This is a genomic window from Mesorhizobium sp., from assembly GCF_004962245.1.
In the GTDB taxonomy this organism is placed as follows: domain Bacteria; phylum Pseudomonadota; class Alphaproteobacteria; order Rhizobiales; family Rhizobiaceae; genus Mesorhizobium.
The window spans coordinates 55,616-168,587 of record NZ_SUHQ01000008.1 but is presented as its reverse complement, the minus strand read 5'-3'; the positions used below and the strand labels follow the sequence as shown (position 1 = coordinate 168,587).

The window sequence follows — 112,972 nt, the reverse complement described above, 5'->3', positions numbered from 1 at the left end:
GGCGCGGCAGGCGGGGTAGATTCAGCCGTTGCGGAATGTGTAGGCATATCCGTTGAGGGCTGGAGCACCGCCGAGGTGGGCGTAGAGCACCTTCGATCCCTTGGGGAAATAACCCTTCTTCACGAGATCGATCATGCCCTGCATGGATTTTCCCTCATAGACCGGATCCGTGATCATGCCTTCAAGGCGCGCGCAGAGACGGATCGCCTCCTTCGTCTCCTGCGAGGGGACGCCGTAGACCGGGTAGGCATAATCCTCGATCAGAACGACATCGTCCTCATCGAGCTCCTTACCGAGTTCGACCAGCGTCGCGGTGTTCTGCGCGATCTTGAGCACTTGCGCCCTGGTCTGCGCCGGGGTGCCAGATGCGTCGATGCCGATCACCTTGCGCTCGCGGCCGTCCTTGGCGAAGCCGACCAGCATGCCAGCGTGAGTCGAGCCGGTGACGGTACAAACGACGATGTAGTCGAAGGCAAAGCCGAGCTCCTTCTCCTGCGCGCGCACCTCCTCGGCGAAGCCGACATAGCCCAGGCCGCCATACTTATGCACCGAAGCCCCAGCCGGAATCGGATAGGGCTTGCCACCCTTGGCCTTCACATCCGCGATCGCCTGTTCCCAGCTTTCCCTGATACCGATATCGAAGCCCTCATCGACCATCTGGACATCCGCGCCCATGATCCGGCTCAAAAGGATGTTGCCGACGCGATCGTAGACGGCGTCCTCATGGGGTACCCAGCTTTCCTGCACGAGGCGGCATTTCATGCCGATCTTCGCCGCGACGGCCGCCACCATGCGCGTATGGTTGGATTGAACGCCGCCGATCGACACCAGCGTGTCGGCGTTTGAGGCGATCGCGTCCGGGACGATGTATTCGAGCTTGCGCAGTTTGTTGCCGCCGAAGGCGAGGCCGGAATTGCAATCCTCCCGCTTGACATAGAGATCGACCTTCCCGCCGAGATGAGCGCCGAGCCGCTCCAGTTTCTCGATATGGGTCGGTCCGAAGGTGAGCGGATAGCGTTCGAATTTCTCGAGCATGAGAATGCCCTCCCTTGTTCCAATTCACTGCGGTGTGATGCGATAAAGGCTATCACCTTTGCCTTGAAAGGTGCTCTCAAAGATCGAGCCTAAAATATCCAAGATATCGCCCAATGGCGTTGAAATGTTATATTGCTTCGATCTATGCTTCAAATATCGGAAGAATCTTCCATGCACGCACATCTCGACCGGATCGATCTGAAAATGTTGCGCTTGCTTCAGGGCAATGGGCGACTGACCAATGCAGAGCTGGCGCAGTCGGTCGCTGTCAGCCCGGCGACATGCCACCGTCGCACGCAACGCTTGTTCGATGAAGGCTATATCAGCCATGTCAGGGCGGTGGTGACACCGCAGAAGGTCGACAGAGGCGCGCTGGTGATGGTTGGCGTCGTCCTCGACCGCTCGACCCCGGAGAGTTTCGCGGACTTCGAAAAGGCCGTCGCCAAACTGAAATTCATCCTCGACTGCCATCTGGTGGCAGGCGACTTCGATTATTTTCTGAAGATCAGGGTTGGTGACATGGCGGATTTCAACCGAATTCATGGGGACCAGTTGATCGCACTGCCCGGCGTTCGCCAGACGAGAACGTTCTTCGTGATGAAAGAGGTCGTCGATAACGCACCTCTGGATTTTTGAAATGGGCATCCGAAGCATCAGCCATTGCACCGGCGCCGGGTATTCGCTGCAGAACCGTCGGCGGCAACGCCACCTTGCCTGCCGGCCTGGTCGTGCTTTTCCTCGAAACCCTCAAAAAGCGATAATCATTTCAGCCGCTTGTCCGGTTTTGGCCGACATTGTCTTGAATCGCCGTTTTTCCCTTCCCATTTCGATTCCACGCAGCCGAGATTGGCTGTCTCCAACTGAAGGATTGGGAGAAAATGAACACATCTGCATTGATCCGTCCGGCCTGGACGCCGGCGACCATCGCACTGATGGTGATCGGCTTCATGGTGTTCTGGCCGCTCGGCCTCGCCATGCTCGCCTACATCATCTGGGGCGACCGGCTTGACGGCTTCAAGCGCGACGTCAACCGCGCGACCGACGGCATCTTCGCTGGCTGCCGCCGCGGTTCCGACAAGGCGGCTCGCTGGGGCCACGGCTCCGCCCGCACCGGCAATGTCGCTTTCGACGACTGGCGCGAAAAGGAACTCGAGCGGCTCAATGAAGAGCGCCGCAAGCTCGACGAGATGCTGAGCGAGTTCGACGAATATGCCAGGGAGTTGCGCCGCGCCAAGGACCAGGAAGAGTTCGACCGCTTCATGGCGAACCGCAACAAGTCGACCTCGCCCACAACCGGCGGATCGACCGGCTCGACGGCGACCGGCAAACGCAGCGGCAAATCCACGCCAGGCCTGTTGGACGAGTAAAAGCCTTGCCCCGATAAATAATCAAAAACGGCGTCGCGTCAGCGGCGCCGTTTCTTTTTTGTTCTATTCGTTTTCCTCGAATCGCGTATCGTCCCGCCATGTCATTCGGCTTCTTCCGCAACCTGACCAAACCCAGGCCCGCCCCAGTCGTGGAGCGAGAGCATTGTGTCGCCGGTCGCACGCTGCCGCTCAAGATCGTCGAGAGCGACCGGGCGCGCCGCCTGACGCTGCGCATCGATTCCGGCGGCCGCGGCTTGCGCATCACCGTGCCGCCGGGCTTGCGCCGGGGAGAGGTGGAAAAATTCCTGGACCGCCATCAGGACTGGCTGGAGCAGCGACTGGCCAAGGTGCCGAACCGGCCGCAGGTGCGGCCCGGCATCAAGATACCGGTGCGCGGCGTGCCGCATCGCATCGTTCACGAACCTTCCAAACGCGGCACCGTCACGCTGTCGCGCGACGAGCGCGGCCCGCTGATGATCGTGCATGGCGATCGCGTGCATCTGCCGCGCCGCATCGCCGATTTCCTCAAGCGCGAAGCCAAGCGCGAGATCGAGGCGCTGGTGATCAAGCACGCCGGGGCGGTTGGCAAGCGCGCCAAGGCGATCCGCTTCAAGGACACGTCGAGCCGCTGGGGATCGTGCACCTCCGACGGCAATCTGTCCTTCTCCTGGCGCATCATGATGGCGCCGGCACCTGTCATAAACTACCTCGTCGCGCATGAGGTGGCGCATCTCAAGGAGATGAACCACGGCCCGAAATTCTGGAAATTGTGCGAGCAGCTCTGCCCCGACACCGAGCGCTGCAAGGACTGGCTCAAGCGCAATGGCGGCGCGCTGCAGGCGATCATGTTCGAGTAGGACGGCCGCTCAATCGTCATTGGCAGCGTTGAGCTCCTCCGGCCGCAAGCCTTCATCGGCATGGCGCGGCCATGGTAAGAAGTTCTCCTCGAAGGCGTCGCTGTCGAAATAGTCGAGCGCGCGCTGCGCCTCGGCGCCGTTGAAGGCGGCCTTGTCCATCAGATGAACGATGACCTCGCGGGCCTGCGCGATCTTTTGCCTGAGTTGGGCGACGGTTTCGTCTGCCATGCTTGTTTGCTCCCGCCTGTACTATCTGAAGTAAGGTAGCGCGTTCCGCGTTGGCGGCAAACAGGATGCTTTTTCTCGACTCTTTTGCCGTTTCGTGCCAATCCCCGCGTCATGGCGCTCGACATCAAGATATGCGGATTGAAGACCGACAAGGCATTGGCTGCGGCATTGGCCGGCGGCGCCAGCCATGTCGGCTTCATTTTTTTCGCCAAAAGCCCGCGCTATGTCGAGCCGGCGCAAGCCCGCCGCTTGCGTGAAGCGGCAATTGGCAAGGCCAAGGCGGTCGCCGTGACGGTCGATGCCGGCGATGCCTTCCTGGACGAGATCGTCGAAAAAATGCAGCCCGACATGCTGCAGCTGCATGGTTCGGAAACGCCGGAGCGGGTGGCCGAGGTCAAGGCCCGCCATGGCCTGCCGGTGATGAAGGCGCTGGCCGTCAGCGCGGCTGCCGATCTGGAGCGGATAAAACCCTTCGTCGGCATTGCCGACCGTTTCCTGTTCGACGCCAAGCCGCCGAAGGGTTCGGAACTGCCGGGCGGCAACGGCATTGCCTTCGACTGGCGCGTTCTGGCCGGCCTTGACGCAGGCGTCGATTACATGCTTTCCGGTGGGCTCAACGCCGCCAACATCGGCGATGCCCTTCGGCTTGCCAACCCGCCCGGAATAGACATCTCCTCGGGCGTGGAAAGCGCGCCGGGCGTCAAGGACCCGGCGCTGATCGAACAGTTTTTCCGGGCCGTCAGGGCAGCACGCGACAACCGCGCCGCCTGACCGCTCCAACTACAAGCCAGGAGATCGGCGATGGACAAGCCGGCGATACCCAATTCCTTCCGCACCGGACCCGACGAACAGGGCATGTTCGGCATCTTTGGCGGCCGCTTCGTCGCCGAGACGCTGATGCCGCTGATCCTCGACCTCGAACGGCACTGGAACGAGGTCAAGGACGACCCGGATTTCAAGGCCGAGCTGACGGACCTCTCGACCCACTATGCCGGCCGGCCGTCGAAGCTTTACTTTGCCGAAGGCCTGACCAGGCATCTTCGTGAGGTTTCCTCGGCGAAAGGCCTCGGCGGTGGCGCGAAAGTCTATTTCAAGCGCGAGGATCTGAACCACACCGGCTCGCACAAGATCAACAACTGCCTCGGCCAGATCCTGCTGGCCAAGCGCATGGGCAAGAAGCGCATCATCGCCGAGACCGGTGCCGGCCAGCATGGTGTCGCTTCCGCCACGGTGGCCGCGCGTTTCGGCTTTCCCTGTGTCGTCTACATGGGCGCCACCGACGTCGCCCGGCAAAGCCCCAATGTCTTCCGCATGAAGCTGCTCGGCGCCGAGGTGCGGCCGGTGACCGCCGGCCACGGCACGCTGAAGGACGCCATGAACGAGGCGCTGCGCGACTGGGTGACCAATGTCGAGGACACCTATTATTTGATCGGCACCGCCGCCGGCCCGCATCCCTATCCGGAGCTGGTGCGCGACTTCCAGTCGGTGATCGGCACCGAGGCGCGCGCCCAGATTCTCGAACAGGAAGGCCGGCTGCCGGACACCATCATCGCTTGTGTCGGCGGCGGTTCCAACGCCATCGGCCTGTTCCATCCCTTCCTCGACGACAAGGACGTTCGCATCATCGGCATCGAGGCCGGCGGCCGCGGTCTCGACGGCATCGAGCATTGCGCCTCGATGAACGCCGGCGCGCCCGGCGTGCTGCATGGCAACCGCACCTATCTGCTGCAGGATGCCGACGGGCAGATCATGGACGGGCACTCGATCTCAGCCGGCCTCGATTATCCGGGCGTCGGGCCGGAGCACTCCTGGCTGCGCGACTCGGGCCGCGTCGAATACGTGCCTGTTCTCGACGACGAGGCGCTGGAGGCATTCAAGCTGACGACCCGCGTCGAAGGCATCATTCCGGCGCTCGAATCCGCCCATGCCATCGCGCATGCGGTTAAGATCGTGCCCGCCATGGACAAGGACCAGATCGTCATCGTCAACCTGTCCGGCCGCGGCGACAAGGACGTGCATACGGTGGCCAATATGCTGGGCATGGAGATCTGATCATGACCACCCGCATCGACCGCCGCATGGCCAAGCTGAAGGCCGAAGGGCGCCCGGCGCTCGTCACCTATTTCATGGGCGGCGACCCGGACTACGACACCTCCCTGTCGATCATGAAGGCACTGCCCGGCGCCGGCAGCGACATCATCGAGCTTGGCATGCCGTTTTCCGATCCGATGGCCGACGGCCCTGCGATCCAGGCGGCCGGCCTGCGCGCGCTGAAAGGCGGCCAGACGCTGGTCAAGACGCTGAGGATGGCGTCGGAATTCCGCGCCGGCGACAATGAGACGCCAATCGTTTTGATGGGCTACTACAACCCGATCTACATCTACGGTGTCGACCGCTTCCTGAGGGATGCGCTGGCCAGCGGCATCGACGGGCTGATCGTCGTCGATCTGCCGCCGGAAATGGATGAGGAGCTTTGCATCCCGGCGCTGAAGGCCGGCATCAATTTCATCCGGCTGGCGACGCCGACCACCGACGACAAGCGCCTGCCCAAGGTGCTGCAGAACACGTCGGGCTTCGTCTACTACGTGTCGATGACCGGCATCACCGGGTCGGCGCTGGCCGACACCGGCAAGGTGGCGGCGGCGGTCGGGCGCATCAAGAGCCATACCGACCTGCCGGTCTGTGTCGGCTTCGGCGTCAAGACCGCCGAGCAGGCCCGGGTGATCGGCGCCAATGCCGACGGCGTCGTCGTCGGCACTGCGATCGTCAATGCGGTCGCCAATGTTCTGGGGCCGAAGGGCGAAAAGACCGCCGACCCGGCCGAGGCGGTCGCCACATTGGTCAGCGGGCTTTCGCAAGGCGTGCGCGCGGCTCGCCTTGCTGCCGCCGAATAGTCTTCCTACGTCTTTCCTACCTCTTCGTCAGGACAGGAGCCGAAGCGATGAACTGGATCACCAACTACGTTCGCCCGAAGATCAATTCGATGCTCGGCCGGCGCACCGACATGCCTGAGAATCTCTGGATCAAGGATCCCGAGACCGGCGAGATGGTCTTCCACAAGGATCTGGAGCAGAACCAGTTCGTCATCCCGTCTTCGGGCCATCACATGAAGATCTCGGCCAAGGAGCGGCTGAAATTCTTCTTCGACGACGGCAAATACGAGACGCTCGAAAACCCCAGGGTCGTGCAGGATCCACTGAAGTTCCGTGACGAGAAGCGCTACACCGACAGGCTGAAGGACGCCAAGGCCAAGACCGGGCTGGAGGACGCGATCATCAATGCGCTGGGCACCGTCGAAGGCTTACCGGTGGTGGTGACCGTGCAGGACTTCGCCTTCATGGGTGGTTCGCTCGGCATGGCCGCCGGCGACGCCATCGTTCGTGGCTTCGAGGTCGCTCTGCAGCGCAAACGGCCGCTGGTCCTGTTCGCGGCCTCCGGCGGCGCCCGCATGCAGGAAGGCATCCTGTCGCTCATGCAATTGCCGAGAACCACGGTGGGCGTCGATCGGCTGAAGGAGGCCGGCCTCCCCTATATCGTCGTTCTGACCAACCCGACCACCGGCGGCGTCACCGCCTCCTATGCCATGCTGGGCGACGTGCACATCGCTGAACCCGGCGCGCTGATCGGCTTTGCCGGGCCGCGCGTCATCGAGCAGACCATCAGGGAAAAACTGCCCGACGGCTTCCAGCGCTCCGAATATCTGATGGAGCACGGCATGGTCGATATGGTGGTCTCGCGACTGGAGATGCGCCAGACGATCGCGCGGCTCCTGAAAATGCTGCTCAAGCTGCCGGAAGAGCAAAAACCGCTGGAGCCGGAAATCCTGCCTCCGGTGGCGATCCCGGCGGAGGCGCGCCCGCAAGCCTGAAGCGACATCCTTCGCCGCGAACCGCGATTGCGCGTCGTCCGCGACGCGCCTAGGATTCTCCCATGACCACGCTTGCCGCCGACCGCGAAATCGAAAGCCTGATGTCGCTTCATCCGAAGGGCTTCGACCTTTCGCTCGACCGCATTTCGCGGCTGCTGGAGCGGCTGGGCAATCCGCAGGACCATCTGCCACCGGTCATCCACATCGCCGGCACCAACGGCAAGGGTTCCTGCGCCGCCTTCTCGCAGGCGCTGCTCGAAGCGGCCGGCCACCGCGTCCATGTCCACACATCACCACATCTGGTGAACTGGCATGAGCGCTACCGGCTGGCCGCCGACGGCGGCGGCAGGCTGGTTGAGGACAAGGTTTTCGCCGATGCCATCGCCCGCGTCGCCAAGGCCAATGAAGGCGAGACGATCACCGTCTTCGAAATCCTGACCGCCGTCACCTTCCTCTTGTTTTCCGAACATCCGGCGGATGCCGTCATCATCGAGGTCGGCCTCGGCGGCCGCTTCGACGCCACCAATGTCGTCACCGAGCCGGCGGTGTCGGTGATCATGCCGGTCTCGCTCGACCACGAAGCCTATCTCGGCGACCGTGTCGAACTGATCGCCGCTGAAAAGGCCGGCATCATCAAGCGCGGTTGCCCGGTGGTCATCGGCGCGCAGGAAAGTGAAACGGCGCTGCAGGTGCTCATCGAAACCGCCGAGCGGCTCGACTGTCCCGCTTTCGTTTATGGCCAGGATTTCCTCGCCTTCGAGGAAAACGGCCGGATGGTCTATCAGGACGAAGACGGTTTGATGGACCTGCCGCCGCCGCGCCTGCCGGGGCGCCACCAGTTTTCCAACGCGGCAGCGGCAATCGCGGCGGTCAAGGCGGCGGGCTTCGAGATCAACCACCGCGCCGCCGAGAAGGCGATGGCCAATGCCGCCTGGCCGGCGCGGATGCAGAAATTGCCGCAAGGCAGGCTGACGGAACTGGCGCCGAAGGGCGCCGAAATCTGGCTCGACGGCGGCCACAATCCAGGCGCCGGCATGGTCGTCGCCGAGGCGCTGGCCGAGCGGGAGGAAAAGAACCCGCGGCCGCTGTTCCTGATTTCCGGCATGATCAACACCAAGGACCAGACCGGCTATTTCCGCGCCTTCAAGGGTCTGGTCCGGCATGTCTACACGGTGCCGGTGAGCCTCAGCGAAGCCAGCGTGCCGAATGACGAACTGGCGATCCGCGCCATCGAGGCCGGGCTGTCGGCCGAACCAGTGAGCTCCGTCGCCAATGCGCTGATGCTGCTGCGCGACGGCTGGGACGGACCGCCGCCGCGCATCCTGATCAGCGGCTCGTTGTACCTGGCCGGCGCGGTGTTGGCCGAGAACGGTACGCCGCCGACCTGAACATCCGATTTGTCGCGACCAGCGCAAGGAGCCATTCATGATCGAGGTAAAGCAGCTTGCTCATGTCTGCATCTTCGCGCATGATCTGGAGGCGACGCGGAGTTTCTACCGAGACGTGCTCGGCCTGGACACTCAGTTCAATTTCCTGCGCGACGGCAAGATCTTCGGCTTCTACCTCAATTGCGGCGGCCGCAGCCATGTCGAGGTGTTCGAGAAAGACGGCACGAGCCACAGCGAGCTCAACCAGATCAACCACTTCTGCCTTGAAGTGAAAGATATCGACGCGGCGATCGCCCATATCAGGTCGAAGGGCATCGATGTCACGGCCAAGAAGCATGCCTGCGATGACACGTACCAAGCCTGGATCCGCGACCCCAACGGCGTGAAGATCGAGCTGTTCGAGTATACCGCAAAAAGCGCCCAATTCACCGGCGGCGATCGCATCGCCGACTGGTGATCTCGGGCGCCGTCCCTTGGTGAATTACTTCAGTTCGATCTCGATGAAGGCGTATTCACCCTCATTGGCGCTGATGACATCGTGCTCGACGCCTTCCTTGCGGAAATAGGGCGCCCCCTTCTTCATCTCGGCAAAGGATTCGCCGTCCTTGGTCAGCAGCTTGACCTTGCCGTCCATGAGCGGCACGACGACGTAGTCGTGGCCATGACGGTGCCAGCCTGTGTTGTCGCCCGGCGCGAAGCGGTATTCGGTGACGATGACGCGATCATTGTCGATGAAGACGGTGGCTTTGGCGGATCCTGTCATGGAGCTCTCCTGTTTGCCGAGCAGAGGATATGACGCGCATCAGCGCGAGTGCCAGAACGCTCCAGCGATAACGCCAACAAAAAGCCCGGCGCGATAGCTGGGCTTGTCTGCAGGATTTCGTGCCGGATCAGGCGAGGTTGCCGTTGATCCAGTGCGACAGCGCCGTCTTGGGTGCCGCGCCAACCTTCATGTCGGCCATTTCGCCGCCCTTGAAGATCATCAGCGTCGGAATCGAGCGCACGCCGAACTGCGCGGCAAGCTCGGGATTCTCGTCGATGTTGAGCTTGGCGATCTTCACCTTGCCGCCGAGTTCGGTGGCGATGTCTTCCAGCGCCGGCGCGATCATCTTGCACGGGCCGCACCATTCCGCCCAGAAATCGACCACGACCGGCTCCTTGGCGTCGAGCACGTCAGCCTGGAAATTGCTCTTGTCGACCTTAACGGTGGCCATGCTGAAATCCTTTCGAGGGTTGTTTTCGCACCAAATGTGGTGGTTATCGCGTCCTTGTTCAAGCAGGTGTTGTGTCACGCTCCCGTGAGTCGGGCAAGGGCATCGTCCATCGCCCTTGCCGGCAGCTCGATCAGCCGCGGCGCTTCGGTGAACAGCAGCGCCGCCGAGACCTCATGCCCGGGGTAGAGCGGCTGGAGCAGCGCACGATAGAGCGCGAGCTGCAGGACATAGGCCGGCGGAACGTCCGCCAGCGCTGCCGGCGCCGGCCGGTTGGTCTTGTAGTCGACGATCGAAACCTTGCCTGAGGTTACCGCCAGCCGGTCGATCTTGCCGGAGATCGAGCGCAGCTTGCCCTTCACCTCCAGGCTGCCCATGACGGCGACTTCGGCGCGCGACGATGATGCGAATAACGAGGCGAAGCGGCTGTCGGCGAGGATTGCCGCCACCGAGGCCAAGGCCTTGTCGCGCTCGGTTTCAGGCCATTGCGCGCCGGCGCGCTTGAGATAACGCTCCGCGGCACCCCGGCGTTCGGCCTCCGCAATGCCGGGCAGCATCTGCAGCAATTTGTGCAGCGCCAGCCCTCGCATCACGGCAAAACCAGGCTCCGCCTCGGTGTCCAGCACCGGCGAGCCGGTATCGATCACGGCTTCCTTCGCCTCGTCGATCAGCGCCGAGGCGCCGGAGGGCGACAGCGGCCGCGGCAGGTCCTCGAAGGGCGGCAAGGGTTGGAACAGCGTCTCCGGCAACGGCGCAAACTGTTGCGTCTGCGCCGCCTCTTCGGCCGCCGCCTGTGCGACCGGCGGCAATTTTGTCACGTGAAAGCGATGCACGGCCTCGCCGGTGGCGGGGTGCCGCCGCTCCGCGCTTTCGGGGGCGCCGACCAGCGCGCGGCTGACGATCGAATGCCAGGTGCCCGCATTCGGCGCCCGCTTGCCGTGATAGCCGCAGACGATCAGCCGGTCCTCGGCCCGGGTCATGCCGACATAGAGCAGCCGGCGGTATTCGTCGTCGGCGAGTTCGCGCGCGCGGACCGAAGCGGCTCGCGAAAATCCATTGGCGACGTCGCTGGCCGAGCGCCAGAGATAGCCCTTGCCGCCCCAATGTTCGCCCGAGCCATCGAACGGCATCAGTCGCGGCAGATGTTGGTCGCTGAACGGCGCCGAGCCACCATCGACCAGGAACACCACAGGCGCCTCCAGGCCCTTGGCGGCATGCACGGTCATGACGCGAACCTCGTCGCGGGTCTGGTCCATTTCGCGCTTGATCTCGGGGCCGGCGTTTTCCAGCGTCGACAGGAAGGACTCCAGGCCCGGCAGGCCGGTTCGTTCCTCGGCCAGGCAGAAGCTCAGGAACTCGTCGAGAATGTCGCCGGCTTCCGGCCCGAGCCGCGCGATCATCTTCTTGCGCAGGCCGTCACGGGCGAGAGCCCCGGCATAGAATTCGAACACAGGCTTGAATGCGGCTTCATCGGACCATGTGTCGAGTTGGGCAGCGATTGCGGCCAAGGCAGCGCTTTCGCCGGCATGCCGCCTGAGCGAGGCGATCAAGGAGAGGCCGGACGGCCGCTCGCCCGCGAGCGCGAAAAGCACCTCTTCCGAAACATCGAAGATCGGGCTGCGCAGCACGGCGGCAAGCGACAGATCGTCCTGCGGCTGGATGAGAAAGTGGCCGAGCGCGATCAGGTCCTTCACCGCGATATGACCGGGCAGGCTGAGCCGGTCGGCGCCGGCGACCGGGATGTCGCGGCGCTTCAGCGCGCGCGTCAGCGCATGGACGAAACGATCGCGCTTGCGCACCAGCACCAGCACATCGCCGGGCCGAAGTCTTTTGCCGCGGCCCTCGATGATCTCGCCGGCGCCGATCCATCCGGCAATGGTCGCCGCCACGTTTTCGGCGACGCGCACCGCCGGCGCATGGGCGTGGTCGACGGCTTGCGTCCAGTCGTCCGGCTCGTCGACAACGTCGGCGCCGATCGAAGGCCAGACCTCGACATAGCCTGGCGCGTCGGTGCGGATCGCCTTGTGGTTCAGCGGATCGGGATCGTGGCTGATGCCGCGCCGCACGACCGGGTCGGCAAAGACACGGTCCACCGCCGCAAGCACGTCGTCGGTCGAGCGGAAGGACCAGGTCAGCTTGAGATCGGCGAAGGCGGCGTTGGCGTCGCGTACTTTACCGGCAAACAGGAGCCTTGAGTCGGCGAAGGAGTCGGGCGCCGCTCCTTGAAAGGAATAGATCGACTGTTTTTCATCACCGACGGCAAAGACCGTGCGGTGAACGTTGTCGCGCGCGCCGAGCCCGGCAAAGAATTCTTCCGCCAGCCGCTTCACCACCTCCCACTGGTCGGGACTGGTGTCCTGCGCTTCGTCAAGCAGGATATGGTCGATGCCTTGGTCGAGCTTGTACTGCACCCAGGGACCGGCGTCGGGCCGCGCCAGGAGATTGACCGTTCGGGTGATGAGGTCATTGAAGTCGAGGAAGCCGCGGGCGCGCTTCAAGTGCTCGTAGCGGGTGATCAGCCAGTCGGCGATGGTCAGCGCAGCACGTGTGCCCTCCAGCATCCTGAACAGCGCCAATCGGTCGGAGATTTCCAGGATGGCGTCGGCCGCCGCCAGATAGCGCTCGGCAAGATCGGGCAGCCGGTCGAGCAACGCCTTCTTGAACGTCTTTGCCGGCTCATAAGGCTCGCCATCCGCCCGCAGGAAGGCTTTTGCCAGCAATTGCAGCCGGCGAAGCGGATCGTCCTCGGCGAAGGCAAGACGCGCATAGGGCAGCAGATTGTTCAATACGATGCGGGCATCGGCGGCTTCGGCAGCGCGGGCAAAGGTGATGAAATAGTCCGGCAGGAAGCCCGGCAGCGGCCAGACGGACGCCGCCAGGCCTTCGGCGGTCTGGCCGGTGCGAAACCTGAACTCGTCGAACAGCGCCCGGAAGCCATCGCCGCCGGCCGCGCTGATGAAGGCGCGCAGACCATCGCGCTTGCGCACGATCTCGGCCAGCAAGGCGTCGAGCCCGTGTTCGCCGCCGCGTTCCAGAATGGTGGCGAAAGCCTCGGCCAGTCCCGCATCGCCGGCGGTCGTGCCCGAGATCATGTCGCGGCGGGCAGCGGCGAAGAGCGACGCCTCCATCTGCGGATCGAGCATTTCGAAATGGGCCGGTATGTTGGCTTCCAGCGGAAACTGGTGCAGCACCGATTCGCAGAAGGCGTGGATGGTCTGGATCTTCAGCCCGCCCGGTGTCTCCAGCGCCTCGGCGAACAGCCGGCGGGCGCGGCGCATGGTTTCGCGATCGGGCTGGCGACCGTCCAGCGCCTCTATCCTTGTCGCCAGTTCCGCGTCGCCAAGCGCCGTCCATTCCGACAGCGTCGAAAACACCCGGTTCGACATGTTGGCGGCGGCGGCGCGGGTATAGGTCAGGCACAGAATCTTCGACGGATCGGTGCCGCGCAGCAGAAGACGGATGACGCGCTGGGCCAGCACATGGGTCTTGCCCGATCCGGCATTGGCCGACACCCAGGCGGAATTTTGCGGGTCGGAAGCGCTTGCCTGGCTGGCCGCCGTGTCGGTCGGGATGGGATAGGCCTTCTTCATGCCTCCCCTCCCTCGTCGTCGGCGTCGCCGCCGGCAGACCATTCGAGCACACGGGCGAGATGGTCGTAGTCGCCGTCGGTCTCGCCCTCGCGGAACGGCAGCGCGCGCGACAGATAGCCGGTCGCCGGGTCGGCATAGTGGATCAGCAGTTTTTCGAGCCGCGCCCAGGCCTCCTCGGCGAGATCGGCGGCGGTTCGCGGCTTGCGGTTGTATTCGAGGATGGATTCCTCGAACACCTCGCCATTCGGCTTCAGCCTGACGAAGGCCAGCTGCGACGGCTCGCGCGCGCCAAGCCCCTTGAAGGCGCCGCGCCTGAGCAGCGCGCCCTCCAGCGCCAGCTGCGGCGAAAGCAGCGTGTGGGCCTGCGCCTTGGACGGTGAAGAGCCGGTCTTGTAGTCGAGGATGTCGGCCATGCCGCCGGCCAGCAGATCGACACGATCGGCGTAGCCGGACAGCGTCACGCCGGACTGGCCGACGCCGGTTTTCTCGGCGCGCTCCTCTGCATGCCGCATTGTCACGGCGAAGGCGCGGCCGCGCTCCCATTCGATGATGCCCGCGGCGAGCTTTTCGAAGCGCGGCCACCACACCGCCTCGACATCGGGAGGAAGAGCCGCCTCGGCAAAGCATTGGCGGCCGGCGGCGATGAGACCGTCCAGCGCCTCCGGCACAAGCGGATCGGCCACCCTCGCCGAGAAGCGATGCAGGATGGCGTGAAACAGCGTGCCGCGCTCGGCGGCGCCCGGATCGCGGAGGACCGGATCGAGCGGCATCAGGCCGAGAATCCTCCTGGCGTAGATCGCGTAAGGGTCGCGGCGCAGCGTCTCGATCTCGGTGACCGAGAAATGCTGCGGCCGCACGATCAGCGGCGGCTTCGGCTGCGGCCGCGGCGCGAAATCTCTCCTTTCGCCGGCATCGAGCGCACGTGCCCAGGACAGGAATTCATCACCACGCCGGCGAAGCACCGCCGCATGGTCCTTGCCGATGAAGGTCAGCATGCGCTGCAGCCAGCGCGATGGCACCGCCGGCGCGTCGCCGGAGCGGGCGGAGCGCGCCAGCACCACTTTCTTCGCCCCCATCGCCATCTGGAAATCATGGGCGGCAAGGCCGATGCGCCGCTCGGGCGGCTCGAGATCGATGCCGGTTTTCATCAACCGCGACATGAAGCGGTCGCTTTCCGGCTTGCGCGGCCACACGCCTTCGTTGAGCCCGCCGATGACCAGTGTGTCGACGTTCTGCAACCGGGCTTCCAACGCGCCCCAGATGGCGATGTTCCTGTCGGTGCCCTGCGCCGGCTTGACCGTCTCGGGCGCGATCAGCGCCTCCATCACATCGGGCCATTCGTCCGCCGCGAAGGAGAACGATGCCGAGGCAGCAACCAGCCCGCGCAAGAGCTCGGCGAGCTTTTCACCGGCATCGCCCGTATAGAGTTCGCTCAGGCTGCCGTCCGCAGCGCGGCCGAGACCTTCGAGCGCGACGACACTGGCCCGGGTCAATGCGGCAAGATCGGCTTCGGCTTGACTGCGAAAGTCGATCAGCGGCGCCAGCGCGGCGGCAAGGCGAGCGAGCAATTCGCGGGCGCTGCCGATGTTTCGCACAGTCAGGCGGGAGAACCAGAAGGGCGGGCGGGTATCGCCGAGGGCAGTGAGGCGGGTCTCGAAGAGCTCCGCCAGCGATGCGACGTCAGGGCGGCCGGTGCCGCCGCGCAGGGCCACCAGTTCGACGATCTCGGCGGCATGACGGACGATCGCGCGTTCCACGCCAAGGCCAAGCAGCGGGTGCTTGAGCAGCGACAGCAGGGCGACCGGATCGCCGGGCCGGAACGCGGCCTGAAGCGCCAGCCTGAGCAGGCTGGCGGCGGGCGTGTTGGCGAGCGGCGTGCCACCCGAATCGTCGGCGACGACACCGAAGCGCAAGAGCTCGACGGAGACGCGCCGTGCCAAGGCGCGGTCGCCGGTGACGAGTGCCGCGCTCTGACCCGGCTGTTCGACGGCGCGTTTGAGCGCGACGGCGATCGCCACCGCTTCGTCGCGTTCGCCGGCGGCTTCGAGAAGCGTCACATCGACGAACGCCTCCGTGACGTCTCCGGCGGCAAAGCCGGCACGCGTCTCAGCCCACAATTCGGTGGTTTCGGCCGGCCGCAGTGCCTCGCCGACAAGCGCGGCGCGCAGCGTGAGCCGCCTTTCGGCACTGGCAATCTCCTCGACATCGCCACGCGGCACGCCGATCTTGCCGATCAGTTTTGCCAGGCCGTATTGCGGATGACCAAGCAGGGCCGGTCGGGTGCCGGGCGCCGCGATTGCCTGGAAAGACGGCTCATCCAGCATCAGGTCGAGGCCGGGCAGCACGACCGCGCCGCTGGGCAGGCCGGCGATCACAGCAAGCAGTTCGGCCGTGGCGGGAATAGATCCGGTCGAGCCGGCGGCGATCACCGGCCCAGCGGGCGGATTGCGCTTCAATCGCGCCGCTTCCAGCCCGATCAGCGCATTGCGGTGCGCGGCCGGGTTGGAGCGGTTGCGCTCCTCGAGGAGGTTCGGCCAGTTTTCGGTGACGATGCTCAGGAAGTCGAGCGTGACCTGCCACCAGCCGGCGAGGTTTCCGGTCACCAGATCGGCAAGCCTGGTCCAGTCGGTGCCTTCCGTCTCGATCTCGTCCATCAGCCGGGCAAGGTCGCGCGCCAGCCAGATGGCATCGGCGGCGGAGGCCGGCACGACGATCTCCTCATCGAAAAGTGCTGCGACATGCGCCGGCAGGCGGCGCTTCCAGGCCCGCACCAACGGTGCAAGGAGCAAAAGGCGTTCGATCGCGGCGATCGGCGGTGCGAGGCCGATCGCCGCCGATGCATCGGCCTCGAATGCAGCTTCGTCCTCGTCGAACTCGCCGAGCGGGCGGATGACCGGCAGGATCGCGGAGCGGCCACCCAGACGGTCGACGAAGACGCCGCGCAGCGCCCGCGCGGCGCGTCGCGTCGGCACATAGATGGTGGCGTCGGCCAACGCCAACGGGTCACCGTCGAAGCGGAAACCGGGAACGAGACGCCCCGACAGCAAAGCATCGGCCAGCGTCGGCAGAAACGGCGCTCCGGGCGGGATCGAGAAAACGCGGCGGGAGCCGCTCATTTCAACTCATCAAAGGCGCTGGGCGATTCGGCAAGCGCGCCGGCGACCGCCGCTTCCGCAAGCGGAATGGCGTCGGGCGTGCCGACAGTGATCCAACGGCCGTGCATCATCATGCCGAACAGGCGGCCGGCGGCGATGGCGGCATCGAAATAGGCGTTGAGCGAGTGCGGCCCAGCCGGCGCATCGTTGAAAAGACGCGGATGGACGATCGCGGCACCTGCATAGATCAGGCCCGCCGGATCGCCTTTCGAACGCCGCAAGGCGCCGGCCGGCGCCATCAGGAAATCGGTGCCGCCGCTGTGTCCGGTCGCTGACTGGAGATCCGCAAGCATCAGCAGAATATCCATTTTCGCCGCATCCCATGCAAGGGCAAGGCGAACAAGGTTGGGCATGCCGCTGTCGATCCAGAAGGTGTCGGCGTTGACGATGTAGAAGGGAGCCTCGCCCAGTTCCGGCAAAGCATGAACGATGCCGCCGGCGGAATCGAGCAGCCTTTCGCTTTCGTCGGAAATGACGACCCGCGGCGCGAAGCGCGCGGCGACATGGGCGACGATCTGTTCGGGGAAATAATGGACGTTGACCACGGCCTTGTCGACGCCGGCGCGAGCCAGGCCGTCCAGGCTCCAGTCGAGCAATGTCTTGCCTGATATCTTGACCAGCGGTTTTGGCATCGTGTCGGTGATCGGCCGCATGCGCTTTCCCAGCCCGGCGGCAAGCACCATTGCGGTCTTGGGGCGTGACGTCACAGCGGCCGTTCCTCCAGCAAGCCGTTGGCGGTGTAGAAATCCCGCAGGCTGGCCAACGCTGGGTGCGCCAGCGCCCGGCGGAGATAGTCGCGAATGCGCGGCAGGTGCTTGAGATAATAGGGCTTGCCGTCGCGCTTTTCGAGCCGGACGAAAATGCCGAGGATCTTCGAGTTGCGCTGCGCCGCCATGATTGCATAGGTTTCGACGAACTCCTCTTCATCGAAAGCGCCGGCCTTATGGCGCGCGGCGATATAGGCATCGAGCGTCCGCTTCTCGATCTCAGGCGAAAGCGTGACGCGCGCATCCATGGCGAGCGAGGCGAGATCGTAGGCGGAGGGGCCGATCAGCGCGTCCTGGACGTCGATGATGCCGAGGCGATCGTGGCCGGTGCGCTCGCCGCGCCAGATGATGTTGGGCGAATGAAAGTCGCGCAGCACGAGCGTGTATTCGCGCCCCCCCAGCCGGTCGAGGGCCGCATTCCATTCCCTGTTATAGCCGGTGCGCAAGGCCTCGCTTGCCGGACCGCCTGATATCGCCGGCACATACCAGTCGAGCAGCAATTCGGCTTCGATCATCATGGCGTCGCGATCGAAGGGCGGCACGTCGTGAAAGACGCCGGGCGCGGCCTCCATGCGATCGGGCCATGCCTTGCCATGCATCATGGCAAGCAGTCTGGCCGCCGCCGCGTAGCGCTCCGCCACCGGCTCGCCATGCTTGTCGAGAACCCCCTCCGAGCCGAGATGCTCCAGGAGAAGAAAGCCCTGGTCCAGGTCCTGGGCATGGATCTCCGGGGCGCTGACGCCACCGGTCCGCAACGCCCGGTCGATGGCGACGAAGGCCGAGACGGATTGCGCGGTGTGGGCGATCACCGCATAGGGCTTGCCGTCGCGGACCGGCGGCCCGAGCACCAGCCGCGGCGAATTCATCAGCACGCGCGGCGGCAGGCCGGCCAGCGAGACGATCTCATAGGAGCGGGCCGAGGCGTCACCGATGAAGTGCCGCCGCTGCGCTTCGCCCCAGCCAGCTCTTTCCAAAAAATCGCGCATGGCCAGCGATCGCGCCGCGCGCTCAAAGGCAGCGCCTTGTCCTGACAGTCTCGCCAGGCGTCCGTCGTCCTGATGGACCAGTTCGATCAGAACCGAAGTCTTCGGCAAATAGGCCTCTGCCCGTTCCGGCCATTCGACCAGGGCAGCGCCTTGCGCCAGCGCTTCGTCGAAACCCAGTTCGTCCAGTTCGGACGCCGAGGAAAGGCGATAGAGGTCGAAATGGTGGACGGGAACGCGCGCCTCGTAGCTCTGGACGAGCGTGAAGGTCGGGCTCGGCACATCGAGGCTGGCGTCCTCGGTCATGGCCCTGATCAGCGCCCGCGCCAAACTCGACTTGCCGGCGCCGAGATCCCCTTTGAGGGCCAGCACGTCGCCAGGGCGCAACGACATGGCCAGATCCTCGCCCAGCCTTGCGGTCGCAGCCTCGTCGGCGAGAAAACGCTCCAGCACCACGCCTGCCATCGAGCGCGCTACTCGGCCGCCGCGCGGATGCCGGACGGCGTGTCGGGGAAGGCACAAATGACGGTGGTGCCCTTGTCCTTGCCGGTCTCGATGCGGACGCTGCCGCCATGCAGTTCGACAAAACTCTTGACGATCGACAGGCCGAGGCCGGCGCCACGCCGGCGGCCGCCATTGGTGCGCGGCTCGAAACGGCGGAACACCGAATCGAGCACGTCCGGCGGCATGCCGGGGCCGTCGTCGTGAACGGAGAATTCCACACCTTCGGCAAGCGAGCGGCAGGCGAGCGTGACGGTGCTCGCCTCCGGCGCGTAGTTCGCGGCGTTGCTCAGCAGATTGTAAAGGATCTGGCGGATGCGGATTTCGTCGCCGTGGAACGTCTTTGGCGCGGTGGCCGCGTCGACCTTGAGCCTGATCGCATGCTCCTCCAGCCGGTCTGCAACAAGCTCGGCGGCGGCGGCGATGGTCCGGTCGACGTGAACCTCGGAGATATCGAGCTGCATGATGCCGGCATCCACGGTCGCCAGGTCGAGGATGTCGTTGACGATGGTGAGCAGGACCGAGGAAGACGAGCCGACATGATCGACATATTCGCGCTGCTTCTGGCTCAGTGGCCCGGTCGACGGCAGCGAAAGAAGCTCGGTGAAGCCGATGATGTTGGTCAGCGGCGAGCGCAGTTCGTAAGAGACGTGCTGGACGAACTCGTTCTTGAGCTGGTCGGATTTTTCCAGCGCCTCGTTCTTGTCCTTCAGCGCCCGCTCGACATTGACGCTGTCGGTGACGTCGACGAAGGTCATCATCACCTGCCCGTTGGGCAGCGGGATCATCGCGTAACGCAGCACGGTGCCGTTGTTCAGCTCGGTCTGGCCGTGGCGGTCTCGGCGTTCATCGTCGAATCCGGTGATGGCGGCAACGAACCCGCCCCAGGGACTGTCGGCGGCACGCCGGTCGCACAGATCGCGGATCGAGGAGACGTGAACGTTGGGCTTGGCGGCGTCGGCGTCCAGCCCCCACAGCACCGCGAATGCCGGGTTCGACAGTCTGAGCCTTCCGTCCGGGCCGAACACGGCCACGCCTTCGGCAAGATTGTCGAGCGTCTCGCCCTGGACCCGCACCGCGGTCTGGTAGCGGCTTTCGAGGTCCATCTTCTCGGTCAGGTTCTCGAACACCCAGGTCACGCCGCCCTTGGGCTGCGGATTGGCGACGACGCGGATGGTCTTGCCGTCCGGCAAATGCCACCAATGTTCCTGCGATTCGACCGCGCGATACGCCCCAAGCAGGCTTTCCTTCCAGCGCCGCCATTCGGGCTGCTCGGCGATCTTGCCCTCGCTGCGCAGCCGGTCGAGCAACAAGGCGTTGTCCGGAGCGCTGTGCAGGAAGCCGCTGTCGAGACCCCATAGTTTCTGGAACGCCTGGTTGAAGAACCGCAATTTTTCGTCGGTGTCGAAAATCGCCACGGCGGTGTTGAGTTGATCGAGCGTGTCGGCGTGGCTGCGCACGGTCCGCTCATATTCGCTGCGGATGGTTTCGATGGCACTGGTGTCGCAGGCAAGACCCGCCGAGCCGTCCGCGCTGGCGAAGTCGGTCACGGCGAACATGCGCCGGTCGCCTTCGATCACGGTGGAAAGCGCCTGTTCGAAGACGGGATGCGACTTATGCTGCGCAGCGATCGCGTCACGCGCCTGGCCGCCCAGGAATTCCTTCGCGTCGCGAACGGCCGCTTCGGCATTTTCCGCTTCGACCGCCTCGGCATAGGCGCGGTTGACCCATTTCAGCCGCCCGTCCGCCGTGCGCAGCCATGACGGCATGCCGAGCGCGTCGAGAAGGCCGATCAGGGTGTCGTAGTCGGCGGCGAGGCGCTGGTTCTCGATTTTCAGCCTGGCTTCGCTTCGCTGCGTTTCAGAAAGCGAGACGAAGCGCACAAGCACGTGTGCCGCGCTCTTGCGCCCGTGCACTTCGAGCGGCGCACCAACCTGCGATTCGATGACGAGATCGAACGGCTTCGCCTTTTCCCGCAGTGCCGCCACGGCATTCTCGAGCGCCGCCGCCGAGCGCGGCATCAGCCAACGGCCGAAGGCGAGGAAGGCGGCACGGTCTTCCGGGGCGCCGCTCTCGACCGGCAATGTCCCGACGAGCTCAGGTTTCTTGTTTTCCGAGGTCCATACGACGACACGCTGGTCGCGCAGATTGAGCAGCGCCTCGGAGCGCTGCAGCGCAACGTTGACGTCGGCCAAGCGGGCTCTGAGTTCGACATTCTGCGCCGAGGTGCGCGCCCTTTCGCGGATCAGAAAAATGGCCGAGACAAGTGCCGCGCCCATGACGCCGACAAACATGGCGAGTTGCATGACCTCGACAGTGCCGACCGACAGCCCGGCTTTGGGCGCAGCAGCCGCTTCTGCGTGTGCCGAAAGGCCAAGCAGCGAACCGGCGAGCGCGGAAGACGCCAGCAGCGTTCCAACGCGGGTACCGGCGCGCCATAAAAGGCTCCCGCCTCTGGCAGCGGAACCCTTGGTCACCGAATCGTTGCGGCCGCCGGAAACGGCCTGTCCCGCGCGAGGCGGGTTATCCCCCGGCATGTCTTGGTCCTCTTCGCCGCCTGAATGCAAGACCGCCCTGATGCGTGCACCGGTCCTCGTCCCCGGACCCGCGAATCAGCACCATAGCGCTTGCGCGAATCGGCGTGAAGAATCAATCAGCGCAAAAATAAAGCCGGGCGAAAAGTCAATCGCCCGGCATCAATATCTAGTGGTAATTTTAGTTGAGGTTAATAGCGGTAGTGTTCCGGCTTGAACGGTCCCTGCGGGGTCACGCCGATATAGGCGGCCTGTTCGCCGGACAGTTCGGTGAGCCGGGCGCCGAGCTTATCGAGATGCAGCCGCGCGACCTTTTCATCGAGATGCTTTGGCAGGACGTAGACCTGGTTCTGATACTGGCCGGGCTTGGTATACAGCTCGATCTGGGCCAGCACCTGGTTGGTGAAGGACGCCGACATGACGAAGCTCGGATGGCCGGTGGCGTTGCCGAGATTGAGCAGGCGACCTTCCGACAGCAGGACCATCCGCTTGCCGTCCGGAAAGGTGATCATGTCGACCTGCGGCTTGATGTTGGTCCACTTCAGATTGCGCAGCGCCGCTACCTGAATCTCGTTGTCGAAGTGACCGATGTTGCCGACGATCACCATGTCCTTCATCGCTCGCATATGGTCGATGGTGACGACATCCTTGTTGCCGGTGGTGGTGATGACGATGTCGGCGGTCGGGGCGGCATCCTCGAGCGTGACGACTTCGAAGCCGTCCATCGCCGCCTGCAATGCGCAGATCGGATCGACCTCGGTGACCTTGACGCGGGCGCCGGCGCCCTTGAGCGACGCCGAAGAGCCCTTGCCGACGTCGCCATAGCCGCAGACGACCGCGACCTTGCCGGCCATCATCGTGTCGGTGCCGCGGCGAATGCCGTCGACCAGCGATTCCTTGCAGCCATACTTGTTGTCGAATTTCGACTTGGTCACGCTATCGTTGACGTTGATCGCCGGGAAGGGCAGCAGGCCCTTCTTCTGCAACTGGTAGAGCCGGTTGACGCCGGTTGTCGTCTCTTCGGTGACGCCGCGGATCGCTTCCTTCTGCTTGGTGAAGAAGCCGGGCGAGGCCTTCAGGCGCTTTTTGATCTGGGCAAACAGGATTTCTTCCTCCTCGCTGCCCGGATTGGAGAGCACGTCTTCGCCGGCTTCGGCACGCGCACCGATCAGGATGTACATGGTGGCGTCGCCGCCATCGTCGAGGATCATGTTGGACGTGCCGCCGTCCGCCCACTGGAATATCCTGTCGGTGTAGACCCAATAGTCCTCGAGCGTCTCGCCCTTGACGGCGAAGACCGGAATGCCAGCCTCGGCGATTGCCGCGGCCGCATGATCCTGGGTCGAGAAGATGTTGCAGGAGGCCCAGCGGATATCGGCGCCGAGCGCCTTCAGCGTTTCGATCAGCACCGCCGTCTGGATGGTCATGTGCAGCGAGCCGGTGATGCGCGCGCCCTTGAGCGGCTGCGCCTTGCCGAATTCCTCGCGGCAGGCCATCAGACCCGGCATCTCGGTTTCGGCGATCTCGATTTCCTTGCGGCCCCAGCCGGCAAGTGAAATGTCGGCGACCACATAGTCCTTGCTACCCGTCATGGCAGTGCTCCGATGCGAAATTGTTTTTGGGTGCGCCCGGAAGGCGTGTCGATGGACGCGAGTGCCGGCCTGACTAGCAGATCGCCGGCCGGACGACAATGGGATATAAAGAAATCTTTATCCGTGCATGTCTTTAAGAGGCCGTCACGACTCCTCGCCGAAACGGGACGCGACGAGCTGCTCCAGCGCGTCGATGACCTGCTCAGCCTCCGGGCCGCTGGCGGTGACGCGGATCGAATAGCCGGGGCTCGCCGCCAGCATCATGAGCCCCATGATCGAGGTGCCGCCGACCTTGACGCCGTCCTTCTCGACATGGACGGAGGCGTCGAAACCGCTGGCAACCTGAACGAACTTCGCCGAGGCGCGGGCATGCAGGCCACGCTGGTTGACGATTGGAAACTCCCGGACGATGTGATCCTTCTTGGCCGACACCGCCTTCATTTGCTGCTCAAAAGCTGGCTGGCGACGTTGATGTATTTGCGGCCGGCCGCCTGCGCCTCGTCCAGCGCTGCCGTCATGTTGTCGCCCTTGCGAACGCTGGACAGCTTGATCAGCATCGGCAGGTTCATGCCGGCAATGACCTCGGTACGACCGGATTCCATCACCGAAATGGCGAGATTGGAAGGTGTGCCGCCGAACATATCGGTCAAAACGATGACGCCCGCCCCCGTGTCGACGCGGGCAACGGCGTCAACGATGTCGCTGCGGCGTTGCTCCATATCGTCGTCGGCGCCGATCGCGACGGTCGCGAAATTGTCTTGTGGCCCCACGACATGTTCCACGGCATGGCGGAACTCGGCGGCCAGTTGACCGTGCGTTACAAGCACGAGTCCGATCATTCTTTGGTGGCTCCCGTCATTGCCGCTTCACAGCCGCATTTTATGCTCGCCAGCCATCGCAGGCGGCGGGAGCGCTATCTTGTCGACGCAAGACGCGTTGACAAGTCCAAAATTGCGCAAGCCCGGGCCATTTTGACGCATTGCAGCAAAAAACCGGAACCGGATCATAAAAAAGGTGCAATCGACAGCCGCGCCATCACCGCTGGCAGGGCCGTGATGGCGTTGCGCTCGGCAAGGTCGATGCGCGGCACCGGACAGCCTGCCACCGGTTCGCTGATTTCCTCTTGGAAACGGGCCATTTCTGCCTTCGGCACCAGCCGGACATGCAGGTCGATCACTCCACCCGGCTCGAACGGCAGCGGGCGCGGCATGAACCCAGGCACTTCGGCGAGACCGGCGATGGTCGCCGGCACGCGACAGACCAGCCGCCCGGCCCAGGCCGCGGCGAGCAGCCTGTCGTCGCCGATCAGCCGCGAAAACAGCCCGCGCGCGCGGCAATGATCCAGGAGCGTCAGCGCCAGCGTGGTCTTGCCCGAGCCGGACGGCCCGGTGACGAGGACGCCGCGCTCGCCGATCAGGAGCGCCGTGCCGTGAATGTTTTCAGCCTTCACAAATCAGCCTTCGGCAGGCAGCGTGACAACGAAGCGCGCGCCCTTGATCTCGCCGGGTTTGGTCCCCGGGATGTTCTCGGCGGTCAGCGTGCCGCCATGGGCTTCGACGATCTGCCTGGATATCGACAGGCCAAGGCCCGAATTCTGGCCGAACGCCTCGCCGGCCGGTCGGTCGGTGTAGAAGCGTTCGAAGATGCGATCGATATTGTCGGCCCTTATGCCGGGACCATTGTCGTCGACGGTGATGATGTTGACCTTGCCGGCGCGCGCCAGCGAGATAGTGATGTGGCCGCGCTCCTCGGGGACGAAGGAGCGGGCATTCTCGATCAGATTGGTGATGACCTGGCCGATCCTCAGATCATGGCCGGCGACGAAGTAGCCTTTGACGCCCTGCGGCGGTTTGGCGACCTTGAACTCGATCTCGACCGTCTTCTTGTTGCGCGTCGCCGTGCGCGAAACGGCGATCAGATCGGTGATGAATTTCTTCAGATCGACGGTTCCCGCGTCCTCCCGCGCGAGTTCGGCGTCAAGACGGGAGGCATCGGAAATGTCGGTGATGAGACGGTCCAGCCGCCTGACGTCGTGCTGGATGACATCCATCAGGCGGCTGCGCGACGTGTCGTTCTTGGCCAGCGGCAGGGTCTCTACCGCGCTGCGTAGCGAGGTCAGCGGGTTCTTCAACTCGTGCGAAACGTCAGCCGCGAAACTTTCGATCGCCTCGATGCGGGCATAGAGCGCATTGGTCATGTCGCGCACGGCGATCGACAGGTTACCGATCTCGTCCTGCCGGTCGGAAAAGTCCGGGATTTCCTCGCGGTTCTTGACGCCGCGCCGCACCCTGACCGCCGCCGCCGACAGCCGGCGCAGCGGGTTGGCTATGGTCGAGGCGAGCAGCATCGACAGGATGGCGGTGACAAGGGCGGCAATGCCGAAGACACGCAGGATCGCCTTGCGCTCGGCCGCGACGATCTTGTCGATGTCGCCGCCCTCCGTCGACAGCATCAGCACGCCGAGGACGGCGCGGAAGCGCTGGATCGGCACGGCGACCGAAACAATCTGCTCGCCCTGTTCGGAGATCCGCACGATGGTCGACGGGCTGCCGGTAAGCGCCTTGACCACCTCTGGAAATGCAGCGCCATTGCCGCCCGGCTGTTCATGGTAGACCGGCAGCGCGGTGTTGCGGAAGAAATCGAAGACGAATTTCTGGATACGCTCCAGGAGGTCGGGCTCTTCCTCGTCGACCGGCGGCAGGTCGTAGCGAAGGATCTGGCCACGCGAATAGAGGTGGCGGGAATCGAGCAGCAGGTTGGCGTCGCGGTCATAGATGCGGGCGCGCGTCCGCGTCGGCGAAATCAACCGCCGGAGCACCGGCGCGACGCGCTCCGGATTGATCGGGAAATCCAGATTGTCGAGCTGGTCGGAGCCGGGACCCAGGCTTTCGCCGGCCTGCATTTCAAGCAGTTTTTCCGGATCGATCCTGATCGAATCGGTCTCGACCGTCGCCGACGCCGCGATCGCGCCGGCGATGATCTCGCCCTGGGTCATCAGGCTCTCGACGCGGGCATCGATCAACCCGTCGCGAAACGTGTTGAGGTAGAGAATGCCTGTGACCAGGACGGCTAGGCCGGCGAGGTTGAGGAAGAGAATGCGCCGCGTCAGGCTGGAAAAGATATGGTGGCCGAGAAAGCGGCGCATCGGCACCGTGATTCTCGACAGGAATGCGGGCAGAATCCGAGACGGGCGCCGGGCGCCCGTCCGTCTCACTCGCTCTACGTCCACTGCCATCGAATAGCAGCCCCTGCTTAGTAATTAGTGAGTAGTGAGTAGTGAGTAGGGAATAGAGAAAGGTTGGCAGAGATCGCGGCGATGCATGAGTGGCCGTTCGCACCATTCAACTGACTACCGACTATTCCCTACTGCCTACTGCCTACTGCCTACTGCCTACTGCCTACTGCCTATTCACGCTTCGCGGAACCGGTATCCGACTCCGTAAAGGGTTTCGATCATCTCAAAGTCATCATCGACGGCCTTGAACTTCTTACGAAGCCGCTTGATGTGACTGTCGATGGTGCGGTCATCGACATAGACCTGCTCATCATAGGCCGAATCCATCAGCGCATCACGGCTTTTTACCACGCCGGGACGCTGGGCCAGCGAATGCAGGATCAGGAACTCGGTGACGGTAAGCGTCACCGGCTCGCCTTTCCAGGTGCAGGTATGGCGCTCCTGGTCCATGACAAGCTGGCCGCGCTCGAGCGAACGGGCCTGCTGGTTGGGCGTCTTGGCCGACGCCTCGCGGGCGCTGGCACGACGCAGCACGGCGCGAACCCGCTCGACCAGAAGACGCTGCGAGAAGGGTTTGCGGATGAAGTCGTCGGCGCCCATCTTGAGGCCGAAAAGCTCATCGATCTCGTCATCCTTGGACGTCAGGAAGATCACCGGCAGGTCGGATTTCTGACGCATCCGGCGCAGGAGCTCCATGCCGTCCATGCGCGGCATCTTGATGTCGAGGATGGCGAGATTCGGGGGGCGGGCCGTCAGGCCTTCCAGCGCCGACGCCCCATCCGTGTAGGTTTCGACGCGGTACCCCTCCGACTCGAGGGCGATCGACACCGAAGTCAGAATGTTGCGATCGTCATCGACAAGCGCGATTGTTGCCATTTCAAGCGGCTCCCTCATTGATCTGTCCCTTCTTTGGTCGAGAAGGGGCTTTTGCAGGACAAATTAGGTACAAAATGTGGCACAGGCTCCGTCCGCTATCTTGAGCGGCATGCCGGCGGCCACAATCTCACCTCGACATGGATTGGACTGATAAAGACCGCCAATCCTTTGGGCAACCGCCTGACTTTTTGCATATATAAACGATTTAAACAACTTTCAAAATATTTAAATCGATTAATGATTTGATATCATTTGGTTTTTCTGGTTCTGACCCTTATAGTCTCCTTCATGGGGGCTCCGGAAGTTCGCCGGCCAGGATGCTGCAAAACGAAGAAGGAACCCTCATGTCGGAAGCCGGCAAACGCAATCCCACATGGGCGATCGATCGAATCGGCCTGAAGACCACGGGCGCGGTGCGCTATAATTTCGGCGTAGCCCGTCTTTACGAGGAAGCGATCCGCCGCGGCGAGGCCCGGCTCACCGCACATGGCGCGCTCGTTGCCGAGACCGGGCAGCACACCGGCCGCTCGCCCAAGGATAAATTCGTCGTGCGCGACGAGACCACCGGGCCGCATGTGTGGTGGGATAACAACAAGGCGATTTCGCCGGCCCAGTTTGACACGCTGCTCGCCGATTTTCGCGCCCATGCGGCGGACAAGGATCTTTATGTGCAGGATCTCGTCGGCGGCGCCGACGCGGACCTGAAGCTGCCGACCAGGGTCGTCACGGAGCTTGCCTGGCACTCCTTGTTCATCCGCAATCTGCTCATTCGTCCGGAAGCCGCCGAGCTTGAGCATTTCGTGCCCGACATGACGATCATCGACCTGCCGTCGTTCCGCGCCGATCCCGCCCGCCACGGCACCCGCACCGAAACGGTGATCGCCGTCGACCTCTCGCGCATGATCGTGCTGATCGGTGGCACCTCCTATGCCGGCGAAATGAAGAAGTCGGTGTTCACCATGCTCAACTATCTGTTGCCGGCGAGGGGCGTGATGCCGATGCATTGCTCGGCCAATGAAGGCGCTGATGGAGACGCAGCCATCTTCTTCGGCCTCTCGGGAACCGGCAAGACGACGCTGTCGGCCGATCCGTCGCGCACGCTGGTCGGCGACGACGAGCACGGCTGGGGTCCGCACGGCATCTTCAATTTCGAAGGCGGCTGCTATGCCAAGACGATAAAGCTTTCGGCCGAAGCCGAGCCCGAGATCTTCGCCACCACCCGGCGCTTCGGCACGGTGCTGGAGAATGTGGTGCTCAACGCGGCCCAGGTGCCGGATTTCGACGACGGCAGCCTCACCGAAAACACGCGCTGCGCCTATCCGCTTCACTTCATCCCCAACGCCAGCAAGACGGGCCGCGCCGGTCATCCGAAGAACATCATCATGCTGACCGCCGACGCATTCGGCGTGATGCCGCCGATCGCACGGCTGACCCCGGCGCAGGCGATGTATCATTTCCTCTCCGGCTACACCGCCAAGGTGGCAGGGACCGAAAAGGGCGTCACCGACCCCGAAGCGACGTTTTCGACCTGTTTCGGCGCACCGTTCATGCCGCGCCATCCGTCGGAATACGGCAATCTGCTGCGCGAGTTGATCGCCCATCACGGCGTCGATTGCTGGCTGGTCAACACCGGCTGGACCGGCGGCGCCTACGGCACCGGAAAGCGGATGCCGATCAAGGCGACTCGGGCGCTGCTTGCCGCCGCACTCGACGGCTCGCTGAAAGGGGCCGATTTCCGAACCGACGCCAATTTCGGTTTCGATGTGCCGGTGGCGGTTGCGGGCGTCGATCGTGCCATTCTCGATCCGAGATCGACATGGGCCGACACATCAGCCTATGACCTGCAGGCGGCGAGGCTGGTCGGCATGTTCGCCGTCAACTTCGAGAAATTCGAGCCTCATGTCGACGCCATTGTGCTCGGCGCCGCGCCGCGCATGCGCGAAGCAGCGGAATAATCGCCGGCTGGATATGCAGCACCTCAAGGCCCGGACCGGGATCGGGAAGGCCCGACCTGGGGATCGGGCCTTTTCTTTTTTCATCCGCCGCGCCATGACTGCGGCATGAATGCCGACGACAAGATCATCATTGCCGACGATGCGGTGATCCATCCGGATGACCTGCACGAGGACTTCATCCGCTCGTCCGGCCCGGGCGGCCAGAACGTCAACAAGGTGGCGACGGCGGTGCAGCTGCGCTTCGATGCCGCCAATGCAGCGGGCCTGTCGGAGCGCGTCCGCGAGCGAACCATAAAGCTGGCCGGCCAGCGCGCCACCAAGGACGGCGTCATCGTCATAGAGGCCGGACGCTTCCGCACACAAGAGCAGAACCGGGCGGACGCCCGGGCGCGGCTTGCGGAACTGGTCGCCAGGGCCGCCGAACCACCGCCACCGCCGCGCAAGAAGACGAGGCCGTCGAAAGGCGCGGTCGAAAGGCGGCTGAAGACCAAGGCCGGGCGCGGCACCATCAAGAAACTGCGCGGCCGGGTGAACGACGATTAGGTCGTCAACACAACGAAGCGGCTTCCAATTCAGGGTTGCAGGTGGCAAGTTCGGTATTCGCCACAGCAAGGAGACCGCACATGGGCATGTTTGATTTCGTCAAGGGCGTCGGCAAGAAGCTCGGCTTCGGCGACGACGAGCCGGAGCCGACCGCCGATACGCTCAAGAAGGAGCTCGATTCGCACGCGCTCGGCACCGACAATGTGGAAGTCGTGGTCAAGGGCGATACGGCTGTCCTGAAAGGCGTGGTCAAGGATCAATCGATCTTCGAAAAAGCGGTCATCGCCGTCGGCAACACGCTCGGCGTGTCCAAGGTGCAGGCGGACGAATTGCAGGTCGCCGCGCCTGAATCCGGCACGCCCGCAACCGCGGCCAAGGAACCGACCTTTTATACGGTCCAGAAAGGCGACAACCTCTGGAAGATCGCCGAAAAGAGCTATGGCAAGGGCAAGGGCGCGAAGAACTCGATCATCTTCGAAGCCAACAAGCCGATGCTGACCCACCCGGATAAGATCTATCCGGGGCAGGTCCTGCGCATACCGGATCTCGATCAAGCCTGACTAGATCGGGAGGGTCAATCGACAACGGCGGCTTTCGGGTCGCCGTTTTCATTTGATGGTGGCATTCTTGCCAGATGAGGATGAAGCGACCAATCTGATGCTCGTTCTGCCCAAAGGCGTCCGCCACATGCCCGGCTATCTGTCGCGCGCCATGCAGGAAGCGCTGGTCGAAGATGTGAGGCGGGTCGTACGGGAGGCTCCCCTGTTCGTGCCGGCCATGCCGCGCACCGGCAAGGAGATGAGCGTACGCATGACCAATTGCGGCTCGCTCGGCTGGGTCACCGACAAGGAGCACGGCTATCGCTACCAGCCGACGCACCCGGTGACCGGGATGCCATGGCCGCCGATCCCCGACGCGTTGCTGGAGCTGTGGCGGGACGTGTCCGCCTATCAACATCCGCCGGAGGCCTGCCTGGTCAATTTCTATTCGCCGGACGCGAAGATGGGCCTTCATCAAGACCGCGACGAGATCGACTTCTCCGCGCCGGTCGTCTCGGTTTCACTGGGCGACGATTGCCTGTTCAGGGTCGGCCAGAGCACGCGCGAAGGCGGCACCAAATCGTTCAGGCTGAAAAGCGGCGACGTCGTTGTGCTCGGTGGCGAAGGCCGCCTCTGTTTCCACGGTGTCGACCGCATCTATCCGTCGACCTCGGCGTTGCTCAGGAATGGCGGACGGATCAATCTGACGCTGCGGCGGGTGACCTATCCTGGCTAGAGCAGCGGAGTTTCAAGTCGAAACGCCGCTCTATCCTGTTACAGCTTCCTGAGCGCCACTTCCTCGACCAGATGGTTGGCGCCCTTGCGCAGGATGAGATCCGCCCGCGCCCGCGTCGGCAGGATGTTCTCGCGCAAATTCTTCAGGTTGATGTTGGCCCACAGGCCTTCGGCAATGGCGCGGGCCGCATCTTGCGAAAGTTGCGAATAGCGGTGGAAGAAGGAGTCCGGATCGCGGAAGGCGGTTTCGCGCAGCCGCATGAAGCGGGCGATGTACCAATGATGGATCAGCTCCTCTTCAGCATCGATATAGATCGCGAAATCGAAGAAATCCGACAGGAAAGGCACGATCTTGCCGTCCTTCGGCAGCTTGCCCGGCTGTAGGACGTTGATGCCCTCGAAGATCAATATATCCGGCCGGTCGATGGTCTGGAACTCGCCGGGAACGACGTCGTAGGTCAGGTGCGAATAGACCGGCGCGCGGACATTGCGCTGCGCCGACTTGATGCCCGACAGGAACCGCAGCAATGCGCCGACATCGTAGCTGTCGGGAAAGCCCTTGCGCTCCATCAGATTGTTGCGGCGCAGGATCTCGTTGGGAAGCAGGAAGCCGTCGGTGGTGATCAGATCGACCTTGGGGCTCGACGGCCAGCGCGCCAGCAATTCCTTGAGCACGCGCGCCGTGGTCGATTTGCCGACCGCGACAGAGCCGGCAATGCCGATGATGAAGGGCGTTTTGACGATATCCACCGCGTTGAAGAACGCCTGGCGCTGTCTGAACAGAAGCTGGCTCGCCTCGACATGGGCCGACAAAAGCCGCGACAGCGAAAGATAGATGCGCTTGACCTCCTCGAGGTCGACCGGATCGTTGAGCGAACGCAGGCGACGGATCTCGTCCTCGCCGAGCGTCATTGGCGTGTCGGCGCGGAATTGCGACCATTGCTCCGCCGAGAAAAAACGAAAGGGCGAATATTTCTCGGTAGGGGCGAGCTGGTCCATCGAGTTTTCTGCCCTCCGCAGCGGTCAGCCCCGGTCCTGCCGAGACGCCTTTTCGGCGATGCCCGAACGACCGGTGCGGCGTTCGAGTTCGGCCAGGACATCGGCAAGCGGAATGCCGGCGACACCCAGAACGACGAGCCAATGATAGAGGAGATCGGCGCTTTCCGAAACGAGGGCTTGTCTGTCACCCCCAACGGCCGCGATCACCGTTTCGACCGCCTCTTCGCCGAGCTTCTGCGCCGCCTTGTCCATGCCGCGCGCGAACAGCTTTGCCGTCCACGAATCCGGATCGCCGGAATGCGCGCGTTCCCTGATGATTGTCTCCAGATCGGAGAGCGAAAACTCAGCCATGGCGCCGTTTAGAGCCGATCGCCTAGTGAGTCCAGCCGCATCGGCAGGCCGGCGCGGGCCATATGCGCCTTGGCGTCGGCAATGCTGTACGTGCCGAAATGGAAGATCGACGCCGCCAGCACCGCGCCCGCATGGCCGTCGCGAATGCCCTCGACCATGTGATCGAGCGTGCCGACGCCGCCAGAGGCGATGACCGGCGCACGCACGGCGTCGGCGACAGCACGGGTCAGCGCAATGTCGTAGCCGGCCTTGGTGCCGTCGCGATCCATCGACGTCAGCAGGATCTCGCCGGCGCCGCGATCGACCATCCGCCGAGCGAACTCGACAGCGTCGATGCCGGTCTTCTCGCGGCCGCCATGGGTGAAAATCTCCCAGCGGTCGGCCTCGCCTTCGCCCGACACTTTCTTGGCGTCGATGGCGACGACGATGCACTGGTTGCCGAACTTGTCGGCCGCCTCGGCGACGAAATCGGGATTTTTCACCGCCGCCGTGTTGATCGACACCTTGTCGGCGCCGGCCAGAAGCAGCTTTCTTATGTCGGCGACCTGACGCACGCCGCCGCCGACGGTCAGCGGCATGAAGCATTGTTCGGCGGTGCGGGCGACGATGTCGAAGATGGTCTCGCGATTTTCGGACGAAGCGGTGATGTCGAGAAAGCACAGCTCGTCGGCGCCGGCGGCGTCGTAGGCCTTTGCCGCCTCGACCGGATCGCCGGCATCGACCAGGTCGACGAAGTTGACGCCCTTGACGACGCGGCCGTTCTTGACGTCGAGACAGGGGATGACGCGGGCTTTGAGCATCAGGTTCTCTCGATCGCTGCAAGAAGATCGCCAAGCAATTGCCCGACGACAGGCGGAACCTCACCCTTGGCGTCAAATGCCGGATCGTAGGCGGACAGGGTGACGCCGGCAATCGGGATCGACCTGGCCAGCCCGCAAACCAGTTGCCGCAGCTGATCCGGATTTGGACCGCCTGATTTCGTGTAGCGATTCACCTGCAGCACGTCCGGATCGAGAACGTCCAGGTCCAGATGCAGATGGGCACGAACCGCGCCGGCCGCCTTCAGCTTTCCGACAGCGTCCGGCGCATCGGAACATCGGGTGCGAATAATCGGCAATGTGTCCAGCAGGCGCTTTTCGTCGGGGTCGAGATCGCGCGCATCGACCAGCATGCATCGTGACGGGTCTATCGCCTGGAAGCCGGGGATCGCCGACGTCATCGGGCGCCAGCAGAGCCCCAGTGTCGTCGCCAGCGCCATGCCGTCGAGGAAGCCGTAGGCGGACGTCTCGGGCGTGTTGAGATCGCCATGCTGATCGATCCAGATGATCGAATCCGCGGCATCGCCAGCCACCGCACCGGCAGCGGTCAGGCAATTTCCGGTGAGCACAATGGGAAACCGCTCATCGTCGCGGGCCAGATCGACCTTCGCCGCGACCGCCCTGCAAACAGCGAAGCCCGTCGCGATTTCGCGTTTCTGGGCATCGCCGACCTCGCCGATGTCCTCGACGACGACATCGTGGCCACGCAAGGCAAGTTCATCGACAAGGCCGCCGGCAATGATGGCATCGGGACCCTGGCCAAAGCCGGCATGGTAAAGGCCGCTGTCATAGGGTGCGAGGATGATGGAGAGTTTCATCGCGCCCTCGCCTTCTCCGATCCCGCCGCCAATATCGCCAACGCCTCAGCCGGATCGATACGCCCGTCATAAAGCGCGCGGCCGGAGATGGCGCCTTCGAGTTTTCGCGCATCGGGCATGGTCATGCGTACGATGTCGGCGATCGAGGCCAGGCCGCCAGAGGCGATGACCGGGATCGATACGGCCTCGGCGAGACTGATCGTCGCGTCCCAGTTGATGCCGGTCAACACGCCGTCACGGTCTATGTCGGTGTAGATGATGGCGGCGACGCCGGCGCCCTCGAACTTCTTCGCCAGTTCGATGACGCCGAGGCTCGAGGCCTCGGCCCAGCCCTCGACCGCCACCTTGCCGCCCTTGGCGTCGATGCCGACGGCGATCCTGCCCGGGAATGCCGCGCAGGCCTGCCTGACCAGATCGGGATCGCGCACGGCCACCGTACCGAGAATGACGCGGGCCAACCCACGGTCGAGCCAGTCCTCGATCTGCGCCAGCGTGCGGATGCCACCGCCAAGCTGCACCGGGTTCGTCGTCGCCTTGAGGATCGCGCCGACCGCCGCGCTGTTGACGCTCTGGCCCTTGAACGCACCGTTGAGGTCGACGACATGCAGCCACTTGAAGCCCTGTTCTTCGAAGGCTCCGGCTTGCGCGGCGGGATCGTCATTGTAGATCGTCGCGGTCGCCATGTCGCCGTGTTTCAGGCGCACGCACTTGCCGTCCTTGAGGTCGATGGCCGGGAACAGGATCACCGTTCAAGCGCCTTCGACAATGACGAAGTGACCGGTCGAGGCGGCAAGCCTGTACTTCAAGGCCGCTTGATATTCAGGCGATTCGTAGCATTCTATCGCCTTGTCGTAGGTCTCGAACTCCACCAGGACATGGCGATTGCCCGTCGGCCCTTCCGGGTTCGCGTAACGCCCGGCCCGAACGGGAAACTTCGCGCCATATTTCGCAAAGGCCGCAGCGTTCGCCTCGATATATTGCTTGTAGACCTCAGGGTCGGTCACATCGACCATCGCCATCCAGTAGCCTTTCTTGCTCATGATTTTTTCCCCTTTTGAAACCTTAAGGCTTCCAGCGCAGGAAATTGGTGATCAACGCCAGGCCAAGCGCCTGGCTTTTTTCGGGATGGAACTGCGTACCGACGAGATTGTCGCGGGCGACGGCGGCCGTCACCGGACCGCCATAGTCGGCAATCGCCAGCACCTCGTCCGGCTTCTGCGCGTCGAGATGGTAGGAGTGGACGAAATAGGCATGCAACCCCTTGGCACCGGTCGGAATGCCTGAGAACAGCGGATGCTTGCGGATGAGCTCGATCGTGTTCCAGCCTATCTGCGGGATCTTCAGCGCGGGATCGGCCGGGGCGATCTCCTTGACGTCGCCGGCGATCCAGCCAAAGCCTTTTGTGACGGTCTTCTCCAGGCCCCGCTCCGACATCAGCTGCATGCCGACGCAGATTCCGAGGAACGGCCGCCGCTTGACGATCGCGACCTCCTCCACCGCTTCCCACATGCCCGCCACGGCGCGCAGCCCGGCCGCGCAATCGGCATAGGCGCCGACGCCGGGCAGGACGATGCGGTCGGCGGTCCTGACACGCTCGGCATCGGCGGTCAGGTCGATGGCGGCGGCGATGCCGGCTTCATGCGCGGCGCGCTCGAAGGCCTTGGTGGCCGAGCGCAGGTTGCCCGAACCATAGTCGATGATCGCGACCCGCATGTCAGGGCCTCCCCGGCGTATGGGTCAGCCCCAGCGCCATGCCCGTCTGCGACGGCCGGGCAAGGGCTGCGTCCGGAACGATGCGTTGCGCGGGCGCTTGCTCATCCGGGTGCGCTTCGGCTTCAAGCATGTAGCGCGTATCGGCGTCGTCGAGCCTGTCGGCCTCGACGACGCCCCATTCATGCCAGCCACGGCGGCGCAGTGCGGCAATCCGCAAGGCCTGCCCTTCCAGCCCGACATAGAGCGATACCAGCAGCGACAAAAGCGAGCCGGCCAGCCCAAGGTTCAGTCTTTCGGCAAGCACCGAAAGAACCGCCATGGCGACAAAGGCCAGTGCTGCCTCGACCCACAACCGGTGCCAGAGCAGCCACAGCGGCGGCACCAGGAAGCCGAGCCAGGAAAACCCATCACGGACAAAGGTCGTTGTGTCAGGCTTTTCGCCGTGGCCCGGCGGTTCCATCACGACGTAGATGGCCATCAGGCTATCCCTTCAGAGATCCCTTGGTGGAAGGAACCGCGTCCGGCTGGCGCGGGTCGCTTTCAAGCGCGAAGCGCAGCGCGCGGGCCACAGCCTTGAAGCAGGTCTCGGCGATGTGGTGATTGTTGGCGCCGTAGTGGTTGGTGACATGCAATGTGATGCCGGCATTCTGCGCCAAGGCCTGGAAGAATTCGCGCACCAGTTCGGTGTCGAACGTGCCGATCTTCGGCGACGAGAACCCAACGTTCCAGACGAGGAAGGGGCGGCCGGAGACGTCGATCGCCGCGCGTGTCAGCGTCTCGTCCATGGCGAGGTCGACCGAGGCATAGCGCATGATGCCGCGCCGCTCGCCCAGCGCCTTGGCCAGCGCCTGGCCGAGCGCGATGCCGGTGTCCTCGACGGTGTGGTGGTCGTCTATGTGCAGATCGCCCTTGGCCTTGACCGTCATGTCGATCAGCGAATGGCGCGAAAGCTGGTCCAGCATATGGTCGAAGAAGCCGACGCCCGTCGTAATATCGGATTTTCCCGAGCCGTCGACCTGGACCGATACGGAGATATCGGTTTCCCTGGTCTTGCGGCTTGCTTCGGCGGAACGGGGCGGCATGACCTCATCCTTGTCCAGAGTTCACTCCAAGCGTTCATGTGCTTGAAAACGAGAGCCTTCTAGCAGCATGATCCGGCGATTGCCAGTTGCCATGCCAAGCGGTATCGAGCCCGGCGGATGACCGGTTTGCAATCATCGGACCTATGCATACATATGGCCGATCAAGTCCACTCGTAACGCGCCAATCGCCTTCGGGATCGGTGCTGATCGGAGCACAAAATGTCTGATGAACTGACCATGCACGCCACGACCATCGTGACGGTGCGCAAGGGCAGCAAGGTGGTGATCGCCGGCGACGGCCAGGTCAGTCTCGGCCAGACCATCATGAAAGGCAACGCCAGGAAGGTTCGCCGCATCGGCAAGGGCGGCAGCGTCATCGCCGGTTTCGCCGGCGCCACCGCCGATGCCTTCACCCTTCTGGAGCGGCTGGAAGCCAAGCTCGAACAATATCCGGATCAATTGACGCGGGCCTGCGTCGAGCTCGCCAAGGACTGGCGCACCGACCGCTATCTGCGCCGGCTGGAAGCGATGATGCTGGTTGCCGACAAGTCGGTCTCGCTGGCGCTGACCGGCACCGGCGACGTGCTCGAACCCGAACATGGCGTCATGGCGATCGGTTCGGGCGGCAACTACGCGCTGGCCGCGGCGCGCGCCTTGATGGATTCCGACAAGGATGCCGAGGAGATCGCCCGCAAGGCGATGCAGATCGCCTCCGACATTTGCGTCTACACCAACAACAACTTCGTCATCGAAACGCTCGATGCCGGCTGACCCAGCCGTGCTGTATGATTTTCGGCCGGTGACGGAGGCGGACCTGCCGATGATCGCGGCATGGCTGGCCGAGCCGCATGTCGCGGAGTGGTGGGATGATCCCGAGAGCGAGATCGCGCAAATCCGCGAGCACATCGACAGCATTTCCGTCGAACCGCTGATCGTCGAGCTCGACGGCGAGCCGATCGGCTACATGCAGAGCTACGACCCGCATCTTGAGGACGGTCATCCCTATAGCGACCAGCCGTTCGGCACGCTCGGTATCGATCTGTCGATCGGCAGGCCTGAGCTTGTGGGACGCGGCCACGGATCGGCAATTGTCCGGCAGTTCGTGGAGCAGCTGTTCGAGGAAGGGGCGCCGCGCGTCATCATCGATCCGGATCCGGCAAACGGACGAGCCATCCGCGCCTATGAAAAGGCCGGTTTCCGGGCTATCGGTCGCAGGCAGTCGGAATATGGCGACGCCGTGCTGATGGCAATCGATGCCAAAGAGGGCGATGCCAAAGAGGGCGATGCCAAAGAGGGCGATGCCAGAGAGGGCGATGCCGAAGAGGACGACATCGAAGAGGGGCAGTAACAGCATGAGCACAACCGGCGCCGACAAGACCGTCTCGGCCTATGAAGACAGCTGGCGGATGGGGCTTCTGCTCGTCCTCGGCCTGGTCATCTTACAAGCCGTGGCCCTCTACGCCATGGGACGAACCCCGATCTGCACCTGCGGCTATGTCAAGCTATGGCACGGCATCGTGCAGAGCTCGGAAAATTCCCAGCATATCTCCGACTGGTACACATTCTCGCACATCATCCACGGCTTCCTGTTCTATGCGCTGGCGTGGTTTCTGTTCCCACGCTCGCCGATCGGGCTCAGGCTAGCATTCGCGGTTGTCATAGAGGGTGGCTGGGAGCTTCTCGAGAACAGCCCTTTGATCATCGAGCGCTATCGCGCCGGCACAATTTCCCTGGATTACTACGGCGACAGCATCATCAATTCGGTGGCGGACACGCTGGCGATGGTGCTGGGATTTGTGATGGCGCGCAAGCTTCCTATATGGGTGATCGTGACCCTCGCCCTCATCTTCGAATTCGGTGTCGGCTACATCATCAGGGACAATCTGACGCTCAACGTGATCATGCTGCTGCATCCGTTCGAGTCCATCCGGCAGTGGCAAAGTGGAATTTAGTGATATGAGCACATTCTCGCCCCGCGAAATCGTTTCGGAACTCGATCGCTTCATCATCGGCCAGAAGGATGCCAAGCGCGCCGTGGCCATCGCCTTGCGCAACCGCTGGCGCCGCCAGCAGCTCGAAGGCCAGATGCGCGAGGAGGTGATGCCGAAGAACATCCTGATGATCGGCCCGACCGGCGTCGGCAAGACCGAGATCTCGCGCCGCCTGGCACGCCTTGCCGGTGCGCCGTTCGTCAAGGTCGAGGCGACCAAGTTCACCGAGGTCGGCTATGTCGGCCGCGACGTCGAGCAGATCATCCGCGACCTGGTCGAGATCGCCATCGGGCTGGTGCGCGAAAAGATGCGCGAGGATGTCAAGGCGCGGGCCCATATCAATGCCGAGGAACGTGTGCTGGAAGCGCTCGTCGGCAAGACGGCGAGCCCGGCCACGCGCGACAGTTTCCGCAAGAAGCTGCGCGACGGCGAGCTCGACGACAAGGAAATCGAGATCGAAGTGAGCGACACCGGCACCGGCGGCATGCCCGGCTTCGAGATCCCCGGCATGCCGGGCGCCAACATCGGCGTGCTGAACATCAACGACATGCTGTCGAAAGCGATGGGCGGCCAGAAGACCAAGACGCGCAAGACCACGGTGAAGGAATCCTACGCGCTGCTGGTCGGCGACGAGTCCGACAAGCTGCTCGACCAGGACGAGGTGGTGCGCAGGGCGCTCGAATCGACCGAAAACGACGGCATCGTCTTCCTCGACGAGATCGACAAGATCGCCTCGCGCGAGGGTGGCATGGGCGCCGGCGTTTCCCGCGAAGGCGTGCAGCGCGACCTGCTGCCGCTGGTCGAGGGCACCACGGTCGCGACCAAATACGGACCGGTGAAGACGGACCACATCCTGTTCATCGCATCGGGTGCGTTCCACGTTGCCAAGCCGTCCGACCTGCTGCCCGAACTGCAGGGCCGTCTGCCGATCCGCGTCGAGCTGCGTGCGCTGGAGAAGGACGATTTCGTCCGCATCCTGACCGAGACCGAGGCCAGCCTGATCAAACAGTACATCGCTCTGATGAAGACAGAGGGCGTCGATCTCGTCTTCACCGACGACGCCATCGATTCGCTGGCCGGCATCGCCGTCGATCTCAACGCCAGCGTCGAGAACATCGGCGCCAGGCGGCTGCAGACGGTGATGGAGCGGGTGCTGGACGAGATCTCCTATGACGCGCCGGACCGCCACGGCACGTCGGTGACGGTCGACGCTGCCTATGTGGAGAAGCATGTCGGCGACCTGTCCAGAAACACGGATTTGTCGCGTTTCATCCTGTAAGACGACGGCGCCGGGCAATTTCGGTGCAGGGCGGGCGGAGATCCCGCCCGGAGATTCTGCAACGTGTGGCCAAATGGAAGCATATGGCCACCTTTTGTCTCGGCAGGCGAAGGGGCTCTCGACTCGACCTGGAGCTTTACCTAGTTTGCCCGGCAACTACGGCACCGCGCAGCCTTTGGATGTGCAAAGGACGCCGTGGCAATTGATTCCGCGCATGACCCCCGAAAATTGATTCCGGGGGTCATGCGCTGTTATAGGCGGCGGCGCATGAAAAAACTGATCCTCGTCATTCTCGGGCTGACGCTGGCGACAGCCATGGTCGCCGCGCAAGCGGCGACGATGGTGCCGCCAGGCAACCGCAATGCCGAGCAGCCCAACATACCGGGCGCCTCGAGCCGGCGCACCCAGGCCACCAACACCACCTTCCAGGCGAAATACCGCAAGGTCTATGCGCTGCTGCAGAACGACGCCGATCTTCGCGGCAAGATCGAACAAGCAGCGGCGACCTATGGCATCGACCCGATGCATATCGTCGGCGCCATCGTCGGCGAGCACACCTACAATGTCGATGCCTACGACCGGCTGCAGACCTATTACGTCAAGGCGATCTCCTATCTGTCGAGCAAGCTGTCCTTCGCCTATGACGGCGAGGACATCACCGATTTCGTGCAGCGGCCGCAATTCCAGAAATGCGCCGGCAAATCGGACAGCTACGCGCTCTGGGCGTGCCGCGAGCAGGTGTGGAACCAGTCCTTTCGCGGCAAGAACGTCGACGGGGAGAGCTTTCCCGACGACCGCTTCGGCGCCACCTTCTTCCAGCCCTATTATGCCGGCCAGACCTTCGGCCTCGGCCAGCTCAATCCGCTGACCGCCTTGCAGATGAGCGATCTTGTGAACGAGGTTTCCGGCCTGCCGAAGCTCGACGTCGGCGATCCGAACGCGGTCTACAAGACCATCATGGATCCCGACCTCACTTTGTCCTATGTCGCGGCGGCGCTCCGCAAATCGATCGATGCCTACAAGGACATTGCCGGCTTCGACATATCGGGCAATCCCGGGATCACATCGACGCTCTACAATGTCGGCAATCCGGAACAGCGCGCCCATGCGCTGAAGGCCGAAAACGACAGACGCCGCGCCGCGGGCGAACCGGAGAAGCTGCCGGAGGAAAATTACTATGGCTGGCTGGTCAACGACAAACTGCCGGAGCTGAAGGCGCTGTTCTAGCGGTGAAATCCGACGCTTCGTGCCTGACGATCCCGGCGCAGCGTAGGATTGAATTCATCGTACGACTTGGTCAGCTGTTGGCTATGCACACACTATGTATTCCAGTACGGAAATTGTGCATCGAGCCAGACCCAGAGGGATGAGTGGCAGCGCCGATCAATATCGATTCCTATAGCGATGCGCTTGTCGTACTCGGGACGGCGGGCATAGTTGTTCCGTTGATGCGGCGTTTTGGTTTCAGCACCGTGATCGGATACATGGCGGCTGGGGCCCTCCTTGGGCCACTGGGCTTGGGCTCGCTCATCAACGCATTTCCGTTCTTGTACTGGGTCACCGTCGTCGATGCCAAAAACGTTGCCGGTATCGCCGAACTCGGCGTGGTGTTCTTGCTCTTTGTTGTCGGCATGGAGCTATCCTACGAACGTTTGAAAACCATGCGCCGCCTGGCGTTCGGACTTGGGAGCTTGCAGATAATCCTTTCCGCCGCTGTGATCGGCGGCATCGCAGTTCTGGCCGGCAACTCTCCGACTGTATCGATCATCCTCGGCGCCTGCCTTGCCTTGTCCTCGACCGCCATTGTTATCGAGGTGCTTTCCCACCAGGGCCGGCTTGCCACGGCTGCCGGCCGAGCCAGTTTTGCAGTGCTCCTGGCGCAAGACCTAGCTGTGATTCCGATCCTGCTCTTTGTCTCCATTCTGGGTGGCGACGCGAGCAGCTCCGTCACCGCCAATCTCGCGTTCACCCTCTTGAATGCTACGCTTGCCGTTGCGGCGATCGCTATCGTCGGGCGCCTGTTTCTACGGCCTCTGTTCCGATTGGTCGCCTCCGCCGGAACCATTGAATTGTTTGTGGCCGCGACGTTGTTTGTGATTGTCGGTACCGGGGTCGTGGCCGCGCTGGCCGGGCTGTCCATGGCGCTGGGAGCGTTCATCGCGGGGCTGCTGCTCGCCGAGACCGAATTTCGCAAGGCGATCGAAACAGCCGCCGGTCCTTTCAAGGGGCTGCTGCTTGGTGTGTTCTTTTTTACCGTCGGCATGAATATCGACGTCCGCGAGCTTGCTCGCGAGCCATTCTGGCTTCTTGCCTCTGTCGTCGGCCTCATCGGCCTCAAGGTCCTCCTGCTCACCGGCCTCGCCCGGATCTTTCGCTTGTCCTGGCCTGCAGCGATCGAAACAGGCCTGCTCCTTGGTCCAGGCGGCGAATTCGCATTCGTTGGCATTGGCATGGCGACCACGCTCGGAATTATCAGTTCCAACGTCTCGAGCTTCACCTTGACGGTGACATCGATCACGATGACGCTCATTCCGGCGCTGAGTCTGGTCGCGCGGCGACTGACGCCGAGGTTCCAGGAGCCCAGGGCGCTCGACCCGGAGCTCACCGTCGCACCAAGCGGCGTCGCCGGACATGCAATCGTCATAGGCCATGGCCGGGTTGGGCAGGTCGTCTGCTCGCTGCTGGATCGGCACGGCTATCGCTATATCGCAGTGGACAATGACGCAGCCGCGGTCCCGGCATACCGGCGAAGCAGGCGAGAGGTCTATTATGGCAACGCAACCGAGCCGGAATTCCTGAAGATCTGCGGTCTCATGGACGCCAAAGCCGTCATCGTAACGGTTGCCGGACAGACCGATATCGACGAAATCGTAAGACAGGTACGTGCGCTGAGAACGGACATCGTCATCATCTCGCGCGCCCGCGATGCTGGCCACGCGCGCCACCTCTATGCGATCGGCGTGACCGACGCCGTGCCTGAAACGATCGAGGCCAGCCTGCAGCTGTCGGAAGCGGCGCTGATCGGATTGGGGCAGGCGGCAGGACCGGTCATCGCTTCGATCCATGAGAAACGCGATGAATTTCGGCGCGAGCTGCAGGAGGCAGCGGCACCGAAAGCAAGCGGTTCCACGCACTCGATCCGGCCGAAAACACCTCGATTGCCATGAGATTGGACCAAGGGCGGATAAGCCATGACAACATCCGTTCGGCGTCATGAATTCGGCCGAGGGCGCACGAGCTTCCGCTTAGGGTCGTCTCCGCCAAGCGAGTACCAAGCGTCAGGCTTCCCCCACTAATCTAGAACGACAAGCATTCGGCCAGTTTCTTTCAAATGGTCCCGCAGCCCGCGCCGGTTCATGCCGCCAGCAGCGACTTCAGCTTGACCGTTTGCGAGCCGAGCGCTTCCGGCGCCGGCTTCGCCCGCCTGGCGATCAGCATCTCGGCCAGTCTTATGTCGCGGGCGACCGAATTGCCCGGGCCGATGCCGCTCGCCGCGACCAGCCTGCCGTCTTCGGCCAGATGGAACAGGATGAAGGCGCCGTCGTCGAGGTCGCGGCGCACGACCTTGCTGCCCTCGTCCGACAGCCCGGCGATCTGCAAGGTCAGGCCGTACTGATCCGACCAGAACCATGGCACAGCCGCATGGGCCTCGCCGGCGCCCAGCATGTTCCTGGCCGCAAGCGCGCCCTGCTCCTGCGCGTTGCGCCAGGCTTCCAGCCGCACGCGCCGGCCGCCGTAGACGGCAAGCGGAAACGAGCAGCAATCGCCGGCGGCGAAGATATCCGGATCACCCGTACGAAGCTCGGCATCGACTGCTATGCCGTTGTCGATCGCCAGCCCCGCTTCCGCGGCAAGTCCGGTCACAGGCACGGCGCCGATGCCGATCACCGCCAGATCGGCGACGATGTCCTGTCCGCCGGCAAGCGTGATGCGCACCTCGGCGCCGTCGTCGGCGATCGCGGCGATGCCGTCGCCGCAGAGGATTTTCACGCCCTCGGCTTCATGCGCCTCGTGGATGATTTTGGCGATCTCGGCCGGCACGCCGCGCATCAGGATGCGCGGCTGTGCCTCGATGACGGTGACCGTTGCGCCCAGCCTGCGCGCCGCGGTGGCGAGCTCGAGGCCGATGAAGCCGCCGCCGACAATCGCGATGCGGTTTCCGGCGCTGAGATGCGCGCGGATCGCCAACGCGTCGTTGAAGGTCCGGAGATACACGCAGCGCGCGCCGAGGCCGGGCATTGGCAGCTTGCGAGGGATCGAACCGGTTGCCAGCAAAAGCCTATCGTAAGGAAGGACCGAACCGTCCGACAGGTGCACGCCATGCGCCGCGCGATCGATCGCCACTGCCTGAACCGAATGGATATGCCGGATCGATCTCTCGGCCAGGACCGCGTCGCTGGCGATCGCCTTGATCTCGGGCGCATCGTCGGCCATCGCCTCTTTCGACAGCGGCGGCCGTTCATAGGGCAGATGCGGCTCGTCGCCGACCAGCGTCACCGGCCCGTCATAGCCGAGATCGCGCAGCGCCAAGGCAGCGCGTCCGCCGCATTCACCGGCGCCGATGATGACCATCCCCTTCACCATCACCGTCACCCGATCTGAATAAGGATTTTGCCGGCGTCGACCCTCACCGGGTAGGTCCTGAGATTGACACAGACCGGCGCGCCCCTGGCCGCACCGGTCTTGTAGTTGAACCGGCCATTGTGCTTGGGGCATTCGATGATGTCGTCCATCACCAGGCCGTCGGCCAGATGCACCTTCTCATGCGTGCAAAGACCGTCCGTCGCGAAATATTCGTCGTCGGGACTGCGATAGATGGCAAAGGTGCGGCCATCATGGTCGAACCGCATCACGTCCTCTTCGTCGATATCTTCGGCACCACAGGCCTCGACCCAGTCGCTCATCGGTCCTCCCGGCAGAATTTTTTGCTTGGTCAGCTTGCCCAGCATGGGCGCATGTCATTCCGCTGCCGCCGCGACAGCGTGGTTATCGTTGTGGAGTTCCTCGCGATAGGGCTTCGCGGTCGGCGGCAGCGCGCGCTTGAGGAAATAGTCTTCATTACGCAGCTGGCGCAGGAAGGCGGGCACCATCTCGCGATAGCCGGCCAGGATCGACGGCGTCGGGGCCGGCAGGTCGTGCTTGATCAGCTCATGCAGCCTCGGCAGCGCGTGATAGGGCACCATTGGGAACATATGGTGCTCCACATGGTAGTTCATGTTCCAGTAGATGAACCGGCTGATCGGGTTCATGTAGACGGTGCGGCTATTGAGGCGATGGTCGATGACATTTTCGGCGAGGCCGCCATGCTGCAGCAGGCCGGTCATGATATGATGCCAGGCACCGTAGAGCCTCGGCAGCCCGATCAGCATCAAGGGCAGGAACGAGCCCATGGCGAGCGCCAGCGCGATCGTCGCGGCATAGATCGCGGTCCAGATACGGGCGATGCGGATCGCTTTCGGTTGCTCCTGCTCGGGGATGAAGGTCTTTTCCGCCGGGCTGATGATGCCGGCCGCATTGCGCACCATGTCGGTCATGGCATGCCAGGCATCAACAATGCCGAAGACGTTGAGCACGACGCGCAACAGATCCGGCGGGCGCATCACCGCGATCTCCGGATCGCGGCCGACGATGATCGTATCGGTGTGGTGCCGCGTATGGCTCCAGCGCCAGGTCACCGGATTGCGCATGATCATGAAGCAGGCGATCTGGTAGACCACATCGTTCATCCACTGCGTCCTGAACGCAGTGCCGTGACCGCATTCATGCCAGCGTGAATCTGTCGAGGATCCATAAAGGACGCCATAGACGAAGAAGAACGGCACGCACCACCACGTGCCCCAGAACCAGGCGCCGCCCGCGCCGCTCACGATCAGGGCACCGAGCCAGATGATCGTATCGCGGATCGCCGGCCCGTCCTCCCGCTTCATCAGCTCCTTCATCTGCTTGCGGGGCACGTCGGTGTGATACCACTCGGCCGCCGCCAGCCCGGTCTCGACGGCGCGCTGCGCGTCGCGGCCGAGCAGGCTGTAATCACGCCGGGACGGCGTTGCGGATAGTGTCGCTTCCATAGAGGCTGCCTCCGTCGGCACAACGTCCATCAGGACGGGTGCCCCTGCCACAGGGTGCTTATCTCGTAAAATAGCGCCAAGCCATGATAGGCTCAATATCACAAAGATAGTTTCTATCATTTCCCATCAGAATGATGTAAGAGTATATTGGTAATAAGGCAGGAATCTCATGGCAAAACGGCCGACCATCACCGATCTGGCGCGCATTTCCGGGGTCAGCGTCGCCACCGTCGACCGGGTGCTGAACAACCGCTTGCCGGTGCGCGAGGAAACCGCGCGCCGCGTCTATGAGGCTGCCACCAGCATTGGCTACCATGCCGCCGGGCTGATCAAGCAGCGGATGCGCCATGAACTGCCGGAGTACCGGCTGGGTTTCCTGCTGCTGAGGCGGGAAGATGTCTTCTACAGCGAATTTGCCCGGGAACTCGAACTGGCGGTATCGCAATCGCAGCGGTTCCGTGGGGTGGCGACCATCGACTTCGCCAACTCGCTGGCGCCTGACGAGATTGTCGAGCGGATGCGCAAGCTGGCAGTCAAATCGAGGGCGGTGGCGCTGGTCGGGCCGGACCATCCGACGCTGACGGCAGCGGTCGAGACCCTGAAGGCCAAGGGCCTGCCGATCTTCTCGCTGCTCTCGGACTTCGCGGCCGGCATCCGCGAGGGCTATGTCGGCCTCGACAACCGCAAGGTCGGCCGCACCGCGGCCTGGATGATTTCGAAGGCCGCGAAGCCCGGCAAAGTCGCCCTCTTCGTCGGCAGCCACCGCTTTCATGGCCACGAATTGCGCGAGATCGGCTTTCGCTCGTTCTTTCGAGAGAACGCCCCGGAATTCACCGTGCTTGAAACACTGGTCAATCTGGAAGCGAACCGGATCACGCATGATGCGATGATCGACCTCTTGGCGCGCCACCCGGATCTCGTCGGCTGCTATGTCGCCGGCGGCGGCATGGAAGGCGCGATCTCCGCGCTCAGGGAGGCGACGCCAAGAGAGATGCCGGCGGTCGTCTGCAACGAAATCACGCCTGATTCACGCGCGGCCCTGGCAGATAATATCCTGACCATGGTGATCGCCACGCCGCTGGGAGCACTTTGCCGCGAGCTTGTCGATCTGATGGCGCATGCCATCGAAGCCGGCGCCGCGAATGCACCGGGCCAGACTTTTCTGCCTTTCGATATCTATCTGCCGGAAAATATCTAGCAGCGCGGCTAATCGCCATGAATGATACAGTCTATCAAGCCTGATAGAATTCTATGCGTTCGCAATTTGCGCGCCTGACCGGGCGGGATGATCTCCAGTCAGATCGTCATCCACAGAAGCGGCGTTTCAGCCTGCCGGCACTGATGGGAGGGCCTGGTTGAGCGTGAAACCTCCACGCTATCCGAAAATCCGGCATCCGCTTTCGGAATCTCCTTGACGCCCGCACGCAGAATGGAATAAATATTTCACCAACTAGGTATTTTGGTTCTTTCGTTCCGGAACATCTGTTTCAAGCGGAGGACTTGGCGTTCCAGTCAACGCGGAAATCGCCATCAGGGAACGGAGATGGCAATCGGGAGAGATTCCCTGGGAGATCGGGGATTCCGGGTAGATCGGTGCAGCCGGACACCAATTCTGTGGAGGAGAAATAAAATGAAAAAACTGCTTTTGGGCGTCGTGTTTTCGGCGCTGATGAGTTCGTCCGCCCTCGCCGCCAAGATCGGCGTGTCGATGGCGCTGTTCGACGACAACTTCCTCACCGTGCTGCGCAACGGCATGATCGAGCAGGCCAAGGGCATGGAAGGCGTGGAGCTGCAGGTCGAGGACGCGCAGAACGACGTCGCCAAGCAGCTCGACCAGATCAAGAACTTCGTCGCCTCGGGTGTCGACGCGATCATCGTCAACCCGGTCGACACCTCGGCCACCCAGGCAATGTCGGACGCCGCCGCCGCGGCCAAGGTTCCGCTGGTCTACGTCAACCGCGAGCCGGTCAACGTCGACACGCTGCCGGATAACCAGGCTTTCGTCGCTTCGAACGAGGTTGAGTCCGGCACTCTCGAAACCCAGGAAGTCTGCCGCCTGTTCAAGGAGGCCGGCAAGACCGAGGCCAATGTCTATGTGATCATGGGCGAGCTGTCGAACCAGGCCGCGGTGCAGCGCACCAAGGACATTGACGATGTGATCGCTACTCCGGAATGCAGCTTCATCAAGATCATCGACAAGCAGACGTCGAACTGGAAACGCGAGGAAGCGCAGAACCTGATGACCAACTGGCTGTCGACCGGCACGCAGTTCGATGGCGTGATCGCCAACAATGACGAAAGCGCCATCGGCGCCATCCAGGCGATGAAGGCTGCCAACATCGACATGAAGTCGGTTGTCGTCGGCGGCGTGGACGCCACCCAGGACGCGCTTGCGGCGATGCAGGCGGGCGACCTCGACGCGACCGTGTTCCAGGATGCGGCCGGCCAGGGCGCAGGCGCCCTTGACGCCGCGCTCAAGCTTTCCAAGGGCGAGGCGGTCGAACAGAAGGTCTACATCCCCTTCCAGCTCGTCACGCCGGCAAACATCGACAAGTTCCTGCAGAAGAACTGAGGCTGAGGACGGTTTTCGATAGGGAGCGGCGCGTCAGAGCATCGGACCGTTTTGCGAATCCGATATTCAAAGCGAAAACAACGCCGCTCCTCTTTCCCTCATCGCCGAAACAGGCGACGGGAGGCGACTGCTGACGGAGGAAACAAGATTTGTCACAGACAACCCATGGCGTCGGCGGACTCAGCTATGATGCGAAGAAGCGCACATGGCCTGCCGAATTCAACGTTTTCCTGGCGCTCATCATCCTCGTCGGCGCCTTCGAGCTGATCGGCCGGGTTTTTCTCGGCGACAGCTTCCTGTTCAACACCCGCGCTAATGCCGATACGATCTTCAACGAGGCGCGCCTGCAGATCATCATCCTGCAGGTGTCGATCGTCGGCATCATCGCCATCGGCGTGACGCAGGTGATCATTTCCGGCGGCATCGACCTTTCCTCGGGTTCGATCGTCGGCGCCACGGCGATGATCGCCATGAGCTTTGCCCAGGTGGCGACGGTCAACGGCAACCCCAATCCCAAGGCGATGTTCCTCGAGCAGGGCTGGACCGACCTGCCGGTGATCGTGCCGGTGCTCGTCGCGATCGGCTGCGGCCTGCTGGCGGGCCTGATCAACGGCACGCTGGTCGCCTATACGCGCATTCCACCGTTCATCGCCACGCTCGGCATGATGGTCACCGCGCGCGGCGTCGCCAAATGGTGGTCCAAGGGGCAGCCGATCTCGTTTCCCACCGAAAGTTTCGCGGCGATCGGCAAGGGGCTGATGCCGGTCATCATCTTCATATCACTGGCGGTGCTGTTCCAGCTGATCATGACATACACCAGGTACGGGAAGCACTGTTATGCCATCGGCTCCAATGAGGACGCCGCGCGCATGTCCGGCATCAATGTCCAGAACCACAAGATCCTCGTCTTTGTCATTGCCGGCATCCTCGCCTCGCTTGCCGCCGTGGTGCTGAGCTCCAAAAACCTCACCGCTCAGGCCGGGATGGGTGTGATGTACGAACTGGACGCGATCGCCATGGCGGTCATCGGCGGCGTCTCTCTGTCGGGCGGCCGCGGCTCGATCATCGGAACGGTGATCGGTGCGCTGATCTTCGGCGTGATCATCTCCGGCTTCACCTTCCTGCGCCTCGACGCCTACTACCAGGAGATGGTCAAGGGCGTGATCATCATCGGCGCAGTCGTTCTCGACCAGTGGCGCCAACGCCTGCGGGCAATGAGGGCTTGATCATGTCAGACATCGTCCTGAAGACCGAAAACCTGACCAAATATTATGGCGGCGTGCATGCGCTCGAAAGCGCGAACTTCGAACTGCGCAAGGGCGAGCACGTCGCCATCATGGGTGACAACGGCGCCGGCAAGTCGACCTTCGTGCGCCAGATCACGGCCGTCGAGCAGCGGACCAGCGGCAAGGTCTGGTTCGACGGCGAGGAAGTGAACTTCGCCGGCCCGATCGCGGCGCGCGAGGCCGGCATCGAGACCGTGTTCCAGAACCTTGCGCTTGCCGACGATCTCGACGTGCCGTCGAACCTGTTTCTCGGCCGCGAGAAGGTGCTTTTCAATCTCGGCCCTTTCTCGATCCTCGATCGCAAGTTCATGCGCAAGGCGACCGAGGCGGCGCTGGTCCGCACCGCGGTGAAGATCCCCAACCTCAACAACACCATCCGCCATATGTCGGGCGGCCAGCGCCAATGCGTGGCGATCGCCAGGACCGCGACCTTCGCCTCCAAGCTGATCATCATGGACGAACCGACGGCAGCGCTCGGCGTGCAGGAGACGGCGCAGGTCGAAAACATCATCCGCACGCTGAAGGCCAATGGCGAGCCGCTGATCCTGATCAGCCACAATATGCGCCAGGTGTTCGACCTTTGCGACCGCATCGTCGTGTTCCGGCGCGGCCGCATCGTCGCCAATTTGCGTAAGCAGGACACCGACGGCAACGATGTCGTCTCCTATATCACTGGCTCCAAGACCGGGGAGGCGGAACTTGCCGCCTAGGGACGGATGCCGGGTCAACGGATTGTCGGCGTCCTTCGACCGATCATAACCCTCAGTGCCTCGCCCTGACCGGGCGGGGTACATTTCTTAAAAACCATCCTCAAGGAACCCCCCATGCCTCTTCGCTTCGCTCTTCTCGGTGCCGGTCGTATCGGCAAGGTCCATGCCCGCGCCGTGGGTTCCAATCCGCAGGCCAGGCTGGTCGCCGTGGCGGACGCCTTCGAGAAAGCGGCGACCGAGCTGGCGTCGGCCTATGGCGCCGAAGTGCGCACCATCGAGGCCATCGAAAAAGCCGGGGATATCGACGCGGTCATCATCTGCACGCCGACCGACACCCATGCCGATCTGATCGAGCGATTCGCCAGGGCCGGCAAGGCGATCTTCTGCGAGAAGCCGATCGACCTGGACGCCGGCAGGGTGGAAGAATGCCTGGCCGTGGTCGACAAGGCCGGCGCCACTTTGATGGTCGGCTTCAACCGCCGCTTCGATCCGCATTTCGCCGCCGTGCGCAAGGCGATCGACGACGGCGCGATCGGCACGGTCGAGATGGTGACCATCACTTCGCGCGATCCCGGCCCGCCGCCGCTCGACTATATCGGCCGCTCGGGCGGCATCTTCCGCGACATGACCATCCATGATTTCGACATGGCACGCTTCCTGCTCGGCGAGGAGCCGGTGGCGGTCAGCGCGCACGCCTCGGTGCTGGTCGACAAGAAGATCGGCGAGGCCGGCGATTTCGACAGCGTCAGCGTCATTCTCGAAACCGCCTCCGGCAAGCAATGCATCATCTCCAATTCGCGGCGGGCCACCTATGGCTACGACCAGCGCATCGAGGTGCATGGCTCGAAGGGCATGATTGCCGCCGAGAACCAGCGGCCGGTGTCGATCGAACTGGCCAATGAGAAGGGCTATACGCGCCCGCCGCTGCACGACTTCTTCATGACCCGCTATCTCGACGCCTATGCCAACGAGATCGCCGCCTTCATCGCCGCGGCGACATCAGGCAAGAAGGCGGCGCCGAGCGGCAAGGATGGGCTCGTCGCGCTGAGGCTGGCGGACGCGGCGCTGAAATCGGCCAAGGAAGGCAAGACCGTTCGTCTCGACAAGACCATCTGAGCAACACAATCACAGGAGCAAGGCGATGAACGGTTCCGCCGGTCGCAATTCCGAAACACGCGCCATCGTCACCGGCGGTGCGCAAGGCATCGGCTTCGCCGTCGCCGAGGCGCTGGCCGACGAGGGCTGCCGGGCGCTGGCACTGGTCGGCCGTTCCAAGGAGAAAGGCGACAAGGCGGTCGCTGCACTTGGGAAAAGCGGCGTCGACGCCATCTTCATCAGCGCCGATGTCTCGGAGGTGGCCGACTGCAGGCGGGCCGTCGAAATGGCGATTGCTCATTTCGGCACGATCAACGCGCTGGTCAACGCCGCCGCCACCTCGGCCCGCGGTTCGCTGGTCGAGACCTCCGAGGAGACATTCGACCAGATCTTCCAGACCAATGTGCGCGGACCCTTCTTCCTGATGCAAGGTGTGGTGGCGCATCTGCTCTCTCGCAAGGCGCCTGGCTCGATCGTGAATGTCCTGTCGATGTCGGCGCATTGCGGCCAGTCGTTCCTGACGCCCTATTCGTCGAGCAAGGGCGCGCTGATGACGCTGACCAAGAATGTCGCCAATGCGTACCGCGGCAATCGCATCCGCTGCAACGCGGTGCTGCCCGGCTGGATGGATACCGAGGGCGAGGCGATCGTGCAGAAGAAATGGCACGACGCGCCTGATAACTGGCTGGAAAAGGCCGAGGCCGCGCAGCCGATGGGCCAGTTGGTGAAGCCGGCGCAACTCGCCCGGCTGATCACCTATATGCTGAGCCCGCAGTCGGGCGTCATGACCGGGTCGCTGGTCGACTACGACCAGAACATTGCAGGGTCGTCGCCGGAGTAGCGTCATCAGATGCGTGACAAGCGCCGCGGCTTCGGCTATAGGGCTGATATGATCCACCTGACCGCCTCGTTCTGGTACTTTAGCTACGGCAGCTCGCTGGCGGCGGGAGGATTGCGCTCGATCTGAAGATTGCAGCATCAAAATCCGAACAGCCGCCAGACCTGGCGGCTTTTTTTGTTTCAGCCGGCAGGTCTCCCAATCAGGAGCAGAAAGCCGTGTTGACCACCACCGACGATCTTCGGGTCAAGGAAATCAGGGAATTGAGTACGCCGGACCAGGTGATGCGGGAGATACCCCGCACACTGACGGCAACGCGAACCGTTACCGCGTCGCGCAACGCGATCCACGCCGTCTTGACCGGTGCCGATGACCGGCTGATCGTCGTCGTCGGCCCTTGTTCGATCCACGACCCGGCCGCTGCCGTAGACTATGCCAGCCGTCTGGCGGCGCTGCGCGAGGGCCTGTCGGACCGGCTGGAGATCGTGATGCGCGTGTATTTCGAGAAGCCGCGTACGACGGTCGGCTGGAAGGGCCTGATCAACGATCCCGACCTGGACGGCAGCTTCAATATCGATAAGGGACTTAGGCTGGCCCGCAACGTGCTCTCCGCCGTCAACAATCTCGGCCTTCCGGCGGCGACCGAATTCCTCGACATGGCCACCCCACAATACATTGCCGACCTCGTCGCTTGGGGTGCGATCGGCGCGCGCACGACCGAGAGCCAGATCCATCGCGAACTCGCATCGGGCCTCTCCTGCCCGGTCGGCTTCAAGAACGGCACCGACGGCAATTTGCGGATCGCCGCCGAGGCCGTGAAATCCGCCGCCCAGCCGCATCATTTCATGGCGGTGACGAAGGGCGGGCGCAGCGCCATCGCGACGACGACCGGCAACGAGGACTGCCACGTCATCCTGCGCGGCGGCCTTCAGCCCAACTACGACGCAGCGAGCGTCGCGGCTGCCTGCGCGGAACTCGGCCGGATCGGTATCGCGCCAAGGCTGATGATCGATATCAGCCACGCCAACAGCAACAAGAAGCCCGAGAACCAGCCGGCGGTGGCGGCTGACGTGGCGGGCCAGGTCGCGACAGGCGACGAGCGCATCATCGGTGTCATGATCGAGAGCAACCTCGTCGCCGGCCGGCAGGACGTCGTGCCCGGCAAGCCGCTGGTCTACGGCCAGAGCATCACCGACGGCTGCATCGACTGGGCAACCACCGAAACTGTGCTGCGCGGCCTTGCCGACGCCGTCGAGCGGCGCCGGTCCGTGCGGCGCGCTACGATCGCCAGCCGTCCGGGAGCGGCTTGAGGACTTTCCCCTTCTCCCACAAGGGGAGAAGGGGAAACCAATGCCCGCGCTACCGCACCGCCGCCCAGCGCTGTTCCTCGAACGAGCGCGCCATGGCGTGCACGGTGCGCTCGATCTCGAGGCCCTCGTCGAAATCGATGATCCGCGCCGGCTTGTCGGCAAGCCGCGTCAAAAGCTCCCGGCATTCGATGATCTTGAGGTCGTTGAAGCCGAGGCCGTGGCCGGGTGCCGGCAGGAAGGCGTCGTAGGGTTTGTGATGCGGCGCCACCAGGATGGTGCGGTAGCCTTGCTCGGTCGGGCGATCGGATGTCAGGTAAAGTTGGAACTCGTTCATCCGCTCCTGGTCGTACAGGATCGAGCCCTTCGAGCCGAAGATCTGGATAGCGATCCGGCCCTTGCGGCCCCAAGCCGAGCGGTTGACCAAAAGCGTGCCGGCTATACCGTTTTCGAGATGCATCAGCACGCTGGCGATGTCGTAGGTCTCGACCGCGCGGCGCCCGCCCGACGCGACGCGGCGGTCGGCATAAGGCTTTGCCATGTCGCACATGACGCGGGCGACGCGGCCGAACAGCACGGCGACCAGCGACAGCGGATGCACGGCGAAATCGTCGAGCGCGCCGTAACCGGACGCCGCCTCGTGCTTCCAGAAGAACGGCGCCTCCGGGTCAGCCATGAAATCCTCGTCCATCTCGATGCGCAGATGGTTGACCTCGCCGATGATCTTCTCGTCGAGCAGCGCACCGATGTGGCGGATGGCAGGATTCTGGATGTAGTTGTAGCCGAGTGCGGCCACCTTGCCGGACTTTTGAGCCGCCGCCGCCATGGCTTGCGCCTCGGCGAAACTCGGCGCCATCGGCTTTTCGCACCACAGATGCTTGCCGGCCTCGAGAATGGCGATGGCCATTTCCGGGTGGAACTGGTTCGGCGTGGTCAGGGAGACGATATCGACGTCAGGATCATCGACGACGGCGCGCCAGTCGCCGGAAGCCTTGGCGAAACCGAATTCGGTCGCACGGCGTTTGGCAAGATCCTCGTTGACCTCGCCGAGATGGACCAGCCTTGGCTTGGCGACATCGGGAAAGACGGTGCCGACCGCATTCCAGGCTATGGCGTGACACTTGCCCATGAAGCCCGTGCCGATAAGACCGACTCCGACCATTTCCCTTGTCTCCGCTGTCAGGAAGATTTGTGTGGATGAATTAGTCCATTTTATCCAGAAATGGAACGCATGCCTCATTTTTTATGGCCTTCTTGCACAGGCTCGCTATGATGGGGCACACACAGCACCGATTGATGAGCTTTGGGCGGAGCGACGATGGACGAACGGGTGCCCCGCGATTTCGAGACGTTGCGTGCGACGATCCTGGAGCGGCGGCAGAGCCTGCCCAAGCGTATCGCGCAGATCGCCGCCTATGCGCTCGACAATCCCGACGATATTGCCTTCGGCACCGCCGCCAGCATCGCCGCCTCCGCCGGCGTTCAGCCTTCGACCCTGATACGCTTCGCCCAGCAACTCGGCTTCGACGGCTTCACCAGCCTGCAGTTGGTGTTTCGCGAGCGCCTGCGCGAGCGCAATTCGTCGTATGACGAAAGACTGGCGGCATTGCGCGCCAAGGCCGAGGAAGGCGCCGGTCACCGGGCGATCTTCGACGGCTTCGTCGCCGCGTCCAGCACCTCGCTCAACGATATCTCAGGCAGGTTGAACGAAGACCATTTCGAAGATGCGATCGCCTTGCTGGCTAAAGCGGAGACCATCTATGTGCTGGCCAAGCGCCGCTCCTATCCGGTCGCCTCCTACATCGCCTACGCGCTGGGCAAGCTCAAGATCCGCAACCAGCTGATCGAATCTGCCGCCGGCCTAAACGCCGAGATGATCAGCTTTGCCTCGCCCAGGGATGCCGTCATCGCCATCAGTTTCTCGCCCTATGCCCCGGCGGCCATCGAGGAGGCGCGCGTCATCTCGGAACAGGGCGTGCCGATCGTGGCGATCACCGACAGTTCCTTTTCGCCGCTCGCCCAGTTCGCCAAGGTCTGGTTCGAGGTTGCCGAGGCCGATTTCGCCGGTTTCCGCTCGCTGTCGGCGACGATGGCGCTGGCCATGGCACTGACCGTCGCGGTTGGCGAGAAGCGGCGCGATGCCGGCCGCAAGCGCAAGGCGTAGAAGGCCACTTTTCGGCAAAGGAATGCACGTTCCATATTGACTATGGATTGGAATTATTATTTCATATTGCCGGCGCCACGCTGCCGCTCGCGCGTGAAAAACAACAAGGCCGACGGGAGGTTCGAATGGGCGAAGCCATGGACGCGAAACATGTGCCGCTCGACGTCATCACTATTGGCCGCGCCTCCGTCGATCTCTATGGCCAGCAGATCGGCTCGCGCCTGGAGGACATCACCTCCTTTGCCAAGTCGGTCGGCGGCTGTCCGGCCAACATATCTGTCGGCACGGCCAGGCTCGGCCTGCGCTCGGCGCTGCTCACCCGCGTCGGCGACGAGCAGATGGGCCGCTTCATACGCGAACAGCTGACACGCGAGGGCGTCTCCGTGGCCGGCCTCAGGACCGACCCGGACCGGCTGACGGCGCTGGTGCTGCTGTCGGTCGAGGACGAAGGCGTCTCGCCGATGATCTTTTACCGCAGCGACTGCGCCGACATGGCTTTGGCGGAGGAGGACATCGACGAAGCGTTCATCGCCTCGGCGCGTGCTATCGTCGTCACCGGCACGCATTTTTCGCGGCCCAACAGCGATGCCGCGCAGCGCAAGGCGATCCGCGTCATCAAGGCCAAGGGTGGCAAGGTGGTGTTCGACATCGACTACCGCCCCAATCTCTGGGGTCTTGCCGGCCATGCCGAAGGGTTCGAACGCTATGTGAAATCCGACCGGGTCTCGGCTCAACTGAAGTCGGTGCTGCCCGACTGCGACCTGATCGTCGGCACGGAAGAAGAGATCATGATCGCCTCCGGCGCCGACGATTGCCTGAGCGCGCTGAAGACCATCCGCTCGCTGTCTTCGGCCACCATCGTCTTGAAGCGTGGCGCCATGGGCTGCATCGTCTATGACGGGCCGATCAGCGACGATCTCGAGGACGGCATCGTCGGCAAGGGTTTTCCGATCGAGGTCTATAATGTGCTCGGTGCCGGCGATGCCTTCATGTCGGGTTTCCTGCGCGGCTGGCTCGGTGAAGAAAGCCTTGAGACGGCGGCGACCTGGGCCAATGCCTGCGGCGCCTTCGCCGTATCGCGGCTGCTCTGCGCGCCGGAATACCCGACCTTCGAGGAATTGCAGTTCTTCCTGAAGAACGGCAGCCAGCACCTGGCCTTGCGCAAGGACGAGGCGATCAACCATATCCATTGGGCAACCACGCGCCGGCGCGACATCCCTTCACTCATGGCGCTCGCCTGCGATCACCGCATCCAGCTCGACGATGTCGCCGCGAAAGCCGGCGCCGACCCGTCGCGCATCCATGATTTCAAGGTGCTGACGGTCAAGGCGGCAGCAAAGGTCGCTGCCGGCCGCGCCGGCTACGGCATGCTGCTCGACGAGAAATACGGCCGCGAGGCGATGTTCGAATTTGCCCGCCATTCCTTCGCCTGGCTCGGCCGGCCGGTCGAGCTGCCGGGGTCTCGCCCGCTTCGGTTTGAGTTTTCGCAGGACATCGGTTCGCAACTGATCGAGTGGCCGGTCGATCATTGCATCAAATGCCTGTGCTTCTATCACCCCGACGACCCGGAGGCGCTGAAGAGCGAACAGCAGCAAAAGCTGCGGAGCCTGTTCGAGGCGGCGCGCAAGGTCGGTCGCGAATTGCTGATCGAGATCATCGCCGGCAAGCATGGCGAACTCGACGACACGACGATCCCGCGCGCGCTGGAGGAACTCTATGCGCTTGGTATCAAGCCCGACTGGTGGAAGCTCGAACCGCAGGCTTCAGCCGGGGCTTGGGCAAAGATCGAAGCGGTGATCCTGAAGAACGATCCGTGGTGCCGCGGTATCGTGCTGCTCGGCCTGGAAGCGCCGCAGGACGAATTGGAGGCAGCCTTTGCCGCGACCGCCAAGGCGCCCATCGTCAAGGGCTTCGCCGTCGGCCGCACCATCTTCATCAACGCGGCCGAACAGTGGCTTGCCGGCAAGATGTCGGACGAGGAGGCAGTGGCCGACATGGCGTCGCGCTTCGAAAAGCTGACCGAGGCATGGCTTGCCGCGCGCGGCCGCAAAGCAGCATAAGAAGGCGCGGCATAAGGACTGCGGAGGAAAACAACATGACCAAGACAATCCGCCTGACGATGGCGCAGGCGCTGACCCGCTTTCTTGCGCGCCAGATGACCGAAATCGACGGCAAGAGAATGCCGATCTTCGGCGGTGTCTGGGCGATCTTCGGCCACGGCAATGTCGCCGGCGTCGGTGAGGCGCTCTATCAGGTGCGCGACGAATTGCCGACCTTTCGCGCCCATAACGAGCAGGCGATGGCGCATGCGGCAATCGCCTATGCCAAGGCCAATTTCCGCCGCCGCTTCATGGCGGCAACCAGTTCGATCGGTCCCGGCGCGCTCAACATGGTGACGGCGGCCGCGCTCGCGCATGTCAATCGGCTGCCGGTTCTTTTTCTCCCTGGCGACGTCTTCGCCAATCGCATCCCCGATCCCGTCCTGCAGCAGGCCGAGGATTTCTCCGACGGCACCGCAACGGTCAACGACTGCTTCCGCCCGGTGTCGCGCTATTTCGACCGCATCACCCGGCCCGAGCAGATCATTCCGGCGCTGAACCGTGCCATGCAGGTGCTGACCGATCCGGCCGAATGCGGACCGGTGACACTGGCGCTGTGCCAGGACGTGCAGGCCGAGGCCTATGACTATCCCGAAAGCTTCTTTGCCGAACGGGTCTGGCAGCAGCGCCGGCTGCGTCCTGACCGCAGGGAACTGGCCGCTGCCGTGTCGGCGCTGAAGGCGGCGAAGAAGCCGTTGGTGATTGCCGGCGGCGGCGTGCTTTATTCGCAGGCGACCAGTGAACTGGCGAAGCTGGTGCAAGGCGCCGGCATTCCGGTCTGCGAGACGCAGGGCGGCAAATCCTCGCTGCCGGACGATCATCCGCTCAACATGGCGGCGGTCGGCGTCACCGGCACTTCAGCGGCCAACCGGCTGGCTGAAGAAGCCGACGTCGTGCTTGCCGTCGGCACCAGGCTGCAGGACTTCACCACCGGCTCGTGGGCGCTGTTCAAGAATTCCGGCAAGACCATCATCGGGCTGAACGTCCAGCCTTTCGACGCGGGAAAGCACCAGGCGCTGCCGCTGGTCACTGATGCGGCGGAAGGGCTCGCCGAGCTCGGCGCGGCACTGGAAGGCTGGAAGGCACCTTCCGACTGGACCGACAATGCGGTCAGGGGCAAGAAGGACTGGCAGGCCGAGGCCGGCAAGGTGACCGCGTCGACCAATGCTGCCTATCCATCGGACGCGCAGGTGATCGGCGCCGTGCAGCGCGCCATGGGTTCCGGCGTCATCCTGCTTCATGCCGCCGGTGGGCTGCCCGGCGAGTTGCACAAGCTCTGGCAGGCGGGCGCACCCGGCTCCTACCACGCCGAATACGGTTTTTCGACCATGGGCTATGAGATCGCAGGCGGGCTCGGCGTGAGGATGGCCAAGCCTGATGAAGAGGTCGTCGTCATGATCGGCGACGGTTCCTATCTGATGCTCAATTCCGAGATCGCGACGTCGGTGATGCTCGGCCTCAAGCTGACCATCGTGCTGCTCGACAACAGAGGCTATGGCTGCATCAACCGGCTGCAGATGGCGACCGGTGGTGCCAACTTCAACAATCTGCTGAAGGACGCCCGCCACGAGGTTATGCCCGATATCGACTTCGCCGCGCATGCGGCAAGCCTCGGTGCCATCGCCGAGAAAGTTTCGTCGATCGCCGGGCTGGAAACGGCGCTGGCGCAAGCAAAGAAGAATACAAGGACCACCGTGCTGGTGATCGACACCGATCCGCTGGTTTCAACCGAAGCCGGAGGATCGTGGTGGGATGTCGCCGTGCCGGAAGTCTCGGCGCGCCCGCAAGTCAACGCGGCGCGCAAGAAATACGAGGAAGCGCTGAGCGGGCGGCTCTAAGCCGTCCCTGAAGCTGAGCCTAAAGACCTGAAACTGGAGTGACGACTTGAAAGCCAAACTGGGCATGTCCCCCATTGCATGGTGGAACGACGATCTTGCGGAGCTCAGCGATGATGTGTCGCTGGAGGAATGCTTGGCACAGTCGCGCTCGGCGGGTTTCACCGGCATGGAAATGGGCCGCCGTTTTCCCAGCGATCCCAAAATCATGCTGCCGATCCTGAAAGAGGCCGACGTCACGCTTTGCGGCGGCTGGTTCTCCGGTACGCTGGTCGACGAAGACTTGGCGAAGAACAAGGATCGCATCCAGCCGATGATCGATCTGTTCAAGGCGGTGAACGCGCCTTGTATCGTTTATGGCGAGGTGGGTCGCTCCATCCAGGGCGACCGCTCGAAGCCGCTCGCCACCAAGCCCAGGCTTTCGGACGATGAGATGAAAGCCTACGCGGGACGCCTCACTCAGTTCGGCGAATGGTGCGCCGAGCGGGGCATGCCGCTGTCCTACCACCATCATATGGCGGCGGTCGTCGAGACCGAGCCCGAGCTCGATGCCTTCATGCGCCACTCGGGCGAGGGCATTCCCTTACTGCTCGATGCCGGGCATCTGGCTTTTGCCGGTGGCGACGTGCTGCGCGCCATCGACAATCATCACCGGCGTATCAACCATGTGCATGTGAAGGACGTGCGCATGGGGGTGATCGAGAAACTCGACCGCCAGAGGCAATCCTTCCTCGATGCCGTGGCGCTCGGCGCCTTCACGGTGCCGGGAGATGGCTCGCTGGATTTTGGCGCCATTGTGGAAAGGCTGGCGCACTATGGCTACGAAGGCTGGTTCGTGGTCGAGGCCGAGCAAGACCCCAGAAAGAATCCCCCGCTCAAGATGGCGCAAGTCGGCTACAAGGAGTTGATGCGGGTGATGACGGCCGCAGGCTACACGGTTGAAACACAGGGCTTCCCCAATGCTTGAACGCAGTATTCCCGGCGACGGGCTGATCCGATGAAGGATTCCGAGCATCCGTTCTTCCGGCCTCTGTGGCGGCGCGTTGCCATCGTCGCGGTCTGCCTGGGCTGGGCCGTGGTCGAGTTTGCCACCGGCGCGCCGTTCTGGGGCACGATCGCGCTCGGCTTCGCTGGCTATGCCGTCTGGCAGTTCTTCTACCTCTACAAGCCGGCCGACGGGGGCAAGGCTTCGGCCGACACCGAACCAAAGGAATGATCCCAGATGTCGAAACTGCTCGTCAAAGCCGATAAGGGCCATGGCCGCGTCGCCCATGTGACACCGCAAAACGCCGGCTGGACTTATGTCGGTTTCGATCTGCATCGGCTCAGGCCAGGCGAAACAGCCTCCGGGCAAACGGCGGATCGTGAAGCCTGCCTGGTGTTCGTCACCGGCAAGGGCAAGGCGAAAGCCGGCGGCAAGGATCTCGGCCTGCTCGGCGAGCGCATGTCGCCTTTCGAGGGCAAGCCGTGGTCTGTGTACGTGCCGCAAGGCTCCGACTGGTCGGTGACCGCCGACACCGATCTCGAACTCGCCATCTGCTCGGCGCCTGGACTGGGCGGCGGCCTCCCCGTCCGCGTCATCGGGCCGGACGACCTCGGCCAGGAGGTTCGCGGCATGGGCACCAACACGCGCTATGTCACCAACATCCTGCCGGAGGGCAAGCCGGCCGACTCACTGCTGGTTGTCGAGGTCATCACGCCCGGCGGCCACACGTCGAGCTATCCGCCGCACAAGCATGACCAGGACAATCTGCCGGTCGAATCCTATCTGGAGGAGACCTACTACCACCGTCTCAATCCGCCGCAGGGCTTTGCCTTCCAGCGCGTCTACACCGATGCCGACATGAATGGCGCCCGCGCGCTGGACGAGGCGATGGCGATCGAGGACGGCGATGTCGTGCTGGTGCCCAAAGGCTATCATCCCTGTGCTGCCTGCCATGGTTATGACCTCTACTATCTCAATGTCATGGCCGGGCCGAAGCGGACGTGGAAATTCCACAACGCGCCCGAGCACGAATGGCTGATGAAGCGCTGATCGCGTGGCTGTTCCGGGTCGGCAAACTGGCCCAAGGCGAAAAAATCGCCGGCTAATGACCCGCCGGAACAACTTTTGTTATCAGGAGCGATCATCAGCTTCGTCATTTCGTCATGCAAATCGCCTATGGCAGCGAGGTTGACGAGGAACTTCGATGCGCTACGCTATCTATTTCACCCCCCGGCAGGACGAACCACTGGCGCGGATAGCTGCTAATTGGCTCGGCCGCGACCCGTTCGGCGCTGCTACAAAGCCGGTCGAGGCTGTGGGCGATCTGTCGGCGGCGGAAGTCGCCTTCCACACCGCTTCGGCGCGCCGCTACGGCTTTCATGCGACGCTGAAGGCGCCCTTCCGGCTGGCTTCGAACGAAACGGAAGCCTCGCTTCGCGCCGAACTGGACAGTTTTACGGAGGCGACGCCGGTGGTGACGATCCCGCGCCTTGTCGTCAGCCAGATCGACAGCTTCTTCGCGCTGGTGCCGGAAGCACCGCTGCCGGCGCTCAACCGCTTCGCCGACGACGTCGTGCGCGGCTTCGACCGCTTCCGCGCGCCGCTGAGCGAGGCGGAAATCGAGCGGCGCAGCCCCGATTCGCTGAAGCCGGACGAATTCCGCAATCTGTGCCAATGGGGCTACCCCTATGTCTTCGAGACCTTTCGGTTCCATATGACGCTGTCCGGCCGGGCCTCGCCACAGGAAAGCCCTCGTCTTCGCTTAGCAATCGACAGCCTGTTCGCGGAGGTCCTGCAACGGCCGGTGCCGGTGGACGCGCTGACCCTGTTTGTCGAAACCGAACCTGGCGCCCCGTTCATGGTGCTTTCCCATCACGCGCTCGGACGTCGTCCGGCCAGAAAAACCGCCTGAAGTGATTTTTGTTTTAACCGCATTGTGCGACGCCAATTGATTCCGATTGGCTGCAAAATGCTCCAAGGACTGCCTGAAATGACCACCCAGACCGTTCTCAACAACGCCCGTATCGTGCTTGCCGACGAGATCGTCGAAGGATCGATCGTGCTGCGCGACGGCCTGATCGCCGGGATCGATGCCGGCGCCAGCCAGGCCGGGGAGGACATGGGCGGCGATTTCATCATTCCCGGGCTGGTCGAGCTCCATACCGACCACCTCGAAGGCCACTACGCGCCACGGCCGAAGGTGCGCTGGAACCCGATCGCCGCGGTGCTCGCTCACGACGCGCAGGTGGCGACCGCCGGCATCACCACCGTGCTCGATGCCTTGCGCGTCGGTATGGACGACGATGCCGACATGGGCTCGGCCGACATGCGCAAGCTGGCCGACGCGATCGAGGACAGCGTCCAGCAGGACCGGCTGCGGGCCGACCATTTCATCCATCTGCGCTGCGAGGTTTCGGCGCCGGATTGCCTCGCCGCCTTCGCCCATTTCGACGGCGACGAAAGGATCAAGCTGGCGTCGCTGATGGACCATGCGCCGGGACAGCGTCAGTTCGTCGACCTGGAAACCTATGCCTATTACTACCAGCGCAAGCTGAAGCTGTCGGATCCCGATTTCCAGAAGTTCTGTGAGAAGCGGATGGCGGAGTCGGCGGCGAATTCGGGGCCGAACCGCACCTTTATCGCCGCCGCATGCCATGAGCGCGGCATCGTGCTGGCCAGCCATGACGACGCCACGACAGGCCATGTCGACGAGGCGATCGAGCAGGGCGTCCGCGTCGCGGAATTCCCGACCACAGAAGAGGCCGCCAGAGCCTCCAAGGAGGCGGGGCTCGGCGTCCTCATGGGCGCGCCAAACGTCATGCGCGGCGCTTCGCATTCTGGAAACGTCTCGGCCCGCACGCTCGCCGGCGACGGCCTGCTCGACATCTTGTCGTCCGACTACATTCCCTTCAGCCTGATCCAGTCGGCCTTTTTCCTCGGCGAGGTGGTCGACGGCATTTCCCTGCCTCAGGCGGTGGCCATGGTTTCGAAGAATCCGGCCGAAGCGGTCGGCCTCACCGATCGCGGCGTCATCGAGCAGGGCCGGCGCGCCGATGTGGTTCGCGTCCGTCTTGACGACCATGTCCCGGTGGTCCGCACGGTCTGGCGGCAGGGGCGCCGGGTCGCATGACGGTGTCGGCTTCGATCGAGCGTGAATTGTCGGCCGCGGCGTTTCCGATCCGCGACGGCGTGTTCGTTGCCGTCGTCGGGCCAAGCGGCGCCGGCAAGGACACTGTAATCGGCTATGCCCGCACCCTGTTTGCCGACGAAAGCCGGCTGGACTTCGTGCGCCGGGTCATCACCCGGCCGAGCGACACGAGCGAGGATCACGATACGCTGGCCGATGCGGCCTTTGTCGAGGCCGAAGCGGACGGCGCCTTCGCCATTGCCTGGGAGGCGCATGGCTTGCGCTACGGCATCCCGGCTGAAGTCGACTGGTCGGTGGCCAATGGCCGCGTCGCCATCGCCAACGTCTCCCGCGCCATCATCCCGGTTCTACGCGAGCGTTACGCCAATCTGGCTGTTGTCGAGATCACCGCTTCGCCGGAAATCCTGGCCGAGCGGCTGGCCATGCGCGGCCGCGAGTCGCGCGGCGAAGTGCTGGCGCGCCTGGCGCGCAGCGCCAATGTGGCGTTGTCCGGGCCAGGCGTCACCTCGATCGACAACAGCGGCCCACGCGAGGCAGCCGGCGAGCGCTTCGCCGATGTGCTTCGCAAGGCCATGGCCTTTTCCGACATGTCGGGCCTGATTTAAGCCGCAGTAACGGCTACTCCGCCGCGGCACCGGCCGTGCCTTTGCGGGTAGCTTCCAGCATCCGCCGCCGCTCCCGGAACACGCCCCATTGCTGGTCGACCAGCACGCCGATCAGGATCACCCCGCCCATCACCGCGAAGTTGAGCGAGGAGGGGATGCCGAGCAGGTTGACGAGGTTCTGCAGTTCCTGCAGCAGCACCGTTCCGAGGATGACGCCGATCAGCGAGCCTTCGCCGCCGCGCAGCGAGAAGCCGCCGAGCACCGCTGCCGCAATGGCATAGAGCTCGTAGAACTGACCGTGGCTCGCCGGCGAGATCGAGCGCGTGTACATGGCGAAATAGATCGCCGACAGCGCCGTCAGCACGCCGCAGATGACATAGGCAGCCATGACGACGCGGCCGGTGCGGATGCCCGAATATTTCGCCGCCTCCTCGTTCTTGCCGATGGCGTAGAGGTAGCGCCCGAACACTGAACGGTGCAGCACCACCCACATCACCATGGCGATGACGATCAGCGCGATGAAGCTGTTCGGCACGCCCCAGGATCGCCCCGCGGTCAGGAATTCGAGTTCCGGAAAATTCTGTCCGAAGGCGAAGCCCGCGGTGCCGTCGGCTGTGTAGAACCGTGCCACGCCGCGATAGATCAAGAGGCCGCACAGCGTCACCACGAAAGGCTGCAATTTGAGCCGCGTGATCAGCCAGCCATGCGCCAGCCCGATCATTCCACCGAGGACGAGGATCAGCGGCAGCGCAACCGGCCATGCCATGCCGCGCGTGGCGATGAAATCGATGAACAGGACGCCGAGCAACGCAACCACCGAGCCGACGGACAATTCGATGCCGCCGGTGATGATGACGAAGGCCTGGCCGATCGCCAGGATGCCGAACAGGCCGATCAGGTTCGACGTGTTGGCGAGGTTGATTGGCAGCAGGAAGCGCGGATTGATGATGGCAACTACCGCTCCCACCACAAGGATCAGGATCAGCAGACCGAGATCTTTCTTGCTCATCGTCTTCTCCCCAAATGCCTGCTCAGGCAGGTTCCGCAAAAGTGTTCCGCGGTTTTGCGACCGGAACGCGCGGCAAAAAACTATCTCGGCTGCTTGCCCACCGCCAGCAGCAGGACGTTTTCCTGGCTGAACTGTTCCTTGTCGAGAATGCCTGAGATCTGGCCCTCGTGCATGACGGCGATGCGGTCGGAAACTCCGATCACCTCCTCCATGTCGCTGGAGATCATCAGCACGGCGACGCCGGCGTCGGCCAAAGCCCGCATCAGCCCGTAGATTTCGGCCTTGGCGCCGATGTCGATGCCGCGTGTGGGTTCATCGAGGATCATCACCTTGGGATTCATCGCAAGCCATTTGGCCAACACCACCTTTTGCTGATTGCCGCCGGACAGCGTGCCGGTGCGCGTCGCCACCGACGGCGACTTGATGCCGAGATTGCTTTTCTGCTTTTCGGCGGTGGCGGCTTCGGCACGGACAGAGACCAGCGATCGCCGGGCATGTGCCGGCAGATTGGGGAGCGAGATATTCTGGGCAATCGACAGGTCTAGCAGGATGCCGGTCAGCTTGCGGTCCTCCGGGACGAGGAAGATCCCGTTGGCCACAGCGTCGGCGGCCGAGCCGAGAACCAGATCTTTTCCATCAAGCTGCAGCGCACCGCCAAGGCTTTTCTCAATGCCGAAAAGCACGCGCGCCAGCTCGGTGCGTCCCGAGCCGACAAGACCCGCAAGCCCCAGGATTTCGCCATGCCTGACGCTGAGATCGACGGGCCGGTCTGGATAGGCGTTGGTGCGAATGGCCTTGGCCGACAGGGCGACCATGCCGGGCGGGCGCGCCGATTCTGCGGCCTTCTCCCTCTCCTTCAGCATGCGGCCGATCATCAGCTTGACCATCTGGTCGTGGTTGATGGCGCTCTTCGGCAGCGTGCCGGCAAGCATGCCGTCCCGCAGCACGACGACGCGGTCGGCGACACGCTCGACCTCGTGGAGACGGTGCGAGATGAAGATGACGCTGATGCCCTCCGCCTTCAGCGCCTTGATGACATCGAGCAATTTGTCGGTTTCGGCAAGGGGCAGGCTCGATGTCGGCTCGTCGAGGATCACCAGCCGCGCCTCGATCGACAGGGCCTTGGCGATCTCGACCATCTGCTGCTGGGCAAGCGACAGGGCCGATACGGACGTATCGGTCGAGAAATTGGCGCCCACGCGTTTGAGCAGCGGCGCCGCCAGCGCGCGCAGCCTGGCGCGATCGACCAGCTTGAGCGGACCGGCACGCAATGGCTCGCGCCCGAAGAAGATGTTGGCGGCGACGTCGAGGTTTTCGAACAGGTTGAGTTCCTGGTGGACGAAGGCGATGCCGGAACCGATGCTGGCCTCGACGGTCAGCCCGTCATGGGCGACGCCGTCGACGGTGATCGTGCCGGTGTCGGGGGTGGTCACGCCACCGAGGATCTTCATCAGCGTCGACTTGCCGGCGCCGTTTTCGCCGACGAGGCCGATGACCTCGCCGGGCCTGACCTCCATCGAAAACCCATCCAGCGCGACCACGCCGGGATAGGTCTTGCGCACGCCCTCGAGGCTGAGGAACGGGGCAATCGTGGAAGCGATGGATGCGTCGGAATAGTTCATCATGCCTGACAGCAGCCGGTGGGCCATTCTAGCCACATCTGGAGACTGACGACCCTTGGCGGGTTCGTCAATGCGAGCCGCCGGCCCGAAGCGAACCTCGAGCCGGCGCAACTGCCATCGTCTTAATTGCCGGACATCGCCTTCAGATTGGCGGCATAGGCATCGACGTCATCCTTGCCGATGATCTTGGTCGGCACGATGATCAGCCCGTCAGCAGGAACACCCGACTTGTCGCCCTTGAGATAGGCGGCCATCAGCTTCATGCCCTGATAGGCCCATTCGAAGGGTTGCTGCACGACGGTAGCGGCGACGGTGCCTTCCTTGACGCCACCCAGTGTGATCGGATCGTCGTCGAAGCCCACGACGGTGATCTGGCCGAGCTTGCCGGCGTCGCGCAGGGCTTCATAGATGCGCGGCGTGTTGTAGGAATAGAAGCCGACCATGCAGGTCACGTCGGGGCTGGCGACCAGCGCGTCCTCGACGTTCTTCTTGGCGCGGGCCTGGTCGATATCGTCGCCACGCACGTCGATCAGCTCGATCTTGGTGCCGGCGAGCCCTTCCTTCATGCCCTCGATGCGCTCCTTGGCATTGTCGGCGCCGAGCAACCCGACAAACCCGAGGCATTTGCCGCCGTCGGGCATCGCCTTCTTGGCGATCTCGGCCGCCTGCTTGCCGGCATCGATGTTGGACGAGCCGATATAGGCGACACGCTTGGTCTGCGGTGCGTCGCTGTCGGTGGTGAACAGCGCCGTCTCCGAGGCGATCTTGTTCAGCCCGTCGGTCGAGGTCTTGGGGTCGACGGCCGAAACCATGATGGCCTTGACACCGGCTGTCACCAGATCGTCCATCAGCCGCTGCTGGATGGCGACCGACGATTGCTCCGGATATTTGAGTTGCAGATTGTAGTCCGGCAATTCGGCCTGCGCCTTCTTGACGCCGGCTTCGGCCGCCTTCCAGAAATCGGAAGCGCCGTTGACGACAAAGGCCAGCGTCGGTTTTTCCTGGGCACCGGCAATCGCCGTGATGGACAGGCCGAGAGCCAAGGCCGCGACGGCGACGGACGCATTTCGTATCGCAGATTTCATGTTCATCCTCCCTGTTAACTCAGTCATTCTCGCTGATCTGAATTTTAGATTGCGGCATTGTCGATTGCGGCTTGGACGCCCTCCTCCTCAAGGGGTGCTGGCAGCGAAAGAACGGCGCCATTCCAGCCACGATTTGAACTCTAGAGACTCATTGGCTGTTCGTAAATAGTCGGATTTGTCTGACATTTCCGTGATTGCGCAGCGTTGCTCTGCGGCCGGAGCCACCGATACCGCGCCACACGCTTGCTTCCTGTCATGGCCCGTTCGATCCCGTGCCGGGCATGACAAATTGACATTAGAACGCTTACGGATATTAGTAAATAGTATTAGCTTTCGATTGAAAATCTCGCGCGAAACCGCGCGTCTCTTAAGACGAGAGGACGCTTCATGATCGAAACGGGTGATGCCTGAACGAAAAGATAAGACTCCGCAAAACCTTGCGCCTTCGTGCATCGCGCAGCATCTGGTTCGCCTGCGCCTTGCGGATGACAGCGCGGCGGCAAGGATGATAATAATCATCAATCGAGACGAATTTTTATAAATCTACGGCGCCGGTCATCTTGCCGTCTTTATGACCTCTGGTTAGACAGGCCGGGATTGGGAAGCATGAGTCATGAGCGAACCGACGGATCTGCGCGATCCTGCCCTTGAAGCCTCCAGGCGCCGAAAGCCATCGGGCAAGAATCCCAAGGGTCGCGTCACCATGACCGACATCGCCAGGGCCGCCGGCTGCTCGCAGGCGACTGTTTCGTTCGTCCTCAACAATACGCCGGGCATAAGACTGTCGCAGCAGACCCGCGAACGGGTGATTGAGGCCGCGCGGGGTCTCGGCTATGCGCCCCCCGCCTTCTCTGCTCTTCGCGGCCGCGTTTCCCCGTTCGAAGGGCTGGATGGAGTGATCGGCTTCGCGGTCGATCAACTGGCAACCAGCCCCGAGGCGGTGGTCGCCATCGAAGGAGCGCGGCAGGCCTCGTGGAATGCCGGCAACGTCGTGCTGGTCGCGCAGACTTTGGGGGATTCCGTCATGGAGCCGCGCGCCATTGCGGCACTGACCAAGCGGGGCATTTCGGCACTGATCTACATGACCATCTTCACGCGCGAGATCGTCGCGCCCGATTATCTCTACGGCCTCGATATCCCCGTCATCCTGCTCAATTGCTATACCGCCGACTACGCCTTCCCCGCCGTGGTGCCGAGCGAAATCGCTGGCGGGCAGAGTTCCACCCGCCACCTGATCAGCCATGGCCACCGCCGCATCGCCACAATCACCGGCGAGCCCTGGATGCAGGCGGCGCAGGACCGGCTGAAGGGCTACCGCCGGGCGCTGGCGACGGCCGACATCCCGTTCGATCCCGAACTGGTGGTCGAGGGCGACTGGTCGGCGAGCGCCGGCTATGCCGCGACCGTCAAGCTTCTGGCGCTCAAGGACCGCCCGACCGCCATCTTCTGCCAGAACGACCGCACCGCGATTGGCTGCTACGAGGCGCTTAAGGAAGCCGGTCTGCATATCCCCAGGGATATTTCGGTCGTCGGCTATGACGACGAGGAGATCGCCCGCCATTTGTTCCCGCCTTTGACGACCTCGATCCTGCCGCATATGGCGATGGGGCAATGGGCGATCGAGCAGTTGGAGGTCCCGTCACCGCCCGGTCGGGGTCGCTACCCCATCACCAAGCTTGAATGCCCGCTGGTCGAACGGGAATCGGTCAGTGCTGCAGTGGGATTGACTGCGCGCTCACGCGGGCTGATAGCCGGCTGAGGACCTCCAGATTTCCGGCAATGCAAACGCCGCGCTGATGCCGCTCCAGGGCCAGACAAGTGCTCTGCAAGGCATGGGTGGTTGGCCCTGAAATTTGTCGCCGGGCATGTTGGATCGGGATTCTTGTATCCAGATTTCTGCAGGTTGATGTACAGGTTGCTGCAGTCTGGTTGTGGCGAAATCTTGTATCCAGGGATACAACAAAGCCTGATCTCGCTGGCCGTTCCGCACCGGCCTTCGAGCCCGACCTCCCCGCTGACATGCGGATCGGCAACCCATCAGGAGTTGTACCGCCATGAAGTCCCAGCATCGCCTTGGCCCGCCGCGCGATTTCGTCGGTTACGGCCGGCGGCCGCCGCGGATCACCTGGCCGCACGGACGTCTGGTCGCCGTCAATCTCGTGATCTGCTACGAGGAAGGATCGGAATATTCGCTGTTCGAGGGCGACAGCCATAGTGATGGTTGGGGTGAATATCCATTGTCGGCGCCGGCCGGCATCCGCGACCTCGGCACCGAGACGCATTTCGAGTATGGCAGCCGCGTTGGCATCTGGCGCATCGCCAGGCTGCTCGAGCGGCACGGCGTCCATGCCACGATCTCGAGCTGCGCCGAGGCGCTGCGGCGCAACCCGGAGGTGACGGCATGGCTGCGCCAATCGGGTCACGATCTGCTCGGCCATGGCTTGCGCTGGACCGAACAATGGACATTGAGCCGTGACGAAGAGCGCGACCATCTGCAGCGCGCCGTCGCGCTGTTCATCGAACTGCTCGGCGAGCGCCCGGTCGGCTGGAACAGCCGTTCCTTTCCCAGCGTCAACACGCGCGACATCCTGATCGAGGAAGGCGGCTTCCTATACGATTCGGATCCGTGCAACGACGACTTGCCCTATTTCGTGCCGGCAAAGGACGGGCGCCTGCTGATCGTCCCGTATTCCAAGACGTTGAACGACAGCCGCTATCTGGTCAGCCCCGGCTATGTGACGCCCAAGGACTTCGTCGACAACGTCGAAGCCTATCTGGACTTCCTGATCAGGGAAGCCAGGGAAGAAGGTGGGCGCATGATGACGATAGCCGTCCATGCGCGATGGACCGGCCAGCCCAACCGGGCCGCGGCATTGGAAGGTGTGATCGAGGCGGTTCTGTCCAGGCCGGAGGCCGCCTTCATGCGCCGCAACGACATCGCCCGGTATTGGCTGTCGCTGTTCCCGGCCGGAAGCGAGGCGCCATGAGCCAGCGCCCGACTCGGGACGGTTTCCGGTTCGCCGATGAGGGCGAGGCATGATCGCCCAGCGCGCTCGGTTCGACCTCGTCGTGCGCGATGGCCTGGTGGCGGTCGGCGACGCCACGGTGCGGATCGACCTCGGCATCCGTGACGGGTGCGTCCGGGCCATCGCGGAGCGCCTCGAGGACGCCACGCAGATCGTCGACGCCCAAGGGCGCCTTGTGCTGCCCGGCGGCGTCGATGCGCATTGCCACCTGGACCAGCCCAACTATGGCGCTGCCTGCGCGGATGATTTCCGCAGCGGCACACTGTCGGCCGCCTGCGGCGGCACGACGACGATCGTTCCGTTCGCTATGGCTCATGCTTCGGATCCACTGGCCGAGACGGTCGCCGCCTACCGTCTCAAGGCTGAAGGCCGGGCCCTGATCGACTACGCGATCCATCCGACCATACAGGCAGCGAGCGCCCAGATGCTCGAACGAGACCTGCCCGACCTGATCCGTGGCGGCTACGCCTCGCTCAAGATCTTCACGACCTATGACGATTTCCGGCTCGGCGACCCCGAGATCCTGGCTATCCTCAAGGTGGCGGCGGTGCATGGCGCGCTTGTCATGGTGCATGCGGAAAACGACGCCATCATTGCAATGCTGAAGCAGGACCTGTTGGGCCGGGGCCTTGTCGCACCCCGCTTCCACGCGAAGGCAAGACCACCGATCGCCGAAAGCGAGGCGATCCACCGCATCGCCAGCTTTGCCGAACTGACCGGGGCCGAGGTTCTGATCGTACACGTCTCCAGCCGTGTTGGCCTCGAAGAGGTAATGCGCGCTCGCGCCAGAGGCGTCAGCATCCATGCCGAGACGTGTCCGCAATATCTGCTTCTGACCGAAGCCGACCTCGATCGCGACGGCCTCGAAGGCGCGAAATTCATGTGCAGCCCGCCGCTGCGGACGGTCGACGACCAGGAGGCGCTGTGGGCCGGCATGGCCCAGGGCAGCGTCGCGATCTATTCCTCCGACCATTCGCCTTACCGTCTGGCGGGACCGGACGGGAAGCTGCGGCACGGCCCGCAATCGCGCTTCGACCAGATTGCCAACGGCCTGCCCGGACTGGAGCTGCGGCAGCCGCTTTTGTTCAGCGAAGGTTATCTGAAAGGCCGCATAAGCCTCGCCCAGTTCATCGCGCTGAGTTCCACGAACGCCGCCGAACGGCATGGCATTGCACCGCAGAAGGGCTCGATCGCCATCGGCGGCGATGGCGATCTGGTGATCTGGGACCAGGAACGGGAGACGACCGTCACCCGGGATCTGCTGCATGACAATACCGATCACACGCCCTATGAGGGTATGCGGGTCCGGGGCTGGCCGGTGACCACCATCGCCCGAGGCGAGGTGATCGTCGACGACGGCCGCGTGCTTGGCGTCGCCGGGCGCGGCCGCTTCGTTCCGTCAAAGGCAAGGACGGCATCATGAGCCGGCAGCGCGCCAGTGCCGCAACTGGGGAAGGTACGCCGGCGTTGGTCGAATGCGTGACCCGCGAGGAGCGCCGGATGCCGTCATGACCACCTTCGACGTCTTGCTGCGCGGCGGCCAGGTGGTCGACACCGACGGCATCCATCACCTGGATCTCGCTTTGAGGAACGGCAGGATCGCGGCGCGCCTCGCGCCGAACGAGCCGGCGGAGGCAGCGCACATCGTTCAGGTGGGTGGGAGATTCCTTCTGCCAGGCCTCGTCGATGCGCATGTGCATCTGCGTGAGCCCGGCATGACCTGGAAGGAGGATTTTGCCAGCGGGACGCTGGCCGCGATCGCCGGCGGCGTCACCACCGTCCTGGTGATGCCGACCGACGATCCATGGACAGCATCGGCAGCCGATTTCAAGGCCAAGCGTGCGCTCGCCGAAGGCCGGATCTTTTGCGATGTCGGGCTGCAGGTCGCGGTTGGCCGCGACCATTCGGAACTGGCCGAGCTCGCGAACCTTGGCGCGACCTCCTTCGAGATCTTCACCTCGGACGTCCCTCCCGATTTCCTGCATGCCTCGACAGCCGACCTGCAGGCAGCCGTCGAGGCCGTCCGGGCGGCGGGCGGAATGGTCGCCATATCGCCAGGCGATCAATCCGTTCTCGACGCAGAACTCGCCCGGCTGACGCCTGGACGCAGCACGGCGGCGGATTTCGTCCGCAGCCGGCCGGGACATGCCGAGGCGCAAGGCATCGCCCGCGCTATTCTGGCTGCCGCAACGGTCGGCGCCCCGATCCATATCCGCCAAAGCAATTCGCGCCAGGGAATGGCGACGTATCGCCGCCTGCGCGATCTTGCCGACGTCTCCATCGAAACCAGTCCGCAATGCCTGATGTTCACGTCATCGGACTACGCCCGGCTCGGACCGCCCGCCAAGGCGTCACCGCCGTGGCGCGACGTGGCCGACCGGGAGGCCGTGCGGACCGCGGTTGCCGACGGCGTCATCGACATCATCGTCACCGACCATGCACCGCACCTGATGATCGAGAAGCTGGCGCAGGCGGAGGATTTTGTCGCCGTGCCCGGCGGTTTCCCCGGCGTGCAGACCTTGTTGGCCACGCTGCTCATGCTGGTCGACGACGGCCTGATCGGTCTGTCCGACCTCGCCAGGCTGGCCGCGTCGCGTCCGGCGGAGCGCTTCGGACTTGGCTCTCGCAAGGGCCGCTTGCAGGTCGGGTTCGACGCTGACATCCTTGTTCTCGATCCGGACCGGCCGACGGTCATCCGAGGGTCCGATCAATTGAGCAAGGCCGGCTACACGCCCTTCGAGGGGCTGAGCACGTCCTTCTCCCTGGAACGCGTCTTCCTGCGCGGACAGGAAGTGCCAAAGCATGAAATGTCAGGAAAGACCGGTTTCGTGGGCATGGCGCAGGGCCTTGTGGTCATGGCGGAAAGGTGAAGCATAGTCTTGCTGAGATGCCGCCAATCCCCATGCGTGCCGCACGTAAGCGATCTATGCCGTCCTGCGCAAATGCGCCGTGCCCCAATCGCGAAGGACAATCAGGGGGACGGCAATAAAACCGCTTACGAGGAGCAGCCAATCCTGCGTTATGCCAAGCATGATGGCGGCGCTTCCGCCGATCAGCGACCAGACGGAGGGGATGACCAGCAGCCAGCGGGGCAGGCGCTGTGTCGTCAGCAGAAACATGCCGAAGGTGAATATCGTCACCGGACACGGCGTCACGCCGAACATCGGCATCTCGGGATAGGCATGCCCCGTCGCCATGCCGATCAACGGATAGAGAATGGCCGTGTAAAACAGGAAAGCGGCGCCCACCCACGCGGCCGGTCCTGACTGAAGGCCGAAGCGGAGCCGGTCATGCCGGATCCCGGCATCAGCCAGGAACCCTCCTTGAAACAGGAACAGGGCGTCGAAGAGATAAGCCGCCGTGTTGATCGGCGCGAAGAACAGCCCGTGATAGACAATCCCGGTCCAAACCCACATCGCCGCGAGAATGCCCGCGATGATCCGGTCAGAGGAACGGCTGGGTCGAAACAACAGGGCGACGACGACAATGCCGAACAGGTAGGCTGCGATCTGCAGCGGCCAGATCGCTTCATTGTAGGTGACGAAGACGCCAAGGAATTGTTCGCGCGTGAACGGCAACATCAGCCATGGTCCCAGCTTCCAGCGCAAGAGATCAGGACTGTTGCGGCCGCGCCTTGATCTGGCGCAACCGAGCGCGTTGACGACGCTCGGCTCGCCGCCATGCACCGAGGCGGCAAGAGGGCATGACTCAGATCAAAGCCCGACTGATCCCAGCCGTGATACGCACCTATCATGTCTGAGGTCCATCAAAGCCGTCGCGGGTTCCTGGCCGCGCTAGCCGTCGGAGGAGGGCTTGTCGCAGTTGGCGGCACAACTGCGCTGGTGATGAACGCCCGAGGTCTTTCCGGTTATGAGGACGCCATCAACGCCACGTGGCGCCATAGCGACAGCACCGATCTGCCGTTGTCGTCGGCCCGACGAGAACTTGTTCGTTACGCCACCTTGGCGGCAAACAGCCATAACACGCAGCCTTGGCAATTCCGGCTCTCTGACCGCTCCATCCTCGTGCTGCCCGATCCCGGGCGTGGCTTGCGCGCCGTCGATCCCGACGATCATCATGTGTTCGCCAGCCTCGGCTGCGCCATCGAGAATATGGTTCAAGCGGCCCGCGCGTTCGGGCTTCGGGCGGCTCCGAGCTACGCCCCCGACGCACGCGGAATACAGGTCGAGCTGGAAGCCGCGCCGCCCGAGCGGACGGACCTGTTCGACGCCATCCCGCATCGCCAATCGACGCGCGCCCTCTATGATGGCCGGCCTGTCCCGCCCGAGCATCTCCGGCTTCTGGAAGCCGCCGGCAATGGTGACGGCGTGCGGATGCTGCTTTTCACCGAGCGGCAGCAACGCGAGGACATCCTCTCCTATCTCGTCGCGGGCAACAGTGCGCAGATGGACGATGCCGCGTTCGTGGAAGAACTGAAATCGTGGATTCGATTCAGCTATGGCGACGCCCTTTCGACCCGAGATGGACTGTTTTCGAAATCCTCCGGCAATCCGGCTCTACCGGGCTGGATCGGCCGCCTGATCTTCAGCCAGGTGTTCACGAAGGACGGCGAAAACAGCAAGTATGAGAACCAGCTCAGGAGTTCGGCCGGTGTTGCCGTGTTCGTCTCCGACAAGGATGAGCCGGCCTACTGGGCCGAAGCCGGCCGTTGCTGCCAGCGCTTCGCCCTCCAGGCGACGGCCCTGCAGCTGCGGCATGCATTCATCAATCAACCGGTCGAGGTTCCCGCCGTGCGCGGGCAATTTGCCAGCTATCTCGGCATCCGTGGCCGCCGGCCGGATCTCGTGATGAGGTTCGGCTATGGGCCCGAGTTGCCCAAATCGCTCCGCCGCCCGGTTGAGAACGTCATTCTTCGCGCGTGACGTCCTGCCCCACAGGCGCCCGCATCGGAGAACGGGCTAACGCGCGTCGTGGGGCCTCATCACCGTTGCGCTCCCGATCGAGCTTCTCTTATTCCGAAATGGCTTGAACGCACATCTCCATTTCGTATACGAGTATACGAAATGGAGAGGCCGATGAAGATGCAGACCGATGTGCCGTACTTCGGCCAATGGGAACCGCCAGAGTTGCCACTGTCGCTGCCGGCAATCGGCGCCTGAAGACGATCCTCCGGGATCGCAGTCGGCTTCCAGGCCGTTCAAGAGCGAATCATTTTGGAGCTATTCATGGCCGCTTCTTCGAACAGACTGCGTATTGCCGTGCTCTTTGGCGGACGCTCCGCCGAGCATGACGTTTCGGTGCTTTCGGCAACCAATGTCATGCGTGCGCTGGATCCCGCGAGATACGATGCCGTTCCCGTCTTCATCACCCGCGAAGGACAATGGCTGCTGAGCAGCTTCGAGGACGGCACGCTGGCGAAGCCTTCGAGCGGCACGGAAGTCTGCCTCGTGCCGGGCGGACAGGGACGGATGATGGCGATCCCGGCCAGCGGCACACCTTACGAACTGCCGGAGATCGGAATCCTCTTCCCGGTGCTGCACGGCCTCCATGGCGAGGACGGCTCCGTGCAGGGGCTCGCGGAGGTGGCGCGCGTGCCGCTCGCCGGCTGCGGCATCCTCGGTTCTGCGACCGCACTCGACAAGGATATTGCCAAACGCCTGCTGAACGAGGCGGGCTTGCCCGTTGCGCGATCCGTCACGATCCACCACGGCGTCGCACCGGCCTTTGCGGAGCTACAGAGTGCGTTCGGGCTTCCGCTTTTCCTCAAGCCCGCCCGGCAGGGCTCCTCGGTCGGCGTCAGCAAGGTTTCGACTGAAAAAGATTACGAGGCAGCGCTTACCGAAGGCTTCAGGCACGACCGCAAGCTGCTGGCCGAAGAATTCATTCGAGGCCGCGAGATCGAGTGCAGCGTGCTGGAGGATACGGAAGGCGGCCTCTTCGTTTCCCGCCCCGGCGAGATCGTGCCGGCACAGAGCCACGGTTTCTACAGCTACGACGCCAAATATATCGACGAGGACGGCGCGGCTCTGCACGTGCCGGCACAGCTGCCGGAAGAGATCGAAGGCAGTCTGCGCGCGATGGCGGTAGAGGCCTTCCGGGCGGTCGGCTGCGATGGCATGGCGCGCGTTGATTTCTTCGTGACGCCAGACATGCGCTTGCTCATCAACGAACTGAACACCATTCCCGGTTTCACCGATATCAGCATGTATTCCAAGGCGATGGCGGCAAGCGGCGTCAGCTATTCCGAGATCATCGACCGGCTGGTGGCGCACGGGCTGGCACGCGCTGCGCGACAGGCCTGATTCTGCCGGTGCAAGAGACGAAAGGGCGCACAAGCGCCCTTCCATCTCCGGCTAGCGGCCTGCGGCCGCCCCTCCTCGTCAGAAGCGGTAGGTGACGCCCGTGCCGATCAGCCAGGGATTGAGCTTGGCTTTGCCCGTCAGTGCCGTGCCACCGACCGTGACGTCGTATTTGGGCTCCAGAAACAGCTTCTTCACGTCGAAATTGACGCCCCAATGCTCGTTCACCATGTAGTCGAAGCCAACCTGCAGGGCGCCGCCGAACGTGTCCTTGACATCGATGTCGTCGGCGTTGGTCGCATCCTGGTTGTAGAACATCGCGTAGGTCGCGCCGGCGCCCACATACGGCTTGAAGGCGCCGAAATTGGTGAAGTGATACTGCAGCGTCAGCGTCGGCGGCAGCACCCAGACCTTACCGATCTCGCCCAGCCCGCTTATGGTCCCTCCCCCATCGATTTTGGCATAGGTGGTGCCAAGAATGAGCTCGGCGGCGAGGTTGTCGGTGAAGTAGTAGGAGATGTCGAGCTCGGGTGTCACCGTATCCGAGTAAGACAGATCCGAGCCGGGGATCCCGTTCACATAACCCGAATCGTCCGTGAGCACGCCCAGGGCGCGCAGGCGAATCTGCCACGGGTTTTTCGGCGCCGCCACGTCCACGGGTTCGAAGTCCGCCGCCACGGCCTGCTGCCCTGCCACAAAAAGCGCGACGGCCGCCGCAATCCCCCGGGCCACGCCCAATCGGTCTGTCACCATTATGTTCTCTCCTTGTGACTCGAATATGTTGCGACGCAACAATGATTCCGGCGGAGAGACGCCCATTGATCTGGATCAATTGCGGGATGTGGCAAGAGAAGGGCGGCTGCCTTTCGGCTCCTGCTTGTAACAAAAATGCCACAGCGGTTAGGGGCAAACGGCCAATGGTCGCCTGCGCATCCTCCTTCCCTGCGCGTTTTGGGTGGCGCGGGCGGACGCGCCTTGGCGTTCGCTCCCGAATAGCGGGGTTGCTTTAATCATAAATCTGTGTTTATCATAAGTTATGGTTTATGATTATGCAGGCATGGTCGCACTGGCCGACCCCACGCGCAGAAAGGTATTCGAGCTTGTGGCCGAAGAGCCGCGTTCGGTGGCGAACCTAGCTCGAACCCTGCCGGTGTCTCAGCCGGCGATCTCTCATCACCTGAAGGTGCTGAGGGAGGCCCGGCTGGTCCGCGCCGAGCCTCGCGGTGCCAGCAACATCTACCACGTCGACCCTCATGGTCTCGGGGAGATGCGTGCTTGGCTCGACCAGATGTGGGGGAACGCGCTCGACGCCTTCCGAAACGAGATCAACAAAGCCAAGGAGCGAGACCAATGACGGCGATCATCAAACCGGCGCCTGTGCGCAAGTCGGTCACCGTGGACGTGCCGGTTGCCACGGCGTTTGATGTGTTCACGAGCGGGTTCGGACGTTGGTGGCCGGCGTCCCACTCCATAGGCAAGTCCGCGCTCAGGAGCGCGACTATCGAGCCAAAGGCAGGCGGCCGCTGGTTTGAGACCGGCGAGGATGGGACGGAATGCGACTGGGGCGAGGTGCTGGCGTGGGAACCGCCAAACCGCATCGTCCTGGCATGGCGGATTCGCACCGACTGGCAATATGATCCGTCGCTGCTGACCGAAGTCGAGATCAAGTTCTCCGAGGCCGGCGAGAACGCGACTCGCGTCGAGCTTGAGCATCGCCGCCTTGAGAACATGGGCGCGGCCGGCGAAGCGGCACGTGAGATCTTCGAATCCGATCGTGGCTGGAGCGGCATCCTGCAAAGTTATGTCCAATTGATCGAGAAGCGGTAGGCTGCCAATCGATCGGCCAACACACTTACCCTTTGAGTACGTGAAAGGTGCGCTTCAATTCGCAATGCATGTGCTATAGCTAAAGACTAAGAGTGCGGCCTGCCGCTTCCTGAAGCAACGAAGGCGAAGGTGCATTAATCGCAGTGTATGAAGAGCCTACCGGTGAGATGAGACGAAGCGGTCGAAGACAGGCTAGCATAAGGCCCGGCGTGCTGCTCAGCGCGAGTGCTGGTTTGCGGCTGCTCGCTTCGTTCCTCTTTTTGGTCTGGACCATTCCTGCGGCAACAGCCGACCAGATCGCACAGGACCTTGCTAAAGGGCAAATCGGCGCGACCGGACCAGTCACACACCCGACTATCCTTGCGCGCGACATTGCGCGCCACGTTGGTGCTGAGACTTCCCGCTTCAAGACGGGAACGCCTGCCGTTGCGGGAAACGGCAAGCCCTTTTGCATTATCCCGGATTTACGCCTGCCGCTCGAAACCGCGTCAGCCGCATCGTTTGGCATATGGTGTGAAGACCGACCGAAACTGCCGCCGATCCGCGCCTTCGATGCGCGCGCGCCTCCGCTTCTCACGGCATGATCTTGGCCGCGCTACCGCGGCCCCTGACTCCCAGAACTTTCACATCGCGTTCCGTTCGGGCTCTCGTCGAGTTGCTCGCCGATCGGAACGCCAAAGCACTTGTCGGAGGCGGTTTCCGCCCGATATGGGCTGAACGGATAAGAATATGCTGCATTTTTCGCGCTGGAAGACCATTCTCATCTGGCTGACGGTCCTGGCCGGTATCCTGTACGCAGCGCCCAACCTGGTTCCCGCCCCCACTCTGGCATCGCTGCCGAATTGGCTGCCAAAGCAGCAGCTGACGCTAGGGCTCGACCTGCAGGGCGGCTCGCATATCCTGCTCCAGATCGATCGGCAGGACCTCGCCAACGAACGCCTCGAATCGGCACGCGACGAGATCCGCACAGCGCTGCGCGATGCCCAGATCGGCTATACCGGGCTTGCCGGCACCGCCAATTCCATCCAGGTCCGCATTCGCGACCAAGGTCAGATCGAAGCTGCGAAGCGCGCGCTCGAAAGATTGACGCAGCCGATCTCGACCGGCCTTTTCATGAGCGGCTCCGTGACCGAAATGGAGATGGCCGAGCCGGAACCGGGCCTGCTGCGTTTTACCCTGACCGAAGCCGGGGTCGACTACCGGGTCGCCGCGGCGCTGACTCAATCGATCGAGGTGGTGAGCCGGCGCGTGAACGAGCTCGGCACGACCGAGCCGATCGTCCAGCGCCAGGGGTCGGACCGCATCATGGTCCAGGTGCCGGGCCTGCAGGATCCGCAGCGGCTGAAGGATATTCTCGGACAGACCGCGAAGCTGACCTTCCAGATGGTCGACCAGTCGATTCCGGTCGAGGAGGCGATCTCCGGCCGCCCGCCGGCGGGCTCGACGGTGATGAATTCGACGGATGATCCGCCGGTTCCCCATCTGATCGAGAACCGGGTCATCGTCTCCGGTGAAAACCTCGTCGATGCGCAGGCAACCTTCGACCAGCGCACCAACGAGCCGGTGGTCTCGTTTCGCTTCGACAACCGCGGCGCCACCCGCTTCGGTCAGGCTACCCAGAGCAATGTCGGGCGCCTGTTCGCGATCATCCTCGACAACGAGGTGATCTCAGCACCTCAGATCCGCGAACCGATCATGGGCGGCACCGGGCAGATATCCGGCAATTTCACGGTGGAGAGCGCGAACGACCTTGCGGTCCTGCTGCGCGCCGGCGCACTGCCTGCCGACCTCACCATCGTCGAGGAACGCACCGTCGGTCCGAGCCTTGGTAGCGATTCGATCGAGGCGGGCCAGTTCGCGTCAATCATCGCCGGGGTCCTCGTCGTCGGCTTCATGCTGTTCGCCTATGGGCGGCTGGGACTGATCGCGAATATCGCGCTCCTGGCCAACGTCGCGCTGATCATCGCGGTCCTGTCGGTTCTCGGCGCGACGCTGACGCTGCCTGGCATCGCCGGCATCGTGCTGACGATGGGCATGGCGGTCGATTCCAACGTCATCATCTTCGAGCGCGTCCGCGAAGAGAACCGCCAAGGGCGCTCGATCGTGCAGTCGATGGATTCCGGGTTCAAACAGGCGCTGGCGACCGTCGTCGACGCCAATGTGACGACGCTGATTGCCGCCGTCATCCTGTTCTTCCTCGGCTCGGGCCCGATCAAGGGCTTTGCCGTGACACTCGCCATCGGCATCGTCACCACCGTGTTCACGGCCTTCACGCTGACGCGCTGGCTGGTCGCGTTCTGGCTTCGCCGGCAGCGCCCGAAAGCCATGCCCAGCGGTGTCATGCGCCTGGTGCCCGACGACACGCGCGTGCCGTTCATGGCATTCCGAAAGTACGCCTTCACGCTGTCCTTGCTGTTGTCGATCGCTTCGGCTGCGCTGTTCTTCACTGTCGGCATGAACTACGGCATCGACTTCCGCGGCGGTTCGAGCATCGAGGTGCAGGCAAAGGGCCAGCAGGCCGACATCGGCGACATCCGTGAGCGCCTGACAGGTCTCGAACTGGGTGAGGTGCAGGTGCAGGAGTTCGGGTCGGCCCGGGATGTGCTGATCCGCATCGGCACCCAGGGGGGTGGCGACATTGCCGAACAGTCCGCCGTTGCGAAAGTGAGAAGCGCGCTCGAAACCGATTACGAGTTCCGTCGCATCGAGGTTGTCGGTCCGACAGTGTCTTCCGAACTCGCGTTCAACGGCACAATGGGTGTGCTCGCCTCGCTGCTGGCGATGCTCGTCTATATCTGGATCAGGTTCGAGTGGCAGTTCGGGCTCGGCGCCATCATTTCGACGTTCCACGACGTGATCCTGATGGTCGGCTTCTACGTCGTCGCGGGCATAGAGTTCAATTTGACCTCGATAGCCGCGATCCTGACTATTGTTGGCTATTCCATCAACGATACAGTTGTTGTCTATGATCGGGTCCGCGAGAATCTGCGCCGCTATAAAAGGATGCCGATTGCCGAGCTGCTCGACCTGTCGATGAACCAGACGCTGGCGCGAACGGTGCTGACCGGCGTGACCACGCTGTTCGCGCTGGCGGCGCTTTCGATCTGGGGCGGCGAGGTCATCCAGTCCTTCACGATAGCGATGATCTTCGGCATCCTCGCTGGGACCTATTCCTCCATCTTCGTCGCCGGGCCGCTCCTGATCCTGTTCAAGCTCCGGCCGGGCGCCCTCAGTCCAGAGGAAGCCGCGGCGGCGAAAGAGCCGCCGGCGCGACAGGCCTTATGACGTGACAGCTCGAAGCTGATCCGCGACGGCGTCGATTTCGGCGCCGACGGCTATTCGCCGAGTACGCGGCGCCGTTCCTCGAACTCGTCCTTGTCGATCTCGCCGCGCGCAAAGCGTTCCTTGAGAATGTCGAGCGGTGTGCGGCCCGGCGGCGCGTGATGCGGTGGCACTGTTTGCCATGGCCCGCCGGCCCAGCGGGCGAGAAAAACCACGGCTGCGATCAGCACGGCGAGGAAGAGGATCATGAACAGCGGCCCGAAAATCATGGCGTACCAGCCTCCACCCCACATCATATGTGGCCCGTAAGCGTACCTGTCAGCGTCTGACGGTGCCTGCGCCAACACCGCGCCAGGCGCGAGGATGAGGGCGGCACTCGCCGCCGCGAAAATCGGAATCAGAGCCTTTTGCATTGGCGAACTCCATCATGGTCAGCTTGGTCGGCAGTGCCGCGAAGGCCGTCGCGCCCGGCGATCAGCTTGCGCGCGCGGCTACTCCCGCATGAATGCCTGAACCTCCTCGGGCGTTACTTTGCCGTCCTTGTCGGCGTCCACCTTGTCGAAGATTCGCTTATGGATGGCCGAGATCTCTTCGAAGGAGAGCCCGCCGTCGCCGTCCGTGTCGGCAATGGCGAACATGATCTTCATCATATGCCCGCGCATGCGCATCATCGGCATTGCGCCCATCATGCCGGGCTGCATCATCTCGCCCATCATGCCCTGCCCCATGCCCTTGCCCATCATGCCCTGGCCCATCATGCCTTGGCCCATCATTCCGGGAGGCATCATGCCGGGTTGGGCGGGCTGTGCACCTTGGTCTTGTCCCGTCGTATCCCCAGGCTCGGGAGAGGCCTGTGTGACCGTCGTATCTGGATGATGCGGATCGGCTGCGGTCGTTTGCGCGGCGGCTGTAGTCGTCACGCCGGCGGCGACAATGGCGGCGAGCGCGGCCACGCGCGTCAGTGAAATCAACGTCATGATATCCTCCTTGCCTCTCATGGGGCTCGGCAGAGCCCGTTCCAACTCGCTGGCGGCTCCACGGCTTCGATACGGAAATGCTTTCGGTTCTTTCCGTACTGCCGCCGCCGGTCGTGGTTGAATTTCAGTATAAGCCAAAGACAGCGCGGCGAATTTGCGCCGGATCAATTGCTCGGGCGGACGATCTGCCACCGCCGTCATGTTGCCCTCCTCGAGGACGGATGGGACGCGCGCGCGACATCCGATTCGCTCATCACGACAGCCACGACCAACCCCGAGAAAAACGTCAGCGCGGCGATCGATGCGATCGCCCATGACAGCCCGAAGCTGTCGGCGATGAGGCCGGCGGAGAGCGCACCGATCGCGTAGCCGAGATCTCGCCAGAACCGGTAGACGCTGAGCGAGCGGGCGCGCCAGGTCGGATGCGAGGCATCTGAGACGGCTGCGATCAGGCTCGGGTAGACCATCGCCGTGCCGAGGCCGAGCAGAAGGCTGCCGACGATCCACCCCTCGAACTGGCGCGTCGCCGCGGTGAGAAACAGGCCGGCGGCCTGAACCCACATGCCGGCTACAATCAGGCCCTTGCGCCCCCAGCGGTCGCTCAAGGGGCCTGTGGCGACCTGCAAGATACCCCATGTCGCGGGATAGATCGCCTTAAGGATGCCGATACGCTCGACACCAAGGCCGAAGGAAGCGAAGAACAATGGGAAGATGCCCCAGCTCATGCCGTCGTTGAGGTTGTTGACGAGACCGGCCTGCGAGGCGGCGAACAGGTTGCGATCTCCGAACGAAGTGAGCGCGAAGACCTGCCGAAAGCTGATCGGCGCGGACTGCTGCGCGTGGGATGAGGCCTCCAGCCGAACGTGGTCCCGGGTGTCGCGCACGAGCAGGATCGACAGTCCGGCACCGAGGACCGCATAGCCGATGCCGAGATAGATCGGCACCGGCCGAAGTCCGTATTGCGCGGCGAGATAGCCGGTCAGGAACGCCGTCACCCCGACGGCGAGATAGCCGGCGAACTCGTTGAGGCCGACGGCAAGGCCGCGCGACTTCGGCCCGACGAGATCGACTTTCATGATCACCGTCATCGACCAGGCGAGCCCCTGGTTGATGCCGAGCAATGCGTTGGCCGCAATCACCCATTCCCAGGTCGGCGCCCAGATGATCATGAACGGCACCGGTAGGCCGACCAGCCATCCCAAAATGAGTACGCGCTTGCGGCCCCACGCGTCGGCAAGCTGGCCCGAGACCAGATTGGCGAGGGCCTTGACGACGCCGAAGCTGACGATGAAGGAGACGATGAGCGTCGTCGACGTGACGTGGAACTCCTCCGATCCGATCAGCGGCACCACTGTTCGTTCTATCCCGACCATGCCGCCGACAAAGGCATTGATCACGACGAGCAGCGCGAATTGCGGCCAGTTCTCCCTGAGGCCGAGCCTGACGGTTGAACCCGTCTTGCCTGGAACCGATGCCGCTTCGTCCATGGGTCAGGCCGCCGCCGCAGCTAGGGCGGAATTGGCGGCCCGGAGTGCCGCGGCCTCGGGCGGAGCCGGCGGAATCTCGGCGAGCATGAAGCGGATGAACGCGGCTTCGTCCACGATCCGGAGAGCCTCGTTATGACGTTTCTCGAAACCGATGGTCGACCAGGGCTTGCCGCTCAGGCGCCGGCCGCAGACCGAGCCAGCATAGGCGCCGGGGAGCACCTCGACATGATCGGGGAGAGCCTTGAGCCGACCGGCGCTCCGAAAGAGGTCCTTTGCGCCTTGCTCGGCGTTGGCGGCGAGTTCGGTGCGACCGAGGTCGCCGACCATCAGCGTGTGGCCAGTCAGCACGAACCACGGCTCGTCGGCACGCGTGCGGTCGCTGACGAGAAGGCAGATGTGCTCCGGGGTGTGACCGGGCGTGTGCAGGACGGTTGCGGTGACGTTGCCGAGCGAGAGGACCTCGCCGTCGCGCATGCCTTTGAACGGGAACGCAACATCCGCCTGCGCAGAGAGCACGTATGCGGCGCCCGCCGCTTCGGCGAGCGCGCGGCCGGCGGAGAGATGGTCGGCATGAACATGCGTGTCGACAACGAAATGGATGCGCATGCCGGCGTCTTCGGCAGCGCGCAGGTAGAACTCGATGTCGCCGGCCGGATCGACGACGGCCGCGGCTGCCTTGCCGCCGCAGCCGAACAGGTACGAGATGCCGACTGGATCGGTGTGAAGGAATTGGCGAAGGATCATGGTCTTGCTCTCCTCGCTACGAAAGGCTAGAAACATTCAATCATTCTGCTGAATGTTCCACTGGGGAGAAGCCGTGTCAAGCACCGGACCAAAACAGGCGATCTACGCGAGCCTTGCCGAAGTGGCTCAGGCGCTCGGCCATCCGCATCGGCTCGAGCTTCTGGAGCATCTCGCGCAAGGGGTGCGCAGCGTCGAGGACCTCTCCGCGCGAGCCCATCTGAGCTTCGCCAACACGTCGCGCCACCTGCAGATCCTGCGGCGGGCGCGCCTCGTCGAGACGGAGCGCCGCGGCAAGCACGTGCTCTACAGCCTTGCCGGCGACGCCGAAGTAGTGACGCTGATCAAGGCGCTCGGCCGCGTCGGCGAGCGAAACATGGCCGAAATCGACCGCGTCATGGCCGACTACTTCCGGGCTCGCGATGCAATGGAGCCGGTGTCGCGAGACGATCTCGTCTCGCGGCTGCATGACGGCATGGTCACGGTTCTCGACGTGCGGCCAGAGGATGAGTTCGCGGTCGGACATCTTCCAGGCGCCCTCAACATCCCGCTGGCCGAACTGGAGCGTCGCCTGGGCGAGCTAGAGGCAGGTCGGGAAGTGATCGCCTATTGCCGCGGCCCCTATTGCGTTCTCTCGTTCGAAGCGGTCGCCGCCTTGCGAGAGCGGGGCTATCTCGTCCGTCGGCTCGAGGACGGCTATCCCGAATGGAAAGCCGCCGGCCTGCCGGTCGAAACGGCCGCCTGAAGCCCGTGAGAATGGTGGCCGTTGTTCGAAAGCGTTGAGAGGCTGCAATGCTGGTCTGGCGTGGAACAGTGTCTATCCTGACGGAAAGGTCCAGCTTGCCAGCGCGCTCGCAGCACTGGATCTCATAAGCACAATGCCAGAAGGAAGATTATCAGGACCCCTAGTGCGGCGGTGATCGAAACGGGATAGTCCGCGAACAGCGTCTCGAGTATCCTCCGCCAGGTCTCGCTCCGAGCTTTTGGAACATCACTTGGACGACTTTCTGTCGGCCTATAGCCCGGAGAGGTTTTCATCTGCGTGAGACACCTGTCGCGCTTCACCGGGCTTCGGCCGATGGCCTAGATTCTTTGAGATTTGACTCGCTGCATCGAAAATATGCCTGACCTGCTCTGTCGTCGGCGTTTCACCGATGAACTGAACGGAGTCGGTTATTGCAACGGCGCCGACATAATGGCCCAACGCATCGAAAATCGGGGCGGCCAGGGCATTGAGCCCCACCATCTCTTCATTGGGCGCAACCGCCCAGCCGCGCCTTCGCACCGCATCGATTTCCGCCTTGAGCCTTTCGGGATCGGAGATCGTGTAGGGTGTATGCATATCGAGCCTGGCACTTGTCACCTGCGGCAGCAGCATTGCGTCCCCGAAGGCGAGAGTGAGCTTTCCCTGCGCACTGGAATGGAATTGCAGGATCGAGCCCGGCTTCACGCTGATATCGATGTTGGAGCGGCTGGGCATGAGCAGCAGGATACGGTTGCCTTCCTTTTCGGGTTGGCTGATGGCGACTGCGTGACCTAACCGGTCGCGCAATTCCCGCGCGGTCTGCCGCGCCGCGGAAGCCAGTTCGAAGCTTTCGGAGACGGCCTGGCCCAGCGCCATGAGGCGGGCGCTGATCATATAGCGCTCGCTCTCTTCGTTGCGGATCAGATAGCCGGCCGTCACCAGCGTCTGGAGATGGCGGTGTATGCGGCTCTTCGTGGTGTCGAAGGCGCGCGCAAGCTCGGATACACCGACAGAGGTCTGGCACTGGGCGACATATTCAAGGATGTTGAGCGCAAATACGACGGCTTGTACCCCGCTGCCTTCGCGCCTGGTGTCTTTGTCGTCCAGCATCGTCGTCTCCGAACCGGATGGCTTCAATCACGCCGCCCGTTCACGGGCGGGCTGGCGCGAGATATGCAGTTCGGACGGCCGGGAGACAAGAAACCTTCGACGGCCCGAGTTTCCGCTGTTGCTGCTGTCCGGTGAACGCCAAGCCATGTCAGGCCTCCTGCGGCATGGGATATTCATCGGCGTTGAGCACCCAACCTGGCTGTTTCGAGAAGTCAGCGCGCGGCGGCGAGAATATGTCGACAAGCTGATTGAGATCTTCTTCCATGCCGCGTGACGTGTGGATCGCCGGCGGCGGGATGACGGCGAGCGAGGGCGACTTGCAATACGCATGCTCATCCTCGCGCCAAGCGGTCATGTCGGTGGTCCAGGGCCAGCGCAGGTGGTGCATGAAGGCTCCGTCGAGCGCCAGCGACCCCTGTTCGAAATCGTCGTGATGGTGCGGCGAAAGTTTGGTGACGTCGCGCGGCCCCTGTTGAGGGTCGAGAAAGTTCACCATCAGCGTGGTGCAGCGGAAGATCCGGCCGAAGCGGCCTGGCTCCTTCGGGATGTCGAGGCTGTAGGCGCGCACCCTGTAGCCCGCCGGCGGCTCAGGCCACGGCGCGAAGGGCGGAATGCGTGGATGCTCGACGCCGAACGAGCCGGCGTTGGAGCAGCGGGTCACCAGGTCCGGCGATCGGCTTGAAAAGATACGGGCTATGCGCCCGCCGTCCGGCAGCGCAATCCGTGTGTCGCCCGGGGGCAGGATGACCAGTGAGAAGCCTTCGGCTATCGTCCGCCCTTCCGGCGCGTCGATCACTGCGCCTTTTCCCTTGTCGGGCAGGAGCAGCACATATTCGTCGATCTGATCCTTGCGCTCGAGCACGGCGCCGGGTTCGGCCTCCGAATAGGCCACAAGGAAGTTCTGCCCGCGCGACATCCAGGTCCTGGTATCGGCCGCGGTCTCCTGCGGGTCTTCCTCATAGTACAGGCCATACTCGGCCGGCGTGTAGTGGCCGGAGATGGAGGGCGACTTTGCAGCGGCAGCCATGCGCGATCTCGGGTCGCTTGAATCATACATCTGCATTCACTCCAGGGCAGCGTGACACAAGGTTATCGTGTGTTTCGCTGTGCAGAACAAAAGGATGCATATAAGAACGCACTCTCATCGGCCCCGTGTCAAGTGGGCAGTGCGTGTTGCAGTGCAGCTAACTTCTTTTCGGCCGCACGCTTGACAGCAATACAGGCTGCATGAATTATAGACGAAACAGCGTTCCGCACAACGAAACAGGAGGAGACGTTATGCTGACCCGCCGCAGGGTGATAACCCTTGCGGGCGCCGCTACCGCGACGCTTGCAATGCCCAACATCTCTCGTGCCGCTCCCATCAACATGCGCCTGGCGCACGCCGCGAATGAAATTCATCCCGGTCATATCGCGACGGTCGAGTTCAAGAAGGCCCTCGAGGCACTGGTTCCCGGCGCGACCAATCTAACGATCTTTCCCAACCGGCAGCTCGGCGAAGACCGGCAGAATCTCGAATCCGCCATTGCCGGCACCAACGAGCTGTGCGGCTGCAGCGGCGTCCTGTTTCCCCTTGTGACCGGCCGCAACGCGCTCGACGCGTACCAGCTTCCCTTCCTGATCAAGGATTACGACCATTTTTCGCGGATCGCGACGGCAGACATCGGCCAGAAGCTGCTCGACGATCTGGAGCCGGCCGGCCTCGTCGGGGTGCAGACCACCGACATTGGACAGCGCCACTTCCTGTGCGCCACCAGGGAAGTGAAGTCGGTGCCGGATTTTGCCGGGCTAAAGACGCGCATCCTGCCCGTACCGCTGCACAAGGCGATCTGGGAGGGCGTCGGTACGGCGCCTATAGGCCTGCCCTACGGCGAGGTCTACGGCGCACTCGAAACCAAAGTCATCGACGCCGTCGAGATCAACGTCTCTTCCATGCTGGGCGAGAACCTCTGGGAGGTCGGCAAGAACTTCACGCTCACCGGTCACTATCCGTGGCACCACGTGATCGCGATCAACAAGACCTTCTTTGACGGCCTGCCGACGGAAATCCAGCAGGCCATCAAGCAGGCAGGTCACGATTCCATCGCGCCGACGCTCGAATACACCAAGAAGCAGGACCATGAGGGCCGCGACGAATTGCGTGCCAAGGGCGTTCAGATCTTCGAACTCGAAGATCTCGCCGGGATGCAGGCGAAGGTCGAGCCGATCATCGAGCAGTGGAGTTCGACGTCGCCGCTCATCAAGGAGTTCGTCGGGCAGGCGCGCGCGCTGATCTGAGCGCGGCTGCCACGATGTGACAACGCCGCGGGCAGCGCCCTGCTACCCGCGGATACCTCCTATTCGCCTCTGGGGATTCCGAATGGATGTCAACGAGGAAAGTGCGGCATGGCCGAGCGGGCTCTTGGGCTGGTACGTCAAGGTCATCCGCTTCCTGGCAGGGATTTCCATGCTGGCGGTCGTGTCGATCATGATCGCGCAGGTCATCGCGCGCTACGTCTTCAACGCCTCCTTCATCTGGGCCGAGGAGATTTGCCGTTACCTCTTGATCTGGCAAACGTTCCTTTTCATCGGCATGGCCTATCACCGCGGTGAACTCGTCGCCGTCGACGTGGTGCCGCTCATGCTGAGGCCTCATGCACGCCTCGTGCTCAAGGCGATCGTCACAATTCCGATCCTCGTCTTCCTCTGTCTGATGACGATCAACGGCTATGACTACGCGACCCGCTTCGGCGGCCAGATCGTGCCGGCCGTCGACTTCATCGCCATGTCGCTTATCGGCCATGGCGTCGGCCTGTCGGTCTTCTGGGTCTATGTCTCGGTCGCGGTGGGCTCGGCGCTTCTTGCGCTGCACATGATCGCTGCGATCGTCATCGAAGCCCGCGACCTCAGGGCCGGCCGTGCCGACACCCGCCTCGACAGCATCCCGGGAGCCTGATGATGGGAGCATTTTTTGGTGCCTTCTTCCTGCTGCTCGCCACGGGAGTGCCGATCGCGCTCGCGCTCGGTGTAGGCGGCATGATCTACCTCTATATGAGCGGCAATGGCGCGATCGTCCTGGCATTCCCGCAGCGCATGATGGCCGGCGTCGACCAGTTCATTCTGCTGACCATTCCGCTGTTCCTGCTCGCCGGCATGCTCATGAACGTCGGCGGCATCACCGACCGCATCGTGGTCTTTGCGCGCGCCATGGTCGGTCATCGAAAGGGCGGCATGTCCTCGGTGACGGTGCTCTCCTGCGGCTTCTTTGCGGGCATATCGGGAAGCGCCGCTGCCGAAGCCTCGGCGCTGGGTTCGATACTCATTCCCGCCATGCGCAAACAGGGCATGCCACCGGCCTATGCGGCGGCGCTGGTCGGCGTCAGCTCGATCATGGGTCCGATTATCCCGCCCTCGATCACCATGATCATCTACGGCGTCCTTTCGGGCACCTCGATCGGCCAGCTCTTCATCGCCGGCGTCGGTCCCGGACTCCTCCTGGCTGCAGGACTTCTGATCTATGCCGGCTGGCGCGCGCGCCGGGACGGCTATCCCGTCACGCCGAAGATGCGCTGGGCCGAGCGGCGCCAGGCAACCATCCGAACTCTGCCCGCACTGATCCTGCCCCTGATTATCGTCGTCGGGATCAAGGCGGGCGTGTTCACGCCGACGGAAGCAGCGGCGGTTGCGGTCGCTTATGCCCTCTTGGTCGGCTTCGCCTATCGCGACCTGACGCTGAAGCGCGTCTGGGAGTCGCTGGTCGCGACGACGCTGGTCAGTTCCTCGATACTCTTCATCACCGCCATGGCGAGCATCGTTGCCTTCGTCTTCACGCTGGAGCAGGTGCCGACGACGATCGCTTCCGCGGTGCTGTCGGTCAGCGAGAACCCGATCGTCGTCCTGATCATGCTGAACCTTGCGCTGCTCGTGCTCGGGATGTTCCTCGAGCCGATCTCGATCCTCATCCTGACCATGCCGATCCTTCTACAGTTCAACAAGATCATCGCCATGGATCCGGTCCAGTTCGGCATGATGGTGGTGCTTAACGTGGTGATCGGCATGGCTACGCCGCCGGTCGGCATCCTGCTGTTCATCGTCTGTGCAGCGTCGGGCCAGTCCTTGACTGATGTCGCGAAAGAGTCCGTGCCGCTGATCGGCATCTGTCTGTTCGTTCTTTTTCTCGTCGCCGCCATGCCGGCCGTTTCACTGTTCCTTCCGCACGCCATGCTGCCGATGCGGTGAGATCCATATCCAGGGAGAAATTCACAGCATGAGCACCGAACGCCGCAGTTTTCGCCAACGCTTCCTCGCCTGCGAGCACCTCGTCGGCACGTTCGTCAAGACTCCTGCGACCCATCCGATCGAAATTCTAGGCGCGGTCGGCTTCGACTTTGTGGTGATCGATGAGGAACATGCGCCCTGGGATCGCGTCGCGATCGACGGCGGATTGCTCGCCGCGCGCGCTTCGGGCACCGCCGGGCTGGTGCGCGTGGCCGAACCGACGGCGGCAAAAATTCTTTCAGTGCTGGACGACGGCGCGACAGGCGTTCTGGTACCGCATGTCAGTTCACCCGCAAAGGCGAGAGACATAGCCACCGCCTGCCGCTACCGCGGGGGTAGGCGCGGCTTTTCGAACACGACGCGCGCCGGCGGCTTCGGCGCGGTCGGGATTTGGGATCACGTCAAGGCAGGCGACGAGACCGTCACGTTCATCGCGATGATCGAGGATCCCGAAGCGCTCGAGGACCTCGACGGCATTCTGGGGACGGAGGGCCTGGATGGCGTCTTCATCGGTCGTGGCGACCTGACCGTGGCCTTCGGAGCAACCGGGATGGAGGCGCCACAGGTGCGGGACGCCTGCGACAGGATTTTCGCCGCGGCGAAACGAGCCGGCAAACCCGTCGCTGTCATGGTCGCGAGCGCCGAAGAGGCGGTGCGGTTCCGAGGCATGGGCGCAAGCGCTTTCATCGTCGCCTCAGACCAGGGCTTCATGCGCCAGGCCGCGATGAAGGCCTATGGCGACATCGCTTCGGTCGCCAACAGCTGAAGCCAATATCAAGAACGAGGAACAGAAAGATGGCTGACACAACCACCGACTATCCGACCATCGTGCCGCTGCCGCCGATGGAACCTTCGCGCGCCGCCGAAGTGGCCGAACTGCTTGTCGGCGCGGTCGATCTGCACTGCCATTCCGGTCCGGCCGCCATGCCGCGCATCCTGGGCCATCACGAGGCCTTCAAGATGGCCCTCGACGCCGGGTTCAAGGCGCTGCTCTACAAGGACCACTATTACATCGGCATGCCGCACTGCGCCGTGCTGAAGGACATCTATCCCGACGCCGATATCGAGCTTTTCTCGGGCGTGGCGCTCAACAATGCCTCCGGCGGCGTCAACCCCCACGCGGTCGACCATGCGATCAAGGTCGGCGGCAAGATCGTCTGGTTTCCGACATTCGCAGCGAAAAACCACATCGCGGCCTATGCGGCGAAGAGTTTCCCCAGGACCGCCAAGCCGATGCTGCCGCCGTCTCCGCTCACCGTGCTCGATGCGAACGGCAAGCTCATCGACGAGGCCAAGCAGATATGCGACCTGATCGCGGAGGGCGACATCATCCTGGCCGGCGGCCATCTCCACGTCAGCGAACTCTTCGTGCTGTTCGAGGAGGCCAAGAGGCGCGGCGTGAAGAAGATGCTCGTCAACCACCCGTCCTACATCATCGGATGCTCCGACGAGGACATTCGCGGCCTGGTATCGCTCGGTGCCTATATCGAGCACTCGATCTGCATGTTCATACCAAGCCGCGCCAAACAGCATGACGGCCAGGACCTGCTTCACCTGATCGAGGTGGCGGGCGTCGAGCGCACCATCTTCGGATCCGATCTCGGCCTGACCCAGGCGCCGAAGCCGGTGGACGGCTATCGCATGATCGTCTCGATGATGCTCGACCTCCAGGTGCCGCGCCAGGACATCACGAGGATGATCTCGGCAAATGCGGCCGGGCTTCTCAACCTCGCCGCCTAACCTGGACGATCGAGAGGAAAAGTCACGTCATGGCGCCACGAAAAGTCATCATCACATGCGCGGTCACCGGGTCGATCCATACGCCCTCGATGTCGCCTCACCTGCCGGTCACCGCCGAGGAGATCGCCGATGCCGCCGTCGGGGCGGCGCAAGCCGGCGCGGCCATCGTGCACCTGCACGCCCGCGATCCGGAGACGGGTCTGCCCGACCAGTCGCCGCAACGATTCGAACCGTTCCTGAAGATCATCAAGCAGCGGTCCGACTGCGTGGTGAACATCACCACCGGCGGCGCGCCGACGATGACGGTCGAGGAACGGCTCAAGCCGGTCGCCACATTCAAACCGGAAGTCGCTTCCCTCAACATGGGCTCGATGAATTTCGGCCTGTTTCCGATGCTGGAGCGCTTCAGGGAATTCTCGCACGACTGGGAGCGGCCGTATCTCGAAGGATCGCGCGACCGCGTCTTCAAGAACACCTTCGCCGACATCGAGAACATCCTGACGACCTGCGCGGAGAACGGCACCCGCTTCGAGATCGAGTGCTACGATATCGGCCATCTCTACACACTCGCCCATTTCGTTGAGCGCGGCCTGGTGAAGCCGCCGTTCTTCGTCCAGAGCGTCTTCGGCATTCTTGGCGGCATCGGCCCGCATCCGGAAGACGTCATGCACATGAAGCGCACCGCCGACAGGCTGTTCGGCAACGATTACCGGTGGTCGGTCCTGGGCGCGGGCCGCAATCAGATGCCGATTGCCGCGATCGCCGCGGCGAACGGCGGCAACGTCCGTGTCGGACTGGAGGATTCGCTATGGATCGGTCCGGGCAGGTTCGCCCGCTCGAACGCCGAACAGGTCCTCAAGATCCGTGAGATCATCGAGGGCCTCGGCCTGGAGGTTGCAACGCCGGCCGAGGCGCGTGCGATCCTCGAGCTCAAGGGCGCCGATCGCGTGAGCTTCTGACCGGAGCGGCCTCATGAACGTTCTGATCGTCTACGCGCATCCCGAACCGACCTCGTTCAACGCGGCGCTGGTGGCGCGTGCGAAAGCCGTCCTCCGGGCCACCGGGCACATGGTGACGGTGTCGGACCTCTACGCCGATGGTTTCGATCCGGAGGCAGGACGGCACGACTTCTCGACCATCGCAGATGCGGATCGGTTCCATTACCAGAGCGAGCAGGCCCTGGCGGCAAGGGAAGAGGCCTTCGTTGCGGAGATCGCGCGCGAACAGGCGCGGGTCGCCGCAGCCGATCTTCTGGTTCTGCAGTTCCCGCTGTGGTGGGGTGGCCCGCCCGCGATTCTGAAAGGATGGTTCGAGCGCGTGCTGGCCTACGGCTTCGCCTATGTCGACGGCCGGCGCTTCGACACCGGCGTGTTCAAGGGGCGCCGGGCTCTGCTCTCCGTGACGACCGGCGGCACGACGGCCCGTTTCGGTCCCCATGGCGTTTATGGCGAGATCGAGAAGGTGCTGTGGCAGACGCAGCGGCTCACCCTGCAATATATGGGCTATTCGGTCGAGGAGCCGTTCGTCGCCTATGGCGCGCCGCGGGTCGGCGACGAAGGGCGTGCCGCATATCTGGACGAGTTCGCCCGTCGTGTCGTCGAAGCGGCGGCGAAACCGGTGGAACGCAGGACAGACGAGGCTCTGCTCGAAAGCGTACCGGCCGACGCCTGGGCGCGGACGCGTTGAGGCCGCGCGAGGAGGACATGGCATGAGCAACTCCAAGGCTTTCGAAGGCAAGGTGGTTCTGGTGGTCGGCGGATCGCGCGGCATCGGCGCCGCGGTGTCGCGCCGCTTCGCGGGGCTGGGCGCAGCCGTCGCGATCGGCCATCGCACGGCCGGTGCGGCCGACGCTCTCGTCGCCGAAATCGCCGCGGGCGGCGGTCAAGCGAAAAGCTTCGCCGGAGACACCTCGAAGCCCGGCGAGGCCGAGGCCATCGTGCGCGGAGCGTACGAGGCTTTCGGACGGCTGGACGTCTTGGTCAACACAGCCGGCATCGGGCCATACCTGCCGCTGGCCAGGATCGACGAGGCCCATTACCGTTCGATCTTCGATACCAACGTGCTGGGAACGATCTTGCTCACGCAGGCAGCCGCACCTCTCCTGCCTTCGCCGGGCGGACGCATCGTTCATTTTGCGTCGCGCCTCGCCTATAGCCCGATCCCGACCAGTTCCGTCTATTCTGCGTCCAAAGCGGCCGTCATCACGCTCGTCCACGGTTTCGCGCGGGAGTTGGGCCCGAAGGGCATCACCGTCAACGCGGTCGCTCCGGGCGTGATCGAAACGGACATGACGACGACGATCATCGCCGAACGCGGCGAGCAGATACGCGCCATGACGCCGCTCGGCCGCATCGGTCAGCCGGAGGATATCGCGGGGATCGTGACCTTCCTTGCCTCGGACGATGCCGGCTGGATCACCGGCCGCACGATCCTGGCGGATGGCGGCGTGAACTGATCCGGGTTTGACCGGAACCATAGACCGGCCCGGTTGCTACGGTGCGAACTGCGTCGCCGGCGACGTCGGTTGCGTGAGGAAGCTCTCGATCACTTGCGCCACCTCCGGTCCCTGGCCGAGATTGTAGTGCGAATAGCCCGGAATGATCGCCAGCCGCGCGCGCGAAAACTGCGGATCGATCCAGCCCGGTTCCCGGATGCCACCGCCGAACAGGGCGAAAAATTCAGCGATGTGCTGCATCGAGACGGAATCGTGATCGGCGAAGATCAGCAGCACCGGCATGGGCAGGGCACGTACGTCTTCGCGCCAATCCCAGTCTTTCCTCATCAGCTCGCCCATGCGGTCGAGGAACAGCGGAAACTGGTCGGGATGGCCATAGTCCTCAAAGATCGGTGTGGCCCTCATCGGCTCGGCAAGGGAGGCGCCGACGGCGCTCATGCCTTCCTGCGTCTCCAGGTACCAGCCGTCACGCGCAAAGCCCGTGGCTATCACGATCAGGTTGCGCACCATCTCCGGGTGCTGGATGGCCATCCAGATTGCAGCATCGCCGCCATGGGAATAGCCGGCGACGTCGGCACGTGCGATGCTAAGGTGACGCAAGACCGCAGCGACGTCGTCGCCGTTTCTTTCGTGGCTCATGGGTGTATCACGCAGACCGGTACGGCCGTGGCCTTCGAGGTCGATGGCGATGACCTGGCGCCGCTCCGCCAGGGGTCCGGTGATCTGCGCGGTGGTCCTGATCGGCATGAGCCCGCCGGCAAGAACGACGATCGGCTCGCCCTCGCCGTAGATTTCGTAGTGGAGGTGCAGGCCTTCGGCGGCTTCGGCATATCCACTGCTGGCAGGTTCAAGTTCTCGCATGGCGGTTTCTCCCTGGAATTCCTGTGCGTGGGTCGGTAGCGATGATCTTGCTCATCGTTTCTCTCAAGCTCTCTTTGTTCCCGTATCCGGGTTCCGTATCCGGAGGACGAAAGACCGGCGCTCCTCACGACAGCCGGATGAACTTTTTTCTCAACTTGAGTTGTTGGCGGGCCGCGACCCGTCAGCGGCCTGTTTCCTGCCACGGATATTCCAGCTGCATGGCGACCACGCTTGTGGTGCTTTCTCCGTGACGCGCTGTGATCGCCTCGAGCGCGCGGTCGAGCGCATCCGCCGGCTTCCGATCGGAAAACGTCGACACTTGCCGGTCTTGTGGCCAATTCTGGCCTGACCGGTCGGGGATGACACGAATGCCGTTGCGGGTCTCGACGACATCCGGCGAGACAGCAAAGGTTGCGGCGCTCGACCGGTAGGTCCGCGACCAGGCATCGGCCACCAGTGCAAGCGACACCTCGTCCATGCCCGGCTCGAGGCGGATGCCGAGCTCTTCCCGGTTCCAGAAGGCCATCCTGTTGACAAGTACCGTCGTCGCGAACGGACGCGTCAGCTTGAACGCGCCGCTTGCATGCCGCGCATCCCATTTCGCGAGGCCGAGATCGCTCGCGACCGCTTCCGCCTTGGCTCGACCGGCGATAGCCTCGATCAACGTCAGCATCATCGGCATGGACGCCGTGATGCCGGTCGTGGTGGTGACGCTTCCGTCAGATACCATGCGCCGGTCCGGCACGTATTCGATCGTCGGGCTGCGCTTGAGCATCTCGCCGAGATAGTACCAATGTGTCGTCGCACGCTTGTCGTCGAGCAGGCCGGCCGCCCCGACGACCTTGGCGCCGGCGCAGATGCCGATGAGCCTCGCGCCCTTCTCCGCCTGGCCTTTGAGCCAGGCGAGCGCGGCCGGATCGTCGTCGCGGCTCATGGCGGGGACGATGACGTAGTCGGCTCCATCAGGATGCGCGGCGTCGAACTGTGCGATGGTCGCGTCCGGCTCGACGTTGAGCGCGGGATAGAGCCGCACTGGTCCCGGTTCGGTCGCCAGCATCACCACGTCGGCGACGTCGGCTCGCCGCAGGATGCCGGTCGGCATGAGATAATCGGTCGTCTCCGTGGCGTCGTTGATACCGATGACCGCGACGAGCGGACGCTCGCGCGCCGCAGGCTTGAGCGCGGACAGCATGGCGGCAGTCTCTTCCTGCGGCACGGGCGGCGCCTCTACCGCCGCCGTCGCCGATGGCAAGCTGAACATCCAGCCGCCAAAACCCGCCAAGGAAAGGACGATGAGAGCCAAACCACCCCAGACGAAGATGGATTTCGACATGACTGCGTTTCTCCAGAAGAACGAACGGAAGCGGCTCCTAGCGACCGGCCGCGTTCCGTGGCTTCTATCGACCGGTCAAACCTAGCAGCGGAGGCACTTGGCAGAAAGGACAAAGATGCGGTAATTTCTGCCAATGCACCACGTCGTCCTCATCGTCTATCCCGGGTTCGAACTGCTCGACATGTCGGGACCGGCATCTGTTTTCAACGGCGCCAATCGCGCCTTGAGCCAGCAGGGAAAGCCCGCCCTCTACAAGGTCGTGCTCGTATCGGCGCAGGGCGGCGCTATCGAAAGCAGCAGCGGCGTCGTGGTGGAAACCCGTCCGATCACCGAGATTCGGCAGGGGGACGCCCACACAGTGCTGGTTGTGGGGGCGGAACGGGAGCAACTCCTGCCGGCAGTGGCGGATCCGATCCTGCGGGCAGCAATTCCAGGACTAGCGGCGAAGGCCGGACGTTTCGGTTCAGTCTGCACAGGAGGATTCGTGCTCGCCGCGCTCCGGCTGCTCGACGGTCATCGCATCGCCACCCACTGGGATTCCTGCAAGCCATTTACCGAGAATTTCCCGTCAGTCACGGTCGACCCGGACGCGCTTTACGTCGTCGACGAACGGCTCTGGACGTCCGCCGGCGTTACCACCGGCATCGACATGGCGTTGGCGATGGTCGCGCATGACCTCGACGCGGCGATCGCTGGCGAGGTCGCGAAACGGCTGATCCTCTACGCTCGTCGCCCCGGCTACCAGTCCCAGTTCAGCCCGCTCCTGCAGGCTCAGGTGAAGGGCGACAGCCCGTTCGCCGACCTGATCGGCTGGATTCAGGCGAACCTCGACGCGCCGCTGGACGTGCCCTCGCTGGCTGCCCGCGCCGGCCTGACCGAGCGTACCTTCCATCGCAAGTTTGTGGCGGCGGCCGGAGAAACGCCGGCCCGCTTCGTCGAGATCGCCAGGCTCGATGCCGCGCGCATGCTGTTGTCGCGCGGGCTTTCGCTGAAGTCGGTTGCGGCACAGGTCGGCCTGTTTCCGCCCGCTCGCCTGGCGGATGCCTTCGAGCGCCGTTTCGGCGTCGCACCGAGGCTTTTTCGCGACATGCACGCCGAGCTGTGAGACCTAGTCCCTTTCGCCGTCACACGCGCCCGGTGCGGGAACGGCTTTCGAAGCCGGCAAGGCGCGCATAGCCGCGTACGATAGCTTCCCGCTCGTCGCGAGACGCGATTGCTTCGATGTCGTCAAACCCGTCCGGCGCGCGCGATTCCATCATGTCGATGACGCCCTCGGGACCGCCCCCGCGATTGGCAAGTACGATGGCCGATGTCGCCGGCCTGCGTTCCGCGTCATAGGCCGCAAGTGCGGTCTCCACCGACGTCTCCGAGACCAGATTGTCGGCGAGGCTGCGCGCATCGAGAACCGCCTGGCTCGCTCCGTTTGAGCCGACCGGGTACATGGGATGGGCGGCGTCGCCCAGCAGCGTCACGCGTCCGAACGACCACCGGTCAAGTGGATTGCGGTCGCAATTGGGGTATTCGTAAAACGTCGGCGTCGCCCGGATGATCTCGGCCGGATCGACGAAATCCAACCGGAAGCGCTCGCGCACGAAAGGCAGAACGTCCGCCAGAATGCCTGGCCGGCTCCAGTCCTCCCTGCGAAGCGGCGCAGTGCCGGGAATTCCTGTCCGCGCCATCACCGCCCAGTTCGTCAGGCGGTCGCCCGGCTGCGCGGCATCGGCGGCGATCGGATAGAACACGAATTTCGCGAAGTTGCCGCCGGCGATCGCCATGGCCCGGCCGTTGCGCCAGGTCGGCCAGCTTGTGCAGCCGCGCCACAGCATTACGCCGTTCCAGATGGGTGGCCCCTCTTGGGGAAAGAGACGGGCGCGTACGGTGGAGTGTATGCCGTCTGCGCCGATCAGGAGGTCGCCGGATGAGTGCGTGCGCCCGCCGTCGCGGCTGGAAAGCTCGACCGATACGCGGCCTCCCGATTGGCGAAAGCCATCGACCTGCCAGCCGGTGCGGATAATTTCGCGGCCCAGCCGTTCAATTACCGCCTTGTGGATCAGCCCCAGCAGTTTCCCGCGATGTATGCTGTACTGCGGATGAAGGTGCCCTGCTTCGATGCCGCGCAGTTCCTGCCAAACCACTTGCCCGAATCGGTTTGCGTAGATGAGTTCGTGCGTACGGATGCCCTGAGCGTCCAGGTCTGCCTGAAGTCCGAGAGCCGCCAGTTCCTTCACGGCATGCGGCAAGATGTTGATGCCCACTCCGAGCTCTCGAATATCGCCGGCCCGCTCGAATATCTCGGCATCGATGCCGATCCTGTGCAGGAACAGGGCCGCGGTCAGCCCGCCGATGCCGCCACCGGCGATCAGCGCCTTCATAATGCCGCCTTTCTTCTTCGTCTGTCCAAGGCAGCCTATCGGCGTGGTGACGCAGCTGAAATGACATAAAGCGCAGGATATCTGCCACCTCCGGCCCGTCCGCCGCGGAAGAACGACGCACCCCCGCCCGCAGCAGGCAATTGCAATGACAGTGCCGTTCGTTGTAGCCATTCCGGCCCACTTGATTTTGGAGGAGACGCAGCCATGGACCGATTCACCGGCGGCTGCCTGTGCGGCGATGTCCGAATTGTGGCGTCGGGACTCCCATACCGGGTCGGGCTTTGTCATTGTCTCGACTGCCGCAAGCATCATGGGGCCCTGTTTTACGCTGCTGCGGTGTTCCCTCAGGATGCGGTGACGATCGATGGCGAAACACGCGACTACGCCGGGCGGTTTTTCTGTCCCCGCTGCGGCTCGTCCGTTTTCGCACGCACCGCAGACGAAATCGAAGTGCACCTGGGATCCCTGGATGCCCCTGACCAACTGATGCCAACCTACGAAAGCTGGATCGTCCGTCGCGAGTCCTGGTTGCCGCCGTTTCCGCTCACGAGACGATACGACCGCGATCGTGACGCCACGGGTCGCTTTGAGGAGTAGGTCGCATGAACGGTGCGAGGGGCGCCGTTACGAGGCGACAGATCTCGAGGACAGCGCGCTCGATCACACCGGCGCGTCACTCCGGAAGACCGGCCTTGCGGAAGCCATCAACGAAATGCTCAAGCGTCGCAGCGTCGCGGAATGGCTCCGTCATGACCCAGTGGCGGGTTGTGAAATGCGGGTTGCTGACGAGGAACAGTTCGACCTCGGCGCGCGCCTCGTCGAGCCGGCCCAGTTGGGCAAGGCTTGCCGCCAGGAAACGGCGTGAGCTCGTACGATAAGTCTCGTCCCTGCGCAGTGTCTCGACAGCGGCTTCGTAATCGCGCGCCGCATATTGCGCCGCGCCGAGCGTCAGATAGTACCAACTTGCCGGAAACGGGTTCAGCCGGAACGCCTTGCGAATGTGCTCAAGGCCCTCCTCTATCCGTCCGGCCAAGACCGCGATGTCGGACAATGTCGCCCAGGCGTCGGCCTCGTTCGGGTCGAGCTCGAATGCCTTGGCGAATTCCGCATCCGCCTCGGAAAAACTGCGCTCATAGGCAAGCAGGTTGGCAAGCACCCAGCGGCAGCCGGCATCGTTGGGATCGATCGCCACGGCTTTACGCGCCAGATCCAAAGCAACGCTACGGTTTGGCTCAATGGGTTCGCCCCAATGCACCCATCCCATCCAGTGGTTCATGGCAAGCCAGCGATAGGCCTCGGCGTATTCCGGATCGAGCGATACCGCGCGCCTGAGCATCAGATGCGCTTCCCGCGCCGTCTGCGGCGAATCATCGATCAGCTTGCGCGCCCGCACGCAGAGATCGTAGGCATCGAGATTTTTGGGCCGATTGCGCGGCGGCGGCGCGCGCAGCCGGCCGAGCAACGCCTCCACGATCTTGCCGGTGACCTCGTCCTGAACGGCAAAGATATCTTCCAGGCTACGATCGAAGCGTTCCGCCCATAGATGATCGCCACTCTCCGCGTCGACCAGCTGGGCGTTGATGCGCACGCGCCCCGCGGCGCGTCTTGCGCTCCCCTCCAGCAGGTAGCGCACGCCAAGATCCCGGGCGATCTCGCGCACGTCCATCGCCTTTCCTTTGTAGGCAAAGACCGAGTTGCGCGCGATGACGAACAGGCCGGAGATCCTGGACAGGTCGGTGATCAGGTCTTCAGTCAGCCCATCCGCGAAGGAGTCCTGCTCGGGATCGTTGCTGAAGTTGACGAAGGGCAGCACGGCAATCGATGGCTTGCCGGGCAGCGGCAAAGGTTTTCGCTTCGCGTCGCCGAGCTGTTCGATAGCCCCCGTGAAGCGATAGCCGACGCGCGGAACCGTTGATATCCATTCACCGCCGTCGGCGGCTGGACCGAGCAGCTTGCGCAGTTGCGCGATCTGGACGGTGAGGTTGCCTTCCTCGACGGCCGTGCCCGGCCACGCCGCGTCCATCAACTCGGCCTTCTCAAGGATTTCACCGGGCCGTCCGACGAGCGCCGCAAGCAGCTTTAATGCGCGGTAGCCAACGGCAACGGGGACATCGTTCCGAAGGAGTGTTCCCGCACCCGGATCAAGCACGAACGGACCAAAGGCAAAGCGCGATCCCTGCATACGGCGCATCTATAGCCCGTTTGGAAGTTTTGAGAACTATTTGGGAGAGCTTAATTACGACGCTGTTCGTATCCTGCAGAATTCAACCTCTTTCAGGTCGAAGGCCCCTGGACCCTAAGCCATAGGAGGTTGCCATGAACGATACCCTTGCGTCGGCCCCGCATCAGGCAGCACGGCCGGGAACGCCCGTAGGGCCGGCGGAAGTGTCGCGCCCGCACTACAGCCTGGCGACCCCGCGAAGCGTTATCGCGGCCTGGCGACGGCGGATACGCTTTCGCTGGGAACTTGAGCAAATGTCGAGGGCCAACCCCCATTTGATCGACGATATCGGTCTGACGAGACGGCAGGTCGAGGCAGAGATCGCCAAGCGCTTCTGGCAACGATAGTGCTGCAATGACATCGGATCGCGGCGCCATGCGCGGGAAAGTCGCGACGATGGCGCATGGGCTTCATGGACGATCTTTCGCGCCGCCTCGCCAATCGCGTCCAGCTGACCAGCGACGACCACAGGGCATATCTTGAAGCGGTCGAGGGCGCATTCGGCGGCGACATCGACTACGCCATGCTGGTCAAGATTTACGGCACGTCGCCAGAGAGCGCGAAGGGCCGTTACAGCCCCGCCGAATGCACTGGCGTGAAGAAGATGCGCGTCGAGGGCGATCCCGATGAACGCCAAGTCAGCACCTCATTCGCCGAGCGTCAGAACCTCACGATGCGGATGCACATGCGCCGCTTCACGCGCCTGACCAACGGCTTCTCAAAGAAGGTCGAGGCTCACGCCAACACGGTCGCGCTGCACTTCATGTACTACAACTTCGTTCGCATTCATGCTTCTCTGCGCGTGACCCGGCGATGGCTGCTGGCGTCACAGACAAGCTTTGGGAGATCGCGGACATCGTTGCGCTGATCGAAGCGAAGGAAGCTCAAAAGCCGATGGTGTGTGGCTCTTACAAGAAAAAATCTTGACTTGGACAGTGAGAGCATCATGAAGACAATCTCACATGCGGAACAGCCGCGCGAAGAATGGCGAGCGGGAGTAGAAACCCGTATGCAGGTATCGGCCGCCAACGGTGCACTTCAATTGTGCATCTTCGAGCAATGGGTAGCGCCGGCTATGGGCGCTCCTACGCACAGTCACCCGGTCGAGGAAGTGCTTTCTGTCGTCACCGGCGAAGCCGAGATTTGGATTGATGACGAGTCAGCCGTTTTGATTGGCGGGCAATCGCTTGTTGTTCCGGCCAACCGAAAACATGGGTTCCGAAACGTCGGCTCTGAAACTCTACATGTATATGCCGTGCTCGCGTCATCATTCTTCGAGGCTACGTTTGATGATCGCGAGCCTGTTCGGCGCTGGCTTCCATTGGCTTAGATTTCAAACTGACCCACTACCCGGCTTCCACCTCTCGAGAGATTCAAGCTATTGACATGAATCGCCGTTAAGGGGTCGACGCGAAACTCCCCTGGCTGTGCCCGGTTTTGTTCTGGAATGGCGGAAATGGCGCGCCCGAAGAGATTCGAACTCCTGACCCCCAGATTCGTAGTCTGGTGCTCTATCCAGCTGAGCTACGGGCGCGCAACAGGCCATGCTTTGCATAGCCCCGCGATCCGATCCTGGCGACCGGCCGCGAATGTGACGTGTTCCCTAGCGACTGAATTTCCGAAAAGCAAGCCGATCCAGCAAAAGTTTTGCTGTTCGTGTCTTTGCGAGGACCAGAGGAGGGCGAGGACCAGAGGGGGCGGGCACCAGAGGGGGCGAGGATCGGAGGCGGGCGAGAACCGGGCCAAGGCGAGGATCAGGCGGGGGCGGCGATCAGGCCGGGCGGCGCAGGCCGTTGCGGGCCTGGTCGAGCCGGACCGGCTGGTCGGGAATGGTGACCGCGAATGTGGTGCGGCCGCCTCTGCTTTCGACAAGCTCCACCGTGCCGCCATGGGCGCGGATCAATTCGTAGGCGATCGCCAGGCCAAGGCCGGTGCCGCCGCTGCGGGCCGAGCCGCGGAACGCCGCGAACAGGTTCTCGCGCGCTTTCGGCGGCAGGCCGGGGCCAGTGTCGGTGACCGTGATGCGGCTGACGCTGCCCAGGCGCTCGGCCGACACCGCCAACCGGCGCACCACCGCGCTTTCCGCGTCCGCCGCCATCGCCTGCACGGCGTTGCGGCAAAGATTGGTGAGCACGCGAAAGAGCTGATCGGAATCGGCATCCACCTCGAAGGCCAGATCGACGGCATTGACGAATTCGATGCCGCCTTCGGTGTCGAGCAGGCCGTGGACGTCGTCGACCAGCTGGCGCAGCCTGAGCCTGCGGCGCGACGGCGGCGGCTCCTGGGTACGGCCATAGGAGAGCACACCTTCCGAATAGGCCACGGCACGATCGAGTGCGCGCAGCAGTTTCGGCGCAAAGGCCTGCACGGTCGGATCCTGGACCTGACGCAGGCGGTCCGACATCAGCTGCGCCGACGCCAGGATGTTGCGCATGTCGTGATTGATTTTCGAGACGGCGAGGCCAAGGTCGGCGAGGTGTTTCTGCTCGGCGAGCATCTTTTGCAGCCGCTCCTGCATCTGCGAGAGCTCGCGCTCGGCGACGCCGATCTCGTCGGCGCGGGCGGCAGGGCGGATGATCCGCCCGGGGTCGTCCGGCGCCTCTGAGAAGGCCAGCATCGAGCGCGTCATCGTCCGGATCGGACCGATCATGATCAGGTCTATGGCGGCATAGACCAGCATGGCGGTGAACAGCGAGATCAGCAGCGAGACGACAGCGACGTTGCGCGAATAGATGAGCATGGCATTGCGCAGGCTGTAGTCGGGCATGATCAGCTCGAATTCCTTGTCGCTGTCGCCGACCGGCCCGAAAACGCGCAGCATTCGCTCGCCGCCGAAAAACAGCGTGTCCAAGGCACTGGTCATGCCCTCGACCAGGCCGACATTGGCGATGTCGATATGCTCGTCGACCTGCGGCGGCATTTCAGCCACGACCAAAAGACGCGACACGCCGCCGTCGCGCACCGCGATCGCCTTGGCGCCGATCGCCGTCAGCACGTCGTTCTGGGCGGCGCGGGAGAGCGAGGCGGGCTCTCCCTGCACCAGCACGATCGAGACGGCCGCGGCGGTGCTCAGCCTCTCCTTCAGCCAGCTCAGCCGGTAGCTGGCGATCCAGGGCAGAAAGATAAGGACCTCCGCCAGGAGCACGAAGACGATGGTGAGCAGCAGCAGCTTTGTCGACAATCCACGCGACAAAGGCACCGTCCGGGCGTCGGTCGTCGCCCGATCGATCCTTTCATCCGCGTGTGGGATTTCACTCATGCTGCTTTTGTCTTCACGATCACTTGATCGAGCGAGATTAGGCCATTGTGGCTTTTTTGCCAATTTCGTCCTTCGTCCCAACATGGGGTAAGACCGCCAAGACTTCGGCCATCGGCCCGACGGCGCCGGATGCCGGCGCCGGATTGACTTCCAAAACCCTTCTTTCTATAAGCCCGCTCACGCTCGGGCCATTCGTCCCGGCGCGGTTTCGATCGCGCCAAAACCGGCCCGGCAAAGCTCCTGTTACAAAGTGACAGAATCAAGAAGGGCCGCACCCCGCGGTATTAAAACAAATGAAGCGTACCTACCAACCGTCCAAACTCGTCCGCAAACGCCGGCACGGTTTTCGTGCCCGCATGGCCACCAAGGGTGGTCGTGGCGTCGTCGCAGCCCGCCGCAACCGCGGCCGCAAGCGGCTCAGCGCCTGAACGGAAGACGAGATCGTTGCCCGCAACCGGCAAGCCAGTGGGAGCACATCCCAAGCGGCTTCTGAAACGCGCGGAATTCCTGGCTGTCCGGCGTGGCGAAAAGCGCCGCGGGCAGCTTTTTCTCGTCGAGGTCCTGGACCGCAGCGACAGCGAGGCGCCTCGCGTCGGCTACACGGTCACCAAGAAGGTCGGCAACGCAGTCGTGCGCAACCGCATCCGGCGGCGGCTGAGAGAAGCCGTGCGCACGCATGCGGCGAGTGACATGGCGGCTGGCAATGACTATGTCATCGTCGGACGCGAAGATGTGCTTACCATTCCGTTCGGCCAGTTGAAGGCCGAACTCTCCCGCCGACTGCGCGGAACACGATAGGCCAAGGGCTTTCGATGGAAAACAACCGGAACTTCTTCATCACCATCGCGCTGTCGGTGCTGATCCTGTCGGTTTGGCAGTATTTTTACGTGCTGCCGCGCAGCGAGGCGCAACGCGAGGCGGCCCGTATCGAAGAGCAGCGGTTAGCGGAGCAGAAGAAAGCGGCCCAAGGCGCCAGCCCGGGCAGCAGCCAAACGCCGGTGCCGCAGCAAGGTGCCATTCCCAATGCACCGGGTGCCAATGCACCGGGAACCGACGGCACGACGCCGGCCAGCCGCGAGCAGGCGCTGGCGTCGACGCAGCGCATCAAGATCGACACGCCGAGCCTGGAGGGCTCGATCAACCTCTCCGGCGCCCGTCTCGACGACCTCAAGCTCAAGCACTACACGCTGACGGTCGACAAGAACTCGCCCGAGATCGAACTGCTCAACCCGGCGGCGCTGCCCACTGGCTACTATGCCGAGATCGGCTTTGTCGGCAGCGGAGAGATCGGCGCTCTGCCAGGGCCAGCAACGGTGTGGACCGTCGACGGCAATGCGACGCTGACACCGGCGACCCCGGTCACGCTGACCTTCACCAACGACAAGGGCCTGACCTTCAAGCGCACCTTCTCCGTCGACAGCGACTACATGTTCACGGTCTCGGACACGGTGCAGAATTCGGGTTCAGCCCCGGTCACCCTGTCGAATTACGGCCGTGTCACCCGCTTCGACAAGCCAGCCGTTGCCAGCATCTATGTGCTGCACGAGGGGCTGATCGGCGTCACCGGCACCGAGGGCCTGCAGGAACACAAATACGCGGCCGTCGAGGAGGACAAGCAGTATACGCCGGGCAAGTCGACCGATGGCTGGCTGGGCATCACCGACAAATACTGGGCGGTGACATTGGTGCCGACCGAGAAGCAGCCGTTTCAGCCGCATTACGCCTATTTCGAGGACGGTCGCCCGCGCTACCAGGCCGACTTCCTCACCGACCCGATCACCGTTGATGCCGGTCAGTCGGCAACGGTCGAGACCGAGATCTTCGCCGGCGCCAAGGAAGTCGCCAAGGTCAACGCCTATGCACAAGACCGCAACATCAGGCTGTTCGACCGTTTGATCGACTGGGGATGGTTCATCTGGATCACCAAGCCGATGTTCTATCTGATCGACACGATGTACAAATTCTTCGGCAATTTCGGCCTGGCCATCCTGGCCACCACCGTCGTCGTCAAGGCGGTCTTCTTTCCGCTCGCCAACAAGTCCTACGCGTCTATGGCGAACATGAAGAAGGTGCAGCCCAAGATGCTCGAGATCCGCGAGAAATACGCGGACGACAAGATGAAGCAGCAACAGGCGATGATGGAGCTCTACAAGACCGAGAAGATCAATCCGCTCGCCGGCTGTTGGCCGGTGGCGCTGCAGATCCCGGTCTTCTTCGCGCTCTACAAGGTGCTCTACATCACCATCGAGATGCGGCACGCACCATTCTTCGGCTGGATCCAGGATCTGGCGGCGCCCGACCCGACCTCGCTCTTCAACCTGTTCGGCCTCATTCCGGTCGCTCTGCCAGACATGTTGATGATCGGTGTTTGGCCGCTGATCATGGGTGTGACCATGTTCCTGCAGATGCGGATGAACCCAACGCCGCCGGACCCGACGCAGGCCATGATCTTCACCTGGATGCCGGTGGTCTTCACTTTCATGATGGCGGGTTTTCCGGCCGGCCTCGTCATCTACTGGGCCTGGAACAACTTGCTTTCGATCATCCAGCAAGGCGTGATCATGAAGCGCCAGGGCGCCAAGATCGAATTGTGGGACAATCTGGTCGCGCTTTTCCGGAAGAAACCGTCGCCGGCGGAATAGCCGGCGCTTCCGATTGAGAATTCAGAAAGCCCCGGTCCGTCCGGGGCTTTCTCGCACAAGCCGAGCCGCCAGCGAACGGCGAAACGAGAAGCGCCGGCCCGGCGGTGGACGCCGCCGCTACACATCCCTATAAGCTCGCTCTGGTTTCAGGAGCGCTCCGTCGATGAACAGGTAAGGATGATCCGCTCCGCGCGCGGTTGGTGCTGCCGGGCGGATCGCGCTATTTTGACCTTGCCTGTTTATTCGCCGATGGAGCCAGACCATGATCGGACCCAACCCCAACATCAAACACCCGATCCCGATGCATACGCGCGTCGGTTTCCTGAAGGGATTGGTCACGGCGCCGAACATCGAGATCGGCGACTTCACCTATTATGACGATCCGGACGGGCCGGACAAATTCGCCGAGCGATGCGTGCTGCATCATTATCCGTTCATCGGCGACCGGCTGATCATCGGCAAGTTCTGCGCCATCGCCGAGGGCGCGCGCTTCATCATGAACGGCGCCAATCATGCCATGTCCGGCTTTTCGACCTATCCGTTCAACATCTTCGGTCATGGCTGGGAAGAGGGTTTCGACCCAGCGACCTGGTCGAAGGAATTGCGCGGAGACACAGTGCTCGGCAATGATGTATGGATCGGCATGGAAGCGGTGATCCTGCCCGGCGTGACGATCGGCCATGGCGCCATCGTTGCGGCAAAATCGGTGGTGACGCATGACGTGCCGCCCTATGCGATCGTCGCCGGCAATGCGGCCAAGGTGGTGAAGATGCGCTTCGACGACAGGACCATCTGGCGGCTTTTGGCGGTGTCGTGGTGGGACTGGCCGGTGGAAAAGATCAGTCGCAACCTCAATGCCATTCGTGGCGCCGATATTTCTCTTCTGGAGGCAGCGGTTTGAACGCGTTGAACAAGACCGTGATCAGCACCGAGCTGTTCACGCGGCCGTGGATCTTCATCCGTGGTGTGCCGGCGATGAAGTTCCTGCCGCCGGAAGGACCACCGGAGATCGCCTTTGCCGGCCGCTCGAACGTCGGCAAATCGTCGCTGATCAACGCGCTGGTCAACCAGAAGGGGCTGGCGCGCACGTCCAACACGCCGGGGCGGACGCAGGAGCTCAACTATTTCGTTCCGGATGGATTTTCCGGCGAAGGCGCCGATCTGCCGCCGATGGCGCTGGTCGACATGCCGGGCTACGGCTACGCCACCGCGCCCAAGGAAAAGGTCGACGACTGGACGAAACTTGTCTTCGACTATCTCAAGGGCCGCGTTACGCTGAAGCGCGTCTACGTCCTGATCGACGCCCGCCATGGCATCAAGGCCAAGGACGATGAGGTGCTGTCGTTGCTGGACAAGGCAGCGGTCTCCTATCAGATCGTGCTGACCAAGACCGACAAGATCAAGATGGCCGGCGTGCCGCGACTGATCGAAGAAACGCTTGCGAAGATCAAGAAGCGGCCGGCCGCGTTTCCGTTCGTTCTCGCCACGTCGTCGGAAAAGAGCGAGGGCCTCGAGGAATTGCGCGCGGCGATCGTGCTGGCGGCCAATGGCGGCTAGTGGTAGAAATCTGACTTTTGGTACCCGCGACAGAACACCGGATTCGACCCGAGAAGCGGAAGCTCGCTTGCGCCGGGTCAATTCACGCGCCATGACCCTTCCGTTCCCTTCCGTCGGATAATTTGAAGGGGAAGCCATGACCCAAAGCGGTCACAGTCCGATTGCGAGGCAACTGCCGCGAACAAGCGGTAGGGATTAGGTGGGACTCGCTCGTCAGTGGCGCTACGGCAGGATAGCCAAGGCGTCGCGCGAGTCATAGTCCCAAGAAGCGTGATCTGTGGTATGAGAGGCCGGTGAGGGCACGATGGAAGCGCCGGTCCCTACCTGCCTCGGGCCTGCGGCTTGCGTGTCGCGAATCTTGACTGAGGCTCAACATGGAGCGGAAGCTCGCTGCCATCCTTGCAATCGATGTCGTCGGGTACTCGGCGCTCATGGAGGCGGATGAAGCGGGCACCTTCGATCGGCTGAAACGTGGCCGCAAAGAGCTGTTCGAGCCGGAAATCGCGACGCGACACGGGCGAATCTTCAAACTAATGGGAGACGGCCTGCTGGCGGAGTTCGGCAGCGTGGTGGATGCGGTCGAATGCGCGGTCACGCTTCAGCGCGGCATGGCGGAACGTAACGCGAGCGTCGCCGAAGACCAGCGCTTCGAAGTCCGGATCGGAATCAACCTTGGGGAAGTGATCGTCGAAGGGGACGATCGCTATGGCGAGGGCGTGAATGTGGCATCGCGCCTCCAACAACTCGCCGAGCCCGGCGGCATCTGCGTTTCGGAGAAGGTGTCCAAGGAGGTCAGGCAGAAGCTGGCGTTTGCGTTCGAGCCCATGGGCGAGCAGCGGGTGAAGAACATAGCCGAGCCGATATACTGCTATCGCGTGAACTTGCAGCTTCCGAGGGTCGCTCTGGTCGGGCGCCTGGCATCGCTGGAGTTGCCCGACAAGCCCTCGATCGCGGTCTTGCCTTTCACCAACATGAGCAACGATCCGGAGCAGGAAACCTTTGTCGACGGCTTGACCGAAGACCTGATCACCGACCTATCTCGCTCCGCCGGCCTCTTCGTCATCGCGCGCAACTCGACCTTTGCTTACAAGGGGCGGTCGGTCGATGTGCGTTTGGCCGCGCGTGATCTTGGGGTGCGCTATGTGGTTGAAGGCAGCGCCCGGCGCGCCGCGGCGCGCGTGCGCATCAATGCGCAGCTGATCGACGCGATCGGCGGCGATCATATCTGGGCCGAGCGCTACGACAGCAGCCTCGAGGATATTTTTGCAGTGCAGGACGAGGTCACGGCCAAGATCGTCGAAGCCCTTGTCGGCCGATTGGCCGGACAGCCGGCGCGCAAACGACCTACGAGTCTCGAAGCCTATGACCTCTGCGTGCGAGCCCGCGGCGTCAGTTTTCAGACCGGGTTAGGCGCGCGGGAAGCGCGCATGCTGCTGGAGAAGGCGATCGGACTCGATCCCGACTATGCCGAGGCACATAGCTTGCTGGCCCTCAATCTTTGGCTCGGCTGGCTGTTCTGGAACGAGCCGAAAGAAACCAACCAGCCTCGCGCGCTGGCGGAAGCGCAGCGGGCGGTGGCGCTCGACCCGAACGATGCGGGGAATCGCTGGGGGCTGGGCATCATACTTGGTCACGAACGGCGTTACGCGGAATCGGATGCCGAGTTCGAGGCGACCTTCAAGCTCGATCCCAATCATGCCGATGCCTGGGCGATGCGCTCGGATCTCATCACCTTGAGGGGCGACGCGGTCAAGGGCGTCGAATTCGTCAAGCGGGCGTTACGGCTCAATCCGCGCCCACCGGGGTGGTACTATTGGATGGCGGGTCAAGCCTATTATGCGCTCGGCGACTATCAATCCGCGGTCGAGGCTTTACGCAAGCCGGAAACCTACCGCACCACGTCGCGGCGCATGCTGGCGGCAGCCCTCGCGCAACTCGGGCGCCTGGATGAAGCCCGTCAGGAGGCGGAATTCTTCATGATGAGCAATCCCCATTTCAGCATCAGGCACTGGGCAACATCGCAGCCCTTCGACGACGAGGAAGTGCTCCAGCGCTTCGTCGAAGGCTACCGCAAGGCTGGCCTTCCCGACTAAAGAGCGCGTCGCCTTGGATCGCCGGCTTGCTCTCGTCAGGACATAGGCTCGTCTTTTGGCTATGAGGGCAATGCCCGTGGGTTCCATCGATCAATGTCCGCTGATGGCGCTACTTGCTCGTTCTGATGAGCGATACGAAGGGCAGTCTTCCACCCGTTTCGGTACTCCACCCTCGGGTACCAAGCGTCAGGCTTTGACCACTAGACTAGGACTTTGCCTCTAGTGCAATCGTCTGGGTGCTTTCTTCCGTGGCAAGCCTTTCGGTGCCATAAGCCTTCAGGAACATGCC

110 protein-coding genes, 1 tRNA gene and 1 pseudogene (2 of these 112 cut by a window edge) are annotated in these 112,972 nt (G+C 63.3%); 66 read left to right on the top strand and 46 right to left on the bottom strand.

Annotated features, from left to right (window positions below; all coding sequences use genetic code 11):
- Positions 1–19 carry the 3' portion of an alpha/beta hydrolase gene (locus E5X88_RS11185; protein WP_292161291.1) on the top strand. Its footprint begins 758 nt before the window's first position, so the window shows 19 of its 777 coding nt (coding positions 759–777); its start codon lies off the left edge, out of view; its stop codon occupies positions 17–19.
- A 2-nt stretch (positions 20–21) separates the two neighbouring features.
- Here E5X88_RS11185 and E5X88_RS11180 read toward each other — a convergent pair whose 3' ends face one another.
- Positions 22–1,035 (bottom strand): 1-aminocyclopropane-1-carboxylate deaminase, encoded by a 1,014-nt coding sequence (locus E5X88_RS11180; protein WP_292161290.1) that lies wholly within the window; start codon positions 1,033–1,035, stop codon positions 22–24.
- A 171-nt stretch (positions 1,036–1,206) separates the two neighbouring features.
- Between E5X88_RS11180 and E5X88_RS11175 the strand changes: the two genes are divergently transcribed.
- From E5X88_RS11175 to E5X88_RS11165, 3 genes are all read left to right on the top strand, one after another.
- A complete protein-coding gene (locus E5X88_RS11175; protein WP_292161289.1) occupies positions 1,207–1,671 on the top strand; it encodes an Lrp/AsnC ligand binding domain-containing protein in 465 nt (154 codons plus the stop codon).
- Between the two features lie 242 nt (positions 1,672–1,913).
- Positions 1,914–2,402 carry a DUF2852 domain-containing protein gene (locus E5X88_RS11170; protein WP_292161288.1) on the top strand — a complete coding sequence of 163 codons (489 nt, stop codon included), beginning with the start codon at positions 1,914–1,916 and terminating at the stop codon, positions 2,400–2,402.
- Between the two features lie 98 nt (positions 2,403–2,500).
- Positions 2,501–3,259 carry a M48 family metallopeptidase gene (locus E5X88_RS11165; RefSeq protein WP_292161287.1) on the top strand — a complete coding sequence of 253 codons (759 nt, stop codon included), beginning with the start codon at positions 2,501–2,503 and terminating at the stop codon, positions 3,257–3,259.
- A gap of 9 nt (positions 3,260–3,268) precedes the next feature.
- Here the strand turns inward: E5X88_RS11165 and E5X88_RS11160 are convergent, their stop codons facing one another.
- Complete coding sequence (locus E5X88_RS11160; RefSeq protein ID WP_292161286.1) at positions 3,269–3,487, bottom strand: hypothetical protein; 219 nt, start codon at positions 3,485–3,487, stop codon at positions 3,269–3,271.
- Positions 3,488–3,598: 111 nt separating this feature from the next.
- Between E5X88_RS11160 and E5X88_RS11155 the strand changes: the two genes are divergently transcribed.
- From E5X88_RS11155 to E5X88_RS11130, 6 genes are all read left to right on the top strand, one after another.
- Positions 3,599–4,258 (top strand): phosphoribosylanthranilate isomerase, encoded by a 660-nt coding sequence (locus tag E5X88_RS11155; RefSeq protein ID WP_292161284.1) that lies wholly within the window; start codon positions 3,599–3,601, stop codon positions 4,256–4,258.
- A 30-nt stretch (positions 4,259–4,288) separates the two neighbouring features.
- A complete protein-coding gene (gene trpB, locus E5X88_RS11150; RefSeq protein WP_292161283.1) occupies positions 4,289–5,539 on the top strand; it encodes a tryptophan synthase subunit beta in 1,251 nt (416 codons plus the stop codon).
- Between the two features lie 2 nt (positions 5,540–5,541).
- Complete coding sequence (gene trpA, locus E5X88_RS11145; RefSeq protein ID WP_292161282.1) at positions 5,542–6,381, top strand: tryptophan synthase subunit alpha; 840 nt, start codon at positions 5,542–5,544, stop codon at positions 6,379–6,381.
- A gap of 47 nt (positions 6,382–6,428) precedes the next feature.
- Positions 6,429–7,355: an acetyl-CoA carboxylase, carboxyltransferase subunit beta gene (accD, locus tag E5X88_RS11140; RefSeq protein WP_292161281.1), complete on the top strand. Its 927-nt coding sequence runs from the start codon at positions 6,429–6,431 to the stop codon at positions 7,353–7,355.
- A gap of 62 nt (positions 7,356–7,417) precedes the next feature.
- Complete coding sequence (locus E5X88_RS11135; RefSeq protein WP_292161280.1) at positions 7,418–8,743, top strand: folylpolyglutamate synthase/dihydrofolate synthase family protein; 1,326 nt, start codon at positions 7,418–7,420, stop codon at positions 8,741–8,743.
- A gap of 37 nt (positions 8,744–8,780) precedes the next feature.
- Positions 8,781–9,200: a VOC family protein gene (locus E5X88_RS11130; protein WP_292161279.1), complete on the top strand. Its 420-nt coding sequence runs from the start codon at positions 8,781–8,783 to the stop codon at positions 9,198–9,200.
- Positions 9,201–9,224: 24 nt separating this feature from the next.
- On the opposite strand, the gene E5X88_RS11125 is transcribed toward E5X88_RS11130, so the two are convergent.
- From E5X88_RS11125 to E5X88_RS11065, 13 genes are all read right to left on the bottom strand, one after another.
- Positions 9,225–9,506 (bottom strand): cupin domain-containing protein, encoded by a 282-nt coding sequence (locus tag E5X88_RS11125; RefSeq protein ID WP_126036949.1) that lies wholly within the window; start codon positions 9,504–9,506, stop codon positions 9,225–9,227.
- A gap of 127 nt (positions 9,507–9,633) precedes the next feature.
- Entirely contained in the window at positions 9,634–9,957 is a 324-nt protein-coding gene (gene trxA / locus E5X88_RS11120) for a thioredoxin (protein ID WP_292161278.1), read from the bottom strand.
- Positions 9,958–10,031: 74 nt separating this feature from the next.
- The gene (gene addA, locus E5X88_RS11115) at positions 10,032–13,544 is read right to left on the bottom strand and encodes a double-strand break repair helicase AddA (protein WP_292161276.1); all 3,513 of its coding nucleotides are present in this window, start codon (positions 13,542–13,544) and stop codon (positions 10,032–10,034) included.
- Positions 13,541–16,660 carry a double-strand break repair protein AddB gene (addB, locus tag E5X88_RS11110; RefSeq protein ID WP_292161275.1) on the bottom strand — a complete coding sequence of 1,040 codons (3,120 nt, stop codon included), beginning with the start codon at positions 16,658–16,660 and terminating at the stop codon, positions 13,541–13,543. The genes addA and addB overlap by 4 nt, the downstream gene beginning before the upstream one ends.
- Positions 16,657–17,406, bottom strand: coding sequence for a nucleotidyltransferase family protein (locus E5X88_RS11105; protein WP_292161274.1), 750 nt, complete (start codon positions 17,404–17,406; stop codon positions 16,657–16,659). Before E5X88_RS11105 ends, addB begins: the two co-directional genes overlap by 4 nt.
- A complete protein-coding gene (gene tsaE / locus E5X88_RS11100; RefSeq protein ID WP_292161273.1) occupies positions 17,403–18,914 on the bottom strand; it encodes a tRNA (adenosine(37)-N6)-threonylcarbamoyltransferase complex ATPase subunit type 1 TsaE in 1,512 nt (503 codons plus the stop codon). Before tsaE ends, E5X88_RS11105 begins: the two co-directional genes overlap by 4 nt.
- 8 nt (positions 18,915–18,922) lie before the next feature.
- Positions 18,923–21,487: a PAS domain-containing sensor histidine kinase gene (locus tag E5X88_RS11095; protein ID WP_292161272.1), complete on the bottom strand. Its 2,565-nt coding sequence runs from the start codon at positions 21,485–21,487 to the stop codon at positions 18,923–18,925.
- A 188-nt stretch (positions 21,488–21,675) separates the two neighbouring features.
- On the bottom strand, positions 21,676–23,076 hold the full coding sequence (gene ahcY, locus E5X88_RS11090; protein WP_292161271.1) for an adenosylhomocysteinase: 1,401 nt from the start codon (positions 23,074–23,076) through the stop codon (positions 21,676–21,678).
- 144 nt (positions 23,077–23,220) lie between these two features.
- On the bottom strand, positions 23,221–23,517 hold the full coding sequence (locus E5X88_RS11085; protein ID WP_292161270.1) for an HPr family phosphocarrier protein: 297 nt from the start codon (positions 23,515–23,517) through the stop codon (positions 23,221–23,223).
- Positions 23,514–23,915 carry a PTS sugar transporter subunit IIA gene (locus E5X88_RS11080; protein WP_292161269.1) on the bottom strand — a complete coding sequence of 134 codons (402 nt, stop codon included), beginning with the start codon at positions 23,913–23,915 and terminating at the stop codon, positions 23,514–23,516. The genes E5X88_RS11085 and E5X88_RS11080 overlap by 4 nt, the downstream gene beginning before the upstream one ends.
- A 164-nt stretch (positions 23,916–24,079) precedes the next feature.
- Entirely contained in the window at positions 24,080–24,526 is a 447-nt protein-coding gene (locus tag E5X88_RS11075) for an HPr kinase/phosphorylase (RefSeq protein ID WP_292161268.1), read from the bottom strand.
- 3 nt (positions 24,527–24,529) lie between these two features.
- Positions 24,530–26,311, bottom strand: coding sequence for a sensor histidine kinase (locus E5X88_RS11070; protein WP_292161267.1), 1,782 nt, complete (start codon positions 26,309–26,311; stop codon positions 24,530–24,532).
- A 174-nt stretch (positions 26,312–26,485) separates the two neighbouring features.
- Positions 26,486–27,187: a response regulator transcription factor gene (locus tag E5X88_RS11065; RefSeq protein WP_292161266.1), complete on the bottom strand. Its 702-nt coding sequence runs from the start codon at positions 27,185–27,187 to the stop codon at positions 26,486–26,488.
- A 344-nt stretch (positions 27,188–27,531) separates the two neighbouring features.
- On the opposite strand from E5X88_RS11065, the gene E5X88_RS11060 reads away from it, so the two are divergent.
- The 4 genes from E5X88_RS11060 (at position 27,532) to E5X88_RS11045 (ending at position 30,960) form a co-directional block, all read left to right on the top strand.
- Entirely contained in the window at positions 27,532–29,142 is a 1,611-nt protein-coding gene (locus E5X88_RS11060) for a phosphoenolpyruvate carboxykinase (RefSeq protein ID WP_292161265.1), read from the top strand.
- A gap of 105 nt (positions 29,143–29,247) precedes the next feature.
- Positions 29,248–29,685: an alternative ribosome rescue aminoacyl-tRNA hydrolase ArfB gene (gene arfB, locus E5X88_RS11055; protein ID WP_292161264.1), complete on the top strand. Its 438-nt coding sequence runs from the start codon at positions 29,248–29,250 to the stop codon at positions 29,683–29,685.
- Positions 29,686–29,765: 80 nt separating this feature from the next.
- Entirely contained in the window at positions 29,766–30,245 is a 480-nt protein-coding gene (gene lysM / locus E5X88_RS11050; protein ID WP_292161263.1) for a peptidoglycan-binding protein LysM, read from the top strand.
- Positions 30,246–30,342: 97 nt separating this feature from the next.
- The gene (locus E5X88_RS11045) at positions 30,343–30,960 is read left to right on the top strand and encodes an alpha-ketoglutarate-dependent dioxygenase AlkB (RefSeq protein ID WP_292161344.1); all 618 of its coding nucleotides are present in this window, start codon (positions 30,343–30,345) and stop codon (positions 30,958–30,960) included.
- Positions 30,961–30,998: 38 nt separating this feature from the next.
- On the opposite strand, the gene coaA is transcribed toward E5X88_RS11045, so the two are convergent.
- Genes coaA through hisB form a run of 9 tightly spaced genes read right to left on the bottom strand, consistent with a single transcriptional unit; the run spans position 30,999 to position 36,740 of the window.
- Positions 30,999–31,958, bottom strand: a complete 960-nt coding sequence (gene coaA, locus E5X88_RS11040) for a type I pantothenate kinase (RefSeq protein WP_292161262.1) — start codon at positions 31,956–31,958, stop codon at positions 30,999–31,001.
- A gap of 24 nt (positions 31,959–31,982) precedes the next feature.
- On the bottom strand, positions 31,983–32,309 hold the full coding sequence (locus tag E5X88_RS11035) for a phosphoribosyl-ATP diphosphatase (protein WP_292161261.1): 327 nt from the start codon (positions 32,307–32,309) through the stop codon (positions 31,983–31,985).
- A gap of 8 nt (positions 32,310–32,317) precedes the next feature.
- Positions 32,318–33,112: an imidazole glycerol phosphate synthase subunit HisF gene (gene hisF / locus E5X88_RS11030; RefSeq protein WP_292161343.1), complete on the bottom strand. Its 795-nt coding sequence runs from the start codon at positions 33,110–33,112 to the stop codon at positions 32,318–32,320.
- A complete protein-coding gene (locus E5X88_RS11025; RefSeq protein WP_292161260.1) occupies positions 33,109–33,945 on the bottom strand; it encodes an arginase family protein in 837 nt (278 codons plus the stop codon). Before E5X88_RS11025 ends, hisF begins: the two co-directional genes overlap by 4 nt.
- Positions 33,942–34,691 (bottom strand): 1-(5-phosphoribosyl)-5-[(5-phosphoribosylamino)methylideneamino]imidazole-4-carboxamide isomerase, encoded by a 750-nt coding sequence (hisA, locus tag E5X88_RS11020; protein ID WP_292161259.1) that lies wholly within the window; start codon positions 34,689–34,691, stop codon positions 33,942–33,944. The genes E5X88_RS11025 and hisA overlap by 4 nt, the downstream gene beginning before the upstream one ends.
- 3 nt (positions 34,692–34,694) lie before the next feature.
- Positions 34,695–34,985: a DUF1330 domain-containing protein gene (locus E5X88_RS11015; protein ID WP_292161258.1), complete on the bottom strand. Its 291-nt coding sequence runs from the start codon at positions 34,983–34,985 to the stop codon at positions 34,695–34,697.
- Positions 34,986–35,007: 22 nt separating this feature from the next.
- Entirely contained in the window at positions 35,008–35,658 is a 651-nt protein-coding gene (gene hisH / locus E5X88_RS11010; RefSeq protein ID WP_292161257.1) for an imidazole glycerol phosphate synthase subunit HisH, read from the bottom strand.
- 1 nt (position 35,659) lies between these two features.
- Positions 35,660–36,136, bottom strand: coding sequence for a DUF2628 domain-containing protein (locus tag E5X88_RS11005; protein ID WP_292161255.1), 477 nt, complete (start codon positions 36,134–36,136; stop codon positions 35,660–35,662).
- 4 nt (positions 36,137–36,140) lie between these two features.
- Positions 36,141–36,740, bottom strand: coding sequence for an imidazoleglycerol-phosphate dehydratase HisB (hisB, locus tag E5X88_RS11000; RefSeq protein ID WP_292161254.1), 600 nt, complete (start codon positions 36,738–36,740; stop codon positions 36,141–36,143).
- Between the two features lie 219 nt (positions 36,741–36,959).
- Between hisB and hslV the strand changes: the two genes are divergently transcribed.
- From hslV to E5X88_RS10970, 6 genes are all read left to right on the top strand, one after another.
- Positions 36,960–37,511, top strand: a complete 552-nt coding sequence (gene hslV / locus E5X88_RS10995; protein WP_292161253.1) for an ATP-dependent protease subunit HslV — start codon at positions 36,960–36,962, stop codon at positions 37,509–37,511.
- Positions 37,501–38,088, top strand: coding sequence for a GNAT family N-acetyltransferase (locus E5X88_RS10990; protein ID WP_292161252.1), 588 nt, complete (start codon positions 37,501–37,503; stop codon positions 38,086–38,088). The genes hslV and E5X88_RS10990 overlap by 11 nt, the downstream gene beginning before the upstream one ends.
- Before the next feature lie 4 nt (positions 38,089–38,092).
- Positions 38,093–38,692 carry a DUF2585 domain-containing protein gene (locus E5X88_RS10985; protein ID WP_292161251.1) on the top strand — a complete coding sequence of 200 codons (600 nt, stop codon included), beginning with the start codon at positions 38,093–38,095 and terminating at the stop codon, positions 38,690–38,692.
- Between the two features lie 4 nt (positions 38,693–38,696).
- Positions 38,697–40,010: an ATP-dependent protease ATPase subunit HslU gene (hslU, locus tag E5X88_RS10980; protein WP_292161250.1), complete on the top strand. Its 1,314-nt coding sequence runs from the start codon at positions 38,697–38,699 to the stop codon at positions 40,008–40,010.
- Between the two features lie 267 nt (positions 40,011–40,277).
- The gene (locus E5X88_RS10975) at positions 40,278–41,237 is read left to right on the top strand and encodes a DUF1402 family protein (RefSeq protein ID WP_292161249.1); all 960 of its coding nucleotides are present in this window, start codon (positions 40,278–40,280) and stop codon (positions 41,235–41,237) included.
- Positions 41,238–41,380: 143 nt separating this feature from the next.
- Entirely contained in the window at positions 41,381–43,177 is a 1,797-nt protein-coding gene (locus tag E5X88_RS10970; protein WP_292161248.1) for a cation:proton antiporter, read from the top strand.
- Positions 43,178–43,364: 187 nt separating this feature from the next.
- Here the strand turns inward: E5X88_RS10970 and E5X88_RS10965 are convergent, their stop codons facing one another.
- From E5X88_RS10965 to E5X88_RS10955, 3 genes are read right to left on the bottom strand one after another with little or no spacing between them, the layout of a single operon-like run.
- Positions 43,365–44,594: an FAD-dependent oxidoreductase gene (locus E5X88_RS10965; protein ID WP_292161247.1), complete on the bottom strand. Its 1,230-nt coding sequence runs from the start codon at positions 44,592–44,594 to the stop codon at positions 43,365–43,367.
- A gap of 5 nt (positions 44,595–44,599) precedes the next feature.
- Complete coding sequence (locus tag E5X88_RS10960; protein WP_292161246.1) at positions 44,600–44,914, bottom strand: MocE family 2Fe-2S type ferredoxin; 315 nt, start codon at positions 44,912–44,914, stop codon at positions 44,600–44,602.
- Positions 44,915–44,968: 54 nt separating this feature from the next.
- Positions 44,969–46,078, bottom strand: coding sequence for a fatty acid desaturase family protein (locus E5X88_RS10955; protein WP_292161245.1), 1,110 nt, complete (start codon positions 46,076–46,078; stop codon positions 44,969–44,971).
- A 169-nt stretch (positions 46,079–46,247) separates the two neighbouring features.
- On the opposite strand from E5X88_RS10955, the gene E5X88_RS10950 reads away from it, so the two are divergent.
- The 7 genes from E5X88_RS10950 (at position 46,248) to E5X88_RS10920 (ending at position 53,889) form a co-directional block, all read left to right on the top strand.
- A complete protein-coding gene (locus E5X88_RS10950) occupies positions 46,248–47,276 on the top strand; it encodes a LacI family DNA-binding transcriptional regulator (protein WP_292161244.1) in 1,029 nt (342 codons plus the stop codon).
- A gap of 432 nt (positions 47,277–47,708) precedes the next feature.
- Positions 47,709–48,650 (top strand): sugar ABC transporter substrate-binding protein, encoded by a 942-nt coding sequence (locus E5X88_RS10945; RefSeq protein WP_292161243.1) that lies wholly within the window; start codon positions 47,709–47,711, stop codon positions 48,648–48,650.
- Between the two features lie 149 nt (positions 48,651–48,799).
- Positions 48,800–49,876, top strand: a complete 1,077-nt coding sequence (locus tag E5X88_RS10940; RefSeq protein WP_292161242.1) for an ABC transporter permease — start codon at positions 48,800–48,802, stop codon at positions 49,874–49,876.
- A gap of 2 nt (positions 49,877–49,878) precedes the next feature.
- Complete coding sequence (locus E5X88_RS10935; RefSeq protein WP_292161241.1) at positions 49,879–50,646, top strand: ATP-binding cassette domain-containing protein; 768 nt, start codon at positions 49,879–49,881, stop codon at positions 50,644–50,646.
- Between the two features lie 114 nt (positions 50,647–50,760).
- Positions 50,761–51,762 (top strand): inositol 2-dehydrogenase, encoded by a 1,002-nt coding sequence (iolG, locus tag E5X88_RS10930; RefSeq protein ID WP_292161240.1) that lies wholly within the window; start codon positions 50,761–50,763, stop codon positions 51,760–51,762.
- A 25-nt stretch (positions 51,763–51,787) separates the two neighbouring features.
- Positions 51,788–52,582, top strand: a complete 795-nt coding sequence (locus tag E5X88_RS10925) for an SDR family oxidoreductase (protein ID WP_292161239.1) — start codon at positions 51,788–51,790, stop codon at positions 52,580–52,582.
- A gap of 215 nt (positions 52,583–52,797) precedes the next feature.
- Positions 52,798–53,889, top strand: coding sequence for a 3-deoxy-7-phosphoheptulonate synthase (locus E5X88_RS10920; protein ID WP_292161238.1), 1,092 nt, complete (start codon positions 52,798–52,800; stop codon positions 53,887–53,889).
- Positions 53,890–53,938: 49 nt separating this feature from the next.
- On the opposite strand, the gene E5X88_RS10915 is transcribed toward E5X88_RS10920, so the two are convergent.
- Positions 53,939–55,048 carry a Gfo/Idh/MocA family oxidoreductase gene (locus E5X88_RS10915; protein WP_292161237.1) on the bottom strand — a complete coding sequence of 370 codons (1,110 nt, stop codon included), beginning with the start codon at positions 55,046–55,048 and terminating at the stop codon, positions 53,939–53,941.
- Between the two features lie 156 nt (positions 55,049–55,204).
- Between E5X88_RS10915 and E5X88_RS10910 the strand changes: the two genes are divergently transcribed.
- The 9 genes from E5X88_RS10910 (at position 55,205) to phnN (ending at position 64,722) form a co-directional block, all read left to right on the top strand.
- Positions 55,205–56,050, top strand: coding sequence for a MurR/RpiR family transcriptional regulator (locus E5X88_RS10910; RefSeq protein ID WP_292161236.1), 846 nt, complete (start codon positions 55,205–55,207; stop codon positions 56,048–56,050).
- Positions 56,051–56,175: 125 nt separating this feature from the next.
- Positions 56,176–58,110: a 5-dehydro-2-deoxygluconokinase gene (gene iolC, locus E5X88_RS10905; RefSeq protein ID WP_292161235.1), complete on the top strand. Its 1,935-nt coding sequence runs from the start codon at positions 56,176–56,178 to the stop codon at positions 58,108–58,110.
- A gap of 35 nt (positions 58,111–58,145) precedes the next feature.
- Positions 58,146–59,987, top strand: coding sequence for a 3D-(3,5/4)-trihydroxycyclohexane-1,2-dione acylhydrolase (decyclizing) (iolD, locus tag E5X88_RS10900; RefSeq protein ID WP_292161233.1), 1,842 nt, complete (start codon positions 58,146–58,148; stop codon positions 59,985–59,987).
- 46 nt (positions 59,988–60,033) lie between these two features.
- Positions 60,034–60,951 carry a myo-inosose-2 dehydratase gene (iolE, locus tag E5X88_RS10895; RefSeq protein ID WP_292161232.1) on the top strand — a complete coding sequence of 306 codons (918 nt, stop codon included), beginning with the start codon at positions 60,034–60,036 and terminating at the stop codon, positions 60,949–60,951.
- Positions 60,952–60,981: 30 nt separating this feature from the next.
- Positions 60,982–61,200, top strand: coding sequence for a DUF3329 domain-containing protein (locus E5X88_RS10890; protein WP_287064092.1), 219 nt, complete (start codon positions 60,982–60,984; stop codon positions 61,198–61,200).
- Between the two features lie 6 nt (positions 61,201–61,206).
- Positions 61,207–62,019 (top strand): 5-deoxy-glucuronate isomerase, encoded by an 813-nt coding sequence (gene iolB / locus E5X88_RS10885; protein WP_292161230.1) that lies wholly within the window; start codon positions 61,207–61,209, stop codon positions 62,017–62,019.
- Positions 62,020–62,173: 154 nt separating this feature from the next.
- The gene (locus E5X88_RS10880; protein WP_292161229.1) at positions 62,174–62,881 is read left to right on the top strand and encodes a DUF1045 domain-containing protein; all 708 of its coding nucleotides are present in this window, start codon (positions 62,174–62,176) and stop codon (positions 62,879–62,881) included.
- Positions 62,882–62,959: 78 nt separating this feature from the next.
- Complete coding sequence (locus E5X88_RS10875; protein WP_292161228.1) at positions 62,960–64,099, top strand: alpha-D-ribose 1-methylphosphonate 5-triphosphate diphosphatase; 1,140 nt, start codon at positions 62,960–62,962, stop codon at positions 64,097–64,099.
- Positions 64,096–64,722, top strand: coding sequence for a phosphonate metabolism protein/1,5-bisphosphokinase (PRPP-forming) PhnN (gene phnN / locus E5X88_RS10870; RefSeq protein ID WP_292161227.1), 627 nt, complete (start codon positions 64,096–64,098; stop codon positions 64,720–64,722). Before E5X88_RS10875 ends, phnN begins: the two co-directional genes overlap by 4 nt.
- A 13-nt stretch (positions 64,723–64,735) precedes the next feature.
- Here phnN and E5X88_RS10865 read toward each other — a convergent pair whose 3' ends face one another.
- From E5X88_RS10865 to E5X88_RS10855, 3 genes are all read right to left on the bottom strand, one after another.
- On the bottom strand, positions 64,736–65,731 hold the full coding sequence (locus E5X88_RS10865; protein WP_292161226.1) for an ABC transporter permease: 996 nt from the start codon (positions 65,729–65,731) through the stop codon (positions 64,736–64,738).
- 80 nt (positions 65,732–65,811) lie between these two features.
- On the bottom strand, positions 65,812–67,353 hold the full coding sequence (locus tag E5X88_RS10860) for a sugar ABC transporter ATP-binding protein (protein ID WP_292161342.1): 1,542 nt from the start codon (positions 67,351–67,353) through the stop codon (positions 65,812–65,814).
- Positions 67,354–67,475: 122 nt separating this feature from the next.
- Positions 67,476–68,438, bottom strand: coding sequence for a sugar-binding protein (locus tag E5X88_RS10855; protein WP_292161224.1), 963 nt, complete (start codon positions 68,436–68,438; stop codon positions 67,476–67,478).
- A 613-nt stretch (positions 68,439–69,051) separates the two neighbouring features.
- Here E5X88_RS10855 and E5X88_RS10850 point away from each other — a divergent pair.
- The 4 genes from E5X88_RS10850 to E5X88_RS10835 all read left to right on the top strand — a co-directional run bounded on the left by E5X88_RS10850 (position 69,052) and on the right by E5X88_RS10835 (position 74,334).
- Entirely contained in the window at positions 69,052–70,197 is a 1,146-nt protein-coding gene (locus E5X88_RS10850) for a LacI family DNA-binding transcriptional regulator (RefSeq protein ID WP_292161223.1), read from the top strand.
- Between the two features lie 295 nt (positions 70,198–70,492).
- Positions 70,493–71,425: a polysaccharide deacetylase family protein gene (locus E5X88_RS10845; RefSeq protein WP_292161222.1), complete on the top strand. Its 933-nt coding sequence runs from the start codon at positions 70,493–70,495 to the stop codon at positions 71,423–71,425.
- Positions 71,426–71,474: 49 nt separating this feature from the next.
- On the top strand, positions 71,475–72,887 hold the full coding sequence (gene hydA, locus E5X88_RS10840; RefSeq protein ID WP_292161221.1) for a dihydropyrimidinase: 1,413 nt from the start codon (positions 71,475–71,477) through the stop codon (positions 72,885–72,887).
- Between the two features lie 85 nt (positions 72,888–72,972).
- The gene (locus E5X88_RS10835) at positions 72,973–74,334 is read left to right on the top strand and encodes a dihydroorotase family protein (protein WP_292161220.1); all 1,362 of its coding nucleotides are present in this window, start codon (positions 72,973–72,975) and stop codon (positions 74,332–74,334) included.
- A gap of 54 nt (positions 74,335–74,388) precedes the next feature.
- Here E5X88_RS10835 and E5X88_RS10830 read toward each other — a convergent pair whose 3' ends face one another.
- Positions 74,389–75,045, bottom strand: coding sequence for a DUF6064 family protein (locus E5X88_RS10830; RefSeq protein WP_292161219.1), 657 nt, complete (start codon positions 75,043–75,045; stop codon positions 74,389–74,391).
- 264 nt (positions 75,046–75,309) lie between these two features.
- On the opposite strand from E5X88_RS10830, the gene E5X88_RS10825 reads away from it, so the two are divergent.
- Positions 75,310–76,347, top strand: a complete 1,038-nt coding sequence (locus tag E5X88_RS10825; protein ID WP_292161341.1) for a nitroreductase family protein — start codon at positions 75,310–75,312, stop codon at positions 76,345–76,347.
- Positions 76,348–76,650: 303 nt separating this feature from the next.
- The gene (locus tag E5X88_RS10820) at positions 76,651–77,727 is read left to right on the top strand and encodes a D-alanine--D-alanine ligase family protein (RefSeq protein WP_292161218.1); all 1,077 of its coding nucleotides are present in this window, start codon (positions 76,651–76,653) and stop codon (positions 77,725–77,727) included.
- Between the two features lie 78 nt (positions 77,728–77,805).
- Here E5X88_RS10820 and E5X88_RS10815 read toward each other — a convergent pair whose 3' ends face one another.
- Positions 77,806–78,477, bottom strand: coding sequence for an OmpW family protein (locus E5X88_RS10815; RefSeq protein ID WP_292161217.1), 672 nt, complete (start codon positions 78,475–78,477; stop codon positions 77,806–77,808).
- A gap of 283 nt (positions 78,478–78,760) precedes the next feature.
- On the opposite strand from E5X88_RS10815, the gene E5X88_RS10810 reads away from it, so the two are divergent.
- The 4 genes from E5X88_RS10810 to secDF all read left to right on the top strand — a co-directional run bounded on the left by E5X88_RS10810 (position 78,761) and on the right by secDF (position 82,836).
- Complete coding sequence (locus E5X88_RS10810) at positions 78,761–79,078, top strand: metalloregulator ArsR/SmtB family transcription factor (protein WP_292161216.1); 318 nt, start codon at positions 78,761–78,763, stop codon at positions 79,076–79,078.
- A complete protein-coding gene (locus E5X88_RS10805; protein ID WP_292161215.1) occupies positions 79,075–79,551 on the top strand; it encodes an SRPBCC family protein in 477 nt (158 codons plus the stop codon). Before E5X88_RS10810 ends, E5X88_RS10805 begins: the two co-directional genes overlap by 4 nt.
- A 209-nt stretch (positions 79,552–79,760) precedes the next feature.
- Positions 79,761–80,135, top strand: a complete 375-nt coding sequence (locus tag E5X88_RS10800) for a hypothetical protein (protein WP_292161214.1) — start codon at positions 79,761–79,763, stop codon at positions 80,133–80,135.
- A gap of 145 nt (positions 80,136–80,280) precedes the next feature.
- Positions 80,281–82,836 (top strand): protein translocase subunit SecDF, encoded by a 2,556-nt coding sequence (secDF, locus tag E5X88_RS10795; RefSeq protein ID WP_292161213.1) that lies wholly within the window; start codon positions 80,281–80,283, stop codon positions 82,834–82,836.
- Positions 82,837–82,886: 50 nt separating this feature from the next.
- Here secDF and E5X88_RS10790 read toward each other — a convergent pair whose 3' ends face one another.
- The 4 genes from E5X88_RS10790 to E5X88_RS10775 all read right to left on the bottom strand — a co-directional run bounded on the left by E5X88_RS10790 (position 82,887) and on the right by E5X88_RS10775 (position 86,041).
- Positions 82,887–83,246, bottom strand: a complete 360-nt coding sequence (locus E5X88_RS10790; protein ID WP_292161212.1) for an SHOCT domain-containing protein — start codon at positions 83,244–83,246, stop codon at positions 82,887–82,889.
- A gap of 78 nt (positions 83,247–83,324) precedes the next feature.
- Complete coding sequence (locus tag E5X88_RS10785) at positions 83,325–83,810, bottom strand: EF-hand domain-containing protein (RefSeq protein ID WP_292161340.1); 486 nt, start codon at positions 83,808–83,810, stop codon at positions 83,325–83,327.
- A 197-nt stretch (positions 83,811–84,007) separates the two neighbouring features.
- On the bottom strand, positions 84,008–85,297 hold the full coding sequence (locus tag E5X88_RS10780; RefSeq protein ID WP_292161211.1) for an MFS transporter: 1,290 nt from the start codon (positions 85,295–85,297) through the stop codon (positions 84,008–84,010).
- Positions 85,298–85,300: 3 nt separating this feature from the next.
- Positions 85,301–86,041, bottom strand: a complete 741-nt coding sequence (locus E5X88_RS10775; protein ID WP_292161210.1) for an MBL fold metallo-hydrolase — start codon at positions 86,039–86,041, stop codon at positions 85,301–85,303.
- A gap of 73 nt (positions 86,042–86,114) precedes the next feature.
- Between E5X88_RS10775 and E5X88_RS10770 the strand changes: the two genes are divergently transcribed.
- Positions 86,115–86,783 (top strand): metalloregulator ArsR/SmtB family transcription factor, encoded by a 669-nt coding sequence (locus tag E5X88_RS10770; RefSeq protein WP_292161209.1) that lies wholly within the window; start codon positions 86,115–86,117, stop codon positions 86,781–86,783.
- Positions 86,784–87,053: 270 nt separating this feature from the next.
- Here E5X88_RS10770 and E5X88_RS10765 read toward each other — a convergent pair whose 3' ends face one another.
- Both E5X88_RS10765 and E5X88_RS10760 read right to left on the bottom strand, forming a co-directional pair.
- On the bottom strand, positions 87,054–87,893 hold the full coding sequence (locus tag E5X88_RS10765) for an IclR family transcriptional regulator (protein WP_292161208.1): 840 nt from the start codon (positions 87,891–87,893) through the stop codon (positions 87,054–87,056).
- Between the two features lie 148 nt (positions 87,894–88,041).
- Positions 88,042–88,920 (bottom strand): hypothetical protein, encoded by an 879-nt coding sequence (locus tag E5X88_RS10760; protein WP_292161207.1) that lies wholly within the window; start codon positions 88,918–88,920, stop codon positions 88,042–88,044.
- Between the two features lie 251 nt (positions 88,921–89,171).
- On the opposite strand from E5X88_RS10760, the gene E5X88_RS10755 reads away from it, so the two are divergent.
- The 8 genes from E5X88_RS10755 to E5X88_RS10720 all read left to right on the top strand — a co-directional run bounded on the left by E5X88_RS10755 (position 89,172) and on the right by E5X88_RS10720 (position 96,345).
- On the top strand, positions 89,172–90,170 hold the full coding sequence (locus tag E5X88_RS10755; RefSeq protein ID WP_292161206.1) for a TRAP transporter substrate-binding protein: 999 nt from the start codon (positions 89,172–89,174) through the stop codon (positions 90,168–90,170).
- A gap of 82 nt (positions 90,171–90,252) precedes the next feature.
- Entirely contained in the window at positions 90,253–90,828 is a 576-nt protein-coding gene (locus E5X88_RS10750) for a TRAP transporter small permease (RefSeq protein WP_292161205.1), read from the top strand.
- Positions 90,828–92,111: a TRAP transporter large permease gene (locus E5X88_RS10745; protein ID WP_292161203.1), complete on the top strand. Its 1,284-nt coding sequence runs from the start codon at positions 90,828–90,830 to the stop codon at positions 92,109–92,111. Before E5X88_RS10750 ends, E5X88_RS10745 begins: the two co-directional genes overlap by 1 nt.
- Before the next feature lie 28 nt (positions 92,112–92,139).
- Positions 92,140–92,916: an aldolase/citrate lyase family protein gene (locus E5X88_RS10740; protein WP_292161202.1), complete on the top strand. Its 777-nt coding sequence runs from the start codon at positions 92,140–92,142 to the stop codon at positions 92,914–92,916.
- A 29-nt stretch (positions 92,917–92,945) separates the two neighbouring features.
- Positions 92,946–93,890, top strand: a complete 945-nt coding sequence (locus E5X88_RS10735; protein ID WP_292161200.1) for a DUF6282 family protein — start codon at positions 92,946–92,948, stop codon at positions 93,888–93,890.
- Positions 93,891–93,919: 29 nt separating this feature from the next.
- Entirely contained in the window at positions 93,920–94,849 is a 930-nt protein-coding gene (locus tag E5X88_RS10730; RefSeq protein ID WP_292161199.1) for a 3-keto-5-aminohexanoate cleavage protein, read from the top strand.
- A 13-nt stretch (positions 94,850–94,862) separates the two neighbouring features.
- Complete coding sequence (locus tag E5X88_RS10725; RefSeq protein WP_292161197.1) at positions 94,863–95,576, top strand: NAD(P)H-dependent oxidoreductase; 714 nt, start codon at positions 94,863–94,865, stop codon at positions 95,574–95,576.
- A 22-nt stretch (positions 95,577–95,598) separates the two neighbouring features.
- Entirely contained in the window at positions 95,599–96,345 is a 747-nt protein-coding gene (locus E5X88_RS10720; RefSeq protein ID WP_292161196.1) for a glucose 1-dehydrogenase, read from the top strand.
- Between the two features lie 36 nt (positions 96,346–96,381).
- Here E5X88_RS10720 and E5X88_RS10715 read toward each other — a convergent pair whose 3' ends face one another.
- Together E5X88_RS10715 and E5X88_RS10710 are read right to left on the bottom strand one after the other, a co-directional pair.
- Complete coding sequence (locus E5X88_RS10715) at positions 96,382–97,206, bottom strand: alpha/beta hydrolase (RefSeq protein WP_292161195.1); 825 nt, start codon at positions 97,204–97,206, stop codon at positions 96,382–96,384.
- Between the two features lie 181 nt (positions 97,207–97,387).
- Positions 97,388–98,539, bottom strand: coding sequence for a DJ-1/PfpI family protein (locus tag E5X88_RS10710; protein ID WP_292161194.1), 1,152 nt, complete (start codon positions 98,537–98,539; stop codon positions 97,388–97,390).
- Between the two features lie 133 nt (positions 98,540–98,672).
- Between E5X88_RS10710 and E5X88_RS10705 the strand changes: the two genes are divergently transcribed.
- Positions 98,673–99,644, top strand: coding sequence for a DJ-1/PfpI family protein (locus E5X88_RS10705; protein WP_292161193.1), 972 nt, complete (start codon positions 98,673–98,675; stop codon positions 99,642–99,644).
- Between the two features lie 19 nt (positions 99,645–99,663).
- Here E5X88_RS10705 and E5X88_RS10700 read toward each other — a convergent pair whose 3' ends face one another.
- Positions 99,664–100,911, bottom strand: a complete 1,248-nt coding sequence (locus E5X88_RS10700) for a flavin-dependent oxidoreductase (protein WP_292161192.1) — start codon at positions 100,909–100,911, stop codon at positions 99,664–99,666.
- A 204-nt stretch (positions 100,912–101,115) separates the two neighbouring features.
- Here E5X88_RS10700 and E5X88_RS10695 point away from each other — a divergent pair, with 204 nt between their 5' ends.
- A complete protein-coding gene (locus E5X88_RS10695) occupies positions 101,116–101,508 on the top strand; it encodes a GFA family protein (RefSeq protein WP_292161191.1) in 393 nt (130 codons plus the stop codon).
- Between the two features lie 76 nt (positions 101,509–101,584).
- Here E5X88_RS10695 and E5X88_RS10690 read toward each other — a convergent pair whose 3' ends face one another.
- On the bottom strand, positions 101,585–103,102 hold the full coding sequence (locus E5X88_RS10690; RefSeq protein WP_292161190.1) for a winged helix-turn-helix domain-containing tetratricopeptide repeat protein: 1,518 nt from the start codon (positions 103,100–103,102) through the stop codon (positions 101,585–101,587).
- Between the two features lie 125 nt (positions 103,103–103,227).
- On the opposite strand from E5X88_RS10690, the gene E5X88_RS10685 reads away from it, so the two are divergent.
- The 3 genes and pseudogenes from E5X88_RS10685 to E5X88_RS10675 all read left to right on the top strand — a co-directional run bounded on the left by E5X88_RS10685 (position 103,228) and on the right by E5X88_RS10675 (position 104,462).
- A complete protein-coding gene (locus tag E5X88_RS10685; protein WP_292161189.1) occupies positions 103,228–103,479 on the top strand; it encodes a DUF1127 domain-containing protein in 252 nt (83 codons plus the stop codon).
- Between the two features lie 50 nt (positions 103,480–103,529).
- A pseudogene (locus tag E5X88_RS10680) lies at positions 103,530–104,059 on the top strand (IS1 family transposase); the annotation flags it as partial.
- Positions 104,060–104,078: 19 nt separating this feature from the next.
- On the top strand, positions 104,079–104,462 hold the full coding sequence (locus E5X88_RS10675) for a cupin domain-containing protein (RefSeq protein WP_366929935.1): 384 nt from the start codon (positions 104,079–104,081) through the stop codon (positions 104,460–104,462).
- A gap of 127 nt (positions 104,463–104,589) precedes the next feature.
- Here E5X88_RS10675 and E5X88_RS10670 read toward each other — a convergent pair.
- Together E5X88_RS10670 and E5X88_RS10665 are read right to left on the bottom strand one after the other, a co-directional pair.
- Positions 104,590–104,666 (bottom strand) — tRNA-Arg (locus E5X88_RS10670).
- Positions 104,667–104,903: 237 nt separating this feature from the next.
- Positions 104,904–106,391, bottom strand: coding sequence for a HAMP domain-containing sensor histidine kinase (locus E5X88_RS10665; RefSeq protein ID WP_292161187.1), 1,488 nt, complete (start codon positions 106,389–106,391; stop codon positions 104,904–104,906).
- Between the two features lie 293 nt (positions 106,392–106,684).
- On the opposite strand from E5X88_RS10665, the gene rpmH reads away from it, so the two are divergent.
- The 6 genes from rpmH (at position 106,685) to E5X88_RS10635 (ending at position 112,683) form a co-directional block, all read left to right on the top strand.
- Positions 106,685–106,819: a 50S ribosomal protein L34 gene (gene rpmH / locus E5X88_RS10660; RefSeq protein WP_008833937.1), complete on the top strand. Its 135-nt coding sequence runs from the start codon at positions 106,685–106,687 to the stop codon at positions 106,817–106,819.
- Positions 106,820–106,835: 16 nt separating this feature from the next.
- A complete protein-coding gene (gene rnpA / locus E5X88_RS10655; protein ID WP_292161186.1) occupies positions 106,836–107,189 on the top strand; it encodes a ribonuclease P protein component in 354 nt (117 codons plus the stop codon).
- A 14-nt stretch (positions 107,190–107,203) separates the two neighbouring features.
- Complete coding sequence (gene yidC / locus E5X88_RS10650; protein WP_292161185.1) at positions 107,204–109,033, top strand: membrane protein insertase YidC; 1,830 nt, start codon at positions 107,204–107,206, stop codon at positions 109,031–109,033.
- Positions 109,034–109,295: 262 nt separating this feature from the next.
- Entirely contained in the window at positions 109,296–109,934 is a 639-nt protein-coding gene (locus E5X88_RS10645; protein WP_292161184.1) for a CatB-related O-acetyltransferase, read from the top strand.
- Positions 109,931–110,590, top strand: coding sequence for a ribosome biogenesis GTP-binding protein YihA/YsxC (yihA, locus tag E5X88_RS10640; RefSeq protein WP_292161182.1), 660 nt, complete (start codon positions 109,931–109,933; stop codon positions 110,588–110,590). Before E5X88_RS10645 ends, yihA begins: the two co-directional genes overlap by 4 nt.
- Before the next feature lie 374 nt (positions 110,591–110,964).
- The gene (locus tag E5X88_RS10635) at positions 110,965–112,683 is read left to right on the top strand and encodes an adenylate/guanylate cyclase domain-containing protein (RefSeq protein WP_292161180.1); all 1,719 of its coding nucleotides are present in this window, start codon (positions 110,965–110,967) and stop codon (positions 112,681–112,683) included.
- Positions 112,684–112,888: 205 nt separating this feature from the next.
- On the opposite strand, the gene E5X88_RS10630 is transcribed toward E5X88_RS10635, so the two are convergent.
- Positions 112,889–112,972, bottom strand: the end of a protein-coding gene (locus E5X88_RS10630) for a TetR/AcrR family transcriptional regulator (RefSeq protein WP_292161178.1). The gene runs 666 nt beyond the window's last position; only the last 84 of its 750 coding nucleotides appear in the window; its start codon lies beyond the right edge, outside the window; its stop codon occupies positions 112,889–112,891.

Excerpts from the sequence above, each read along its gene's own strand:
- E5X88_RS10710 (WP_292161194.1), bottom strand. The coding sequence starts at position 98,539 with ATGTCGAAATCCATCTTCGTCTGGGGTGGTTTGGCTCTCATCGTCCTT.
- E5X88_RS11070 (WP_292161267.1), bottom strand. The coding sequence starts at position 26,311 with ATGGCAGTGGACGTAGAGCGAGTGAGACGGACGGGCGCCCGGCGCCCG.
- E5X88_RS10735 (WP_292161200.1), top strand. The coding sequence starts at position 92,946 with ATGGCTGACACAACCACCGACTATCCGACCATCGTGCCGCTGCCGCCG.
- E5X88_RS11035 (WP_292161261.1), bottom strand. The coding sequence starts at position 32,309 with ATGGCTGAGTTTTCGCTCTCCGATCTGGAGACAATCATCAGGGAACGC.
- E5X88_RS10805 (WP_292161215.1), top strand. The coding sequence starts at position 79,075 with ATGACGGCGATCATCAAACCGGCGCCTGTGCGCAAGTCGGTCACCGTG.
- E5X88_RS10725 (WP_292161197.1), top strand. The coding sequence starts at position 94,863 with ATGAACGTTCTGATCGTCTACGCGCATCCCGAACCGACCTCGTTCAAC.
- iolD (WP_292161233.1), top strand. The coding sequence starts at position 58,146 with ATGACCAAGACAATCCGCCTGACGATGGCGCAGGCGCTGACCCGCTTT.
- E5X88_RS10890 (WP_287064092.1), top strand. The coding sequence starts at position 60,982 with ATGAAGGATTCCGAGCATCCGTTCTTCCGGCCTCTGTGGCGGCGCGTT.
- E5X88_RS11025 (WP_292161260.1), bottom strand. The coding sequence starts at position 33,945 with ATGAAACTCTCCATCATCCTCGCACCCTATGACAGCGGCCTTTACCAT.
- E5X88_RS11125 (WP_126036949.1), bottom strand. The coding sequence starts at position 9,506 with ATGACAGGATCCGCCAAAGCCACCGTCTTCATCGACAATGATCGCGTC.
- E5X88_RS10665 (WP_292161187.1), bottom strand. The coding sequence starts at position 106,391 with ATGAGTGAAATCCCACACGCGGATGAAAGGATCGATCGGGCGACGACC.
- E5X88_RS11080 (WP_292161269.1), bottom strand. The coding sequence starts at position 23,915 with ATGATCGGACTCGTGCTTGTAACGCACGGTCAACTGGCCGCCGAGTTC.
- E5X88_RS10830 (WP_292161219.1), bottom strand. The coding sequence starts at position 75,045 with ATGTTGCCGTTCACGCGCGAACAATTCCTTGGCGTCTTCGTCACCTAC.
- arfB (WP_292161264.1), top strand. The coding sequence starts at position 29,248 with ATGAATGCCGACGACAAGATCATCATTGCCGACGATGCGGTGATCCAT.
- E5X88_RS10925 (WP_292161239.1), top strand. The coding sequence starts at position 51,788 with ATGAACGGTTCCGCCGGTCGCAATTCCGAAACACGCGCCATCGTCACC.
- hydA (WP_292161221.1), top strand. The coding sequence starts at position 71,475 with ATGATCGCCCAGCGCGCTCGGTTCGACCTCGTCGTGCGCGATGGCCTG.
- E5X88_RS11135 (WP_292161280.1), top strand. The coding sequence starts at position 7,418 with ATGACCACGCTTGCCGCCGACCGCGAAATCGAAAGCCTGATGTCGCTT.
- hisB (WP_292161254.1), bottom strand. The coding sequence starts at position 36,740 with ATGCCGCCCCGTTCCGCCGAAGCAAGCCGCAAGACCAGGGAAACCGAT.
- trxA (WP_292161278.1), bottom strand. The coding sequence starts at position 9,957 with ATGGCCACCGTTAAGGTCGACAAGAGCAATTTCCAGGCTGACGTGCTC.
- E5X88_RS10990 (WP_292161252.1), top strand. The coding sequence starts at position 37,501 with ATGCCGGCTGACCCAGCCGTGCTGTATGATTTTCGGCCGGTGACGGAG.
- phnN (WP_292161227.1), top strand. The coding sequence starts at position 64,096 with ATGACGGTGTCGGCTTCGATCGAGCGTGAATTGTCGGCCGCGGCGTTT.
- E5X88_RS10945 (WP_292161243.1), top strand. The coding sequence starts at position 47,709 with ATGAAAAAACTGCTTTTGGGCGTCGTGTTTTCGGCGCTGATGAGTTCG.
- E5X88_RS11160 (WP_292161286.1), bottom strand. The coding sequence starts at position 3,487 with ATGGCAGACGAAACCGTCGCCCAACTCAGGCAAAAGATCGCGCAGGCC.
- E5X88_RS10835 (WP_292161220.1), top strand. The coding sequence starts at position 72,973 with ATGACCACCTTCGACGTCTTGCTGCGCGGCGGCCAGGTGGTCGACACC.
- E5X88_RS10865 (WP_292161226.1), bottom strand. The coding sequence starts at position 65,731 with ATGAGCAAGAAAGATCTCGGTCTGCTGATCCTGATCCTTGTGGTGGGA.
- E5X88_RS10750 (WP_292161205.1), top strand. The coding sequence starts at position 90,253 with ATGGATGTCAACGAGGAAAGTGCGGCATGGCCGAGCGGGCTCTTGGGC.
- E5X88_RS10775 (WP_292161210.1), bottom strand. The coding sequence starts at position 86,041 with ATGATCCTTCGCCAATTCCTTCACACCGATCCAGTCGGCATCTCGTAC.
- addA (WP_292161276.1), bottom strand. The coding sequence starts at position 13,544 with ATGAAGAAGGCCTATCCCATCCCGACCGACACGGCGGCCAGCCAGGCA.
- E5X88_RS11060 (WP_292161265.1), top strand. The coding sequence starts at position 27,532 with ATGTCGGAAGCCGGCAAACGCAATCCCACATGGGCGATCGATCGAATC.
- E5X88_RS11095 (WP_292161272.1), bottom strand. The coding sequence starts at position 21,487 with ATGCCGGGGGATAACCCGCCTCGCGCGGGACAGGCCGTTTCCGGCGGC.
- E5X88_RS11045 (WP_292161344.1), top strand. The coding sequence starts at position 30,343 with ATGCTCGTTCTGCCCAAAGGCGTCCGCCACATGCCCGGCTATCTGTCG.
- rpmH (WP_008833937.1), top strand. The coding sequence starts at position 106,685 with ATGAAGCGTACCTACCAACCGTCCAAACTCGTCCGCAAACGCCGGCAC.
- E5X88_RS10745 (WP_292161203.1), top strand. The coding sequence starts at position 90,828 with ATGATGGGAGCATTTTTTGGTGCCTTCTTCCTGCTGCTCGCCACGGGA.
- E5X88_RS10810 (WP_292161216.1), top strand. The coding sequence starts at position 78,761 with ATGGTTTATGATTATGCAGGCATGGTCGCACTGGCCGACCCCACGCGC.
- E5X88_RS10720 (WP_292161196.1), top strand. The coding sequence starts at position 95,599 with ATGAGCAACTCCAAGGCTTTCGAAGGCAAGGTGGTTCTGGTGGTCGGC.
- iolB (WP_292161230.1), top strand. The coding sequence starts at position 61,207 with ATGTCGAAACTGCTCGTCAAAGCCGATAAGGGCCATGGCCGCGTCGCC.
- E5X88_RS10685 (WP_292161189.1), top strand. The coding sequence starts at position 103,228 with ATGAACGATACCCTTGCGTCGGCCCCGCATCAGGCAGCACGGCCGGGA.
- E5X88_RS10690 (WP_292161190.1), bottom strand. The coding sequence starts at position 103,102 with ATGCGCCGTATGCAGGGATCGCGCTTTGCCTTTGGTCCGTTCGTGCTT.
- lysM (WP_292161263.1), top strand. The coding sequence starts at position 29,766 with ATGGGCATGTTTGATTTCGTCAAGGGCGTCGGCAAGAAGCTCGGCTTC.
- E5X88_RS10705 (WP_292161193.1), top strand. The coding sequence starts at position 98,673 with ATGCACCACGTCGTCCTCATCGTCTATCCCGGGTTCGAACTGCTCGAC.
- E5X88_RS11180 (WP_292161290.1), bottom strand. The coding sequence starts at position 1,035 with ATGCTCGAGAAATTCGAACGCTATCCGCTCACCTTCGGACCGACCCAT.
- accD (WP_292161281.1), top strand. The coding sequence starts at position 6,429 with ATGAACTGGATCACCAACTACGTTCGCCCGAAGATCAATTCGATGCTC.
- E5X88_RS10740 (WP_292161202.1), top strand. The coding sequence starts at position 92,140 with ATGAGCACCGAACGCCGCAGTTTTCGCCAACGCTTCCTCGCCTGCGAG.
- E5X88_RS10715 (WP_292161195.1), bottom strand. The coding sequence starts at position 97,206 with ATGCGAGAACTTGAACCTGCCAGCAGTGGATATGCCGAAGCCGCCGAA.
- E5X88_RS10815 (WP_292161217.1), bottom strand. The coding sequence starts at position 78,477 with ATGGTGACAGACCGATTGGGCGTGGCCCGGGGGATTGCGGCGGCCGTC.
- yidC (WP_292161185.1), top strand. The coding sequence starts at position 107,204 with ATGGAAAACAACCGGAACTTCTTCATCACCATCGCGCTGTCGGTGCTG.
- E5X88_RS10915 (WP_292161237.1), bottom strand. The coding sequence starts at position 55,048 with ATGGTCGGAGTCGGTCTTATCGGCACGGGCTTCATGGGCAAGTGTCAC.
- E5X88_RS10780 (WP_292161211.1), bottom strand. The coding sequence starts at position 85,297 with ATGGACGAAGCGGCATCGGTTCCAGGCAAGACGGGTTCAACCGTCAGG.
- E5X88_RS11155 (WP_292161284.1), top strand. The coding sequence starts at position 3,599 with ATGGCGCTCGACATCAAGATATGCGGATTGAAGACCGACAAGGCATTG.
- E5X88_RS10880 (WP_292161229.1), top strand. The coding sequence starts at position 62,174 with ATGCGCTACGCTATCTATTTCACCCCCCGGCAGGACGAACCACTGGCG.
- tsaE (WP_292161273.1), bottom strand. The coding sequence starts at position 18,914 with ATGGCAGGCGTGGTGCTGGAGCGTTTTCTCGCCGACGAGGCTGCGACC.
- hisH (WP_292161257.1), bottom strand. The coding sequence starts at position 35,658 with ATGCGGGTCGCGATCATCGACTATGGTTCGGGCAACCTGCGCTCGGCC.
- E5X88_RS10760 (WP_292161207.1), bottom strand. The coding sequence starts at position 88,920 with ATGGCTGCCGCTGCAAAGTCGCCCTCCATCTCCGGCCACTACACGCCG.
- E5X88_RS11165 (WP_292161287.1), top strand. The coding sequence starts at position 2,501 with ATGTCATTCGGCTTCTTCCGCAACCTGACCAAACCCAGGCCCGCCCCA.
- addB (WP_292161275.1), bottom strand. The coding sequence starts at position 16,660 with ATGAGCGGCTCCCGCCGCGTTTTCTCGATCCCGCCCGGAGCGCCGTTT.
- secDF (WP_292161213.1), top strand. The coding sequence starts at position 80,281 with ATGCTGCATTTTTCGCGCTGGAAGACCATTCTCATCTGGCTGACGGTC.
- E5X88_RS10755 (WP_292161206.1), top strand. The coding sequence starts at position 89,172 with ATGCTGACCCGCCGCAGGGTGATAACCCTTGCGGGCGCCGCTACCGCG.
- E5X88_RS10850 (WP_292161223.1), top strand. The coding sequence starts at position 69,052 with ATGAGCGAACCGACGGATCTGCGCGATCCTGCCCTTGAAGCCTCCAGG.
- ahcY (WP_292161271.1), bottom strand. The coding sequence starts at position 23,076 with ATGACGGGTAGCAAGGACTATGTGGTCGCCGACATTTCACTTGCCGGC.
- E5X88_RS10910 (WP_292161236.1), top strand. The coding sequence starts at position 55,205 with ATGGACGAACGGGTGCCCCGCGATTTCGAGACGTTGCGTGCGACGATC.
- coaA (WP_292161262.1), bottom strand. The coding sequence starts at position 31,958 with ATGGACCAGCTCGCCCCTACCGAGAAATATTCGCCCTTTCGTTTTTTC.
- E5X88_RS10700 (WP_292161192.1), bottom strand. The coding sequence starts at position 100,911 with ATGAAGGCGCTGATCGCCGGTGGCGGCATCGGCGGGCTGACCGCGGCC.
- E5X88_RS10645 (WP_292161184.1), top strand. The coding sequence starts at position 109,296 with ATGATCGGACCCAACCCCAACATCAAACACCCGATCCCGATGCATACG.
- E5X88_RS10675 (WP_366929935.1), top strand. The coding sequence starts at position 104,079 with ATGAAGACAATCTCACATGCGGAACAGCCGCGCGAAGAATGGCGAGCG.
- E5X88_RS10875 (WP_292161228.1), top strand. The coding sequence starts at position 62,960 with ATGACCACCCAGACCGTTCTCAACAACGCCCGTATCGTGCTTGCCGAC.
- E5X88_RS10955 (WP_292161245.1), bottom strand. The coding sequence starts at position 46,078 with ATGGAAGCGACACTATCCGCAACGCCGTCCCGGCGTGATTACAGCCTG.
- E5X88_RS11065 (WP_292161266.1), bottom strand. The coding sequence starts at position 27,187 with ATGGCAACAATCGCGCTTGTCGATGACGATCGCAACATTCTGACTTCG.
- E5X88_RS11130 (WP_292161279.1), top strand. The coding sequence starts at position 8,781 with ATGATCGAGGTAAAGCAGCTTGCTCATGTCTGCATCTTCGCGCATGAT.
- E5X88_RS10975 (WP_292161249.1), top strand. The coding sequence starts at position 40,278 with ATGAAAAAACTGATCCTCGTCATTCTCGGGCTGACGCTGGCGACAGCC.
- E5X88_RS11005 (WP_292161255.1), bottom strand. The coding sequence starts at position 36,136 with ATGGCCATCTACGTCGTGATGGAACCGCCGGGCCACGGCGAAAAGCCT.
- E5X88_RS10985 (WP_292161251.1), top strand. The coding sequence starts at position 38,093 with ATGAGCACAACCGGCGCCGACAAGACCGTCTCGGCCTATGAAGACAGC.
- E5X88_RS10635 (WP_292161180.1), top strand. The coding sequence starts at position 110,965 with ATGGAGCGGAAGCTCGCTGCCATCCTTGCAATCGATGTCGTCGGGTAC.
- E5X88_RS10825 (WP_292161341.1), top strand. The coding sequence starts at position 75,310 with ATGAACGCCCGAGGTCTTTCCGGTTATGAGGACGCCATCAACGCCACG.
- E5X88_RS11175 (WP_292161289.1), top strand. The coding sequence starts at position 1,207 with ATGCACGCACATCTCGACCGGATCGATCTGAAAATGTTGCGCTTGCTT.
- E5X88_RS10860 (WP_292161342.1), bottom strand. The coding sequence starts at position 67,353 with ATGAACTATTCCGACGCATCCATCGCTTCCACGATTGCCCCGTTCCTC.
- E5X88_RS10730 (WP_292161199.1), top strand. The coding sequence starts at position 93,920 with ATGGCGCCACGAAAAGTCATCATCACATGCGCGGTCACCGGGTCGATC.
- E5X88_RS10845 (WP_292161222.1), top strand. The coding sequence starts at position 70,493 with ATGAAGTCCCAGCATCGCCTTGGCCCGCCGCGCGATTTCGTCGGTTAC.
- iolG (WP_292161240.1), top strand. The coding sequence starts at position 50,761 with ATGCCTCTTCGCTTCGCTCTTCTCGGTGCCGGTCGTATCGGCAAGGTC.
- E5X88_RS10695 (WP_292161191.1), top strand. The coding sequence starts at position 101,116 with ATGGACCGATTCACCGGCGGCTGCCTGTGCGGCGATGTCCGAATTGTG.
- E5X88_RS10785 (WP_292161340.1), bottom strand. The coding sequence starts at position 83,810 with ATGACGTTGATTTCACTGACGCGCGTGGCCGCGCTCGCCGCCATTGTC.
- E5X88_RS10765 (WP_292161208.1), bottom strand. The coding sequence starts at position 87,893 with ATGCTGGACGACAAAGACACCAGGCGCGAAGGCAGCGGGGTACAAGCC.
- trpB (WP_292161283.1), top strand. The coding sequence starts at position 4,289 with ATGGACAAGCCGGCGATACCCAATTCCTTCCGCACCGGACCCGACGAA.
- E5X88_RS10960 (WP_292161246.1), bottom strand. The coding sequence starts at position 44,914 with ATGAGCGACTGGGTCGAGGCCTGTGGTGCCGAAGATATCGACGAAGAG.
- E5X88_RS11015 (WP_292161258.1), bottom strand. The coding sequence starts at position 34,985 with ATGAGCAAGAAAGGCTACTGGATGGCGATGGTCGATGTGACCGACCCT.
- E5X88_RS11170 (WP_292161288.1), top strand. The coding sequence starts at position 1,914 with ATGAACACATCTGCATTGATCCGTCCGGCCTGGACGCCGGCGACCATC.
- E5X88_RS10965 (WP_292161247.1), bottom strand. The coding sequence starts at position 44,594 with ATGGTGAAGGGGATGGTCATCATCGGCGCCGGTGAATGCGGCGGACGC.
- trpA (WP_292161282.1), top strand. The coding sequence starts at position 5,542 with ATGACCACCCGCATCGACCGCCGCATGGCCAAGCTGAAGGCCGAAGGG.
- E5X88_RS10855 (WP_292161224.1), bottom strand. The coding sequence starts at position 68,438 with ATGAAATCTGCGATACGAAATGCGTCCGTCGCCGTCGCGGCCTTGGCT.
- hslV (WP_292161253.1), top strand. The coding sequence starts at position 36,960 with ATGTCTGATGAACTGACCATGCACGCCACGACCATCGTGACGGTGCGC.
- E5X88_RS10790 (WP_292161212.1), bottom strand. The coding sequence starts at position 83,246 with ATGCAAAAGGCTCTGATTCCGATTTTCGCGGCGGCGAGTGCCGCCCTC.
- hslU (WP_292161250.1), top strand. The coding sequence starts at position 38,697 with ATGAGCACATTCTCGCCCCGCGAAATCGTTTCGGAACTCGATCGCTTC.
- E5X88_RS10820 (WP_292161218.1), top strand. The coding sequence starts at position 76,651 with ATGGCCGCTTCTTCGAACAGACTGCGTATTGCCGTGCTCTTTGGCGGA.
- E5X88_RS11085 (WP_292161270.1), bottom strand. The coding sequence starts at position 23,517 with ATGAAGGCGGTGTCGGCCAAGAAGGATCACATCGTCCGGGAGTTTCCA.
- E5X88_RS10935 (WP_292161241.1), top strand. The coding sequence starts at position 49,879 with ATGTCAGACATCGTCCTGAAGACCGAAAACCTGACCAAATATTATGGC.
- iolC (WP_292161235.1), top strand. The coding sequence starts at position 56,176 with ATGGGCGAAGCCATGGACGCGAAACATGTGCCGCTCGACGTCATCACT.
- E5X88_RS10950 (WP_292161244.1), top strand. The coding sequence starts at position 46,248 with ATGGCAAAACGGCCGACCATCACCGATCTGGCGCGCATTTCCGGGGTC.